This is a genomic window from Bradyrhizobium sp. WYCCWR 12699 (assembly GCF_032144035.1).
Classification (GTDB): Bacteria; Pseudomonadota; Alphaproteobacteria; order Rhizobiales; family Xanthobacteraceae; genus Bradyrhizobium.
This window is the reverse complement of the sequence record NZ_JAVTJN010000039.1, coordinates 210852-319879: the sequence shown is the minus strand read 5'-3', so window position 1 is coordinate 319879 and position 109028 is coordinate 210852. Positions and strand designations below refer to the sequence as shown.

Below are 109028 nucleotides of genomic sequence, written 5' to 3'. Positions count from 1 at the left end.
TGGTGCACGTGGCCGCTGGTGATGAGGCGCAGGTCGACATGCGCGAACATCTCGATCAATCGGGCGCGCGCCGGCTGCGGCACGTAGCGGATCGAGGTCTCCGGCGTCTCCGGATCGTCGGGCCGGTTGAGAAACAGCGGCTTGTGCAGGAACAGTGCGACCGCCTTGCGGTTCGTCTGCGCGATCTCGGATGTCAGCCAGTCAAACTGCTCGGCCTCGAAGGCGAGCCCTGAAGTCATCACCAGCGAATTGAGACCGATGAAGCGCCAGCCTCCAGCCTCGAATGCCCAATGGTCTTCGCCGATGATATCGCAGAACTGCCGGCGGTGTGCTTCGCTGACCGGCGGCTTCGGCGCCGGCCCGATCGCGGTCGGATTATCGCCGATGTCGTGATTGCCGGGGAGATAGCGGCACGGGACGGGCAGGGCGTCGTGGAGGCCTTTTGCGAAGACCACATCGTCGCGGCCGGTCGGTCCGTCGAAGGAGACGTCGCCGGTGTTGACGACGAGATCGGGCCGATCAGCGTCGATGTGCTCGCAAACGCGATGGAAGTTGGCGATGAGGCCGGGGAAGCGCCGGCCGAGATGGGTGTCGGAGATCTGGGTCAGGCGAAATTCGGACATGCGATCAGCTTACCCGCCCTCGCGCGTCGGAACGATGACGGCGCAGGTCCGGATCGCAGCGAACAAAGTTTAAAGCACGCGGTAGCGGATCGTGTAGCCGTCCTGCGGCGCGATGGCTCCTGCCAGCGGCGAGGCGATGCGGTCGGCGAGATGCCAGGGGCCGAACTGGCCGGTGCGATGCGGCTCGGCGGGCAGGCGGAGGCGGAACTCGAACGTGCCCTTGCCCGGCAGGTTGACGACGAGCATGCGGTCCGCGGTGCGGTGGTTGAGCGCAACCGCGCCGCGCAGCAGCGCGCGGCCGTCATCGAGATCGCGCACGCCATCGACCAGCGCCAGCGTCTGGTTGCGGTCGGTGTGCAGCTCGATCTGGCTGTCGGTCGCCGCGGTCAGCATCTCCCGGGGCATGCGGATCTCGAACTCGACGGCGGGCTTGGAGGGATTGAGGCCGAGATAGGCAAGCGCGGCGTGGCGCATGTCGTAGGCGGCAAAGGCGAACAAGGCGATCGCCGCGAGCCCGGCCAGGCCATGCCTGACGACGTCGCGCCAGGTCCGGTAGCTCAGGCGGAAGTACACCGTCATCGCCAGCGCGACCGCGAGCGCCATCGCGATACCCGACAGCGCCGACATCAGGATGCCGAGCTGGCCGTCGGCGCATTCGGTCCATAGGCTGGACAGGGTGGTCATGGCGCCATCTCGCCTCTATCTCGCCTTGGGCCCCGACCAGGGCCGAAATCGCTTTAACGATCGGTGGTTGGTCGCAAGAGCGGGAACGCCGGTTCAACTCGCTGATTGTCAGCGTCAGAAGTCGCCGCTAATGACGGGCAGCGACGTTTCGCCTTGCGGGAAAGTTCCGATGTCCGTTCAAATGGTCTTGCTGCCGGTCTTCGTCCAGATCGGGCTCACCTTCGCCCTGTTGATCGGCATGGTTTTCGCGCGCCGCAAGACGCTGGTCTCGGGCGAGACCAAGATCCGCGACGTTGCGCTCGGCGAGCCGAACTGGCCGAAGGGCGCCACCCAGATCGCCAATTGCTACCGCAACCAGTTCGAGCTGCCGGTACTGTTCTACGTCCTGATCGCGCTGGCCTTGCCCTTGCGCCGCGCCGATCTCTTCATCGTGCTGATGTCCTGGGTGTTCGTGGTGACGCGCTTTGCCCATGCCGGGGTCTTCGTCTCCTCGAACGATCTCGGCCGGCGCTCCACGGTCTGGATCGCCGGCGTGCTGGTGCTGCTCGCCATGTGGATTTACTTCGCGCTGAAGCTCTTGTTGCTGATCTAGGCGCTCGCCCGCCAACGAAAGATAAAGAATGACCCCCGCTGCCCGGCTGTCCGCAGCCATCGAACTGATCGACACCATCGAGAGGGATCGCGTGCCCGCGGCCAAGGCGCTGAAGGAGTGGGGCACCGCGCACCGCTTCGCCGGTTCCGGCGACCGCGCCGCCATCGCCGGCCTCGTCTGGGACGTGCTGCGCCGCTACGCCTCGAGCGCGTTCCTGATGGATTCCGATACCGCCCGCGCGCGGCTGATCGGCATGCTCCGCCTCGAGCGCGACATGGACACGGCGACGATGGGCGCCTTGTTCGACGGTAGCCGCTTCGCGCCGGCGCCGCTGACGGAGGCCGAGCAGGCCGCGCTCGCCTCGCGGTCTCTGAAAGATGCGCCGGCCGCGATCGCCGGCGACTATCCGGAATGGCTGGATCCGCACCTTGCAAAAGTGTTCGGCGAGGACCGTGTGGCGGAGGCGGCCGCGATGGCGAGCCGGGCGCCGCTCGACCTGCGCGTCAACACGCTAAAATCCAACCGCGACAAGGTGCTGAAGGCACTTGCTCATCTTCATGCGAAACCGACGCAATGGTCGGTAACGGGCTTGCGCATCGAGCTTTCGGCCGATGCGCGCAACCCCGGCATCCAGGCGGAAGAGGATTTCATCAAGGGCGCCGTTGAAGTGCAGGACGAGGGATCGCAGCTTGCGGCCCAGTTCACCGCGGCAAAGCCCGGCGAGCAGGTGATCGACCTCTGCGCCGGTGCAGGCGGCAAGACATTGGCGCTCGCCGCCCTGATGCAGGGCAAGGGCCGGCTGATCGCGACCGACCGCGACAAGCGCCAGCTCGCGCCGATCCACGAGCGGCTGTCGCGCGCCGGCGTCCACAATGCCGATGTCCGCACGCCCAAGGGCGAGGCCGACCCGCTGGCCGACATTCGCGCCTCGGCCGATCTGGTCGTGATCGACGCGCCCTGTACGGGAACCGGGACCTGGCGCCGCAACCCCGACGCCAAATGGCGCATGCGGCCGGGCGCGCTGGAGATTCGCCTGCGCGACCAGGCCGAGGTGCTCGCGCGAGCGGCTCCGCTGGTGAAGCCGGGCGGCCGCATCGCCTACATCACCTGTTCGGTGCTTTCAGAGGAGAATGGCGAGCAGGTGAGGGCGTTCGTCGCGCGCCATGGCGAGTTTTCGGTCGTACCGCCCGAGCAGACCGCCAGCGTGCTCTGGGACAAGGCGGAGGGTTTTGGCGAGGCCGCGCTGCGCTCGGACGAAGGCTGGCTGATGACGCCGCGGCGAACCGGAACGGACGGGTTTTTCGTCTCGGTGCTGCGGAAATCGTAAGCCTTTGGAGGGTGAGCAAAGCGAAGCGCGCCTTTGCCCACCCGAGGTGTTCACCTCTCAAGGAGCTCACCTTGGCAGCTTGGCGATGGCCTCGCTGAGCTCGTGGATCTCGTATGGCTTGCGCAGGATCGGGAAATCCCCGCGCACGCCGGCGGCGACCTCGCTGTAGCCGGTGGCGAGCAGGATCGGCAGGTTGGGATGGATCTGGCGCAGATGATGGGCGAGCGAGAGGCCATCCATCTTGCCGGGCATGACGATGTCCGAGAACACGAAATCGACGCCGTTGGTCTCGATCTCGCGCAAGGCGGCTTCGGCATCGGCGACGCGGCGCACGTGGTAGCCGAGCTGCTCCAAGAGGCCAATGCTGACGATGGCGACGTCCGGATTGTCCTCCACCAGCAACACCGTGCCGCTGCCCTGGAACGCCGGCTCCCCAACCGTGTCCTGTGACGGCGCGTCTTCTCCGCGCGGCAGGACGATGGTGAACGTCGTGCCCTTGCCGAGCTCGCTTGCGACCTTCACTGTGCCGCCGGCCTGATGCGCGAAGCCGTGCACCTGAGAAAGGCCGAGGCCCGTGCCTTTTCCGATCGGCTTGGTCGTGAAGAACGGCTCGAAGATCTTGTCGAGCACGTCGGAGGGGATGCCGAGCCCGGTATCCGTGACGTCGATTGCGACGAAATCGCCGGCGAGGGGCGCTTCGTCCAGCACGACATTGCGCGCGCGGATCGTCACCGTGCCTCCGTCGGGCATCGCGTCGCGGGCATTGATGACGAGGTTGAGCAGCGCGGTCTCGAGTTCGGAAGCGTCGGTCTTGACCGGCCAGACGTCGCCGCCGATGTCGAAGGCCAGCCGCACGGAGCTGCCGACGCCGGCATCGAGCACCTCGCGGATCGCCGCGATGCGTTCTGCGAAATCGATCGCCTGCGGGTTGACGCTCTGCCGCCGCGCGAAGGTGAGCAGCTGGTTGGTCAGCGCCGCGCCGCGCCTGGTGGCGGTCTCGATCGCGGAGATCGCGCGCTGAAGCTTGGCCGGGTCGTCGGCCCCTCGCTTCAGCATGTGGAGGCTGCCGCTGATGATCATCAGCAGGTTGTTGAAGTCGTGGGCGACCCCGCCGGTGAGCTGTCCCAGCGCGTCGAACTTCTGGGACTCGGCGAGCTGCTTCTGCATCGCCTCGAGCTTGATCTGGGTATTGCGGCGTTCGGTGATGTCGCGCGTGATCTTGGCGAATCCGACCAGTTTGCCGTCCTCGTAGATCGGATCAATCACGACGCTGGCCCAGAAGAACGTGCCGTCCTTGCGGACGCGCCAGCCTTCCTCCTCGTAGCGGCCCTTGTCCCTGGCGATGCCGAGCGCACGGGCCGGCTTGCCGTTGGCGCGGTCGGTTTCGGTGTAGAAGCGGGAGAAATGCTGGCCGAGGATCTCTTCGGGTGAATAGCCCTTGATGCGTTCGCCGCCGATGTTCCAGCTGGTGATGATCCCCTTGGGATCGAGCATGTAGAGGGCGTAGTCCGCAACTCCCTCAACCAACAGCCGGAAACTGCGTTCGCTCTCGAACAAGTCTCTCTGTTGACTGACTTTTTCAACCATTCCGGGACCCCGCCTCGACTGGAGCAAACGCCACAGGCGCTGGATGGTTCCCTGGGCCTGGAACATTTTTAAGCAGATTCCCCCCCTCGTATGCCGACGGCGCTGCTCTTGACAGCTGATCGGTATTGTCAGATATTTCGGTAATGACAGAAATAACCGGAAAGAAGAAACTCCCCGCCGCCGTCGAGCGCTTCATCCTGCATTGGGGCGACATGGGGGACGAGTGGGGCGTCAATCGCTCGATTAGCCAGATCCACGGGCTGCTCTACCTTTCCGAAGCACCGATGACCGCCGAGGACATCGCCGACACGCTCGGCATGGCGCGCTCCAACGTTTCCAACTCGATCAAGGAATTGCTCGCCTGGAACCTGATCCGCCGGGTGCCGATCCTGGGCGACCGCCGCGACCATTACGAGGCCGAGACCGACATCTGGGAGGTCGCCGCCAGAATTGCGGCGCGGCGCAAGGAGCGGGAGCTCGATCCGGCGATCGCGGCGCTCAGGGCCTGCGTGTCCGACGCCACCGACGATCCCACCATCAATCCGGTCGCCAGCAAGCGGCTGAAGGAGATGCTCGCCTTCACCGAGCTCGCCGACCACTGGTTCATGCAGATGCTGAAGGTGCCGCGGCCGCGGCTGGTCGCCTTGATGCGGCTTGGCGAGAAGATCGTGAGCCTGCTGCCGCTGGGCAAGGTCAAATAGTGTCGGGAGGGTGCGATGACGTCGGCTCGATTATCAGGCTCCAGCGCACCTTTCTCCATTCACACCAAACTGTTCGACGATCGCCGTTTCCGTTCGCTGTTGTCGGACGAGGATTGGGGCCGCCTGCCGCTCGCGACCTGGCGGCGCTTTTCCAAACGTGTCGCCGATGGCGACAGCGTGGTCTATGTCGGCGTGGTCGACGAGATCTCTTTCAGCGACATCGGCTGGTGGTTCGCGCAGGCAGCAAGGCTGATCGGCGGGCCGCTGCCGACCGGCCGTGACACCGGCGTGCCGATGATCGTGACCGTCACCGAGGACAGCGCGACCGGCGGCCAGACCTGGACCCGCATTTGCGCGCGCAAGCGCGGCTTTCCGCAAGTGATCCATTCCGCCAAGCGTTTCGCCGGACCGACCGGGCTCGAGGAATATGTCGGCTTCGGCGTCTCGATGGCGCTCCGGATCGCGGTCGAGGACGAGACGCTGACCTTTCGCAGCGCTGGTTACGGCCTCCAGCTCGGCTCGCTCTGGATCCCGCTGCCGCATTGGCTCACGCCGGGCGATCTCACGGTGACGCATCGCGATCTCGGCGAGGGCGCCTTCCGTTTCACTCTCGATGTCACCCACCCGCGTTACGGCGCGCTGATCCATCAGTCCGCCATCTTCAGGGAGGCCGTATCATGACGCTGCTGTTGTGGACGCTCATCGCCATCCAGATCGTGATGGGCGTGTTCGACACCTTCTATCATCACGAATTCACCGAGCGCCTGGCCTGGCGGCCGTCACAGCGCTTCGAGCTGAAGCTGCACGGCATCCGCAACATGTTTTATGCGCTGCTGTTCCTCGTGCTCGGCTGGTTGGAGGTCTACGGCGTTTTGGCGCTCTTGATCGTCGTGGTGCTGGTCGCCGAGATCGTCATCACGCTGATGGATTTTGTCGAGGAGGATCTCAGCCGGAAACTGCCGCCGAGCGAGCGCATCAATCACACGCTGCTCGCGATCAATTACGGCGCCATTCTCGTGCTGCTGCTGCCGGTCCTGATCGAATGGGCGATGCAGCCGTTCGGCGTGAGGGTCGTGTACCAGGGCCTGCTCAGCATCGCCGCCACCGCCTGCGCGATTGGCGCGGCGCTGTGCGGCGTCAGGGATTTTGCGGCGATGCGCCGGCTCGGCCGGATGCGAAGCGTGCCCGCTGCCGGGCTCGTCGAGAAACTGCCCGGTCGCAAGACCGTGCTCATCACGGGCGCCACCGGCCTCATCGGCGGTAGGCTTGCCGCGAGCCTCGGCGGGGCAGGGCATGATGTCATTGCGCTGATCCGCAACCCTGCCAAGGCCGAGATGTTGCCGCCGCCGGTGACGCTGATCACCAGCCTCGATCAGCTCTCCTCGGAAACAAGGATCGATGCCATCGTCAATCTCGCGGGAGAGCCGATCGGCAATGGTCTTTGGACCGAGGCGAAGCGCGCCAAGATCATCAGCTCGCGTGTCGACATGACCGGCGAGGTGGTCAAGCTGATCGCGCGGCTCGACCACAAGCCCGAGGTTCTCGTCAGCGGCTCCGCGATCGGCTGGTACGGTCTATGGGCCGACCAGGTGCTGACGGAGTCGGCGAAGTCGCACGCCAGCTTCAGCCACGAGCTGTGCGCGGCCTGGGAGCAGGCGGCGCGTCCGGCGGAGGAGCTCGGCGTGCGCGTGGTCTATTTGCGCATCGGCCTCGTGCTCGGCACCGAGGGCGGATTCATCACGCGCATGCTGACGCCGTTCGAGTTCGGTCTCGGCGGCCCGCTCGGCACCGGGCGGCAGTGGATGTCGTGGATCGAGCGCGACGATCTGATTCGCCTGATCGCCTATGTGATGGCAACGCCGGATCTCGCCGGGCCCGTCAACGCCACTGCGCCGATTCCGGTCACCAACGCGAAGTTCACCGAAGAGCTCGGGCGGCGCCTGCATCGGCCCGCGGTGTTCCGCATTCCCGGCAGCCTGCTGCGGCGGATCGGCGGTGGCTTCGCCGACGAGCTTTTGCTGGGCGGTCAGCGCGTGCTGCCGAACAAAGCGCTGAGCCGCGGTTTTGTGTTCAAGCACGAAACGCTGCGCAGCGCGTTCGAGGCGATTTTGTGAAACCTCAGTTGGCGGCGACACTTCTAAAGGTCGCCGCCACCGCACGCAGCGCTGCAAGCTTTGCGGGATCGCTGACTTTCGAATGCAGCATCACCTTCGAGCTGCCGAGCTTCGGCAGCTTGTGCGCGGGCCCGATGTCGACCAGCCCGGCAGGTGCGATCCGGCGCGCCAGCGGTGCGACGGCAAGTCCTGCGAGCGCCGCTGCGACCACCGCGGTTACCCCGCCGCCGACGAAGCGCTCGCGCCAGGCAAGACCCGCCTTGTCGAGCGCGCGTACGGCAATGGCGCGAACACCGCAGGGCGGGGCGAGCGTCGCAAGCGGCAGCGGCTCACCTTTCGGCAGGGTGAGGCGCCGTGCGGCGAACCAGCCGAACTCGTCCTGGGTCAGCGTCTCGCCGCCGCGGCGGCTGCCTTCCTGGCGGACGATCACCGCATCGAGCTCACCTGAATCGTAAGCATCCTGCATCTCGCGCGAGAAGCCGATGGTGACGGCGAGGGTGAGATTTGCTGACATCGCGTGCAGGCGTTCGAGCAGCGGCACCAGTTCGGGGCCGGTCGCATGATCGGAGATGCCGAGCGAGAGCGATTGCGCGGCAGGCGCCTCGCCTGACAGTGCCCGGTCATGCGCCGCCATCAACGCGCGGGCGCGATCGAGGAAGCCGGCGCCGTCAGCAGTGAGCCGGACCGCGCGCGGCGACCGCTCGACGAGGCGCTTTCCCAGCAACGTCTCCAGCCGTTGCAGCTTGAGGCTGACCGCGGCCTGCGTCGTGCCGAGCGCTTCGGCGGTCCGCGTAAAGCTCTGGAGATCGGCGACCAGCAGGAAGGCCTTGATGGTGGCGATGTCGAGTGTGGCTGTCATTATGAAGTCTTATCACTGGTATCAATAGAGATAAGATACCAAAATGAGGACCGCGGGTCTAGCTTCTCACCAACGCCGCGCAAACAGCGCCGCATCTCGAGGAGAGCCACAATGCCCCTGATCACCGTGTCCTACACCACCTCCCGCCAGGCGCCGTCGCTGAAGGCCGACATCGCGAGCGCCGTGTCCGAGCTCACTGCAAAGATCCTGCACAAGGATCCCAAAGTCACCGCCATCATCGTCAAGTCGGTGGATGCCGATGACTGGTTTGCCGGCGGCAAGTCGCTGGCCGAGCAGAAGCTCGCGAGCTACTGGCTCGACATCCACGTCAGCGAAGGCACCAATACCAAGGACGAGAAGGCGGTCTATCTCGCCGCCATGTTCAAGCGCATGGCCGAGATTCTCGGGCCGCTGCATCCCGAGACCTATGCGCATGTCGACGAGGTCAAGAGTGACGCCTACGGCTTTGGCGGCCTGACCCAGGAGCGGCGCTACATCGCCGGCAAGCTCGAGGTGCCGCTGCAGACGGCGTGAGGCTGCAGGCCGCGGGTGAGGCGTCTCACCCGCGGCCTGATCGTCAGCTCGCGGTGCTGAACTGGACTTCGGAATTGTTCAAAAAGCATGCCTTGTCGAACAGCGTCAGGTCCAGCGGGTTGGGCAGCCTGATGTCGCCGAGATCAGGGCAGGGCTTGACCTGGGGATCATAGGATCGGTCGATCTGCGAGATGAAGACGACGATCAGTCCCCGGTCGCGCGCGAAGGACTTCAGTGCGCCCACCTGAACGGCGAGGTCGGGGTTTTCCCGCCTCTGGTCGAGCAGCTGCAGATAGTCGATCACCACGACCGTGCCACGGGGCGCTGCTGCCATCTGCTTGACGACGTAAACGGCGCTGATGGCGTCGGAGCAGTCGACCTCGAAGAGGTCATCGAATTGCGCGGGCTCGACGCCGATCGCACGCAAGCGATCGAAAACATCCTGCTCGGTATATTCGAGCGAGAAGAACGCGGCGCGGTGGCCCGACTTCATGGCCTCCACGGCAAGCTCGAGGCTCATCAAGGTCTTGCCCTGACCGGGCCGCGCGCCGACGAGCACGAGGTCGCCGGGGTGGAATTGCGGGAACAGCCTGTTCGCGGGCGTCATCGCGGCGGCTTTCGCCGCGAGCATGCTCCAGGCGGAAAAGCCTTCCGTCGCGGCGACGCGGTCAAGCGCGTCGTGCAGCGGAATGTTTTTGTCGCGGGACAGGCGCTTTGCTTTTCGCTTCAGTTGATAGATCGGCGCAGAGAGTCTCATCGTCAAAACCTCCCATTGCGAGCAGGTAACGCAATCCCTCCTTTTGCCCAGCGCTCGAACAGTCGGTCCGATGATCTCATCGCCCTGCATGAGGTCTGCTTTCCCGGCGGAGGGGGGAGGCGTGGGCGGCACCGGACTTGAGAATGGCCGATTCTGCGGCGGCGGAGAACGCGAGACAGTGCGTCTTCAACAGGACTAGATCAGGCGGCCGCTTCCGCCACCGGCGCGCGGGTCGGCCCGAACAACTGCTCGAACGCCTGGCGCAGCGCGATATCGACGTCAGCCATGGTCACGAGCTGGCCGAGGTCGACCAGCGAGGTGACGCCGTAACGGGGATCGACGACCCCGCACGGCACGATGCCGGCGAAATGCGACAGCTCTGGCTCGACATTGATGGCGATGCCGTGGAACGAGACCCAGCGCTTCAAGCGCACGCCGATCGCCGCGATCTTGTCCTCGTGCTCAGGCCCCTTGTCGGGCCGCTTCACCCAGACGCCGACCCGGTCCTCGCGCCGTTCGCCGCGGACGTTGAAGGCGGCCAGCGTCTTCAGGATCAATTCCTCCAGGCTCGCGACATAGGCCCGGACGTCTGGCCGGCGGCGCTTCAGGTCGAGCATGACATAGGCCACGCGCTGGCCGGGCCCGTGATAGGTGAGCTGGCCGCCGCGACCGGTGGCGAAGGTCGGGAATCGGGCATCGAGCAGGTCGGTTTCCTTGCCCGAGGTCCCCGAGGTGTAGAGCGGGGGATGCTCCAACAGCCAGACCAGCTCCGGCGCCTCGCCGGCCGCGATCGCGGCGACCCGCGCCTCCATGGCGGCGACCGCCTCCGGATAGGCCACAGGCGCGTCCGAGATTCGCCATTCGACGGGCTCGCCGCCGGCAGCGGAAAACGACGTCAAATCGAGCTGTTCGCGGGGGTTTTGAGGTGAATTAACCATTGGCTAACCATAACGTGGTGATGATCGCAGGTGCAAATGCCAAGTCCCTAGTTGCGGCGGTCCTGACAGTGCCCACTCTCGATAAAGTCACCGTGGATCTCATGGTCGTCCTCGGGACGACCACCATGCCGATCCATCAGGTATTACGTCTTTCCCGCGGCGCCATCATCGAGCTGGACGCAACCGAGGCCGACGAGGTCAAGGTCCTCGCCAACAACCTGCCGGTCGCCTCCGGGGTCGTGCTGGTGGATCGCAACCGAATCGCGGTCGAGGTCAAGCAGATGCTGCCGCGCTCGCCGGGCACGCGGTAGCCGGCCTGGGCACGCGGTAGCGGCCCCTACATCGGGTCAGGGCCGATTTGGGCAAGGGGCCCGAACTTTCCTGCAAAGCTTGTGGAATTCGGGGCCTTTGCAGGCTTGTACCCCTCTGATGGATTTGTTAGATCGGCGCCGTTGATCCGGCCGGCCTTCAAGCCTCAAGCCGGTATCCCCAAAGCGCTCGTGGCGGAACTGGTAGACGCGCTGCCTTGAGGTGGCAGTGAGTAAAATCGTGGGGGTTCGAGTCCCTCCGAGCGCACCAAATCCTCGTTTGTCACTGAAATAGCTAAGCTTTTTTCAAAGCTTCATCGGGCATGGCACGACCTCGTGCCGCGCTGCTTTCGTCCGCCGCCATCCCCGGCGTCAGCTCATCCCGGCCTCGATTCGGCGGGGCCGTGGCATATCCGGGCTCGGTCTGCTCGATCACCGGCTGCATGAATACGGAACGAGGGCCGTCGGGATCGCATTTGCAGGTAAGCCGCCGCGGACGTGCCGCGGCATGCGCTCGCCGGTGGAGGACAATGAGAAACAGCGCGTCGGACGTCGCCGAGATCAGGGACGCCGTTCACCTCTGCATCGACATGCAGAACATTTTCGCTCCCGGCGGTTTGTGGGCGACGCCGTGGATGGAGCGGGTCCTGCCGACGATCGCTTCGATCGTTGCACGTTATCAGGCCAGAACCGTCTTCACGCGCTTCATCACCCCGGAAGATCCCGGGGATCGTCGCGGGCAGTGGCAGCGCTATTTTCATCGATGGCACCAGGCCACGCGCAGGAATCTTCCGCCGTCCGCCCTCGATCTCGTGCCGGCCCTGACCAGGTTCGTTCCGCCGGCGGCGATCATCGACAAGCCGGCTTATTCCGCGTTCAGCAATCCCGCGCTTGCGACCTTGCTGGTCGACAAGAACGTCGGCACGGTCGTGATCTCGGGCGCCGAGACCGACGTCTGCGTGCTGTCGACGGTTCTGAGCGCGGTCGATCTCGGCTTCCGGGTCGTCATCGTCGAGGACGCACTGTGCTCATCGTCGGACGTCGGGCACGACGCGCTCATGACCATGTACCGCACCCGCTTCCACGGCCAGGTCGACCTCGTGACCGCGGAGGAGCTGGCCGAGTTCTGGCGGGAGTAGGGTGCCATCGGCTCAATTGACGTTGTCGCCGAACATGTTGCGGAAGGCGATGGCGACGGCCGCAGCGCCGTCCACGCCATGCATCAACGCGATCTCGCCCTGCTGCGCGTGGCGAATGGCGTGGGCCATGATGCGCAGGCGCGGATCGCCGCGGCTCCGCCACATCCGGTCGGCCATCCTGACCGCACCGGCATGATGCCTGCTCATGGCATCGACGAAGACCGTGTCGAACTGGCCGGGCGGTGCGGCCTTCACCGCGCGCATCTCGACCGGCGTCAAGTAGCCGGGCATCGTGGCGCGTTCTTCCGTGCTGCAATCGGGCATCTCCGTGTCGAACCAGCTCAGCCACCAATTCTCGAAGATCCTGCTCTCGCCGGCCTGGCTCGCGACCATCAGCATCGCGAGCTTGCGCAGATGCGGGTCCTGAGCCTGTTCGGCGGCGATCCGCGCCAGCTCGATGCCTTGGGCGTGATGCGCCGTCATGTGCCTGATGTAGCTCTGGTCCGCGTCCCTGTCGCGGCCCATCCACGGGACTTCGTAGCCGTGGCTGCCGAACAACGCGGTCGCGCCGAGCAGCGCGACCATGGCGAGCGCGCCCATGGTCCAGGCATTGGTGAAGCGAATGTCGCGCGCCGGCACCTGGCCGCGCCGCCAGCGCAGCCGGGCGAACAGGGGGTACATCAAAGCCGAGCAGCCATGGACCAGCAGTCCGATCCAGTAGGGCTGCTGCAGCGTGAACAGCGGCTGCCAGAACGGAAACAGCGGCACCAGCCCGAACCATTCCGTGGCTGAGGTGAACGCCGCCCACGGCAGCGCCAGCAGCAGGATCGTGAGCGGCCGTAGGTCCGCGGTCCACCGCCCGAGCACGCCAAAGAACACCAGCGCCCAGGAAAAATCCGCCCATTGGTGGAAGGCGATGCCGGCAAGGATCGCGCTCCATGACGGCTCCGCGCTGAGCGCCCCGTCGCGCAGCGGGATGGCGGCGACCGTCATCCAGTCGACCGCGGCATCGCGGCCGATGCGGGCGGCGAACAGCTGGCTGACCAGGGTCGAGAACGTGCTGCTGATCAGGCCGAGCTCGGCGGCGGCGAGCCAGCGCGAACGTCGCTGCTGCTCCCTGAACCGCAACGGTCGCGGCTCCGCGTTCACGTCAGCTGCTTGAGCTTCTTCAGGGGATTGAGTTCACTCGGCTTGTCCTGGTCGTCGCGGCCACGCTCGGCTTCCGCCTTGCCGTCATCGTGGAGATCCTGGTCGCCGATGATCTCGCCGACGGCCTGCCTGGTCTTGCCGACGATGCGCTGCCGAAGGCCCTTCGTCCTGGTCATGGCCTGCCTCCAAACTTGCGCCGCCAACCCCGGCGCCTGAAGGGGGCGAGCGCCGGGGCGGTGCGGTTTCGCAGTCCGCCTCCGGCAGGGGGGATGACGGAGGCGTTGATCAGACGCGCTGATGCGCGGATGGTTCCTGCCGTCACCGCGCTTCAATCGCGATGATCACGCCTTCATTGCCGCGGAGCAGGATGGATGCATCCGGCAATGGCTCGGGCGGTCGGTCCAGGTGCGTCGACATCATCAGACGGCCCCTTCCTTGCCAGTGGTATTTCCGCGGTTCGGCAGCGATGTTGAGCGCGATCAGGAATCCGTCGGCACCGTCGGTCCGCCCAAAGGCGAGCACGTCGTTCTGCGAACGCAGCGGCTCGTAACCGCCCCGGCGCAGGCACGCGTGCTCGCGCCGCAGCGCCATGAGCGCGCGAAACAGCGCCAGCATCGAACGCTCGTCGCGCTGCTGCGCGGCGACGTTGGCGGCGCCATCCGGACTCTCCAGCGGCAGCCACGGCTCGCCATTGGTGAAGCCGCCGTCGGCATTTTTGTCCCAGCGCATCGGCGCGCGCTCGGGATCGCGGCACAGGCCGAACCCGGGCACGAGCTTCTCGAAGGGATCGCGCACGCGGTCGGACGGAATCGGAACGCGCTTGCGGCCGATCTCGTCGCCCATGAAAAAGAACGGCGTGCCCCGTAGTGTCATCAGCAGCATCGCCAGTACGCGCATCTGCGCCTCGCCGATCTTGCTCGCGACCCGCTGCTTGTCGTGGCCGCCGATCACCCAGACCGGCCAGCCATGGTCCGGGATCGCGTTGAAGTAAGCATCGATCGCTGCTTGCAGCGATAGCGCGTTCCAGGGCGTATCGAGCAGCGCGAAATTGAGTGGCAGATGCAGGCGCGGCTTGCCGTTGCCGTAGAAATGGCCGATGCGGTCGGTCTTGCCCTGGACCTCGCCGCAGAGCATGCGCCCCCGATAGGTGTCGATCACCTCGCGGATGAACTCGATGCAATCCATCGTCTCCGGCCGGTCGTCGGTGAAGACGGGTGTCTGACGCTGCGGCGGCGGCTTGCCCTCGGCCTGCGGGTTCGGCGGATTGTCGCGCATGAGCGCGTCCTTGATCAGGACCGCGCTGGCATCGACGCGAAAGCCGTCCACGCCGCGGTCGAGCCAGAACCGCATGACGTCGGCGATCGCATCGCGCAGCTGCGGGTTGCGCCAGTTCAGGTCGGGCTGCTCGACCAGGAAGGAGTGATAGTAATATTGCCGCCGCGCCTCGCACCATTCCCAGCCGCTGCCGCCGAAACGACTGAGCCAGTTGTTGGGCGGCCCGCCATTCTCGGCCGCATCGGCCCAGATGTACCAATCGGCCTTGGCGCTATGGCGCGAGCTCGAGCTCTCGACGAACCAGGAATGATCGTTGGCGGTGTGATTGGGGACGAGGTCGAGGATGAGGCGGATGTTTGCGCCGTGCAGCGCCTTGAGCAGCTGGTCGAACTCCTCCAGGCTGCCGAAAGCAGGATCGACCGAGCAATAATCGGAAATGTCGTAGCCGAGGTCGCGAAACGGGCTCTTGTAGATCGGCGTCAGCCAGACCGCGTCGACGCCGAGCCATTTCAGATAGTCGATGCGCGACATCAGTCCGGCGAGATCGCCCTTGCCGTCGCCGTTGGAGTCCTGGAAGGAGATCAGTGCGATCTCGTAGATGACGGCGGATTCCCACCACTTGGCTTTGTCAGGGGACTCGACGCTCATCACCTTGCTTAACCTCGTTCTGCCCGGCGTGAGCCGCGATCTGCCTCGCCGCGGTCCGGACGCTCTCGATGCCCTTGGGGAAACCGCTGCGGTTCGGATAGAGCTTGCGGCGTGCATCGCGCGCCGGGCGCCGCGGCTTGGTCGCCTGCGCGGTCCGGTAGTCGAGCATGGCGATGCCGCCGACCATCAGCAGCGCCAGTGCGATATTGCCCTTCTTGGGATTGTCCGGCGTCAGCCCCGACAGCAGCGCCGCGGCATCGAGGCCGTCGCCGCCGACGCGGGCCCACAGGCCGGCATTCTTCTCGACCGACAGAGTCATGATCCCGGCCATGATCTCGCGGATGCCGAAGGACCGCACCAGCGTCTCATGGCCTTCCATGCCCAGCGTTTCCGTGACGCGCCGCGGCGCGAACAATTCGACGACTCCGAGGCCGATGCTGAACCAGCCGAGCGCCCGGGCGAGCTGGTCCACCGGCTGCTTGAGGCTCGGGCCGCCTTCGACGATCTTCGGATCGCCCTTGGTGCGCACGATGTTGGAGAAATGAAACATGGGCTTGCTCCCTTAGGGTTTCAGCACGACCTTGACGCAGGAATCGCGCTTGTCGCGAAACACCTGGTACATCTCCGGTCCCTGTTCGAGCGGGACGGTGTGGGTGATGACGAAGGACGGATCGATCTCGCCGCCCTCGATGCGGCGAAGCAGATCGTCGGTCCAGCGGTTGACGTGGGTCTGCCCGGTGCGCATCGTCAGGCCCTTGTTCATGAAAGCGCCCATCGGCAGCATGTCGGACATTCCGCTGTAGACGCCCGGCACCGAGATGATGCCGCCGGGACGGCAGACATAGATCATCTCGCGCAGCACGTGGGGCCGGTCGCTCTCCGCCATCACCATCTGCTTGGCCCGGTCGAGCAGGGTGTCGGGCAGCGAGGCCATCACATGCGATTCCATGCCGACGCAATCGATGCATTTCTCCGGGCCCTTGCCGTCGGTCAGCTCCTGCAGCCGCTCCAGCACGCTCTCGGTCTCGAAGTTGATGGTGGTGGCGCCGCCGGCTTCCGCCATGCTGAGGCGTTCGGGCAGGCAGTCGATCGCGATCACCTGATTGGCGCCGAGCAGGATGACGCTGCGGATCGCCATTTGGCCGACCGGACCACAGCCCCAGATCGCGACCGTGTCGGTCGGCTCGATGTCGCATTGCGCGGCAGCCTGCCAGCCGGTCGGGAAGATATCGCTGAGGAACAAGAGTTGCTCGTCGGGGATGCCTGTGGGCACCTTGATATGGGTGGCGTCGGCATAGGGCACGCGCAGATATTCGGCCTGGCCGCCGGGATAGCCGCCGGTCAAATGCGTGTAGCCGAACAGACCGGCGGTGGCGTGCCCGAATACCTTGTCGGCGAGATGGCGCTTGCGGTTGGTGGTCTCACAGACGGAAAAATTGCCGCGTTTGCACTGCTCGCATTCGCCGCAGATGATCGTGAAGGGCACGACGATGCGGTCGCCCTTCTTCAGCTTGCCGTCGACCCCCGAGCCGACCTCGACCACTTCACCCATGGTCTCGTGGCCCATGATGTCGCCGGGCAGCATGCCCGGAATGAAATTGTGGAACAGATGCAGGTCGGAGCCGCAGATCGCGCAGCTCGTGACCTTGATGATGGCGTCGCGCGGGTCCTGGATCTCAGGGTCGGTGACGGTATCGCAGCGGATGTCCTCCTTGCCGTGCCAAACCAGCGCCTTCATCTTTCGTCCTCTCGGCTGAACCCAATTGCCACTCAAGTCCAGAAATGAACGATGGTTGCTAAGCGGCGCCCAATTCTTCGCACCGCGAAGGATAGGAACGAGATGCCGGCGGAGTGATTGGCGTCATCATCTCATCGCAAGGACATGTGCCATGCCCGCCAATCAGCTCGCCGTCGTCACCGGCGCCTCCACCGGCATCGGCCTGGAGCTCGCCAGGTGCTGTGCCCAGGCAGGTTTCAATCTCGTCATCGCGGCGGATGAACCAGAGATCGCGCGGGTCGCAGTCGATCTGCGCCGGCTGGGCGGCAGCGTGGAGCCGGTCGAGGCCGATCTGTCCACCACCGAAGGCGTCGACAAGCTCTGCGCCGCGGTCGGCGACCGGCCGATCGATGCGCTGCTCGCCAATGCCGGCGTTGGCCTTGGCAAGGCGTTCCTCGATCAGGACTTCGCCAAGGTGAAACATCTAATCGACACCAACATCACGGGGACGCTTTATCTGCTCCACCGCGTCGGCAACGAGATGCTTCGCCGCAATGCCGGCCGCATCCTGATCACGGGATCGATCGCCGGCTTCACGCCCGGCAGCTTCCAGGCGGCCTATAACGCCAGCAAGGCGTTCCTCGACTCGTTCTCGTTCGCGCTCCGCGAAGAGTTGCGGGACAGCGACGTCACCGTGACCTGCCTGATGCCGGGCGCCACCGACACAGAATTCTTTCGCCGCGCCGGTATGATGGACACTAAGGTCGGCACCGAGCAGAAGGACGGCGCCTACGACGTCGCCAAGGCTGGTTTCGATGCCATGCTGCGCGGGGAGGCCGACATCGTCACCGGGCTGAAGAACAAGATCCAGAGCACGGTCGCCAATGTCACGCCGAACGAGATGCTGGCCAAGCAGCATCGCAAGATGGCTGAGCCTGGGACGGCGAAATCGTGAGCTGGAGGACGCCTCAGCCCCCACGACAATCGGCCAGCTAATAAACGCTGGACAAGGCGTCGCGGCCGATTCATAGCCTGATGCGCTGAGTTCGCCGATTGGTCAGACTGCTTCCGGCAGGACGGAGCTGCGTTGACGGTGGACCGCATGGAAATGCGGCGACCCATTACGGTTATGCCGTGATGACGGGCGCGATTGAATGAATGATGATGAGCTGATGGGGCACGAGGCGGTGATGCGGGTCGCTCTGCCTTATGCGGCAGTCCTTCTTTGCCTGGCGGTGACAGCCTGGCTCGCATTCGGGCATCTGTTCTGATCGTCGGCCGATCCTCGTCAGCTTCCGTCATCGGCAATCGTCGCACGAATTGGGCCTGGCCGCGCGAGCCCGCGCAGACGGTTCAGCGGCTCCCGGGTGAACAGTGCGGCGGCGGCGACGTGGTTTGATTGAGCTACGCCATTGAGTACATTGAGTGACTGATGCACCCGTGCTGAGAAAGTTTCGGGTGAGGGAGAACCGTTCCGCTTCCGGAACGTTAAGTGGGCGCCAGATGCAATTGCGTCTGGCGTCATCAACATGTGAACGCAACGGCGCGCTCCGCTGACTGACAGGGGATAACGCCCATGACGATGATGCGGCGTCGGACGAAACACGAGGATACGTTGGAGGCGCGGCTGGCGGCCGAGGCCAAGCGGCTCCGTGAGGAGGCCAAATTGCTGCCGCCCGGTGCAGCGCGGGACGAGATGCTGCGCAAGGCCCGCCAGGCTGAGACAGGCTCCCAGATGAGCGAATGGCTGAGGTCACCGGGCCTGCAGCCACCCGTTTAAGTGGCCGCTAGGTAAGTTGCTACCAAGCGCGCAGCCTGCCAAGGCTGCACGCGCCGGGAACGGGTTAGATGTCGGCGCGTACCGATGCGCTGATGTCGTGGGCAGAAACCGGAAAAATGAGCGCCACGTCCATCGTCCCCGTTGTGTCCGGTTGTCACCCGGCGGTGCGCGTCGTCAACGCCGCTTCGCCGCTTTGGTTCGCCGGTTATAGGGCGAGCGGTTGACGGGCCGCAGGGAGATGCCTTCGCGCTGCGCCTTGCTGCGGATGGCCGCGACCGGCCGCTGCAGCTTGATGCTCATCACGCCGGTCGGCGTGTTGCCCTTCGCGAGCTGCTTCAGCTTGCTGACGTCCGCGGGCGTCCAGGGCTGCCGCGCCCGGCGCTTGTACGCTGGATTGGCCTTGCGCGGTCCCTTGCGGCCGATCGGTGAGCCCGGCCGCTTCCATGCTGCTTTTGCCATGATGATCCTCCTTCAAGTCGTTCTTGAACATACGAATCAGCATTTCGGTTCCGCCGCAATCGGCGCCGCGCGCCTGTCGCTGGCGCAAAATCACGCAGCGTTAACTTATGGAAATGCCGGAACCGCGAATTGGGGCGGAAGCTACCAGTTCTTTCCATCCGAAACCCGCCGTGAAAGTCCCATGACCGCCAAACGCAACCGCAAGAAACAGACCCAATCGCTTCAGGAGCGGCTGGCCGCCTTCGCCGAAAGCGCCCGCGAGCGCGCGCGCAACCTGCCGCCCGGCAGGGAGCGGGAGATGCTGCTGCAACGCGCCAGGCAGAACGAATTGACCTCGAACCTCACGGACTGGCTGAGCGCACCCGTCTTGCCCAGACGAGGGACATCATAATGAGCGGCATCAAGCACTACCGCGCGTTCCAGATCGATCCGGACGGGCAGGTGTTCGGATGCATCAACCTCGTCTGCGACGATGACGAGGAGGCCAAGCGCGAAGCCGCCGCGCTCGTGCTGGCCCACCGCATCGAGCTGTGGCGGCTGGACCGGCGCATCGCGAAATTCGATGCGCCGCAGGAAGTGGCCCGCCAGTAACCGGAAGGAACCGCGTCGTGCGCCCCGGGTTGGTCGGAGACCGACTTCGCCGGAGCCAGTATGACGGACGCCAAAATTCGCCAGGGGATGCCGCCCGTCAAGCTGACGCGCCAGGAGTTCGAGCGGCGCTACAGGGCTCGCTTTGTCGATCCCGCCTTTGCCCCGCTGCAGCGCGAGCTCGATGCCATCGTCTCTGCGGCCTGGGACGCCTACAGCCATTCGCGCAAGGCGCCTTTGACGCGCAAAGCAGGCGAAGGCTTTTCCGATCCCGACTACGACATCGCCGTCGACTGGCTCGATGCTCGCGCAAGAATTCTCGAAGCCCAGCGGCGGCACGATGATGCGAACGAGACGCCGCGCATCCTTCTCATCAACGGCTCGGCCCGCAGCGAGCACACCTGTCCCGGCGAGATGTCCAAGACCTGGCGCTTGGTCAAGCTGGCCGAGCCTGTTTTCGTCGAGATGGGGTTTGCCGTCGACATCCTCGATCTGTCGCGCCTCGCCTCGGAATTCGGCAAGACGATCCATCCTTGCAAATCCTGCGTCAGCACCGCCATGCCGCTCTGTCACTGGCCGTGCAGCTGCTATCCGAATTATTCGCTGTCGCAGACGGGCGACTGGATGAACGAGATCTATCCGTTGTGGGTGGCCGCTCACGGCATCCTGATCGTGACGCCGGTGAACTGGTATCACGTGCCCTCGGGCCTCAAGGCGATGATCGACCGCATGGTCTGCGCCGACGGCGGCAATCCCGACCCGACCTCGACGCACGGCAAGAAGGCGGATGAAGCCAAGGCGATGGAGCTGAAGGGCTGGCCCTATCCGCGCCATCTCGCCGGCCGTCATTTCGGCATCGTCGTTCACGGCGATGCCGTCGGTGCCGAGGGCGTGCGCCGTGCCTTGTCGGACTGGCTGACCGACATGCAGCTGATCTCGGCGGGGCGCTTCGCCGAGCTCGACGGTTATGTCGGCTACATGGAGTCGTACGCGACCTCGCATCACGCGCTCGATGAAGACGGCGAATTCCAGCAGGAGGTGCGGAACGCGGCGCGCGCGCTCGGCAACGCCGTCCATTTGGCAAGGAGCGGGCGCCTGCAGGAGCCCGGCGCCGGTCTCCAGGACCCGAACCCGAAATGACCGGTGCGCCCTTTGATTGCCTGATCGTCGGCGGCGGCCCTGCCGGACTGATGGCCGCGATCTATCTGGCGCGCTTCCGCCGCAGCGTCTGTGTCGTGGACGCGGGCGCAAGCCGCGCCGCGCTGATCCCGCGCAGCCACAACGTTCCCGGCTTCGTTCACGGCCTCTCAGGCACCGAGCTGATCGAGCGGATGTCGGCGCAACTGGACGAGCTCGCCGTCGCGCGCGTGCAGGCCGAGGTCACCGCGTTGCGGCGGCACGGGGACGGTTTTGAAGCGAGCTGGAACGGCGACGCGCATGCCGCTTCCACCGTCATCCTGGCCAGCGGCATCGTCGACACCCATCCGCCGTTCGCGGAGTGGCGCGGCGCGGTCGCGGACGGGGTGCTGCGCTATTGTCCCGTCTGCGACGCCTTCGAGGCGAGGGGCCACCGCATTGGCGTCATCGGCCCGTTGCACCGCGCCGCCAGCAAGGCGCTGTTCCTGCGCGGCTATTCGCGCGACGTGACGCTGCTCGCAACCGGGCAGGATGACCAGAAGGGCGCAACCCCGGAGCTGCGCGATACCGGTGTCGAGCTCGTGTTCGCGCCCGATCTGCATTTGCGGCGGAGGGGCGAGGGCATCGAGGCCGTATTCGCCGACGGCCGGACGATGCCATTCGACATGGTCTATCCAGCGATGGGGGCCGAGGTGCGTTCGCAACTCGCGGTGTCGCTGGGGGCCGAGCACGACACCGAGGGCTATCTGAAGGTCGACGCGCACCAGCGCACGTCGGTCCACGGCCTCTACGGCATCGGCGACGTCGTTACCGATCTGCATCAGATCTCCGTCGCCTTCGGCCACGCCGCCGTTGCCGCGTGCAACATCCATCACAGCCTGCCGCGGCGTCTGGCATGACGGAACGAAGGGCGCGGCTTGGCCTTGAGTGAGAGGAACGCGCGCGAAGGACCAATCCCATGCTGGAAGAGAAACTCAAGGACGCCATCATCGGCGAGCTGCAACGTCAGGCCGCCAACCGGCCGCAAGCGTTGCAGATCGATGGCGCCAAGGATGCGCAAGGCTCGGACGAGCTGACCGTCAACGGCAGGATCGATCTCGGCGCACTCGTTATGGTGATCGCGGGATCGGTGGCGGGCGGGCCTTAAGCTGGCTCCTCAGCCGTATTCCTCGCCGATGCCGTATTCCCGGTAGATCTCCAGCGGATCGAGGTCGGGAAACAGGCGGCACTTGGCCTGGGCGAGGTGCAGGCTCACCGCCGCCGGCTCCTTGCCGCTCGAGAGCATCTTGCGGATGTCGTCCATATGCGCGTTCGGCTGGTGCTTGGGCTCAAGCTGCTCCAGCGCGACCAGGGCGGTCGCGAGGGCCTCGGTCAGAACCCACTCATCGTGGCCGGTGATTCCCTTCTTCGGCATCGGCAGACCCCGGATGTGGCGGCAAGGCGATAGTCTATCGCGACTTCCGCCAAACCGCCATTGAGCCGTTGCGGGAGGCCGCGCCCTTGCATTATGGCAGCGCGTGGCTAAAAGGCGGCAAGTTGTGGGGCCGTGGTATCTTTGTTGAAATAATGTTGGCGTAGACGGACGCCTGCAGGGGTCGGCTGGCGGTTCCGGTCTGGGCCCTTGATCCTGCATTGGGCAGCACGATCCCGGTTGCCTCCTTCAAGGCTTGAGCCAGCATGGTTTTTCTCAGCTTCGTCTACCGCTTTCTCACCAATTTCGCGTTCATGGCGATGGTGTATTTCAGCCTGAACTTCATGGAGAAATATCCGAACCGGGCGATCCTGGCGATCCTGGTGCTGGTCTATGCCGCCATGCGCGCCGTCTCGACGCTGCGCGCGTTCTACTTCTACCAGAAGATCGAGAAGCTCGAGGCTGAGACGCGGCGCCTTCAGGGCCCGATCAACGATGGCTCCGGCGGGACGAACGCGCGCAAGCAGGTCGTGGCTGACGTTGCCCGGCTGCGGCGCGACGGCGAGCTCAAGTCCTATATGGACCTGTTCTTCCTGGCGCTGATCGTGCTGCTCTGCGTCGCCGCCATCATGCGGCAGTGAACTAGGCGCGCTTCTTCAGACTGGCGACGCGGGTCGGGCGCGGCGTACCGTTCTTGACCTGCGCGGCGTGCTTCGGTGCGGCCGGCGTCGCATGCGCGGCGTGCCGGGCCTGGGGCTTGGCTGTCTTGCCGGCTGTCCTGCCCCGCGCGACCTTGCCCTTGATTGCGTGCGGCGCCTCGGCGGCCATCGCCAGCCGCGTCGCGGCACGCCGCGACAAGGTCGTCGACAGCAGCACCTCGACCGAGCCTTCCGGAATCGCAAACAGCGCGCGGCCGGGCACGGGCAGGGTGGATGCGAGATCCATCTGCCCTTTGGCCCGGCGCGGCAGCAGCGATTGATGCGCGGCTTCCGCATTGAGGTCGGCGAGCGAGGGCGCCGCGAGCGTCCGCGTCTCGGTGAACACGAAGTGCGGCACGGCCGGCCAGCGCGCGATCGGCACCGTCTCGGTCGGCGGATGCAGCAGCCATTCCACCGGCGTGGTCGGCGTTGCCGGCCGGTCGGCGGTCGCCGGCACCACGTGCACGATGCGATAGCCGCGCGCCTTGAGGTCGCGGATGATTTTCGGCAGCGCCGCCACCGTGCGGGCCTGGATGTCGTGCAGCAGCAGAATGCCCTTGCCCTTGGCCTCCAGCCGCTGGATCGCGAGCTGGTAGACGCGGTCGGACGAAACATGGCGCCAGTCGTCGGCCGGGAAGTCGGCGCTCCAGACCTGGATGCCGCGTGAGATCAAGTAATTCTCGACACCCTCGGCGCGCATCAGGCCGGGAATGCGGAAGAACGGGGCGAGTTTGGACGGGTCCGTCATCGCGGCCGAGGTCCACTCGATGCCGCCGTTGATCTCGGGCTCGAACTTCTCGAGCGGCATCCGGTCGAAGGTCAGCGGATGGTTCATGCTGTGGGTGCCGACGGTGTGCCCCGCCGCCACCAGCTTGCGCACGCCTTCCGGGTTCGCCTTGGCTTGGCTGCCGATGATGAAGAAGGTCGCCTTGATGCACTCGTCGTCGAGCATCTTGAGGACCTGGTTGGAATATTTCGGCAGCGGACCGTCATCGAAGGTCAGAACGACTTCGTGGTCCTTCAGCGGCAGCGTCTCGCGGTACTGCATGGTGCCGATGCGCGGGTGCTCGCGCGGATCGACCACGAGGGTGCGGGAGGTTCCGAGCGCGTCGGGATGGCCTGGACAGTCGGCCGCGATCGCCGCCGGCGATCCGACGGTGAACAACCCGAGGCAAAGGACGATCCACGATCGCGTCCGCAATACAACGCTACTTCCGATCATGAACCCGGTCTGCCCTCATATGCGATTGCCGCCATAGTAGGTCGGAGACATCAGGAAACGGTTCAGGCGCCAGAGGCCCTTTCCGCCACAAGATCCCCGCCCATTTGCAGGGCGTAGCATGAACAGAGTGTTAATAGGCCCCAAATCACCCCATTTTGCGTGGGCGTGACATTCCGGCATCAGCGCGCATCGGCATTCTTCTGCGGCGGGCCTGACGGCACGATGTGGACGATCCGGTAGCCGTTCTCGCGCAGATAGCGCAGGAAGGCCGGCATGATGGCGGCGGTGCGGGCCTTGGGGTCGTGGAAGAGGACGATGCCCTTGCCGCTCGCGGCAAGGCGCTCCGTGACGAGCTTCAATTCCTGCTCCGGCGTCATCTCGTTCCAGTCGCTGGCCCAGAGGTCGGCCCCGAACACGACGATGCCGCGCGATTGCAGCAGGTCGAGCTGGGCCGGCGTGCCCTCGAAATAGGGGAAGCGGAAGAACGGCGTCGAGGGCGTCGTCGTCCCAGCCCCGTGCAGCGCCGTCTCGACGGCGGCGATGCCGCGGTCGATCTCGCTCCTGGCCTTGTCGAACGGGATCCGCGCCATGAACGGATGCGAGTAGGTGTGATGGCCGATGGTGTGGCCCTCGCGCGCGATGCGCTTGACCATGTCAGGCTGCTGGGAGGCGTGCAGGCCGATCAGGAAGAAGGTCGCGCGCACGCATTCCTGCGCCAGCGCCGCCAGCACCTTCGATGTCGTCGGCGGGTTCGGTCCGTCGTCGAAGGTCAGCACGACCTCGCGATCGGCCAGCGGCAGCGTCTGCGGAAAGCTCTTCAGGCCGACGCGCGGATATGTCTTGGCATCGACACTCAGCACGCGCGAGGTGCCGAGCGCATCCTTGCGCGGGCACTCGGCGGCCTCCGTCGCGGCGATGCCGGCGAGCGCGGCGAGGGCCGCTGCCACCGCCATCGAGATCCACCTCAGTCGAAGCATCTTTGTGATTGCGCTCGGAGTTGCCTTGTGGGTATTGCCTGAACCGTCAGCCCGGATCACCCGTTCCAACCTGTCAAACGGCGAGGCGCGCCATGGACGAAAATATGGACGTGGCCGCACCCGTTGCGGATTCGGTACTCGACCACGTGCCGATGCGCAATGAAGACGGCGACATCAGGCACGAATTCGTCGAGGAGATCGCGCGTGCGATCGAGGCCGGCGACAGCGCCTCGCTGCGTGCCTGCGTCGCCGAGCTGCACGAGGCCGATCTCGGCGATCTCATCGGCGCTCTGGAGCCCGACGACCGCGTCCGCCTGGTCGAACTCACCGGGGCCGACTTCGACTTCTCCGCGCTGAACGAGGTCGACGAGGCCGTCCGCGAGGAGATCCTGGAGGAACTGCCGCCGGAGACGGTCGCCGAGGGTGTCCGCGAGCTCGAATCCGACGATGCGGTCGAGCTGCTGGAGACCCTCGACCAGGCCGAGCAGGAGGAGATCCTCGAGAAGCTGCCGCTGAAGGAGCGCGTCGCGCTCGAGCGCAGCCTGCTGTATCCGGAGAATTCCGCGGGCCGCCGCATGCAGACCGAGTTCATCGCGGTGCCCCAGGATTTCACCGTGGGCCAGGCGATCGACTACATGCGCGAGACGCCGGATCTGCCCGATCGCTTCTACGAGATCTATGTCGTCGACAAGGACCAGCACTGGCAGGGCGCGGTCCCCCTCGACGTGCTGCTGCGCGCGCGCCGGCCGATCGCGCTGACCGAGCTGACCGACGAGGACCGCCGCCGCGTCTCCGTCCTGGAGGACCAGGAGGAGGTGGCGCGCATGTTCGGCAAGTACAATCTCGTCGCAGCCCCCGTGCTCGACACCCAGGATCGCCTGGTCGGCGTCATCACCGTCGACGACGTCGTCGACGTCATCGAGGAGGAGGCGGACGAGGACCTCAAGGCGCTCGGCGGCGTCACCAGCGACGAAGAGCTGTCGGACACCTTCCTGACCATCGCGCGCGGCCGCTTCAACTGGCTGCTGGTCAATCTCGCCACCGCCTTCCTCGCATCCTCCGTGCTCGGCCTGTTCGAGGGCCAGCTCGAGAAGATGGTCGCGCTCGCCGTGCTGGCCCCGATCGTGGCGAGCCAGGGCGGCAACGCCGCGACCCAGACCATGACGGTGGCGGTGCGGGCGCTGGCAACGCGCGAGCTCGGCGCCTCCAACGCCTGGCGCGTGGTGATGCGCGAGGGCCTGGTCGGCCTGATCAATGGTCTCGCCTTTGCGGTGATCACGGGCATCGCGGCGGTTGCCTGGTTCAAGATCCCGGGGCTCGGCATCGTCATCGGGCTTGCGATGGTCTGCAACCTCATCGCCGGCGCGCTCGGCGGCATCCTGATCCCGATGGCGCTGGAGCGCGTCAGGGCCGATCCGGCGGTGGCGTCGGGAACGTTCGTCACCACCGTCACCGACGTCGTCGGCTTCTTCTCCTTCCTCGGCATCGCGACGCTCTGGTTCGGGCTGAGGTAGGGCGTGTCCCGGGCGCGCTGCGGCGCGTAGCGCTGCTGCGCAGAACCGGACCCAGAAGGCGGCATACTCCGGCAAGATGGGCCCCGGCTCTGCGGCGCATCGCGAAGGCGCGCTGCGCCGCGTCCGGGGCATGAGACCCCATGCACGACCTTTTAATCCGAACTTAAGCGACCTGCCGCATCATCGCCCGCGCTTGGGGGAATAAGCATGCGTGTGCGATTGAAGGCGGACGGACGGATCGTCGAAGTGCGGGACGGGCAGGAGTTTCCGGTCCAACCGTCTGCGGTCGAGCCTACGGCCAATGCCGCGCCCGCCGAGGCTTCCTCGCTCGCGGTGCGTGATTTGCGCCGCCGCGCCTGCCTGACCCAGATGGAGTTCGCCGCCAAGCTCGGCGTTCCCGTCGAGACGATCCGCAATTGGGAGCAGGGCAAACGTGCTCCACGGGGACCGGCCCGCGCGCTGCTCGCAGTGATCGCGCACGCCCCGGATACGGTGTTCCAGGCGCTCGCCAAGGCCTGACGGACCAACCGGCTTCGACGCGAACCTCTCGTTAGCATTGCGCCAAATAACCCGCCGAACTGTTGCGGCCTCCGTTGGCAGCGTCATGGGCGGGGTCCATAATGCCGCCTGATGACGTTTGGGGCTGACGCAACGGAAGAGGAGTCCTCATGCTGTTCGTCGAGGCCAATGGCGCGAGAATTCCGGCGATCGGGCTCGGGACCTGGGAGCTGAGCGGAAGGCCTGCCGCGCGCGTGGTCGAGCAGGCGCTGCGGCTCGGCTATCGCCACATCGACACCGCCCAAGCCTACGACAATGAACGCGAGGTCGGCGACGGCTTGCGCGCCTCGGGCGTGCGGCGTGACGACGTCTTCCTCACCACCAAGGTCTGGACCAACCATTTCGCGCCCCACGATCTCGAGCGCTCGGTCAAGGAGAGCCTGGCGCGAATGCGGCTTCCGAGCGTCGACCTGCTGCTGTTGCACTGGCCCAATTCGCACGTGCCGCTGGCGGAGACGCTTGGCGCGCTGTCGCATGCCAAGACGATGGGCCTGACCCGCCACATCGGCGTCTCCAATTTCACGGTGGCGCTGATCGAGCAGGCGGTGGCGCTATCGCCGGAGCCGCTCGTCTGCAACCAGGTCGAGTACCATCCCTATCTCGACCAGGCGAAGGTGCGGGCGGCCTGCGACAAGCATGGCCTCGCCCTCGTCGCCTACAGCCCGATCGCCAAGGGGCGCATCAAGACCGACCAGACGCTGGCCGAGATCGGGCGCAGCCACCACAAGTCGCCGGCGCAGGTCTGCCTGCGCTGGCTGGTGCAACAGAATGTCGCTGCGATCCCGCGCACCTCGCGCATCGAGCGCCTCTCTGAAAACATCGAGATCTTCGATTTCGAGCTGTCGGACGACGAGATGAGCCAGATCGCCGCGCTCGCCAATCCGAAGGGCCGCCTGACCGACTTCGGCTTCGCCCCGAAATGGGATTGAGGGGAGACCGCGGTATGCTAACAGCAGGGCGGCAATCCAAGATCGGGCAATGGAACTGCGGACAATCATACGGACGGACGTTGCAGCGTCGGCGATCGCGCATCTGACGCTGGTGGCGCTGATCATCGTGATCAGCGAAGTCCATCCGTTTCGCAGCCAGCCGCCCGAAACCGTCACGGTGGACATCGTCACGCCGGAGCAGGTGAAAGAGGAGGAGGCCAAAGCGGAGGAGAAGGTCAAGGAAGAGGTCAAGGAGAAGCCCCCGGAGCCGCTCCCCGATCTGAAGCTGCCGAAGCTGGATATCACCAACATGGAAAAGGCGCCCGCGGCGTCGAAGCCTGCGGCCCAGCAGCCGGCCGCAGCGCCATCGCCATCACCCGAACCGCAACGGCCCGCGCAGCAACAACCGCAGCAGCAGCAACCGCAGCAGCAACAACCGCAGCAGCAGCCTTCGCCGAAGCCGCGCGAGGCCAACGCGCAGCCGCAACAACAGCCTCCACCGCAACAGCAGCCGCCGCAGCAACCCCAGCCTCAACCGCCGCCGCAGCCCGAGGCGATGCCGCAGCAGCAAGCCGCGCCGCCGCCGGCCTATCAGGCGCCGCAGCCCGACGTCACCGTCAAGTATGGCGTCATGCTGGGACTGCCGCCTGAATTGCCGCTGTCGCTGCCGAAAGACGCCCCCAAGGACGATGGCGGCGACGCCAAGGATTCGATCGCAGCCAAGCTGCCGGCCGAAATCGTCGCCGCGCTTCGCAGCCATTTGCGCAGCTGTGCGAAAATGCCGGCCGGACTTAGCTCGACTGACAACATTCACATCAAGCTGCGCACGGTGTTCGCGACCGACGGCACGCTGGCCCGCGAGCCGATCCTGCTCGAAGCCCCGCCGTCCGCGAAAGGCGTGGCCCTCGTGAAGTCCGCGATGAGCGCTCTGCAGAACTGCCAGCCCTACAAGATGCTGCCTGCCAATCTCTACGAGGAATGGAAGGTGCTGGACCTGCCGTTCAGCCCACGGGATCTCGGAGGGTAGCTCTCGTAGCCCGGATGGAGCCAACGGGTCGGCGCGAAGCGCCGCCCGATGACAGGCTCCGCGTAATCCGGGACGGTGCAAAATGCTGGGAGAGCGGCCCCGGATCGCGCTGCGCTCCAACCGGGCTGCGCGACCGCGCCTGTGTCGGCCTCTGTCAATCCGTCTCGCTAAAAATATTCCACTTTACCGAAATTCGGATTTGTCGTATGTGTCGGCTCATCCCGGCTCACCAAGAGGGGCGATCTCGAGGTCGTCTTGATCGCGAGCCGGGCTTGCGGTGGACGCGGCAGCGTCGGCATGAGAGGTGCGGGCAGGGCGGGTAGTCCCTGTGAGCCCGAAACCGCGTGTGGACGAGCGGCGCTGCTAGGCTTCGTCTCGCCTGTAAGTTTCGCAGCTCCGTCGACGGGGTTGGAAATACTGCGGCGGCATGGCGGGCCGTGCGTACGGCAAAACCGTGTGGTCCTGGCCGTCGTTGCTACGGTCAAGCCGGATCGAAGATGCGCGCGAGCCCAACCGGGTGGACGGCATCATCCAATTCGAACGGCGAGGGAGGCCAAAGGAAAGTTCGGCTCCCGGGAGAGCACGGCATAAGCCGTCCGACCACCGCGCAGGGAAGGCCGAGTGATCGGCACCACCTGTATGCTGCTGTGCGGTTTTCTGCGTGCGCGTGCAATTCGCGCAGCGGACCGCGGGTGCCATGTCAGCACCCGGCCTTCCCTGCGCCCTCCTGGATTTGAGGGCGGCGAGAGACGCAGTAAAGCTCGGGCGAACAAGCCGCGAGGACGAGAAGCCATGTCCGCGATTCAAGCTGCCTGCCACAAGCTCGATCTCGTCGGTGTGCAAAGCGAAGCGTGTCCACGACCTTGCGTATCGTCGTCGGACACGTGGGCAGGGCGCTTTGCGCCTTTGCCCACCTTACGGCACCGCGCCGCGTCGCACAGCCGCTCTCAATGACCGCGCCTGATCCCCTCATCACCGTCCGCCTCCGGCGCCATCGCGGCCCAGGCGCTGGAGGCGAATTGCCGTCGCCAAGTCACGACCACCACGGCGGCGGTGGTGACGAACAGCACCCAGGGGCTGACGAACCAGCCGAGATAGCCGAGCGCGAAGAAGAAGGCGCGCTGGCCGCGGTTGAAATGGCGGCCGGCGGATTCGAACAGGCGCGAGGTGCGGATGACGTGGGCTTCCGCCTCCGGCGTGTCGCGCCGCTCCGCCGGCGGCATGCCGCCGAACAGGATCGCGACATAATTGAACAGGCGATAGGCCCAGGCGAACTTGAAGAAGGCGTAGACGCAGATCAGCACGAGGCCGACGCATTTCAGCTCCCACATGGCCGGCGAGGTGCTGAGGTCGATCGGCAGCTTGCTCAGGATCGTGATGGCGTCGTTGGTGGCATGCAGCAGCGCCAGCGCGCCCCCAAGCGCGAACAGGCTGGTCGAGGCGAAGAAGGCGGTGCCGTTCTGCAACGAGGCCATGATCTGCATGTCGACCATGCGGGTGTCGCGGTCGAGCAGGCGGCGGACCAAGACCTCGCGGTAGCGGTTCATGCGCGCCGACAGGCTGTCCCGGCCGTAAGCCGAATGTTCCAGCGTCAGGGCATAGACCAGCCATTCGACGATGAAGAAGCCGACTGCGGTGACGTCGACCCAATGCCTGCTCATCTGTCTCTCCTCGGAAGCCGCCACGATTGCCACGCATGGCAGGAGGCGGCAACGATTGATTGGCGGCAGGCGATGGCGTTAAAAGCGGCTCGCTTCAAAGCGTCTCGGGAAGGACTGATGGCATGGCTGCGCTGAAACTCGCGATCGGCAACAAGAACTACTCGTCATGGTCGATGCGGCCCTGGCTCGCGCTGCGCGCCAACGACATCCCGTTCGTGGAGACGCTGATTCCGCTCTACACCGACAATCCCGCGGACAAGGAGCAGATCCTGTCCTTCAGCCGCGCCGGCAAGGTGCCGGTGCTGGTCGACGGCGACGTCACGGTGTGGGATTCGCTCGCCATCATCGAATACGTCGCCGAGCGCTATCCGGAAGTGAAGTTGTGGCCCGACGATGTCGCCGCGCGCGCCCATGCCCGGTCGGTGTGCGCCGAGATGCATTCCGGCTTCGTGGCGCTGCGCAGCGAATGCGGCATGAACCTGCATCGGCCGGTGCGTGCCATCCCACTGTCGGCCGACGCAAAAGCCAACGTCGCGCGCATCGAGGAGATCTGGCGCGAGTGCCGTGCGCGTTACGGCGCGAAAGGTCCGTTCCTGTTCGGCCGTTTCGGCGCGGCGGACGCGATGTACGCGCCGGTCGTGCACCGCCTGCGCACCTACGCGATCGACGTCGCGCCGGACACCAAGGCCTATATGGAGACGATGATGGCGCTGCCGGCGTTCCAGGAATGGACCCGCGAGGGGCTCGCCGAAACGCTCGTAATTGCCAAGTTCGAGGACGCCTGATCGCCGGGTCTGTCCGAGGCCGCTGGCCGCTTGCCGGCCGGCGGCGCTCATGGTCCGGAAATTGCCTTGATCGCACGGGCTGCGACACCGGCTGCGACATGCCGCCTAAACGCGCGGCCCGACGGTATCGTCGGCCCATCGGTTCCATCTCTATCACTCTGAAAAGACTACCAAATATGGGCGTTTGCTATGCTGGCATGGCACTGGCCAAAACCACAACTCGCGTGCTATACAGCGCCTGGGTTTCCGGCCGGCCGTCGTAGTGGGACCATGGGCGAGGCAGGCGTTGTTTGAGTGATGGAGAGGGTGTTGAAGCACAAATTCCCGATTGGAACGCGCGTATTGTTCACGGCCAGCAACGTCGCGCGTCCTGCTGCCAGCGGCTCGTACGAGGTCATCCGTCTGCTGCCGACCGAAGGCGACGACTGTCAGTATCGGATCAAGAGCTCGACCGAAGCCTTCGAACGCGTCGCCAAGGAAAGCCAGCTCGCGCTGTCCTGAAGTCCGATCGCGTTCCTGAAGGCCGACGCGTTTCGCGCATTGGTGCCATCAGGGAATAGTGTTCTGCCGCCGTCAAAAGGCCCGCTTCACCTTCACAAGGTGGCCGGGGGCAATTGCCGACTCGCGGTACTCGCTTGACCATTCGCTCTCTGCTCGCGTGAGGGGACGTCGCGCATGAACTGGGCATGGGCCACTTCGCTCGACCAAATCTGGCGCTCGCCGGCCTTTCCGATGTGGATGACGCTGGCCGCGGCAGGATTCTTCGGATTGATCTTGCTGATCACGCTGCTGCGCGCCGACAGGTCGGTCGCCAATGGCGCGCTGACCGTCATTACGCTGCTCTCCATCGCGATCGCAGGTGCTGCCACCGTGCGCGTCTATGGACCGGCGGGGTCGGACGGGCCGATCGAGGCGCGCACACAAGGTGCGGTCGTCGCCAACCTGCCGGCGCTGTCCTGCCTTGACGATCTCGCCGGCGATGCCGTGGCCATCGGCTGCGAGAAGGCGCTGTTCGGCTCGCCGGATGCGGTGGCTGCGTCGGTGTCCTACACAGCAGTCCGGATCGACCGGCTGATGGCGCTCGGCGATGCCGCGACCGCCGAGAAGAGCCTGACGGCCGACATGAAAGCGCTGCGCAAGTCTCTGGAGCGCGATCGCTATGGCCTCGTGGCGCAGGTGCTGGTCGTGCGCGACGGCTGCACCCAGTTCGACTGTGCCGCTTTCCGCGCGCTGACCGACCAGCAGCAGGTCGCGGCCAACATGGATTCCCATCTCTACGATGCACTGGTCGCGCGCCATGCGCCGACCTGGAACGCGCCCGCGACGGCGACGGCGCCAGCGGCGCTGCCACCGACTGCGGCGCTCGCGGGTCTGCCGCCTTCGGCGCCGACGGGCAGGCCGACCAATGCGGAGTTCCCGAGCGCCAACTCGACGCCGCCGGTGAGCATCATGAATCCGGAGCCCACGGCGACGACGCGGCAGGCGGCGCCAGCCGCGAACGCAGCAGCAGCGCCGGCCGCTTCGCGCGCACCGGCCCCGACCTCGGCACAGGCCTCGGCTCCTGCTGCGAAGAAGCCGCCGGCCCCGAAAGCTGCGCGTGCCCCCGCAGCACCGGTTCCGCTCGCGCCCCCGCCGGCGACCGCGGCGGCTCCCGCGGCTGCGGATAACGAGTAGATCGGCATTCCAAATGCGGCGTTGCCCGGCTAATGCTTGGGCATGCCGCTACATCTGATCAAGCTCGCCGTCGGCTGCGACTCCGTCAAGGAATTGAAGGAGTGGATCGCCGAACGGATGCAGACCGCCAAGAAGAAGGGTCTGCCGCAACACCACATCCACATCACCCGCATGGTCCCCAAGCGCGACGCCGAGATCCTCGCGGGCGGGTCGCTCTATTGGGTGATCAAGGGCGAAATCGCCGCGCGGGAAAAGATCATCGGCATCGAGCCGTTCCGCGACAAGGACGGTATCGGGCGCTGCCGCATCGTGATGCAGCCGAAGGTGGTCTCGGTCTCGCCGCGGCCGATGCGCCCGTTCCAGGGCTGGCGCTATCTCACCGAGGAGTCCGTGCCGCCCGACCTCGGCAAGTCTGCCGCCGGCTCGATCGCGGCGATGCCGGAGCCGATGCGGCGCGAATTGCGCGATCTGGGGCTGCTCTAAACCGCGATGTTGTCGATCAGTCGCGTCGTGCCGAGCTTGGCTGCGACCAGGATCCGCAGCGCGCCGTCCTTGCGCGAGGTGACCGGCGCCAGCGTCTCGGCATGGCGGACCTCGTAATAGTCGAGCGCAAAGCCCGCCGCCTTGATCGTCTCCGCGCCGCGCGCCATCGCCGGCGCGATGGCTTCGCCCGCCTTGATCCGTCCGGCGCTGTCTTTCATGGCGCGGTAGAGCACGGTGGCGGTCTGCCGCTCCTCGGGCGAGAGGTAGACGTTGCGTGAGGACATCGCGAGCCCGTCGCGCTCGCGCACGGTGCGCGAGCCGATCACTTTGACGCCGAGGTCGAGGTCGCGCGCCATCTGCGTCACCACCCGCAACTGCTGAAAGTCCTTTTCGCCGAAGATCGCGAAGTCCGGCCGGACTTGCGTGAACAGCTTGCCGACCACGGTGGCAACGCCGCCGAAGAAATGCGGGCGGAAGCGATCCTCGAGGCCCGCGAGCGCCGGCCCTTCCGGTACGATTCGGGTGGCGAAGCCTTCCGGATACATCGCCTTGACGTCAGGATGCCAGACGATGTCGACGTCCTCGGCCGCGAGCTTGGCGATGTCGGCCTTCCAGGTGCGCGGATAGGCGCCGAAATCCTCGGTCGGCGCGAACTGGGTCGGGTTGACGAAGATCGACACCACGACGCGACTGGCACGTCGCTTGGCGAGGCGGACGAGAGACACATGCCCGTCATGGAGGGCTCCCATGGTCGGGACCAGCGCAATCGTGGCCTTTCGCTTGCGAAGATTGTCGACGGCGCGGCGCAAGGTCGGGACCGTGCGGGCGATCAGGGGGCTTGATGACATCAGGACTCGGCAGCGTTGGGAATCGGCGCGACGTGATCTGCGCCCGGGGCGACTAACCTTAACAAGCAGCGATCATGGACGCCATGCATCCGGATACGGCACAGCATCCCGCGCGAGGCCGCGCACGACATCGCGACATTGTGGGCTGGATCACAGACGAAGATTGGCACAGCTATTCATGGTGAAGAACGGCGCAGTACGATTTGTATGACCTGTCACGCATTTCACTTGACCGCAGACGCGGCCAACTCGAAGATATTCATCAGGGGTGTTGAGGATCGCCATGCTTGTGCAGGCTAGCCAAGGCCAATCCGGCTCGGCGCATGTGGTCGTGCTCGGCAACGAGAAGGGCGGCTCCGGCAAGTCGACCACCGCCCTGCACATCGCTGTTGCGCTCCTGAAGGCCGGCCAGCGCGTCGCCACCATCGACCTCGACTGCCGTCAGCAGAGCTTCACCCACTACATCAACAACCGTTCCGCCTGGGCCCGCCGCACCAAGCTCGACCTGGAACTGCCGGTGCATCGCTGCATCAAGCTCGGCGAGACCATGCAGATCGCCGATAACGAGAATTCCGAGTTCCAGCAGTTCATGGAGGCGGTCTCGGCGGTCGAGAGCAGCTTCGACTTCATCGTCATCGATACGCCGGGCACCGACAGCTATTTGATGCGGCTTGCGCATTCGATGGCCGACACGCTGGTCACGCCGATCAACGACAGCTTCCTCGACTTCGACGTGCTCGGCACCGTCGATCCCGCGAGCTACGCGGTGACGGGCGAGAGCCATTACGCCGAGATGGTGCGCGACGTCCGCCGCAAGCGCCGCCAGCTCGATGGTTCGACCACCGACTGGATCGTAGTGCGCAACCGCCTGTCGATGCTCGGCTCCCGCAACAAGCAGCTGGTCGCCGAGGGGCTGAAGGATCTGTCGCTGCGGCTCGGCTTCCGCTACGTCGACGGCTTCGCCGAACGCGTCGTCTACCGCGAATTCTTCCCGCGCGGCCTGACCGCCCTCGACGAGATCGACGAGGCCACGCTCGGCATGCGGCCCAATCTCGGCCATCTCACCGCACGGGAAGAGGTGACGAGCCTGCTGCGCCAGCTCAAGCTGCCGCTCGACGAGCGAGGCCGCCGCCGTGCGGCAAATCGCGCCGAGTGGTTCAACCAGGTCGACAAGCCGCTCGAAGTCCATGACATCCTGGGCGCCTGAGACGGTATGGCGCTACTTCCGGTCGATCTGACCGGGCGGTTCCTCCGGGAACCCCCGCCGCGTTCGGCCGTTTTCATCCTGCGTTTACCGCGAAATTGAACCCGATCGAGACCGGTTGCGTCGGATGCTGACATGCATCCTGGCGTAGCCGTGGAAGAAGGGGATGCCCAGAAAACGTGTGCGGCGCACAACGAAAGGGCTGCCGGTACACAATATTTGGCCTTCCTGTCACGCGCCTGTGACATATATTAGCGAATAGGCGACCAGGGGCCGAAGAGCCCCGGAAGAACACGATTTTCAACAGGGATTCAGGCCGCAAGAGCCTGAGGCTGAGGACGAAAATGAAGCGTGGAATTGCCGTTCTGGTTTCGGTCAGTGCCCTCTGCGGCATCGCCTATTTCACGGCGAGCAAGTGGGCGATCAAGCACGAGACCATCACCTTCTACGACGCCTCGCGCGACAATCGTCCCGTGCCCGTCCAGATCGCGGTGCGCCGCGACAAGGAAATGCAGGCCAATGCCGGCATGATCACGCTGCCGGTCGCAGTGATCAATCACGGCAACACCGTCAAGAACACTGAATACGGATTCCTCGCCAACATTTTCGCTGCGCGCGGCTACATGGTCGTGAGCCCGCAGCACGATCTGCCGACCGATCCTCCGATGGTCACCAAGCCCGGCGAGCTCTATGTCGGCAGGCTGCCGCAGATCCTGCGCGGCGTTGCCAACATCCATCTCGCCATGCAGGAGATGAAGAAGGTTCAGCCCAATGCCGACTACGCCCAGGTGACGATGGTCGGCCACTCCATGGGCGGCGACATCACGATGTATTTCGCCAAGCAATATCCGGACGAGGTCAAGAAGGTCGTCACGCTCGACAATCTGCGCGTGCCCTTCGTCACCGCCGGCAAGTTCAAGATCCTGTCGTTCCGCTCTCAGGATCCGCAGTTCAAGACCGATGCGGGTGTTCTGCCGACCGACGAGGAATGCGAGAAGGCGGGCATCCAGGTCGTGAAGACCGAATTCCAGCATAACGACATGCGCGACACTGGCCCGGATGTCGCCAAGAGCTCGATCCAGAGCATGCTCGACAAATTCCTGAGCGCGACCGACAGCGAGATTCGGCCCGTCGACACGCAATCGTCGCCGCCCAACATCCTCGAGCCCGGCCCGGTCGCGTTGATGGCGCCTGCCAAGAGCTGAAGCGTTAAGAGCTGAAGCGTTAACGGCTAACGCCTCAATCATCCGCCACGTTTTCAAAGCCCCCGCTGGCCTCCGCCTGCGGGGGCTTTGCACATTGACCCGACCGCTCGCGCTGACCACATTAGCTGTCCAAGCAAAGGTCAAGGGATGTCGGGCGAACCCATCAAGCCGCACCGCGGCGATGTCTCGGCGCAAGCGGGCGGTGCGGTACCGCAGGCGGGAACGTCGACCGCGGAGGACATCGCCGCGTTCGTTGCCAAGGCGCGGGCGCTGTCACCCCACGCGCCGGGCGCGAAGGGGCGGCTGATCTTCGCATTGGATGCGACGATGAGCCGGCAGCCTACCTGGGACATGGCCTGCGCGCTTCAGGCCGACATGTTTCGCGAGACCGCGGCACTCGGCAGTCTCGATATCCGGCTCGTCTACTACCGCGGCCTGAACGAGTGCCGCGCCACGGGATGGATCTCAGACAGCACCAGGCTCGCGGCCTTGATGAGCAAGATCGATTGCCGTGGCGGCGATACCCAGATCGGCAAGGTGCTGACGGAGGCGCGACGCGAAGCGGTCGCATCGGGCGTGCGCGCCGTCGTCTTCGTCGGCGATGCCATGGAGGAGAAGGTCGACGAGCTCTGTGTCAAGGCCGGCGAGCTCGGCATGCTCAAGGTGCCGGTGTTCGTGTTTCAGGAGGGTTATGACCCTGTCGCCGAGCAGGCCTTTCGCGAGATCGCGCGCCTGACCGGCGGTGCCTGGTGCCGGTTCGATCCCGGCGCGGCCGCGCAGTTGCGCGAGCTGCTGCAGGCAGCCGCGGCCTATGCCGCCGGCGGTCGCGAGGCCTTGTTGAGATTGGCGAAGACCGCAAGCGGCGCGGCCAGGCTGATCGGCCAGATGAAATAGCGCTCACGCCGTCCTGGCTCGCGGCCGGCGTACGCCATGCATTTTGCCGCGAGGCCGACTATATTCCCGAGATGACTCTGATCGCCGGCGCTGTCGCCGTTATCACGCTCTATCTGCTGCTCCAGACGTTCCGCGCCGCCAACCCGGCGGTGCTGGCGCGTGCCATCAGGTTCGGTGGCGGCGTCCTGGCGCTGGCGATCGCAGCCTTCACGGGCTTGCGCGGCGAGCTGGTGGTGGCGATCCCGCTCGGGTTTTTCGGCGCCGGGCTGCTGGGCTGGACGCCGCTGGCAAACGCCGGATTCGGCAATATCGGTGGGTTGTTCGGCGGCGGTGGCGCTGCGCGCGCGTCAGGGCAGGCCTCACGCGTGCGCTCGCAATTCCTGGATATGCGGCTCGACCACGATACCGGCCAGCTTGGCGGGCAGATCGTCGCCGGGCCTCACGCCGGGCGCGATCTCGGCGAGTTCGACCTCCCGGGCCTGCTGGCCATGGTCCCGACCTTCGACGCCGAGAGCGTCGCCTTACTTGAAAGCTATCTGGACCGCCGGTTTCCCGCTTGGCGTCAGAACGCGCAGGCCGATGCGGCAGGGGGGCAGCGCCGCCCGGCGGCGAGCGGCAAAATGACGGCGGAGGAGGCCTACCAGATCCTTGGCCTGCAGCCGGGAGCGGGGCGTGACGACATCAGCCGGGCGCACAAGTCCCTGATGAAGAAACTCCATCCCGACCAGGGGGGCTCGAACTATCTCGCTGCCCGGGTAAACGAGGCCAAGGATACTCTGCTTCGTACGCATAACGGCTAACTCCGGCACCACGCCACAAACGCCCGTACCGTGTGAGCTCCGTTTGCTCCGTTTGCCGTCGCCCCGATGCCCGCCATTTCGGCGTGGTCGATCCCTTGAGCAAAGTTTTAACCGTAAATTCTTGACGAGAGGTTGTCGCGGAACAGCCTTGTCGAGACTGTGCCCGCATCGACACATCGCCAAAACGAAAATGCCCGCGCAAGCGCGGGCATTTCGTCTGGAACGGGGGGAGGAGATCAGTTGCGGACGGTGATGCAGGAGATCTCGGCGCGCTTCAGGGTGCGGCAGACCGCTTCGGCCTGGTCGCGCTCGAGGCCGGCGAAGCGGGCGCGGTAGAGCTTGCGATTGTCCTTGGCGACGACCTCGGTGAACGGATCGGCCTTGCTGAGCAGGCCGCGGGCCGAGCTGCGCGCGGCGTCGATACGCTGCTGGGCTTCGTTCTCGCTCTCGAGCGCGCCGACCTGGACGATCCAGCCGCTGTGGGTGACGGCGGGCTTGGTGGTGGCGCTCATCTGGACCGGCATCGGATCGGCGGAGGCGAGCTTCGGAGCGGCAGGGGCAGGGGTATGGGCGGGCGCGGCGGCCGTTGCGGCCGGCAGCACGCCGAGGATCCCATTGCCGGTGCCGAAGCCGGCCGGCTGCCGCGGCAGCTCGGTGCGGGCCATGTCTGCCTTCGGCGCTTCCGGATGGCTGACGATCTCGGGCTTGTTGATGAGATCGGCCCGGGCGACGACGGCGCCTGAGGTTTCCGCGACCTCGGAACGGGACGAAATGGCGTTGGTGACCGGCGGGGCGACCTGGACCGAGGCGGGCGCGGCGGAGGCGACCTTCACGGCGCCGGCCTTGACCTGAACCGTCTTGACCCGGACCGGCTTCATCGGCTCGGACGAGCCGGGGATGAGGGAGAGCGGCTGGCTCGAGATCACGCCATTGGTGAGCGGCGCGGGCTCGATCTTGGATTCCGTCGGCCGAACCTCGGGCTTACTGGCTTCCGGCTTGTGCGGTGCGGGCGGCACCGCGGCCGTCGCGGCGGCAAGCGTCGACAGGCGGGCAGCGAGACGGGACGGGGCCGACTCGGGAGCAGGGGCCGCAGCCTGGACCGGTGCAGCGGGCCGGACCGGTGCAGTATCCGAGGCGTCAGCAACATCGGTCGCGGTGTCGGCAGCGTTGCGCTCGGTGACCGCGACGACGGTGTGAGTGGTCGCGCCCTTCTCGAGATTTTCCGCGAGCAGGTTGCGCATGATGGCATCGCGCGAGCCGCCGCTGCGGCCGCCGAGCACGACGCCGATCAGATGGCGGTTGCCGCGGCGCATCGAGGTGACGAGGTTAAAGCCGGAGGCGCGGGTGTAGCCGGTCTTGATGCCGTCCACGCCCTCGACGCTGCCGAGCAGGTGATTGTGATTGCGGATCGACTGTCCACGCCAGTTGAAGGTGGAGGTCGCGAAATACCGATAATAGCGCGGAAAGCGCTCCTGGATGGCGCGGCCGAGCGTGGCCTGGTCACGCGCGGTCGTGACCTGCTCGTCGTTGGGAAGGCCGTTGGCGTTGCGGTACACCGTCCTGGACATGCCGAGCGCGCGCGCCTTGCGCGTCATCATCTGGGCAAAGTCGTCCTCGTCGCCGGCGATCGCTTCCGCGATCACCACTGCGGCGTCGTTCGCGGAGCGGGTGACGAGACCCTTGATCGCGTCCTCGACGCGGATGGTCTGGCCGGCTCGCAGGTTCAGCTTGGTCGGATCCTGGTCGGCGGCGTGCTGGGACACCGGCATCTCGGTGTCGAGCTTCATCTTGCCGGACTCGAGGCGCTCGAACAGCAGATAGAGCGTCATGATCTTGGTCAGCGAAGCGGGGTGACGGATCCCGTCGGGGCTCGTTGCTTGCAGCACCGAGCCGGAATTGCCGTCGACGATGATGGACGCGAATTTCGGGCTCGAGCTCTCGGACACATCGCGCTGCACCCGATGGTGCGCGTAGTGGCGGCGGTGGCGCCGTGCCTCGGCGGCATCGGTGGTGAAGATGACCGCGGTCGTGACCGTAAGAAGCCCGAAAACGCCAACCCGCGCCAAGCGCGAGGAAGACAAGTTTTTACGAAGCATGGAACCCCGTCCCCGTTTCTCAACTGATCACCGGCTCGTGAGGCGAAATTGTGCCCAATGGACCCGGGATCATTACCTGCTCAGGCTGCCCCTCCGCTGGTGTTCGCCGCGGGGGACGTTCGGCCTGAGCCGCTATTCTGGCTAAGGTGATGTTCTCAAACGGTTTTAGACCGCTTGCAGAAGCTGAACACGTCCGGGAATCAAGGTAGGGGGCCGCGGTTTCCAAAAGCTTAAGAAAGCCTTGCGGGAAACCCCGGGAATTTCCGCGATTTGCATTGGTTTTTGTGCGTCGCACAAAGATTCTTGACTTATTTGTGCATTGCACTAATAATGGGCACAGTCAGGGAGCCGGGGCTTCCGACCAAAGCCAGGGAAAAGGATTCCGAAATGTTCAAGGTTGAAGACTTTCAGAACTACGGGAAAGAGCACTTCGAGCAGTACGTCGCCTCCGCGACCTCGGTGCAGCACGGCCTTCAGGCGATCGCCAGTGCCTATGGCGACTATACGAAGAAGTCGTTCGAAGACACCAAGTCCTTCGTCGAGAAGCTTTCCGGCGTGAAGTCGCTGGACAAGGCCGTCGAAGCGCAGACCGATTTCGCCCGTTCCGCCTACGAGACCTTCGTTGCGGAATCGCAGAAGATCGCCGGCCTCTACAGCGACCTCGCCAAGCAGGCGTTCAAGCCGGTCGAGACCATCGTGTCGAAGTTCACCCCGGCCGCCCAGTAAACGTTTTTCAGGACATCCTGGAATCGAAAAGCCCGGCTGATCCAGCCGGGCTTTTTTGCGCGTAGTCGACCGGTCGGATCAGCGTGCCACGCGCAGCTTGGACAGCGAGGTGCCGATGTCCTTGAACACCGATACTGTCTGGCTGGCCGAGGTGACCAGATAGAACTTGTCGGTGCTGCTGGCGCAATATTGCAGCACGCTCGAGGTCGGATCGCTGCCGGTGTTCACCTGCACCGTGTAGATCGTGATGTTGTTGGGCTGGGCCTTGGCATTGTCGCACAGCTTCTTCTGCCGTGCGTCGATCTGCGCGGCGTTGTTGTACCAGCGGTTCTGCGTGTTGAGACCGTCGGACAGCAGCACGATCGCGTCCTTGTAGGTGTAGTTGGTGTCCTTGGCCGGCGCGTTCATGGGGTCGCCGGTCGACAGCGTCATCCATCCCCAGGCCAGGCCAATGCCCTGGTTGGTGTTGCCCGTGGGCTTCATGGCGTCGATGCGGCTCTTGAGCGCGGACCAGTCGTAGCTCAACGGCATGATCGGCTGCAGGTAGGACCAGCTGCTCGTGTTGCAGTAGGAGTACTGCTCGGCCGGGAAGAGCGTCCCCACATTGCCGTTCGTCGGCGTGGTGTTCTTGGTGTCGTAGTCCTGATCGCGATCGGCCACGCAACCGGTCCAGGTGTTGTGGTTGGCCGGCGTCCACTTCCAATTGTTGCAGTTGTTGGAGTTGCCCGACGCGCAGCTCCAGCTGCCGTTGGCGGCATCCCAATCGCTGAAATCGATCCAGCTCTTGTTGTAGTTGCTGGCGCCGACGTTGACGTCCTTGGCGAAGGGAACGATCGAGATGTAGACGTCGCCGGTATTCTTGGCGAGCGCGCTGAGTTGATCGACCAGATTCTTCGCGGCCGTCTGCATCGCCTCCATCTTGCCGTCGTTGGCCATCGAGCCGGTGTTGTCGAGCACCAGGGCTACGCGCATGCGGACGTTGCCCCAGGCGCTGGTGGACGTGGTGCCGACGTCGAGCGTCGGAAAGCCGGCGATCTTCATGAAGGTGGTCGTGTAGGTGCCGGTTCCGCTGAGCTGGATCGTTGAGCCCATGCTGGTGCTCGCCGTATAGGTGGCGGCCACGCTGACCGAGGGTAGGGCGGACGTCGCGGTAAACAGCGCGTTGAAATAGGCTTGCGCCTTCGTGCTGAGCTGCGAGGTGGTGATGGTGCCGGACGACAGATCCTTGGAAAGCATCAAAGCGGCGGAGTCGAGGGCCGCCTGCATGGACGTGCGGGCCTGGACGGCGCGGCTATAGTCGATTGCGGCACCGATGAAGCTGAGCACCGGGACCAGCGCGATCGCGAAGATCATGGCGATATTGCCTTGCTCGGCCGCTGCGAAGCGGGCGAACTGTCGACCAATCAGGCTGACGAGCGGCGAGCGAAACATGGCGAGCCCCGAAATCGGTGGTTTTGCCCGATTTGGCGCCACGCCATTGAAGACTTGGTAAATCGCACCGTAGAAGACCGGGGTATCCCGGGCGAAACGTCGCAATCGTGTTAAATGTCCTGGTTCCTGGTCAACATGTTCTAAGCAGGAGGGGCATAAATTTTTGTCAAATCGGTCCGGATTGATTAACCTTGGCAGGATCGCCCGGACCGGGAATCGGGACTGCCGTGGCCGGACTTCTAGCGCGCTTGCGGCGGGCCGGAGGCAGGCCCATATTGCTGGCGAACGATCCGGCTTGGACCGGATTTGTCGGGAGCGGCGATCCAACACGGCGGCGCGCCTGCGCCAGGCTCCGAAGGGCGGGGTCGCGCGGCGACCGCCATTCGCTTCCGTGGGGATTTTGAACGCCTGAGCCATGCCGCAATTGACTTCCAGACTCGACCCGTCCGCGCCAGCCGCTGCCTACGCTCCTCGCATGAGCAATGACGAGAACCCTTCGGGTAACCCCTCCGGTCCGAACACATCGGTCATCACCAAGGTCAAGCCCAAGACCAAGCGACCGAACCTCTACCGCGTGCTGATCCTCAACGACGACTACACGCCGATGGAGTTCGTCGTCCACGTGCTGGAGAAGTTCTTCAACAAGGACATCGAGGCGGCCACCAAGATCATGCTGCACGTCCATCACCACGGCATCGGGGAGTGCGGCGTGTTCACCTACGAGATCGCCGAGACCAAGGTGACGCAGGTGATGGATTTCGCCCGCAAGCACCAGCATCCGCTGCAATGCGTGATGGAAAAGAAGTAAACGCCGTTCGCGTTCTCGAGCGCGGTTCTGTTCGCGTGGTGTGTGTGCTGGCAGCACGTCTTGCTGCATGATCCGGTGAACATCGGCACCGGCGTCAATCCTGCCCAAATGGGTAGTTCTGCCCAAATCGGAACGGGTTTTGCATCGAAAATACCGTGGGCGTGTCGCCGCCGAGTCGCGGAACCGGTCTTTCGCCGCGGTCTTGTATAACTATATGTGACAAAGGTTGTTGTTGCCTGACCGGGCGATCACGACCATGATGATGGGGGCCATAGAGGACGCGAATGCCGACTTTTTCCCAAAGCCTTGAACAATCCCTGCATCGTGCGCTGGCGATCGCAAACGAGCGTCATCACCAATACGCGACGCTCGAGCATCTCTTGCTCTCCCTGATCGACGACTCCGATGCTGCCGCCGTCATGCGCGCCTGCAGCGTCGATCTCGACAAGCTCCGCACGAGCCTCGTCAATTACCTTGAGACCGAATTCGAGAACCTGGTGACCGATGGCGCCGACGACGCCAAGCCGACCGCCGGTTTCCAGCGCGTGATCCAGCGCGCGGTGATCCACGTGCAATCCTCCGGTCGTGAAGAGGTGACCGGCGCCAACGTGCTGATCGCGATCTTCGCAGAGCGCGAGAGCCACGCCGCGTATTTCCTGCAGGAGCAGGACATGACGCGCTATGACGCCGTCAACTACATCAGCCACGGCATCGCGAAGCGGCCGGGCGTCTCCGAGGCGCGCCCCGTTCGCGGCGTCGACGAGGAGACCGAGGCCAAGGGCAACGAGGACGCCAAGAAGAAGGGCGAGGCGCTCGAGACCTATTGCGTCAACCTCAACAAGAAGGCGCGCGACGGCAAGATCGATCCGGTGATCGGACGCAATTCCGAAATCAACCGTGCGATCCAGGTGCTGTGCCGCCGGCAGAAGAACAACCCGTTGTTTGTCGGTGAAGCCGGCGTCGGCAAGACCGCGATCGCGGAGGGCCTCGCCAAGCGCATCGTCGACAGCGAAGTGCCGGAAGTGCTGGCTGCCGCCACGGTGTTCTCGCTCGACATGGGCACGCTGCTCGCGGGCACGCGCTATCGCGGCGACTTCGAGGAGCGCCTGAAGCAGGTGCTGAAGGAGCTCGAGGCGCATCCCAACGCCATCCTGTTCATCGACGAAATCCACACCGTGATCGGTGCGGGTGCGACGTCGGGCGGGGCGATGGATGCCTCTAACCTGCTGAAGCCCGCGCTCGCCTCCGGCACCATCCGCTGCATGGGCTCGACCACCTACAAGGAATATCGCCAGCACTTCGAGAAGGACCGCGCGCTGGTGCGGCGCTTCCAGAAGATCGACATCAACGAGCCGACGGTCGAGGACGCCATCGCGATCCTCAAGGGCCTCAAGCCCTATTTCGAGGACTATCACCGGCTGAAGTACACCAACGAGGCGATCGAGGCCGCGGTGCAGCTCTCCTCGCGCTACATCCACGACCGCAAGCTGCCGGACAAGGCGATCGACGTGATCGACGAGTCGGGCGCGGCGCAGATGCTGCTGGCCGAGAACAAGCGCAAGAAGACCATCGGCATCAAGGAGATCGAGACCACGATCGCCTCGATGGCGCGGATCCCGCCGAAGAGCGTGTCGAAGGACGATGCCGAGGTTCTCAAGCATCTCGAGACGACGCTGAAGCGCACCGTGTTCGGCCAGGACAAGGCGATCGAGTCGCTCGCCGCCTCGATCAAGCTGGCGCGCGCCGGCCTGCGCGAGCCGGAGAAGCCGATCGGCTGCTATTTGTTCTCAGGTCCGACCGGCGTCGGCAAGACCGAGGTCGCCAAGCAGCTCGCGGCGTCGCTCGGCGTCGAGCTGTTGCGCTTCGACATGTCCGAGTACATGGAGCGGCACACCGTGTCGCGCCTGATCGGCGCGCCTCCCGGCTATGTCGGCTTCGACCAGGGCGGCCTGCTCACCGACGGCGTCGACCAACATCCGCACTGCGTGGTGCTGCTCGACGAAATCGAGAAAGCGCATCCCGACCTGTACAATGTGCTGCTCCAGATCATGGATCACGGCCGGCTCACTGACCACAACGGCAAGCAGGTCAACTTCCGCAACGTGATCCTGATCATGACCACGAACGCGGGTGCGTCCGATCTGGCCAAGCAGGCGTTCGGCTTCACGCGCTCGAAGCGGGAAGGCGACGACCATGAGGCGATCAACCGGCAGTTCGCGCCGGAATTCCGCAACCGCCTCGATGCCATCGTCTCGTTCGGTCATCTCAGCGTCGAGGTGATCGGCACCGTGGTCGAGAAGTTCGTGCTTCAGCTCGAAGCGCAGCTCGGCGACCGCGACGTCACCATCGAGCTGTCGGAACCGGCCAAGGCCTGGCTGGTCCAGCACGGTTACGACGAGCAGATGGGCGCGCGTCCCATGGCCCGCGTGATCCAGGAGCACATCAAGAAGCCGCTGGCCGACGAGGTGCTGTTCGGCAAGCTGAAGGGCGGCGGTCACGTCCGCGTCGTTCTGGTCAAGGACGAGGCCGACGAGACCAAGGAAAAGATCGGCTTCGAATTCGTCGAGGGCCCGGTCACGCCGAAGCAGGAGAAGCTGCCCGGCACCCGCAAGCGCCCGCCCGGCAAGTCCAAGCCGGGTGGCCCCGGCGGCTCGAAGGGGCCGACCTCCAAGGGCCCGCTGGTCAAGGCTTGATCACGAGCAATATGAATCGAGAGGCCGGCTGCGAAGCCGGCCTTTTTGTTTCCAAGGCGGAGCGTAGGCTCAGGTTCCGGCCTCTGGCGCGGCCGCTGGCGGACGCGGCTTCTTCGGCGAGGCTGGTCGCGCGCTACGGGGAGGGGCCGACGGCTGCATCGTCACGATGACCGGATTGGGCTTGTGATCGGTGGCTGCCCCGGTCGCGGCATCGACGCCCATGCCGATGACACCACCGGCGAGGAGATTGCCGGCGAAGCCGGCGGCGCCCGTGCCCGAAACCTCCTTGGTGAGTTGCACCGTCTGGGATTGATAGCCTTCCTTTTCGAAGGTGATCGTAATGTCGGCGCTACGCTTGGCGACGATGGCGCAAGGTGTTGTGCAGGTTGTCGGCACCTCAAGCCCGGTGACCACGGCTTCCACGCCTGACGGTGTCGATGAAATGCTGATGTTCTCGGTCGTGCCGCGCGTGACGGACGCGCAGCCGCCCAGCATGACGCTGAGCGCCATTATTCCCACTACACGCATGAAATGCCCCTAATTTCCCCGGCGCCTATCAAGCGCAACCGGAGCGCGAGGGCAAGAGGTCATTGGTCCGGATAGTTAAGCCACGCAGGGGTTGTGGACGGGAATGGCAGGCACCGGAGGGTGGACGCCGTCAATCGCCCCGCAAGCGCTGATCGTCCTGCACGCGGACGTGTTCGGCGCCGCGCGCGCCGGCCGGCGACAGCCGCAGCATGCTCAGGACCGCGCCGCAGAGTGCAAAGCCGACGCCGGCAAGCAGCGCCAGCCTGGTGCCCTCGACCGGATACCGTCCGAGCAGCAGCGCCACCAGCGCCGCGCCGGTGGTCTGGCCGAGCAGGCGCGCCGTGCCGAGCATGCCGCTGGCCCCGCCGGCGCGCTCGCGCGGGGCGGCGGCGATCATGGTGCGGTTGTTGGGGGTCTGGAACAGGCCGAAGCCGGCGCCCGCCAGCGCCATGCGCCAGATCACGTCGAACGGCGTCGGGGCCGCCGGCAGGAGCGCGAGCGCGCCCAGGCCGCAGGCGAACAGCGTGAGCCCGATGCCGCCGAGCAGGCCGGCCGGATAGCGCTCGACCAGGCGGCCGGCGAGCGGCGCCGCGAACGCCACCGCGATCGGCCATGGCGTGATCAGGAGGCCCATATGCACGGCCGAATAGCCGAAGCGGCTCTGGAGGTAGAAGGGGATCGCGACGAAGGCGAGCATCTGCCCGCAGAACGAGGCGATCGAGGTCGCAATCGACAGCGCGAACACCGGGATGCGCAGCAGATCGATCGGCAGCAGCGGCGAGGTCATGTGGGTTTCCCGCCAGACCAGCAGCGCGCCGGCGAGAAGAGCGATGGCGAACTGGATGAGGCAGGTGATTGCTGCCTCGCCATGACCGACGCTGTCGACCGCGGCGATGCCGACACCAAAGGTGATCGCGGACAGCCCCGCGCTCTGCCAGTCGAAGGAGCGATTGGCCGGCTTGGTGTGCGGCAGGCTGCGCAGGCCCAGCAGCAGCGTCACCGCGCCGAGCGGCACGTTGATGGCGAACAGCCAAGGCCAGCTTCCGACCGCCAGGATGCCCGCGGCGAGCGTCGGGCCGATTGCAGCCGAAAAAGCGACGACAAGCGCGTTGAGCCCGATGCCGCGGCCGAGCTGGCTGCGTGGATAGGTGAAGCGCACCAGCGCCGAATTGACGCTCATGATGCCGGCGGCGCCAAAGCCCTGGATGATGCGCGCGACCGTCAGCAGCGGCAGCGTATGCGCCAGCGCGCACAAGGCGGACGCCAGCGTGAACAGCACCAGCCCGACCAGATAGACGCGGCGATAGCCGACGATCTCGCCGAGCGAGGCCAGCGGCAGCAGCGAGATCGTGATCGCGAGCTGGTAGCCGTTGACGATCCAGATCGAGAAGGCCGGACTGGCGTCGAGGTCGGCCGCGATCGTCGGCAGCGCGACATTGGCGATGGCGCTGTCGACGACGGCCATGATGATGCCGAGCGCGATCGTCAGCACCGCCTGATTGCGCTGCGGCTGCGGCAGGCCGTCGGCGTGCTCGATGGGGGCGGACGACATGATGGAGGCGCGGTTGATTCGAGCCGTGATTCATCTCCGAATAGGAAATTGCCGGATCGACGGCAACCCGTCAGGATACCGCCAGTTCCCGTAACGGCGCGGCAAACATGGCTCTGGACGGCCTCCGCGGCCTTACCAACGAGCGGTCGATTTTCCGAAGATATAGAGCGCGACGAGGCCGAACGTGACGGCCGTCGAGACAACGAGCACGGCGCGATCCCAGTCGATCCGCTGCCGCTCGGCGCGGTTGAAATTGAGGATCATGAACAGGGCCTTCATGGCAAATCGGCGCATCGGCGGCCTCGCGAGGGCCGCAGAATGTCACGGCCGACGCAAGCGGGCTTGATGCAGCTCAAGCGTCCTACACGGCCGGCGGATTGCGGTCGGTGAAGGTCGTGCGCTGGTGCCAGTAGGGATAGGGCAGCGTCACCTTGCTCGCCGCATCGAGCTTTGCGATCTGGTCCTTGGTCAGGGACCAGCCGACCGCGCCGAGATTTTCGCGGAGCTGCGTATCGTTGCGCGCGCCGATGATCAGCGTCGAGACGGTTGGGCGCTGCAGCAGCCAGTTCAGCGCGATCTGCGACACGCTCTTGCCCGTTTCCTTCGCGACCTCGTCGATGGCGTCGACGACACGATAAACGTGCTCGTCAGGCACCGGCGGGCCGAACTCGGCGGTCTTGGGCAGGCGGCTCACTTCAGGCTTAGGCTGGCCCCGGCGGATCTTGCCGGTGAGGCGGCCCCACCCGAGCGGCGACCAGACCACGGCGCCGAGCCCCTGGTCGAGGCCGAGCGGCATCAGCTCCCATTCGTAGTCGCGCCCGATCAGTGAATAATAGGTCTGGTTGGCGACGTAGCGCGGAAAGCCGTGCTTGTCGGCAAGTGCGAGCGACTTCATCAGGTGCCAGCCCGAGAAATTGGAAACGCCGACATAGCGGATCTTGCCGGCGCGCACGAGCACGTCGAGCGTCGAGAGCACCTCCTCGGGCGGCGTGAAGGCGTCGAAGCCGTGAAGCTGAAAGAGATCGATGTAGTCGGTGCCGAGCCGGCGCAGCGAAGCGTCGATGGCGGTGAGCAGATGCTGCCGTGACGAGCCGATGTCGTTGGGACCATCGCCGAAGCGGAAGGTGGCCTTGGTCGAGATCAGCACCTTGTCGCGGCGGCCCTTGATGGCTTCGCCGAGCACGCGCTCGGATTCGCCGAGCGAATAGACATTCGCTGTGTCGAACATCGACACGCCGGCCTCGAGGCAGATGTCGAGCAGGCGCCGCGCTTCGGTCGCGTCCGTCGTTCCCCACGCAGCGAGGCGGCCGACGCCGCCGAAGGTGCCGGTGCCAAGGCTCAAGGCGGGCACCATGAGGCCTGATCGGCCCAAGCGTCGGTATTCCATCGATATGCTCCTCGGCTGGCTGCTGATTGATCGATGCGGCCTTGCACCGAGGTTAGCGCAAGCGGGCGGCTTGTCCTATCACGGACGCACATGGCGGCCTTGCTCGGGAGCGGCCTAGTCGTGCTGAAGCATGTCGGCGAATGCGGCATCGACGATGCGTGGGCCGGTGATCCCGGCCGGTGGCCGCGCCTCGCTTGCCGCTGCGACAGTCGCATTGCAGGCGAGGGCGTCGTTGCGCGCCTGCCGCGGCAGCAGCGTCAAGCCGAAGGCCACCACGACCAGCACCGCGAGCCGGATCGCGATCACGCTCAGCAGCAGCTCCGATCCGCTTATCGTGGCGTGCATCCTCATACGGACAGCCTGAGCCACACAGGCTCACAAGACAATCTGGATTTGGCGAGCGCTGCCTTCGCTCAAGGCGAAGGCTCGCGAAGATGGCAGCTCAATGCCGCAACTGGCTTTGCCGGAAGTCGCGCGGCGACATGCCAAAGTGCTCGCGGAAGACGCGGCCGAAATGCGAGAGGTCGTTGAAGCCCCAGGCGAAGGCGATCTCGCTGATATGGCGATGGACGAGCATGGGCGAGGTGAGGTCGCGCCGGCATTGGGCGAGCCGCTCGGCGAGGACGAAGCGTTGGAACGAGGTCTCTTCGTCGGCGAGAAGGTCGTTCACGTAGCGCGGCGACATGCCGAGCGCGGTCGCGGTCTCCGACAATGAAAGGTCGGGATCGGCGAGATGGGCGCGGACATGCGCCTTGAGCCGGTAGATCAGCGCGGAGCGGTGGGTCGAGGACGGCAGCGACGTCCTGCCAAGCCGCTCGCTCAGCGCCATCGCGAGCAGATCGACGGCCTGCTCCGACAACGCGGCGGCGTTGTCGGATGCGAGGCGGTCGGCGTTCTGGCAAAGCCGGAAGATGAAATCATAGGCGAGCCGCTCGAGCGGTGCCTCGGTGCCGAACGTCATCGCGGTCAGCGTCTCGGTGCCACTGATCCGGCGCTGCAACATCTCGCGCGGCACCTTGAAGATGGTTTGCGTGAAGGGATCGTTGAACTTCAGCTCATAGGGGCGCGTGGTGTCATAGAGTGCAAACTCGCCGGGATGAATCACGGTTTCGCGACCGTCCTGCACCACGCCGCCGTCGCCGCGATGGCCGAGCGCCATCAGGACGAAGTCCTGATCCGAGCGCGCAATGCGGGAGGGCGTGCGGAACACATGCTGGCGATCGGAGCAGACCTCTGAGCACACCGCCTTGCCGAGCGACGCCTGCGTGACCGAGCCGCGAAAGGCGCTGCCGAGATCGGACTTGCAGTCGAGCCCGACGAACACGTCGCAGACGATGTCCTGCCAGAGGGCGAGCCGCCGATAGCCCGGGCTGCCGTCCGTCGTGAACTGGATTGCCATCTGGACAGCCTCCCTTTCGCATCCAGCAAGATCGCGGGGCTCCAGCCTGCCCGGAGGCAAATCCCGTACCGGCCGGCGGTCCCTTCCCAGTCGAGTTTTTGTTCCGCCGTGGTCGAGCGCCCGGTCGCCAAGCTTGGCCCAATAGACTGCATCGGAGACGGTTTCCGATCAACCGGCAAGGGAGGCGGCAATGGGCATCGAACATCCGAAATACAAGGTCGCGGTGGTGCAGGCGGCGCCGGCCTGGCTCGATCTCGACGCCTCCATCGACAAATCGGTCGCCCTGATCAGGGAGGCCGCCGAGAAGGGCGCCAAGCTGATCGCCTTTCCCGAGGCTTTCATCCCCGGTTACCCCTGGCATATCTGGATGGACTCGCCGGCCTGGGCGATCGGCCGCGGCTTCGTGCAGCGCTATTTCGACAATTCGCTGGCCTATGACAGCCCGCAGGCCGAACGCTTGCGCGATGCCGTACGCAAGGCAAAGCTCACCGCCGTGATCGGCCTGTCCGAGCGCGACGGCGGCAGCCTCTATCTGGCGCAATGGCTGATCGGGCCCGATGGCGAGACCATCGCTAAGCGCCGCAAGCTGCGGCCGACCCACGCCGAGCGTACCGTCTATGGCGAGGGCGACGGCAGCGATCTCGCGGTCCATGCGCGGGCCGACATCGGCCGTCTCGGTGCGCTGTGCTGCTGGGAGCATCTGCAGCCGCTGTCGAAATACGCGATGTATGCCCAGAACGAGCAGGTGCATGTTGCAGCCTGGCCCAGCTTCTCGCTCTACGATCCCTTTGCCCCGGCGCTGGGGGCCGAGGTCAACAACGCCGCCTCGCGCGTCTACGCGGTGGAGGGCTCCTGCTTCGTCCTGGCGCCCTGCGCGACGGTCTCGCAGGCGATGATCGACGAGCTCTGCGACCGGCCGGACAAGCATGCGCTGCTCCATGCCGGCGGCGGCTTTGCCGCGATCTACGGCCCTGACGGCAGCCAGATCGGCGACAAGCTGGCGCCGGACCAGGAGGGGCTGCTGATTGCCGAGATCGATCTCGGCGCCATCGGCATCGCCAAGAACGCGGCGGATCCGGCCGGGCATTACTCGCGCCCCGACGTGACGCGGCTGCTGCTCAACAGGAAGCGATATCAGCGCGTCGAGCAGTTCGCGTTGCCGGCCGATACCGTTGAGCCCGCGGACATTGCCGCGGCGGCGAGCTGATCACGGTGATCGAGGGGAGGGCACGATGATGGAATCCGCAATTCCCGCACATCTCGAAACCACGCGCACGCGCCACAAGCGCGTGCCTGACGATTACCAGCCGCCTTATCCGTCCTTCGCGGCACGCTACAAGCCGGCCGTGAGCCGCGTCGTGATGGCTTATTTCGGCGTGCAGTCTCGCGGCACGGCGCCCGTGGCCGCGACGGAGGCGCTTGCAGACATAGCGAGGCGGTTTGCGGCGGAAGACGGGCCCTCGCATTGGGACCGCGCGCACTATGTCGATCAGGCCGGGTATGAGACCATCGTCTCGGTGGGCTATTGGGATGACCTCGCGCGCTTCGACGCCTGGTTCGAACCGGCGCGCGAGGCCTGGACCGGACAGCAGCGCGAGGGCATCGGCACATTCATCGAGGTGTTGCGCCCCTCGGTCGAGCGGCACGAGACGCTGTTCTCCTCGCCCGACCGGCCCGAGGGTGTCGCGGTGGTTGCCGAGGGCATGAGCGGCGAGGTGCAGGAGCACGCCTATTGGGGCGGCATGCGTGATCGCATTCCGCTCTCGCAGGTCGATCCGATGTCGCCGGCCGGCCATCCCGAGCTGATCCGCGACGGCGGGCGGCTACGCGTAAAGGCGCACGACAATCTCTGCCTGATCCGTTCGGGACAGGACTGGAGCGATACCGAAGCGTCGGAACGCAAGCTCTACCTTGACGACGTCGAACCGGTGCTGCGCGAGGGCATGGATTTCCTGCGCGACGATGGAATTGCGATCGGCTGCTATGCCAACCGCTACATGCGCGTGCTCTCGGCCGAAGGAAGCATGAGCGAAAAGTCCTACGGCCAGAGCTGGTGGAAGAGTCTGGCGGCGCTCGAACGCTGGGCGGAGTCGCATCCGACTCACGTGAAGATCTTCGGCGCGGCGATGAAGTATCTGTCGACGCTCGGGCCTTCAGCAAGATTGCGGCTCTATCACGAGGTCACGGTAGCGGCTGCGGACGAGCAGTTCTTCGAATATCTGAACTGCCACGCGAAGACCGGTATGCTGGCGGCGGTCGAGACCGTCGTCGCCTAGGTGACGCAATGGCCGAGCAGTTCGGGATGCGCGGCGCAGATGTGATGCGCGCCGGCGTCCTTAAGCTCGGCCTCGCTGCCATAACCATAGAGCACGCCGATCGCGGTCATGCCGTTGGTGCGGGCGCCAATGACGTCGTGGCTGCGGTCGCCGATCATGATGGCGTTGGCGGGATCGATCCTGGTCTCGTCCAGCGCATAACGGAGCAGGTCGCGCTTGTCGACGCGCGTGCCGTCGAGCTCGGAGCCGAACACGTACTCGAAGTAGGGCTTCAGGCCGAAATGATCGACGATGCGCCTGGCGTAGACTGCGGGCTTGCTGGTGGCGACAAACATGCGCTGGTTGGTCGCGGCGATCGTCGTCAAGGTATCCACGATGCCGGCATAGGCTTCGTTCTCGAACAGGCCGATATCGGAAAAGCGCTCGCGATAGAGCAGCAGGGCGCGGTCAGCGAGCTCGTCGGTTCCGGTCAGCTTCTTCAGGCTGGCATGCAGCGGCGGCCCGATGCACCAGGTCAGCTCGTCCTCGCTCGGCACCGCGACGTCCAGCCGTTCCAGCGCGTACTGGATCGAGCGGGTAATCCCGGGCTTCGGGTTCGTGAGCGTGCCGTCGAGATCGAAGAAGATTGTCGCCATGCCGCCGGGGTCCATGGTTGATGCTGCGCCGTTGCTAGTGGGATCGGCTTTCAAGTCAAGAGCGGATGCGTCATTGCTGCCGGGCCCATTGGGCGATCGCGGCGGCGTCCGCGCCGGTCTTCGCCTCCCAGTCGGCGACCGTGGCCGTTGCCGCCTTCCGGAGCGCGGCGAGGAGGGATTGCGGCGCCGGTTCGGCGATGGTGACGCCGTTGTCGCGCATGCGCGCATAATTCTCGGAAGTGCGGTGGGCCAATAGTGCGAACTGGCTTTGCTCGGTCTCGGCGGCCGCGGCCAGCACCTCGCGCTGCATCGGTTCGGACAGTTCGGCGAAGGCGTCGCTGCGGACGAACGCGATCGAGACCGGCATCGCGTAGTTGATGGCCGTGAAGTGCGGCAGGAAGTCCCAGAGCTTGCGCCCCGCGCCGCCGTCGCCGGAGGTGAGGAACGCGTTCAGGCGATGCTCCTTCAGCCCCGCGAGAGCGGCGTCCATCGGCAGGAACTGTGCATTGGCGCCGGCCGCGCGCATGACCGCGCTGGAATTGGCGTCATAGGCCCGCAAATTGAGCGTCGGCAGGTCGTCGGCGCCCTGGAGCGCGCGCTCCGACCACAGGCCTGTGGCGGGCCAGATCGTCAGATAGAGCAATTTGAGGCCGCGCGCCGCCAGCGCCTTCTCGTAGAGCGGACGTGCCCGCAGATTGGTGGCGCGGGCAAGCTCGACCGACTGCACGAGGAAGGGCAGGGTGGACAATCCGAGCACCGGGTCGATGCCGGAGAGCGCGCCCGCGAACGCATCGCCGCCGGCGATCCGGCCATCGAGCGCGGCGCGCGGCATCTCGCCCGAATTGATCTTGAGCTTGTTGTCGAAGTTGTTGGCCACGGTCACGAAACCGTGGGTGCGTTCGAAAACGCGGCTGGCAAAGGTCGCAAGCCCAATCCCGGAGATGTTATTCTCAGGGTATTCCGTGGTCATTTGCCAGGTGACTTTGGCGGCCACCTCGGCGAGGGCCGGCGCGACATTCAGGACCAGCGCGATCCAGGCGAAGACGACAATGCAGCGGATCCGTTTGGCGGGGGAGTGCATTGGAAGAGGCAGGTCAGGCAGCATCGATTGGCAACTCGTCGAACCATGGCACCATGCCACAGCATGGCAGATCATCTTGTCGCATGCCGCGCCCGCGCGCGCCACCGCCATGCCTGCTCGCAATGGGTGCAGATTGCAGGGGGGATCGTCACCATGCTGCTCGTCGCAGCGTCACAGGTTGCGGCGTCGGACAGCTCACCCGAAAAGTCTGACGCTGCCGTTCCCGGCGTCGAAGAGCCCGCGAAGCCGCCGGAGAAGTCCGACGCGCGCGAGAGCGATACGCGGGAGTCGATCTGCCTGATCGTGGAGGCGGCGGCGCGCGACGCCAATCTGCCGCTGGAATTCTTCGCCCGGGTGATCTGGCAGGAGAGCCGTTTCCAGGCCGACGCGGTCGGTCCCACAACGCGCAGTGGCGAGCACGCCCAGGGCATCGCGCAGTTCATGCCGGGCACCGCGAGCGAGCGCGGGCTGCTCAATCCGTTCAATCCGGTGCAGGCGCTGCCGAAGTCGGCGGAGTTCTTGAGCGAGCTGCGCAATCAGTTCGGCAATCTCGGCCTTGCCGCTGCGGCCTACAATGCCGGCCCGCGCCGGGTGCAGGAATGGCTCGCCGGTACCGGCGCGATGCCGGAGCAGACCCGCAACTACGTCTACGCCATCACGGGCACGAGCGTCGATGCCTGGGCCAAGGCAGGGGCGACCGGCAAGGGGCCGCCGAGCTCACCGCCGACGAGCTGCCGCGATCTGATGGCGCTGCTCAAGCGTGCGCCGAATGCCTTCGTCGCCGAGCTCGAGCAGCATGTCGAGCTTGCGGCCGCGAAGGCCTGGGGCGTCCAGCTCGCCGCCGGCTTCGACCGCAACAGGGCGCTGGCGATGTATTCCCGCGCCGTCACGCGTCTCAGTTCGGTGATCGGCGAGCGCGATCCAAGCCTGTTGTCGTCGGTGATGCGCAGCCGCGGCACGCGCGCGTTCTATCAGGTGCGGATCGGTGCGGATACGCGCAGTGAGGCGGATGATCTGTGTAGCCGGATCCGCAAGGCGGGCGGGGCCTGCTTCGTGCTGAAGAACAAGGGTGTCGCGGGGTAACTCCGCTCGTCATTCCGAGGCGCGCCCCGGAGCGACGGCGGTGGGTGTCGGAACAGCGCATGCCAGCCCCGCCGTGCCCTTCCTTGACGCGAGCCGTCGTCTTGCCCGTTATGCAGGCTCGATTCCGCAACCCGGCCAGACTTCCGTGGCGCTCCCTCCGCTCGATTCACCGCACTGGAATAGCCCTTGGCTCGCCTTCGGCTGGGGCCTGCGCTCGATCACGCAGACGATCCTCACCCTCGTGCTGTTCGCGACCTATCTGGGCATCGGCGCGCTGGCCCATGACACCCATTTCAGCCTGCTCTGGGCGCTGTGCTCGACGCTGTTCGTCTGGGCGGGGCCGGCGCAGATCATCCTAATCACCACGCTCGGCTCGGGCGCCACCATCATTCAGTCGGCGATCGCGGTGACCGTCAGCGCGATCCGCTTGTTCCCAATGGTCGTCTCGGTGCTGCCGCTGATGCGCACGCCGACCACCAAGCGGCGCGAGCTGGTGTTTGCCGCACATCTCACGGCTGTGACGCTGTGGGTCGAATGCCATCGTTTCCTGCCGCTTGTGCCGCGCGAGCGGCGGATCGCCTTCGTCAACGGACTTGGCTTCGGTCTGGTCTCGGTGTGCCTCACCGCCAACACGGTCGGCTATTTCCTCGCTGCAAACCTGACGCAGACGCTTGGCGCGGCGATCCTGTTGCTGACACCTCTGTCGTTCCTGTTCTCGACCGCGCGCAACAGTCGCGAGGCCGCCGATGTCGTCGCGCTGACGCTCGGGGTTCTGCTCTATCCGCTGGCCGCGAAGATGAACTCCGGCCTCGACATTCTCGTCAGCGGGCTCGTCGCCGGCACCATCGCCTACGGCGTGCATTGGTGGCGGGAGGTGCGCGCATGAGCTACGCGCAGCTCATCGGCGACTGGCAGGCGCTCGTCGTGCTGTTCGTCGCCGGCGTCGTTCCCAACCAGATCTGGCGTATGCTGGGCCTGTGGTTCGGCGGCGGCATCGACGAGGGCTCCGAGCTGCTGGTCTGGGTGCGGGCGGTCGCCACCGCGATCCTCGCCGGCGTCATCGCGCAGATCGTGGTCGAACCGCCGGGCGCGCTCGCCGGCGTGCCTGATGTCCTGCGCTATGGTGCGGTGGCCGCCGGCCTCGTCGCCTTCCTGCTGACGCGCCGCTCGATCTTCGCGGGCGTCGTGACCGGTGAAGTCTTCATGCTGGCCGGCACGTGGTGGTTAGGCTAAAACCGCCGGCGAACAGCCAAGGAACAGGAAATATGGTTCGCGAACAGGAGCTCCGCGAGGGCGAGGTCGCCATCGAGCTGCCACCGACGCAGGATGCCGGTCTCGTCTTCATCGGCCGTATCCGCACGCCCTGGACATCGCGGCTGGAGACGCCGCGGCAGGGACGTCAGGACGGGCCGATCTGCCGCCTCGAGATCTTCGAGCCGTTCGTGCCGGCCATCAAGGGCGTCGATTTCTACAGCAATCTCGAAGTGCTCTACTGGCTCGACCAGTCGCGCCGCGACATCATCCTGCAGAGCCCGAAGAACAACGAGAAGACCCGCGGCACCTTTTCTCTGCGCTCACCGGTGCGGCCGAATCCGATCGGCACGTCGATCGTGAAGCTGGTCGGTATCGAGGGCAACACCATCCTGGTGCGCGGTCTCGATTGCATCGACAACACGCCGCTGATCGACATCAAGCCGGATCGGTGCGAATTCACGCCGCTGGCGGCGCCGCAGAAGGGTGATTTCGAGACGGAGTAGGCTGCCATTCCGGGCTCGCGACTTCGTCGCGCCCAGCAATGACGATCAGCCCTTCAACGCCGCGATCAGCTTGGCGGCGTGCTCTTCCAGCACCTTGTTCTCTTCCTTGCGGCTGGCGGGCGGCAGCATCGCGACGCCGTCATGGCGGGGCATCACGTGCATGTGGAGGTGAAACACCACCTGGCCGCCGGCGGGTTCGTTGAATTGCTGCACGGTGATGCCGGCGGCGTTGAAGGCCTTCATCGCCGCCGCTGCGATCCTATGCGCGCCGCGGGCGACATGGGCGTAATCGTCCGGCTTGATGTCGAGGATGTTGCGGGCAGGGGCCTTCGGGATCACCAACGTGTGGCCGGGGACGCGCGGCATGATGTCGAGGAAGGCGAAGACGTGCTCGTCCTCGTACACCTTGTAGCAGGGCAGCTCGCCGCGCAGGATCTTTGCGAAGATATTGTTGGTGTCGTAGGTGGTCATGGCGGCGGCTCCTCGAACAATTTGCGCTTACTGTCACCAGCCAAGGTGAACCGTCAAGGCGCCTCGTCGATGCCCTTGCGGAACGGGCCGAGCTCGGCAAGCTCGCGGCCGGCCTCGGCGACATAGGCGCGCTCGCGCTTGAGATAATCGTCGATCGCGCGGCGCAGGCCGGGATCGGCGATGAAGTGGGCGGAGTGGGTGGTGCGCGGCAGGTAGCCGCGCGCGATCTTGTGCTCGCCTTGCGCGCCGGCCTCGACATGCGTGAGGCCGCGCTGGATGGCGAAGTCGATCGCCTGGTAATAGCAGACCTCGAAATGCAGGAATGGATGATGCTCGACCGCGCCCCAGTTGCGGCCGAACAGCGTGTCCGAGCCGATGAAGTTGATCGCGCCGGCGATCCAGCGATCGTTGCGGCGGGCCATCACCAGCAGCACGTCCTCTGCCATGGTCTCGCCGATCAACGAGAAGAATTCCCGCGTCAGATAAGGCCGGCCCCATTTGCGCGAGCCGGTCTCCATGTAGAACATGAAGAACGCGTCCCAGGCATCCTCGGTGATGTCTTTGCCCGTGAGCCAGTGGATCGTGACGCCCGAGGCGAGCGCATCGCGCCGCTCGCGCTTGATCGACTTGCGGTGCCGCGAGTTCAGCGTGGCCAGGAAAGCGTCGAAGTCCGCAAAGCCCTCATTGTGCCAGTGGAACTGCTGGTCGGTCCGCTGCAGGAAGCCGTGCTCGGCGAGCAGCTTCCACTCGGCCTCGCGCGCGAAGGTGACATGGACCGAGGAGGCCTTGCTGACGCCGCACAGCGCTATGAGGCCACTCGCCAGCGCGTCCATGATGCGCTCGCGGTCGACGCCGTCGCGGACCAGCAGCCGCGGGCCCGTCGCCGGGGTGAAGGGAACCGAGACCTGGAGCTTCGGATAATAGCGTCCGCCGGCGCGCTCATAGGCGTCGGCCCAGCCGCGGTCGAAGACGTACTCGCCTCGGGAATGCGATTTCAGATAGCAGGGCACAACACCGGCGACGCGGCCATCGATCTTGGCCACGAGATGCCGCGGGCCCCAGCCGGTGCGGATCGTCGCCGAACCTGATTTCTCGACGGCGGAGAGAAATGCGTGGGAGACGAAGGGGTTATAGGCGGGTTTTAAGAGATCGAGGGAATCGCCTGGGAGAGCGGATGAGGTGCCTTTGCCAGCCCCACGGCACCGTCCGGCGGGATTGGCGCAGGCGTCCCAATCCTCCGGTGACACGTGGTCAATCGACGGTACTGCCTCGAGCGTGATTTCGGATGATGCCATCGACCCCCAAGATCGTGCATTGCAGCAGCGACTTCAAGGGGGTGGGGAGGCACGCTCTCGCTGCAGAGCCGGTGCCCATTTCTCCCCGCTCGCATGCTGGCCCTGGATCCCGGCTCTGCGCAGCAACGCTACGCGTCGCCGCTTGTCCGGGACACGCGCAAGGCCTACGGCACGAACCCCTCGAAAATCATCTGGTCCGCATACTGCCCGACCCGGGTCCGTTGCTCGCCGGTCCGCACCGTCCATCCCAACAGGGCGCAGCCGAAGACGTTGCGGGCGATCCAAGGGGCGGGGGCCGGAAGGTCATCGACCCGGAAGGCCACGAAATGGGGCTGGGTCCGAAAGCCGTGGCGCAGATAGAGCATGCTGTCGCGCTGCTCTTGGGTCAGCTTGGCCCAGTAGTCGTCCTCATAGGTCCGCTGCGCGACGATGCCGCGCGGGCGGGAGGGCAGCAGCTCGCGCAGCGCCTGCACCTGGTCGGGATCGAAGGACATGCCGACGGCTGGCCCGTCATAGGACACCAGCACCTCGGCCATCCGCTTCACCAGCTTGCGGTCGCCGCCAAAATGGCTCTTCACCTCGATCACCAGCGGCACGCGGCCGGCGACGAGGGCGCAGAGGTCGGACAGCGACATCATGCGCTCGTCCGTATCCCTGAACTTGACGGCCTTCAGCTCGGCGGCGGTCTTCGACACGACCTCGCCGGTGGCCTCGGTGAGGCGGCCGAGCGCATGGTCGTGATGCACCATGGCCTCGCCGTCGGCGGAAAGCTGGATGTCGACCTCGATCGAGAAATTGCCCGCGATCGCAGCTTGCACCGCGCCCGGCATATTCTCGACGATGCCGCGGGAGATGTCGTGCAGGCCGCGATGGGCGACCGGCCGGGCCGTCAGCCAATCAGGAGCGCGCATTTTCCGTCAGGCGACCTCGAACACGCCATCGACCTCGACCGCCGCATCGGCGGGCAGCGAGGCGACGCCGACGGTGGTGCGGGCATGGCGGCCCTTGTCACCGAAGGCCGCGACCATCAGGTCGGAGGCGCCGTTGAGCACCTTCGGCCCGTCCAGGAAGTCCGGCGCCGAGTTGATGAAGCCGCCGAGACGCACCACGCGCACCACCTTGTCGAGATCGCCGAGCGCCGCCTTGACCTGGGCCAGCAGGTTCACCGCACAGCCGCGTGCGGCCGCCGCGCCGTCCTCGATGGAGACGCCGGCACCCAGCTTGCCCTTTGCGATCAGCTTGCCGGCGGGATCGAAACAGACCTGGCCGGAGACGAACAGCAGATTGCCGGTGCGCACGAACGGGACGTAATTGGCGACGGGGGTGGGGGCTTCGTGCAACTTGATGCCCTGTTCCGCCAGCTTCTGCTCGACCGTGCCCGCCATGTCCGACCTCGTTGTCCAAAATCAATCGCCCCGGCGCGTCCGCAAGGCGGCCGGGCGCGCCCTGTTTCGCCCATTGGGCCGCTACATGCAAGCAACCCGCAAGAAGATGCTTTGGCCCGCGGCGAGGCGGCAGGTTCAACGCCAGGGCAGCAACTTTACGTGAAACGGCCTCAGTTGCGACGCAATGGAACGGTCATTAAAATGTCGAATCTGCGCTTCCCAGGACGCGTCCCCAAGGAATAGACATGGTGCACCTTTTCCGGACTTCGCTCGGTGTGATGGCGCTCGCGGCGGCCAGTTTTTGCCTTGGCGACCGCGCGCAGGCCGCCAACGGTCCGTTCCTGGCGCATCAGGCCCTCTATGATCTGAGCCTGGTGAAATCGCGCTCCAATTCGGTCAACAGCGCCCGTGGCCGCATCCTCTACAATTTCACCGGAAGCTCATGCGAGGGCTACACCTCCGAATTCCGCCAGGTCTCCGAGCTCGACAGCGGCGAGGGCAAGGTCACGCTGAGCGACCTCCGCTCCAATTCCTGGGAGGACGCCGCGGGCAAGAGCTATCGCTTCAAGATCGAGACGCGGATGAACGAGGCGGACGCCGGCCGCGTCGACGGCTCGGCCGAGCGCGACGGCGACCATATCAACGTCAAGCTGAAGCTGCCGGCGCCGAAGAGCTTTACCCTCGACGGCAAGATCGTGTTTCCGACCGAGCAGATCCAGCGCATCATCGCCGCCGCCAAGGACGGCAAGTCGCTGCTCGAGCTGTCCGTCTATGACGGCTCCGACGATGGCCAGAAGGTCTACAACACGCTGACCGTGATCGGCCAGCCGATCCCTGCCGACCGCGCCACCTCCGCCGATCCCTCGACGTCGGACGAGCACATGAAGTCGCTGCAGCGCTGGCCCGTCACCGTCAGCTATTTCGACCGCGACGCCCAGCAGAAGGAGGGCGAGCAGACGCCAGTCTATGCGATGGCGTTCGAGCTCTACGAGAACGGCGTCTCGCGCCAACTCGTGCTCGACTACAACGACTTCGTCATCTCCGGCGCGATGGGCAAGTTCGACGTCAAGGACAGCAAGCCCTGCAATTGACGGCTATCCGCGCGAGCGATGCCGAAGGGTAGCAAGCCGTAGGGAGGGGTAAAGGCGCGCACTTCGCGCGCCGTGCCCACCACCCTTCAGCAATGGGCAAAATCGTGGGCACGCTTCGCTTTGCCCGTGCGAGACCAATCTTCGCAGTGGCAGACTAGCTCTCGTCATACTCTCCCGCTACGCTCCTCCCAACCACAAACCTCAGGGAGGTAACCTCATGCCCAGGCTCGACCATCTCCGCCCCAGCGGCCTGCATCACAATCCCGCTTACTCCCACGTCGTCACCACCTCGGGCGCGCGCACCATCTACATCTCGGGGCAGGTCTCGGTGGACGAGGAGGGGCGGATCGTCGGCGAGGGGGATATCGCCGCGCAGACGACGCAGGTGATGCAGAATCTCGGCCATGCGCTGAAGGCAGCCGGCGCGAGCTGTTCCAACATCGTCAAGATCACGACCTTCGTCGTGAACTACAAGCCGGAGCTGCGCCCGATCATCGGCAAGGCCCGCTCGGCCTTCTTCGAAGGCATGGAGCCGCCGGCGTCCACGCTTCTCGGCGTCACCGCGCTCGCCGCGCCGGAATGGCTGATCGAGATCGAGGCGATTGCGGTCGCGGATTGATTTCCATCCGGGCTACGAACGCTGCACTTTGGACAAGTCCCGTAGGACAGCCATCGCTTCGTCTGCTCTGTCAATGGGCACAAAGAGATGGTCATGATGAAACGCCGACACGGCATTGACGCTGATGCCGGCTTCGGCGAGGCGCGCCGTGATGGCCGCGAGGAATCCCACCGCATCGAGCGCGGAGTGAACCGCCAGAGTGATCAGGCGCGAGACGAAGGCATAGCGCAGTCCTGCACGCTCGGCATCCTCGCAAGAGATGACCAGCGTGGTACCTTCCTGCTCGCGAAAGGTGAGTAGCGGGTTGACCTCGGCGGGGATGCGCTCGTCGAGCGGAATCGTGCAGAACACGAAGGTACCCGGCCGCAGCTGCGGCCTCATGTCCCGCAGCAGCACCTGGATATCGCGTTCACCGGCCATCACTCCTGCGCCTTCTCCGGGCCCTCATAGGCGATGCCGCGGATCACCGCGGCGCTGCCGAATTTCTTGCGCAGGCTGTCCACCGCGCGCTCGGCGTGGGCGGCGCGGCGGTCGAGCATGTCGGTGTCGTCGGCGGGCGAGCCGTCGCGCAGCGCGCTGACGCCGGCCCCCATCAGGCGGAAGGCGGTGCCGTCGATCTCTTTCGCCAGCATCTCGCGGCAGATCGCAAAGATCTTCGCGGCGAGCTGGGTCGGGGCGGCGATCGACTGCGAGCGCGTACGCTGGCGGAAATCGGCGGTCTTCAGCTTCAGTGTCACGGTCGAGCCGGCGAGCTCGCTGCTCTTGAGCCGCGACGAGGTCTTCTCGCACAGCCGCCACAGGATCTTCTCCAGCGTCGCGAAATCGCGGATGTCGGTCTCGAAGGTGGTTTCGCTCGAGATGGTCTTGGCGCCGCGGTCAGGCTCGACACGGCGGTCGTCGATGCCGCGCGCGAGCCGCCACAGCCTGCGGCCGTCGCTCGGAAACTGCCGCATCATCTCGATCTCGTCGGCCTTCTGCAAATCGGCGATGACGCGAAATCCGCGCTGGACCAGGCGCTCCTGCGTGGCGGGCCCGACGCCGAAGATGAAGCCGACCGGCTTGTCCGCCAGCATCAGCCGCGCTTCCTCCTGATCGAGCGCGGCAAAGCCGCGCGGTTTGTCGAGGTCGGAGGCGATCTTAGCCAGGAATTTGTTGCAGGACAGGCCGACCGAGACGGAGATGCCGATGTCGCGCTCGACGTCGCGGGCAAAGCGCGCCAGCACCTTTGCCGGGATCATGCCGTGCACGCGCTCGGTACCGGAGAGGTCGAGGAAGGCCTCGTCGATCGAGAGCGGTTCGACCAGCGGCGTCAGGGCCTGCATGGCCTGGCGCACCTCGCGGCCGACGCGGACATATTTCGCCATGTCGGGCGGGATAACGATCGCATGCGGGCAGGCTTCCAAGGCCTTGAACATCGGCATCGCCGAGCGCACGCCATAGGTACGCGCGATGTAGCAGGCGGCCGAGACCACGCCGCGCTTGCCACCGCCGATGATGACGGGCTTGTCGGCAATATCGGGGTTATCCCGTTTCTCGACCGTGGCGTAGAAGGCGTCGCAGTCGATATGCGCGATGGTCAGCGTGGACAGCGTCTGGTGGCGGACGAGGCGAGGGGAACCGCAGGCCGCGCAGCGCCGAACGGCCGTATCCAGGTCGGCCAGACAATCCCGGCAGAAGCAGCGGGGCCCGGCAGGGACGGGGGTGCTCACGGCACGTCGCGCTCCCAGGAGGGGTCGCCGAGCGCATCGCCCAGGACCTGCCGCGCTGCGGCGACGTTGGTCGGGTGCAGTTCCGCGGAGCCGGCAAAAGCCTTCACTGTGGCATCGTCCCGCATCACGAAATCGAGCACGCTGAGCAGGAAATTGGGGTCGGCGGCGGCGTTGCGCAGGGTCTCCGGTCCGACTCCTGTCTCGGCCAGGAACAGGCCCAGCCGCTCGGGCTCGCTGGCGACGAAGGACAGCGCCTGAATCGCAACGATTTCAGCGACTTCGCGGGGGTTGTGAACAGGCTTTTTCAAGGGGACGGTTTGCCTTTCCGTTAACTTTCGGTGTCTACTTTGCATCATGCCCGAGTCTCGCCTCTGAGTCTTCCGACCCCCAGACAAGCAACTGGAAACCACATCGCAGAAAGTCGATCCTCGGGTTTAACGAAACTCAAGCGAATCTGAGGCTAGTTTGAATCCAGTTTTCGAAACGCCGGCGAGCGGCGTCTGAGGCGTCACATGCATCGGTCCTTCGGACCAATCAGGAGGGCGGGATGGCTAAGACCGTCCTGATCGTGGAAGACAACGAGCTCAACATGAAGCTCTTCCGCGACCTGTTGGAGGCGCACGGCTATCAGACCTCCGGCACCAGCAACGGCTACGAGGCGCTCGACCTCGTTCGCAAGATGCGGCCCGACCTCGTGCTGATGGATATCCAGTTGCCGCAGGTCTCCGGCCTCGAGGTGACGCGCTGGATCAAGGACGATCCGGAGCTGCGTTCCATTCCCGTCGTCGCGGTCACGGCGTTCGCGATGAAGGGCGACGAAGAACGCATCCGCGAGGGCGGCTGCGAGGCCTATTTGTCCAAGCCGATCTCGGTCGGCAAATTCATCGAGACGGTCCGGCGTTTTATCGGATAGGAAGTGAGTTCACAGTGTCTGCGCGTATCCTGGTCGTCGATGACGTCCCTGCCAACGTCAAGCTGCTCGAGGCCCGCCTGTCCGCCGAATATTTCGACGTGATGACCGCCGCGAACGGCACCGAGGCGCTCGCGATCTGCGCCCGCGCCGAATGCGACATCATCCTGCTCGACGTGATGATGCCTGACATGGACGGCTTCGAGGTCTGTCGCCGCCTCAAGACCGATCCGGCCACGCATCACATTCCCGTCGTCATGGTGACGGCGCTCGACAGTCCGTCCGACCGCAACCGCGGGCTCGAGGCCGGCGCCGATGATTTCCTCACAAAACCCGTCTCAGACGTCGTGCTGATCGCGCGCGTGCGTTCGCTGACGCGGCTGAAGATGATGACCGATGAGCTGCGCATGCGCGCCATCACCTCGCTCGAGATCGGCATGCAGGCACCCGAGCGCAGTGCCGTGGCCGACACCGGCAAGGGCGGCCGCATCCTGCTGGTCGACGACCGCGAGTCCTCCTACGAGCGGCTGGCGACGATCCTCGCGGCCGAGCACACCATTGATGTCGAACCCAACCCGACGGAGGCGCTGTTCCACGCGGCCGAGGGCAATTACGATCTCCTGATCGTCTCGCTCGACCTCAACAATTTCGACGGCCTCAGGCTGTGCAGCCAGGCGCGCTCGCTGGAGCGCACGCGGCATGTGCCGATCCTGGCCATCGCGGACCCCGAGAACTCGACGCGGCTGCTCCGCGGCCTCGAGATCGGCGTCAACGACTATCTGCTGCGTCCCATCGACAAGACCGAGCTGCTGGCGCGCGCGCGCACCCAGATCCGCCGCCGCCGCTACACCGATCATCTGCGCGACAATGTGCAGAACTCTATCGAGATGGCGATCACCGACGCGCTCACCGGCCTGCATAATCGCCGCTACATGGAGAGCCATCTGGCAACGCTGGCCGAGCAGGCCGCAACGCGCGGCAAGCCGCTGGCGCTGATGATCCTGGACATCGACTTCTTCAAGTCGATCAACGACAATTACGGCCACGACGCTGGTGACGACGTGCTGCGTGAATTCGCGGTGCGGGTGCGCAAGTCGATCAGGGGCATCGATCTCGCCTGCCGCTACGGCGGCGAGGAATTCGTCATCGTGATGCCGGAGACCGATCTCCACGTCGCCGGCATGGTCGCCGAGCGCCTGCGCCGCTCGATCGCGGGCGAGCCGTTCGCGATCCACAAGGGCGCCAAGCGCATCGAGGTCACGATCTCGATCGGCCTCACCACGCTGGAGCAGAAGGGCGAGGCGGTCGCCGACGTTCTCAAGCGCGCCGACACCGCGCTGTATCGGGCCAAGCACGACGGTCGCAACCGGGTGGTGTCGCAGGCGGCGTGAGGACTGTCCGCACAAAAGTTGCGAAAACAACCCCATGCACAGTAGCCGACGCCAGCTAAATCAATGGCTTGCGCGGACAGCTGACGTCGACTACGGCGACCCGCGCAACTGGGTCGGTAAGGCGCCAAAGCGGCGACGGAAGGCCTGGTTGAAATACGAGATGTCGTTGAAGCCGCAGGCGTAGGCGATCTCGCTGACCTTGAGGCGGCCGTGCTGGCGCGAGGCGAGCGCCGCCCTTGCGCTTTGGAGGCGCAATTCCAGCACGCGCTCGGTGAAGCTCGCGCCGGTCTCCTGCAGGAGAACCTGGATGTATCGGGGCGACAATCCGATCTTCTGCGCCAGGCTGCGCGGCGAGAACGCCGGATTGGTGAAGCTCGCCCTGATCTCGGCCAGAATCTCGCGCAGCCGCGCCGCGCGCAAGCCCCGCAGGGTGGCGACCTCGGCAGCATCGCGGCTGGCGCCCAGGGTGAGCGCGAGGATATCGAGCACGGTCGTGCCGATGTGGCGGTCCAGATCCGGATCGCACCCGACCTCGTCGGGATCAAGGACGCTCTCCAGGTAGCGCTTGAGATGACGCAGTGCCGGCTGGCCAGGATCGAGCGGCATTGCCATGAGATCGTCGGCACGAGGAACGAGCTGCAGCAGACGGTCTCGGGCGATCGTCACGGTCGCCCATTCGCCCGGCGCCTCGACCATCATCTCGGCGGCCGCGCCGTTGGTCCCGAGGAACGCGCCGCCGGGGCCGGCCGCAGCATCCCGGCCGAACTGTGACAATTGTACTCGTGCCGTCCCGCGATTGAGCAGCAGGCAAAAATCATCGTCAGGGCCACGCGCGATGGCGCTTGCCGACCGGGCAAACCGTTTCAGCGTTCCATCGAACAGCGCGACCCGCACATCGGAAAATTGCGCAAACTGAAATTGAGCCCGGAAGGCGCAGTCCTCGAAACGCGAATAGTCGACGCAGCAAGTCAGCGCCTCGAATTGCTCATGCCATTGCGCGAACCGCGCTGCGTCGCCGAGGCGCGCAGGAAGCTGGTCCGAGGTGAAACTGATCCGGTTCATCCTGACCTCGCGCGGTTCGCTCGCCCAAATGGCAGGGCCGCATGCACAACCAAAGTGACATCGCCTGTTTAGCGCGGCGATTTCGGTTTGAGGACAAGAAATTCCGGGCGCGCGGCGATGAATACGCCGTAGCTAAAGTTCGATGCGCCAGGGCGAAACTCCCGGCCACAAAGCTGCGCTGGAGCACAATCCGACAGCGGCCGCGAACAAGTCGAAGACGCGAAAGAGTGCCTGCGCTTCAGCGACCCTTCGCCGGCTTTGCATCGCCACCCACATCCACCCCGGCATTCCGTAGCAGCACCTTCGCCGCTTCCTTTGCCGCGCGCGCCATCGCCGGATCGTCGCGCACGAGGTCCTGGGCAATGGAGCCGTCGACCAGCAGCACGAGCTGCGTCGCGAGCGCGTCCGCATCGGCAACGCCGAGTTCAGTCAGCCGGTCGCGAAACCAGAGGCGACGGCTTTCCTTGAAGGCCACCGCGATCTTCTTCACGGCGCGGTCCGCAGGCCCAAGCTCGGCGACAGCGTTCACGAACGGGCAGCCGCGAAAATCCCTGGCCGCAAAACGCCGCTCCAGCGAATCGAAAGTGGCAAGGATCTGCTCGGCCGGCGGCTTGTCCGAAGGGGAGGCGTGCACGAAGCGGCGCTGCAGATAGGCTGCGATCAGCGCGTCCTTGGAGGGGAAGTGGTTGTAGAGCGTGCGCTTGGAGATGCCGATCTCCGCCGCGATGGTGTCGACGCCGATCGCGCGAATACCTTGCAGATAGAACAGCTTGTCGGCGGTCTGAAGGATCCGCTCTTTCATCGTCTGTGGGGCGGGCGGGGGAGCCATGCAGCAGAAAAGGTCCTGTTCGCTTGACAGCACCTGCTATCCATAGCCTAAGTACACAGGTCTGTGTAACCAAAATCAACGGCAAAAGCAGACGGCGGCGATTGCGCCGTGCCCAAAAGGGAGAACAAAATGCCCCTGCTGCAGGTCCTGCGTCCGACATTGCCCATTCTGATCGGGGCCTCGATAATGCTGACGCTGAGCATGGGACTGCGGCAGTCGCTCGGCATCTTCATGCAGCCGCTGACGCATGACATCCACATCTCGATCTCGGACTTCACGCTGGCGCTGGCGGTGCAGAACCTCGCCTGGGGCTTTCTTCAGCCGCTCGCCGGCGCGATGACGGTGCGCTACGGCTTCCGCCCGATCATGATCGTGGGCTCGCTGATGTACATCGTGGGCCTCATACTGATGGCGACCGCGAACGGGCTGGTCAGTATCATGATCGGCGCCGGCGTGCTGATCGGGACGTCGCTGGCCTGCACTGCGGCCGCGATCGCGATGTCGGTGGCGGCACGCGCGGTGCCCGCCACGGTGCGCTCCACCGTGCTCGGCATCGTCTCCGGGGCGGGCTCGCTCGGCGCGCTCCTGTCGGCGCCGATCGGGCAGATGCTCAACGAGGGTTTTGGCTGGCGCGCCGGGCTCGCCGGTTTCGTCGTCATGTCGGTGCTCATGATCCCCGCGGCCTGGTATGCCGGCCGCGTCGACCAGGTCCCGCTGCCCAAGCCCGCCGCCGACGACATCGGCGATGCCAGTGCGGCGGCAGTAACAAAGGCGGCGTTCGGCAACGCCTCCTTCGTGGTGATGACCTGCGCCTATCTCGTCTGCGGCATGCAGCTAGTATTCCTGACCACGCATCTGCCGTCATATCTCGCCATCTGCGGCCTCGATCCGATGCTGAGCGCGCAGACGCTCGGCATGATCGGCGGCTTCAACGTGCTCGGCTCGCTGTTCTTCGGCTGGGCCGGCCAGCGCTGGAACAAGCTGGCGCTTCTGGGCGGCATCTACATCCTGCGCTCGCTGGCGCTCGCCTGGTACTTCATGCTGCCGGCGACCCCGTTCTCGACGCTGCTGTTCGGCGCCATCATGGGCTTCCTCTGGATGGGCGTCGGCCCGCTGGTCGCAGGCGCGGTCGCCGAGATGTTCGGCCTGCGCTGGCAGGCGATGATCCAGGGTCTTGCCTTCATGAGTCACCAGATCGGCAGCTTCCTCGGCGCTTATGGCGGCGGCGTGCTCTACGATGCGCTCGGCTCCTACACCATGGCCTGGCGCATCGGCGTCGCGCTCGGCCTTGCCGGCGGCATCGTGCAGGTGGCGTTCGCGCTGGTCAGGCCGTCGCAACCGCCGGCGCCGGTGTTGCGGACGGCGTAGGTAGCGGCGTGAAAACGCCATTGTCAGCTTGCGAGCTTTGAGCGGACGCCGTGTTGCTTGGCCGTGATGGGCCGCTTGTGACCCGGATCGGACTTAGGTCATGTCCATATCTCGGAAGCGGGACCCCTACTCAATCACTCGGTCCGCCATCAGAAGCACTTGCTCAGGGACAGTCAATCCCAATGCTTTTGCCGTCCGGAGATTGATCACGAACTCAAATTTGGTCGGCTGCTCAACCGGCAAGTCCGCTGGATTCGCGCCCTTTAGAATGCGGTCCACGTAGCCGGCCGCAAGTAGGAAGAGAGCCTTAAGGTCCGGCCCATAAGCCATCAATCCGCCCCGATCCGGGTAAGTGTTGACCTGAAATACCGTGGGCAGCCGATACTTCAGAGCAATTGATGGCAAGGCATCGCGCGGTGGGTCAGCAAGTACATAAACCACATCGCAATCCGCCGCTTTCATGTCTGCGAACGCCTTTTCAAGGTCTTCCGGGTTCGGCGCAACGAAGCGTTGCACCGAAATGCCGATGACCACTGCTGCCTTCGTTGCACTTTGTGCCATCGCCGGGTGCACCGGGTTATTTGAGGTGAGTACGCCGATTTTCTGAACCTTGGGAAAGAGCAGGCGAATAATGTCCAGCGTCTTGGTCGTGAGATCTGCGAACATATTCGCTGTGCCGGTTATGTTGCCTCCGGGCCTAGTGAAACTCTTGACGAAGCCTGAACCGACAGGATCGGTGGCTGGCGACATAACAATCGGAATCGTCGAAGTCGCCCTTTGTGCCGCCGCAATCGCAGGTGTCGCTTCAGCGATGATAACGTCTGGCTTCAGTGCGATGAGCTCCGAGACTAGACCGGGCAGCAGAGAGTAGTGACCTTTCGCCTCGCGCAGATCAATGATTAGGTCGCTTCCTTCCCGGTATCCCATCGACTTGAAGGCTTCTTTGAACCATCCGATAATTCGCTCGCCTGAGCCAGAGGTAACCAACCCGATGCGCCGCGGTCGCAATGAATCGGCATCTGCAACAGCAGCGATAGTGATCGAGCAGGCCGTCGTAAGCACCGCGCGACGCGTTACTATTCGACTCACGAGCTTCTCCTGATGTCGAGAGTGGAGCGCGATTGCAGTTGTTTCCGTCGCTTTTCAGCCAAATTGTTGTTCGTTTCTTTGTGCCCGGGGCAGGATCTCAGTTTGGAGTCCTGCAATGTTAAAGCAAGTATTTTTTGCGTATCTCCTTGTTGTCATCAGCCCAATCTGCTCGGAAGCGGGACCTTACAGCATCAGCCAAGCGCCCGAATGCAATGTCATCATGCCATGTGACTTGTCGTCCACGCAGACGCGCGGTGAACGAATTGCACCCCACCCACTGCAGGCGTATCGCCCAAAACAACTTTAGCCACGGCCGAGAGCATAAGGGCATTGCCTGCTGGTGCTCACAACCGGATTGTCGCCGGTCGGCCGACCGGCAGCCCTTCTTCGTTTTGCGGTTGTGGCGCGGCGCTGCGAGTGTTTGGTCGTGTGGTGCCTGACCTAAACCTCGCAGCCAACTGGCTACGCTTTCCGCGTACCTCGCCCGCGCCCAGAATGGTCGCGGCGCGACGCGGGCACGTGTTCGTTTTAGAACAGCATCTCGGAGGCGACATTTGGATGGCCTTTGACGCCAACTCAGGCGGCCACGTCATGAGGATGCACCCGCGATCATTGCGCGGCTATACGGTTGTCAATCCTGAAGCTGCGGGCTGAAACAGGGTGCACAACAGTTGGCCTAAAGGTCAGCTTCTGGCCCATCGACGACCATTCGGTGCGGTCGGCCGACCGCCGCCTTTTGACCCCATGCGACCCGACACACCGTCGAGTATGCTCTTCAATGGTCTGTCACAGAACGGCGCCAACGTGGTAGTCTATGCCTCCCATGAGCGCGGTCCTTGAGGAGGGACTTATGCGACGGCGGGAGTTCATCGGACGTTTCGGCCTTATTGGCTCAGCCGCATCAATACTGTTTGGTCAAGGCTCAAGCGCGCAGTCTGCGCCGAAACGTCCGATCATCGCGTGGGCGGGAGCTCCGCCCGCAGGTGCGCCCGCAGGCGCAAACGTTCCTCAATTCATACTGGACCTAGTATTTGGCAATTTTGTTAAAGGTCTTTTGGAGTTCGGTTACGAGCAAGGTCGAAACATTGACGTCATAAAGCGATTTGACATGTTTGCTGACCGAGTAGCAACCATGGAAGAGATGGTGGCTCTGGTCAAACCAGATGTCATCGTCGCGCCTGCGACGTTGCAAGCCGTCGAGGCCCGAAAGGCGACATCGACGATACTGATTGTCTGTGGCGCTCTCGCGGACGCGGTTCATCTGGGCTTGATTGCCAGCGAAGCTCGCCCTGGAGGAAACGTAACGGGCATTGAGCCCTACATTGCGGGATTGCCGACGAAGCAAATTGAACTCGTGCGAGAAATCGCGCCGATGGCGCGGCGTGTCGGACTGCTTACCAACATGAACGACCCCAAGGGCCCGCCTCAAGTTGGGGACTTGAGGGCAGCTTGCCAAAGTTTGGGCTTCAGCGTGGTCGAAACCGATGCCAGTACGGCGAACGACATTCCGGGTGCGCTGGCTGCGCTGGCGAACGAGAAGGTCGATGTCGTCGTTGTCATTCAGACTAATCTGTTGCTTGTCCGATGCGAACAGATCGCCGCCATTGCCATTGAAAAGCGGCTGCCGACTGTCTTCGGATATCGCGAGCACGTTATCCACGGCGGCCTCGTCAGCTATGGAGTTGACTTGCGCTGGTGTTATCGTCGCATCGGTTATTTTGTAGACAAAATTCTCAGGGGTGTGCGACCCGGTGACCTTCCCATCGAATTTCCAACCGAATTTTGGTTGGCAGCCAATCTCAAGACAGCAAAGACGCTCGGCGTGACCGTACCGACCGGCCTTCTCGCCCACGCCGACGAGGTGATTGAGTAAATGCTGCCTTTCCAAGTCTGGTGTTGGTCCATCGCTGACATCAAGTGGCACTCCGTTGACGTCGTCTTCCGCGCGTAAAGCGGATGCGACAGTTCCAGGAGATATTCGCTCTCGTGCTCTGGGCGTAGCGAGGTACCCCTTAGGATGTTGCGGCCTTCACCTTCACCGAGACGGGCAGCGGAAAGCGCAGCCCCCGTGCCCAAGCCGGGCGACGCGATGCCGGCTGCTTCTGCGGCAGCTTGCCGAAACGCGCGAGGGCTTGCATCAGCGCAGCCCGGATGGCCGGCTCGATCTTCGCGCAGATGAACCAGCAGACCAGCCCAAGCAGGCCGAGCGCGATCCAGAGTGCCGAGGTGGCATCGAAGCCTGCGTCGATCAGGGCACGAATGATCGCCGCGCCGATGACGTTGTGGGTGAGATAGAGCGGGTAGGTGATCAGTCCCAGCGTTCGCAAATAGGCCGGTGCTTCGGGTGCTGCGGCGCCCGCAGAGCGCCTGTTTCTCCTCGCGGCAAGGGCAATGAGGAGCACGGCAAGCGCCCAGACCATGATCGGCACGAGAGCCGATTGATCGGCGATGGCTGGGATCGAGGTCAGGAAGAAAGAAGCGAAGACGTAGATCTCCGCGGCGCCCGAGAGACAGGTGACGACAACGGCGAGCTGCTCCAGCGCCGTCAATTCCCTGTTCGCGGAGATGAACAGCCAGATTCCCAGCGCAAAGAAACAACCATGGCTCAGCAGGAAGGCCGCGCATGGCACCCGAAACATCAGGATGACCAGATAAGGCAGGTTGGACGGCGTCGTGCAGGACGCGATCAATAGCGCGACCGCATTGAAGATCGCGCTGTAGATGGTGAGGCCGAAGGCCAGATGCCGCAGCGTGATCTTCCTCGTGAGCATCGCGCAGAACACGAGCCCATAGAACGCCGTCTCGGCGGCCAGCGTCCAATAGACCTCGTCCAGCCACTGGCCCGTGACGCCCTTGGGCACCATCAGCATGGCGTGGATATAGGGCAGGATGAGCTCGGATGCCGGACCAGTGCCGAACAGCAGCAGGACGAGGAAGCTCGCGGTGGCGCAAACCCAGACCGCCGGATAGAGCCTGAGCGCGCGGCCGAGCAGAAACGCGCCCGGTGAAGATGTGCTCGCGGAATTCGCAATGACGAAACCGGAGATCACGAAAAAGATCTCGACGCCGACCCAGCCGAACCACGTGAAGGCCGCGGCGGAGGGGTAGATCACGTCAGCGGCGACGGTGCGCTCGAAGCCGGGGACACCGATCGACGTCCAGGCCCAGGACCAGAACATCTGGTGGAAAATGGCAACGCCGAGCGCGGCGGCGAAGCGCAGCGGATCCAGCAGGGGCAAATGGCTCTTCACGGCAATGGACCGGATTCATGCGACGATGACGCAGGAGATAGTGAATCCGGTCAGGGTGCTCTGCGAGGTGGGTCACACATGCTCCAGCGCGCCGACTGTGCAGATCTCAGTGTGGGAGTAGGTGTCCTCAGCTCTCGAGTCCCGGACGCAGCGCAGCGTCACTTCCAACGAAGCGCTGCAGAGCCGGGGCCCATGCCTCCATTGTGCCGTGTTGGCTTCTGGGTCTCGGCTCTGCGCAGCAGCGTTGCAAGCTGCAGCGCGTCCGGGACACGAGATGGCACAAAATAAAACGGGGCCCGAAAGGGCCCCGCAAAACTCCTCGACGCTTAAGCCGATCTTACTTGATCTTGGCTTCGCGGAATTCGACGTGCTTGCGCGCGACCGGGTCGTACTTCTTCTTGACCAGCTTGTCGGTCATGGTGCGCGAATTCTTCTTGGCGACGTAGTAGAAGCCGGTGTCGGCCGAGGACACGAGCTTGACCTTGATGGTGACCGCTTTGGCCATGTTCAGAACCTCAGGAATGAAGGGAATCTGGAGCCGGCCAAACGGCCCGCGTTGGCCGGCAACCTAGCCAGAAACCGCCTGATGTCAAGGTTTTAGGGGTCGAAAACTGCCCGAAACGGGCCCTTTACCCCTCGAAGAACCGGTTTTTCGGCCTGGGCAGGCCGAGATTCTCCCTCAAAGTGGGCCCTTCATACTCTTTCCGGAAAATCCCGCGCCGCTGCAGCTCCGGGACCACCTTGTCGACGAAATCGTCGAGGCCGGCGGGCAGGAACGGGAACATGATGTTGAAGCCGTCGGAGCCGCGCCCGACCAGCCATTCCTCCATCTGGTCGGCGATGGTTTTGGCGGTGCCGACAAAGGACAGCCCGCCATAGCCGCCGACGCGCTGGGCGAGCTGGCGTACGGTGAGCTTGTCGCGCCTGGCGAGGTCGACCATGCGCTGGCGGCCGCTCTTGCTGGCATTGGTTTCCGGAATCTCCGGCAGCTGTCCGTCCGGATCGAAGCCGGAGGCGTCGGTGCCGAGGATGACGGAGAGCGAGGCGATGGCGCTGTCGTAATGCACGCGGCTGTCGAGCAAGGCGCGCTTTTCCTTGGCCTCATCGACGCTGTCGCCGACCACGACGAAGGCGCCGGGCAGGATCTTGAGATGCTCGGGGTCGCGGCCGATCTTCTCCATGCGGCCCTTGATGTCGGCATAAAGCTTTTGCCCGTCGGCGAGACTGCCGCCGCCGGTGAAGACAGCTTCGGCCGTTTCGGCTGCGAGCTGCTTGCCGTCTTCGGAGGCGCCGGCCTGAACGATCACGGGCCAGCCCTGCACGGGGCGGGCGATGTTGAGGGGACCGCGCACCTTCAGATATTTGCCGTGGTGGTCGAGCGTGTGCATCTTGGCGGGATCGAAGAACAGGCCGCTCTCGACGTCGCGCACGAAGGCGTCGTCGGCGAAGGAATCCCACAGGCCCGTGACGACGTCGTAGAACTCGCGGGCGCGCTTGTAGCGCTCGGCGTGCTCCATGTGATCGTCGAGGCCGAAATTCAGCGCGGCGTCCGGGTTCGACGTCGTGACGATATTCCAGCCGGCGCGACCGCCGCTGAGATGGTCGAGCGAGGCAAAGCGGCGCGCGACGTGATAGGGCTCGTCGAAGGTGGTCGAACCCGTCGCGATCAGGCCGATCCGCTCGGTGACCGCGGAGAGCGCCGACAGCAGCGTGAACGGCTCGAACGAGGTCACGGTGTGGCTGCGCTTCAGCGCATTGACCGGCATGTTCAACACGGCGAGGTGATCGGCCATGAAGAAGGCGTCGAACTTGCCGGCCTCGAGCTTCTGGATCAGCGTCTTGATGTGGTCGAAATTGAAATTGGCGTCGGGCCAGGCCCCGGGATAGCGCCAGGCGCCAGTGTGGATGCTGATCGGGCGCATGAACGCGCCAAGCTTGAGTTGCCGTTGTGCCATCGCCCGGTGTCCTTCTTCATTGTCGTTCGGAAAGACATAGGCACGCGCGGGAACTCCGCCATTGGCGGGAGCGGGAAGATTATTTTGTTTTTTGCAGCTGTCTCAGCACGTCATTCCGGGACGCGCCTGCATGGCGCGAACGAGGGTGCGCGTTTCCGCACCCATCGGGCTGCGGAGACGATGGATGAATGGATTCCGGGCTCGCGCTACGCGCGCTCCGGAATGACGAGAGGAGAGAGGCGCGCCCCGCAATACAGCCTCAGCCCAAAATATCCTTTTGCATCTTGCCGCCGTAGAAATGGAAGAACGGCACCGGCGCGTCGTGGCGAAGCGGGCCCGTGGCAAGACGGGTGTCGAGCTCGTTGAGCACGTTGCGCGTCATCGGATGCAGGTCGGCCAGCGGCTTCGAGCCGAGCTCGACCCAGACCAGCTCGACCAGCTCGGCATCGGCGTGGATGACGCCGTCGACGCGATGGGTGATCGCGGAGGCGTCCGCGGTGAAGAAGCGCGTGTCGAAGCGCTTGACGCGGCCGGGCGGGGTGATCGCACGGGCGATCAGGAACAGGCTGGAGGGATCGGGCAGCAGGCCGGCATCGGCGAATGGCTTCCAGGGACCGTCGAGCTTCGTCAGCTTGGCCTCGGTCTTGCGGCCGAGGCAGAGACCGGTCTCCTCGCAGGCTTCGCGGATCGCGGCAATCGCCAGCGACTTCGCGCGCGAGGCCGGCGTCTTCGGGCTGCCCTTGGCGAGATTGGCTTCCAGCTCGGCGGTGATCGGCGCGGCGCAGGGCACGCGATAATCGGCCTTGTCGACGCGTCCACCCGGGAAGACGAATTTCCCGGGCATGAACACCACCTTGTCGTGGCGTTTGCCGACCAGCACCTTCGGAATGGCGCCGCTGCGATCGACCAGGATCAGGGTCGCCGCATCCCGGGGACGAAAATAGGGATGATGGTCCGCTTCCTTTTCCTCGTGGACCTTTGCCTTGTCCGCGACTTGCGCAATATCCGTCATGTCCTCACCCGAACTCTTCTTGCTTATTTGGCCTATACCGGCGGAATACCATCGGGAGGGCTCTCGTCAAACCCGTGCATACGCAGAGCCCATTGCAAGCCGACCACAGCTCCCTTCACCGGCTGCAGCAGCGCGAGCGAGGCGACGAAGGTGAAGGGCAGATAGGCCGCGAAGCTGATCCAGACCGGCGTGGTGTAATTGGTCTCGATCCACAAAACGGCCGGCACCACGATGTGGCCGACGATGACGATGACGAGATAGGCGGGCAGGTCATCGGCGCGGTGCGGCGTGAAATCGAGGCCGCATTTGGCGCAATTGTCTGCCGTCTTCAGGAAGGCGCGGAACAGCTTGCCTTCGCCGCAGCGCGGGCAGCGGCCGCGAAAGCCGCGCTTCATCGCCGCAAGGACATCGCGCTTCTCGACGAGGCCGCTCTCGCGCGTCCAGATTTTTGGGACCGTGCTCATCGTCACCATGCTTTGCCCTTCTTGCCCTTGGGTTTTCCCTTGGGTTTCCCCTTGTTCTTCTTCCCCTTGCCGGATTTTGGCTTCGACGGCTTGCGTTTTTTATCCGGGCTGCGTCCGGGATGGGCCTTGAACGAGGGGCGGCGTTGTGGGCCAGGTCGCCTGCGGTCGCGCGGGTTCGTCTCACTGGAGGATGACAGCAGCTCGAAGCGCAGCGCGCCCGCAATGGGGGCGGCTTCGATCAGGCGGACATCGACGACGTCGCCCAGCTGATACATGGTGCCGCTGCGCGTGCCGATCAGCGCATGGCGGCTCTCATCATAGTTGAAATATTCCGTGCCGAGGGATCGGATCGGGATCAATCCGTCGGCGCCGGTCTCGGCGAGCTTGACGAACAGGCCGGCGCGGGTGACGCCGGAGACGCGGCCCTGGAAGCTGGCGCCGATGCGGTCGGCGAGGTGATGGGCGATCAGGCGGTCGACGGTCTCGCGCTCCGCCTTCATCGCGCGCCGCTCGGTCACCGAGATGTGGGCCGCGACCTCGCTCAGGGTTTCCGGCGTCTCGCTGTCGGGCAGGGCGCCTTCGCCGAGGCCGAGCGCGCGGACCAGCGCGCGGTGCACGACGAGGTCGGCATAGCGGCGGATCGGCGAGGTGAAATGCGCGTAGCGACGCAAATTCAGGCCGAAGTGCCCGTAGTTCTCGGAGGAGTATTCGGCCTGCGCCTGCGCGCGCAGCACCACCTCGCTGACCAGCGGGTAATAGTCGTGGCCTTCGAGCTGGGCCAGCACGCGGTTGAACGTGGTGGGACGCAGCGCGCCCGCTTTGGCGAAGGGAACGTCCAGGGTCTCCAGGAATTCCGCGAGGGCGTGGACCTTCTCCAGCGTCGGCTCGTCATGCACGCGGTAGATCAGCGGCAGCGACTTCTTCTCCAGCATCTCGGCTGCCGCGACGTTGGCGAGGATCATGAACTCCTCGATCAGCTTGTGCGCATCGAGACGCTCCGGCACCACGACGCGGTCGACCGTACCGTCGCTCTTCAGCAGGATCTTGCGCTCGGGCAGATCGAGATTGAGCGGATCGCGCTCGTCGCGCGCGCGCTTGGCGCAGGCATAGGCGGCGTAGAGCGGCCTCAATATCGGATCGAGCAGGGGGCCGGTGGTGTCGTCGGGTCGTCCGTCGATCGCGGCCTGCGCCTGTGCGTAGCTCAGCTTCGCCGCCGAGCGCATCAGGATGCGATGGAAGCTATGCGAGCGCTTGCGGCCGTCGGGCCCGAGCACCATGCGCACCGCGAGCGCGCCGCGTGGCTCGCCCGGCACCAGCGAGCAGAGATTGTTCGAGATCCGCTCGGGCAGCATCGGTACGACGCGGTCGGGGAAATAGACCGAGTTGCCGCGGTCGAGCGCGTCGCGGTCGAGCGCCGAGCCCGGCCGCACGTAGAAGCTGACATCGGCAATGGCGACGTTGACGATGAAGCCGCCTCTGTTGTTGGGATTGTCGTCTGCTTGCGCGTGCACCGCGTCGTCATGATCCTTCGCATCCGGGGGATCGATGGTGACGAGCGGCACGTCGCGCCAGTCCTCGCGTCCCTTCAGGTTCGCGGGCTCCGCGGCTTCCGCTTCGCGCTCCGCGGCGGAGGAGAATTGCAAGGGAATGTCGTGGGCGTAGATCGCGATCAGGCTGATCGCCTTCTCGGATTTGACCGAGCCGAGCTTTTCTTTGACCCGGCCGGAGGCGAGGCCGAAGCTGCGGGTGCGCACGATGTCGACGCTGACGAGGTCGCCATCCTGCGCGCCGTGGGTATCGGCTGCGGCGATGTTCAGCTCGCGGTCGGCGGCCTTCTTGTCGACGGGGACGAGCCGTCCGCCGCCTTCGGGCAGGCTGCGGAAGACGCCGAGGATGCGGGACTTGGTCTTGTCGAAGACCTTGATGATGTGGCCGCGATAGGCCGGGCCTTCGGTCTCGTCCGAGCGCTCGATGCGCAGCAGCACGCGGTCGCGGACGCCGGCTGCGGTGCCGGGCTTGGGCCGGCGTGGCATCTCGATGAGGATCTTTGGCGGCTCGCCGCTCTCGACCTCGTCCCATTCGGTGGGGGAGGCGATCAGCTCGCCGTCACTGTCACGGCCGGTGATGTCGGCGACCAGCGTCGGCGGCAGCGTGTCCGGCTCGGACACCTTGTGGCGCTTCTTCTTGATTGTGCCGTCGTCGGCGAGCTCGCGCAGCATGCGCTTGAGCGCGATGCGATCGGCGTTCTTCAGGCCGAACTCGCGTGCAATGTCGCGGGTGCCGACGTTTCCTTGATTTGCCTTGATGAAGGCGACGATGGCTGCCCTGTCGGGAAAGCCATGGTCATTCTTGCGTTTCACTTAACCTCTAATTGGTGCCGGCACTCTTCTTGGCCGGAGCCTTGGCAGCGGCCTTGGTCGGCGACGTCTTTGCGGTCGACGACACGGCGGCGCGCGCCTTGCTGGTGGATTCGGTTTTCGATTTGGCCGCCTTCTTCGCGGCCGGTTTCTTCGGCTTGGGCGGGGTGTCCTCGCCATCCGCAGCCTTCGCTGCGGTCTTCTTGGTCTTGGCCGGCTTGGCGGCCTTCTTGGCCTTCGCTTTTCCGCCGCCCTTGGCCGCGCGCTCGTCGATCAGTGCGATCGCCTGGGCGAGCGTGACAGTGTCCTTTTCGAACTCGGCCGGGATCGTCGCGTTGACGCCGCCCGCGGTGACATAGGCGCCGTAACGGCCGCTCTTCACGGTGACGGTGCCGAGGCTCGGATGATCGCCGATCGCCTTGCCGGGGTCGGCGCCGAAGCGCCGGCTCGGGCCCTTGGCGACCTTCTCCGCGATGAGTGTGACCGCGCGGTTGAGGCCGATGTCGAACACCTCGTCGCCGCTCTCGAGGCTGGCATAGGTCTTCTCGTGCTTCACGAACGGCCCGAAGCGGCCGAGGCCCGCCGTGATCGGCTGACCTGTCTCCGGATGTTTTCCGATTTCGCGCGGCAGCGACAAGAGCTTCAGCGCAAGCTCGAGGTCGACATCGCCGGGCGAGGTGCCTTTCGGGATGCCGGCGCGCTTCGGCTTCTCGCCCTCCTCGTAATCCTTCTGCTCGCCGAGCTGGATGTAGGGCCCGAACCGACCGGCCTTCACCCAGACATCGCGCCCCGTATCGGGATCCTGGCCGAGCGAACGGTCGGCGGTCGCCTCGCTGTCGGCGGCGAGCTGGCGGGTGTAGCGGCACTCCGGGTAGTTCGAGCAGCCGACGAAGGCGCCGAACTTGCCGGCCTTCAGGTTGAGCCGTCCGCTGCCGCAGCTCGGGCACTGCCTGATGTCGCCGCCATCCGCGCGCGGCGGATAGATGTGCTGGCCCAGCATGTCGTCGAGCACGTCCAGCACCTGCGCGACGCGCAGCCCCTTGATGTCGTCGACGGCACCGATGAAGCCGGTCCAGAAATCCTTCAGAACCTGCTGCCAGGAGATCTCGTTGTTGGAGATGCGATCGAGCTGCTCTTCGAGCGAGGCCGTGAAGTCATATTCGACGTAGCGCGCAAAGAAGCTCTCGAGGAACGCGACCACGACGCGGCCCTTGTCCTCGCCGTGCAGACGCTTCTTCTCCAGCTTGACGTAGCCGCGGTCCTTCAGAACCTGGAGGATCGAGGCGTAGGTCGAGGGCCGGCCGATGCCGAGCTCTTCCATGCGCTTGACCAGCGAGGCCTCGGAGAAGCGCGGCGGCGGCTCGGTGAAGTGCTGGGTGACGGAGAGCGACTGCCGCTTCAAGGCGTCGTTCGGGCTCATCGCGGGCAGGCGGCGGGAGTCCTCGTCCTCCTCGTCGTCGCGGCCTTCCTGGTAGAGCGCGAGGAAGCCGTCGAACTTGACGACCTGGCCGGTGGCGCGCAGCTCCAGCGTGCGGGAGCCGGCCTTCGCGGTGATGTCGACGGTGGTGCGCTCGAGCTCGGCCGATTCCATCTGGCTCGCGATGGTGCGCTTCCAGATCAGCTCATAGAGCCTCGCCTGGTCGGCATCGAGCTTGCGGCTCATGCTGTCGGGGCGGCGCGACATGTCGGTCGGGCGGATCGCTTCGTGCGCTTCCTGGGCGTTCTTGGCCTTGGCCTGGTACTGCCGGGGGGCGTCCGGCACGTAGGCGTTGCCGTAATCCTCGCCGATCACCTTGCGCGCCTGGGTGATCGCCTCGGGGGCGATCTGCACGCCATCGGTACGCATATATGTAATGAGTCCGGTGGTCTCGCCGCCGATGTCGATGCCTTCATAGAGGCGCTGGGCGATGCGCATGGTGTGCGCCGGCGCAAAGCCGTATTTGCGGCTGGCCTCCTGCTGCAGCGTCGAGGTGGTGAAGGGCGCCTGCGGATTGCGCCGGGCGGGCTTCGCATCGACCGCGGTGACTGCGTAGCTGGCAGCTTCCAGCGCCTTCTTGAAGTCTTCGGCTTCCGCGCCGGTGCCGATGTCGAGGCGCTGGATCTTCTTGCCGTCGGCGCCGACGAGGCGGGCCTCGAAGGCATCGCCGCGCGGGGTGAGCAGGGTCGCGATCAGCGACCAATATTCACGTGCGACGAACTTCTCGATCTCGAGCTCGCGGTCGCAGACGAGGCGCAGCGCCACCGACTGCACGCGGCCGGCGGAGCGGGCGCCCGGCAGCTTGCGCCACAGCACGGGGGAGAGGGTGAAGCCGACCAGATAGTCCAGCGCTCGGCGCGCCATGTAGGCGTCGACCAGCGCGCCGTCGATCTCGCGCGGATGCTTCATCGCGTCCGTGACGGCCTGCTTGGTGATGGCGTTGAACACCACGCGCTCGATCTTCTGATCCTTCAGCGCGCGCTTCTCCTTCATCACCTCCAGCACGTGCCAGGAGATGGCCTCGCCCTCGCGATCAGGGTCGGTCGCCAGAATCAGACGGTCGGCGCCCTTCAGGGACTTTGCGATATCGTTGAGCCGGCCGGCCGCCTTCGGGTCGACCTCCCAGATCATCTTGAAATTGGCATCGGGATCGACGGAACCGTTCTTCGCCGGCAGGTCGCGGACATGGCCGAACGAGGCCAGAACCTCATAGGACGAGCCCAAATACTTGTTGATCGTCTTGGCTTTCGCCGGCGACTCCACAATGACGATATTCATGTAGTTCCAGTAACTTACGGGAAAATTTGGGGCCGAAAACGAAAAGACTCGGGTCGGCCGTTTCGCCCCGAACATGGGTGGTGAGGCCTCCGCTGTCAAATCGAGGGCTGTTGAAAGCCCGCGGAATGGGAAAAGTTTCATATCGAGAAAGTTGTAAAATACCACCTTGGAGTTGCGGTCGCTATCGGCGTAATGTTTCTGCGGGGCATGGATTCGGGGTGGGCTGGTGACTAGGCCGGGAAAGAAACGGGCGCGCACCGCTATCGGTGCGCCGGGAGGCTCGCGTCACGAGGAACCGGGGGAAGGCGGCGTGGACGAGGCCGTCGCCTTTATCGCCGAGCAGGTCGGCGCGTTGCGCAAGCTCGCCGAGCGTCACAAGCTGGACGTGCTCCATTATCTGTTGGGCATGACCAAGCTCGAAGCCGACGAGCATTTGAGGCTGCGGAGCAAGCGCAAGCTGTCGTGAGAACTCTCTGATTGCTTCACTGCGCTCGCAATGACGGCCTGGCGGCAGTCGTGTGCTATCACGCTGACCGCCGCCGCGGCGCGGGTCGCGGCTTCAGCATGGTCTCCGCCGGCGAGAGCAGCCGCCCGTCCTCCGACCGCAACTCCAGCTTCTTCACCGGGCGCCCTTTCTCGCGATCCACCAAAATCGTCGCGATCTCCTCGGGGTGGGCGTCGAACTCTTCGCTCCATTGCCGCAGCGCCACCAGGATCGGGAAGGTGCCGCGGCCCTTCGGCGTCAGCACATATTCCTGATACGCGCTGCCGTCGGAGGCGGGGGCGGTGGCCAGAATGCCGTGGTCGACCAGCGAACGCAGCCGCACCGACAAGATGTTCTTGGCCATGCCGAGCTTGTTCTGAAACTCGCCGAAGCGGCGCAGGCCGAACAGCGCCTCGCGGATGATCAGCAGCGACCACCAATCGCCGATCGCCTCCAGCGAGCGCGCGATCGGGCAGGCATCGCCCTCGAAGCTCGTTCGTTTCACCATCGTTCCCGGTCCTGTCGCGTTCGCACGATCCGAACGCCGATCACGCGCTTGTGTGGTTGCATCATAAAACCATAGGGCCTAGATAGCAATCTGGTTTTATGATGCAACCACTGGAGGCGAATGTGAGACTGACGAACAAGACGGCCCTGATCACCGGCGGCAATAGCGGCATCGGCCTTGCGACCGCAAAACTGTTCGTGGCCGAGGGCGCCAAGGTGGTGATCACCGGGCGCAATACGGAGACGCTGGAGGTCGCTGCGAAGGAGCTCGGGCCGAACGCGCTCGCACTCGCCGCCGATGCCACCAACATCGCCGCGACCGAAGCTGCGATCAAGCAGGGCGCCGAAAAGTTCGGCAAGTTCGACATCGCGTTCGCCAATGCCGGCATCGCCGGTGGCACGCCGCTGGGCTCGGCCACGCTCGACGTCTTCGAGAAGGTCATCAGCACCAACTTGACCGGCGTGTTCTTCACGGTGCAGTCGGCGCTGCCCTATCTCAACGACAACGCCTCGATCATCCTCAACGGCTCGGTGATCTCGGTGCTCGGCATTCCCGGCTACTCGGCCTATGGCGCCGCCAAGGCTGGCGTGCGGGCGATGGCGCGGATCATGGCGTCGGAGCTGTCGCCGCGCGGCATTCGCGTCAACGTGGTCGCGCCTGGTGCAATTCGCACCCCGATCTGGGGACCTGCGACCGCGACGCCGGAAGCCGAGAAGGCGTTCGAGAAGCGGATTGCGCTGACGACGCCGCTCGGGCGCATTGGTGAAACGGATCACGTCGCGAAGACGGTGCTGTTCCTCGCCTCGGATGATTCTGCGCATGTGCAGGGCCAGGAGATTTTCGTCGACGGCGGCGCGGTGGCATCGCCGAGCGGCGCGCCGATCTATCGAGGCTGATCAAGTGAAGTGAAAATTGAATCGGTCGGCGCGACCGCCGCGGTTGCGCCGACCGGTGCCTGCATCTCCATAGCTGTATTTTCGTGAACCTTGCGTGAGGCGTTGAACCTTCGCGTGGTCTGCCAAGACATTTTTACGGGCAGGGGTCACAAGACTCATTTTCAGGGAGCCCGTGATGCCAAAGGCAGCTCGCATTTTTCCGTCGATTTCAACACCGCGTATTTACACCGAAGATTCCACCGTTTCCGCCGGTCGTTCCGGCGCTTCCGAGTTGATCGGAGTGGCTCTTTTCGCCGGCATCGGCCTGTTCATATCGCTCGTCGCCGTCATCCTGGGTATTCAGGGCGCCTGGTTTTAGCTTCGCCAACAAGTCAGCCGCCGCCGGAGTCCGGCAGCGGCTGGTGTCGATGTGAATCTTACGCGGCGCGCAGGCTGGTGGCCGCCTGAAGCGCGCTGGCGAGCGACTTCTCGCGATGCTCCGGCCCGACCTGGATGCCGTCCGCGATGATGAATTCGGGAGTCTGGATGCCCATGAAGCCGAAGACGCCGCGCAAGTAGGTTTCAAGGTGCTCCAGCGCCGCAGCGGGCGAGCCCGCGCCGTAATAGCCGCCCCTCGAGATCGCGACGATCACGCGCTTGGCGCCGGCGAGGCCCTGCGGCCCGTTCGCGTCATATTTGAACGTCTTCCCCGCAACGAGAACGCGGTCGATCCAGGCCTTGAGCTGGCTGGGGATCGTAAAATTGTACATGGGCGCGCCGATCACGACGATGTCGGCCGCCAGGAACTCGTCCAGCGCCGCCGCGCTCGCGGCAAGGTCGGGGCCGAGTTCCGCCGGTGCGGGCGCGCCCTGCGCAGCCGCCAAATGCGAGCCGGAGAGGTGAGCGAGCGGGGTCTGGGTCAGGTCGCGATAGACCACTTCCAACGAGGGCGTCGCCTGGCGCAGCCGGTCGACGATGGCGGCGGAGACCTGCCGGGAGACCGAGTGGGGGCCGAGGACGCTGGAGTCGAGATGGAGGAGTTTCATTTGGGATCACCCTGGTATAAGTTTGTAACCAGAGCTACATGAGTGACCGTCAAAATCCCCGCAAGAACGCACTTTTTTGAGCCACGGGCACATCTTTGGAACCGACACACACGGAATTGCCTGCCTCGCCGGCACCTCATCCGGATCATGCCGACTGCCGCGGCGTGGCCTCGGTGCTCGCGCGCGTCGGGGACAAATGGAGTGTGTTCGTCATCATGAACCTGAGCGACGGGCCGAAGCGCTTCAACGAGCTCAAGCGCATGATCAGCGGCATCTCGCAGCGGATGCTTACCCTGACGCTCCGCGGGCTGGAGCGCGACGGCCTCGTCACGCGCACGATCTTCCCGACCATTCCGCCGCGCGTGGACTACGAGCTGACCGATCTCGGTCGCGGCCTGCAGCAGCCGGTGAAGGCGCTCGGACAGTGGGCCATGGACCATCTGATGCAGATCGAGGCTGCACGGACGCGGTTCGATAAGCGCAACGACAGCTAGAGCAGGGACACCAATCCGCCGCCGTGGCGTTCGAGCTTTCCGGCGAGCTCGAGCTCCAGCAGCACCGTGCGCACGATCGCGGGCGAGGCGCCGGACATCCGCACCAGATCGTCGATCGAGATTGGCGCCGGGCCGAGCAGGCCTGTGATCTGGTCGCGGTCGTGGCCTTGCGGATCGCTCTCGAACGGCTCGCTGTCCGGCTCGCCCGCAGGGATCATCAGCGGCCGCTCCATGATCGGCTGCACTGCATTGATGATGTCGGCAGCTTCGGTGACCAGCGTCGCGCCCTGCTTGATCAGATCGTTGGCGCCAGCAGCGCGCGGATCGAGCGGCGAGCCTGGCACCGCGAACACCTCGCGGCCCTGTTCGGCGGCCATGCGCGCGGTGATCAGCGAGCCCGAGCGGTGCGCCGCCTCCACCACGACCACGCCGAGCGAAGCGCCCGAGATCAGCCGGTTGCGGCGAGGGAAATCACGGGCGCGCGGCTCATGGCCGAGCGGCATCTCGGAGATCGCAGCGCCTTCGTGATCGAGGATCGCCGTGAGCAGATCGCCATGCTCGGGCGGATAGATGCAATCATGGCCGCCGGCGAGCACGGCGATGGTGCCGCTTTCGACGCTGGCGCGATGCGCGGCCTGGTCGACGCCCCGCGCGAGTCCCGAGATGACGACGAAGCCGGCCTCGCCAACCTCGCGCGCCAGGAGACCTGCGAATTTCAGCCCGGCGCCGGAGGCGTTGCGCGAACCGACGATCGCGATCATCGGACGCATCAGGCTCTTGCTGTCGCCGCGCACCGCGAGCAGCGGCGGCGCATCGTCGATCATCGCCAGCCGTGAGGGATAACCGTCCTCGCCCGGCGCAAGCCAGGCGATGCCGAACTTGCGGCTTGCGGCAAGCTCGGCCCTGGCTTCATCTGCGCTGCAGATGCGCCCAGACCGCTGCGCGCCGCCGCGGCGCGCCAGATCAGGCAGCCGCTCCAATGCCGCGCGCGCCGTGCCGAAATGATCGACCAGCGAACGGAAGGTACGCGGGCCCACATTGTCGGAGCGGATCAGCCGCAGGCGGTCGATCCGCTCGGCGTCGGTCAGCTCTACGCTCGGATTGATGGCGTCCACGGCGTCTCCTTGTGGGGGCAGCATGGAACAACCTGAGGGCGTTACGCAACAGCGACGTGTGCTTGCGCGGCCTCATCGCGATGCTAAAAGCGATGCCAATAAGAAGGGTTTTGCCATGATCTCACTCGCCGACCTGCAGCGCCGCATTGAAGCCGGCGAGTTGTCGCCCGCTGCCGCCATCGCCCAATCGCATGCGGCGATCGAGGCCAAGGAGAAGGACGTCCGCGCCTTCGTCCGTCACGACAAGGCTGCGAAGGCGCAAGGCTCGGGCCCGCTGCGCGGCATCGCCGTTGGCATCAAGGACATCATCGACACCGCTGACATGCCGACCGAGATGGGCTCGGAGATCTATCGCGGCTGGCAGCCGCGCGCCGATGCGGCCGTCGTGATGATGCTGAAGCGGGCGGGCGCTACCATCATCGGCAAGACCACGACCACGGCATTTGCCTCGCGCGATCCAACCCCGACGCTCAATCCGCACAATCCCGGCCATTCGCCGGGCGGCTCGTCCTCGGGCTCGGCGGCCGCCGTCGGCGCGGGCATGATCCCGCTGGCGCTGGGCACCCAGACCGGCGGCTCGGTGATCCGGCCCGCGGCCTATTGCGGGACCGCCGCGATCAAGCCCTCGTTCCGTATGCTGCCGACGGTGGGCGTGAAGTGTTATTCGTGGGCACTCGACACGGTCGGCCTGTTCGGCGCGCGTGCGGAGGATCTCGCGGGCGGACTCCTGGCGATGACGGGCCGCACCGAATTCTCCGGCATCGTTCCGGCGAAGGCACCGCGCATCGGCGTGGTCAGGCAGGAGTTTGCAGGCAGCGTCGAGCCGGCGGCCGAAGAGGGCTTGCAGGCCGCGATCAAGGCGGCGGAGCGCGCCGGTGCCAGCGTGCAGGCCATCGACCTGCCCCAGGCGGTGCAGGAGGCCTGGCGCGTCCACCCCATCGTGCAGGATTTCGAGGCACATCGCGCGCTGGCCTGGGAGTTTTCCGAGCGTCATGACGAGATCGCGCCGATGCTGCGGGCAAGCCTCGATGCGACGGCCCATCTGACGCCGAAGGAATATGACGAGGCGCGCCGGATCAGCCGTCGCGGCCGCCGCGAGCTCGGCGAATTGTTCGAGGGCGTCGATGTGCTCCTGACCTATTCGGCGCCGGGCACCGCGCCGGCCAAGGCGCTCGCGACCACAGGCGATCCCCGTTACAACCGGCTCTGGACCTTGATGGGCAATCCTTGCGTCAACGTGCCGGTGCTGAAGGCGGGTGGCCTGCCTGTTGGTGTGCAGTTGATCGCACGCTTTGGCAACGACGCGCGCGCGCTCGCGACGGCGTGGTTCCTGGAGGAGGCGCTGGCGAAGTCAGGTTAGCGCGGGCTCGGGAGCGGCGAGGGTCTGTGCGGATGCGGACGGCGGCGCGGCGGTCTTGGCATCTTGCCCGAGCCAGCGCTCGGCGGCTGCGCGGCCGCTCCGGTACAGCAGCCGGATGAAGCCGCGGCCGAGATCGGTCGAAGAGCGCTGCGCCAGGCCGTCAATGGAGTCTTCGGCCGCGATGCGGGTGAGCCGCAGCGACGATGCCGCGTGCGATTGCGCCCATGCGATCGCCGCGATCTCGGCATTGAGCGCGGCGTTCGCCGCAATCTGGTCGAGCCGGCGGTCGATCGCGGCGAGGGTGATCGGCACATAGCTGTCGCGCGCCGGCGTGACCTGGACGAGCAGGACGTCGGACGTCGTCGTCTCCTGCGCGAGGCGCAGCAGGGGCGGATTGCCGCCGAAGCCGCCGTCCCAATAGGCCTCGCCGTCGATCTCGACGGCACAGTGAACCAGCGGCGGACAGGTCGAGGCCAGCGCGACGTCGGCGGTCACAGCGTCGTTGCGGAAGATCTGCTGCTGTCCGTCGCGGATCCGCGTCGCCGCGATCAGGAGTCTTGGTGCGTTCGGATCGCTCAGCGCCGCGAAATTGATGTCGCGCGACAGTGCCTGCCTGAGCGGATCGAGATCGACCGGATCGAACTGGCCGGAGCGCAGCGTCGGACCGAACGCGACCGAGCTTCCCGCCGGCGAAAAACCGCCGACCAGCATCAGCGAGCGGAACGAGGCCTCGTGCATCAAGCGGAGCCAGAACCGGCTCAGCCGGCTGCGCGCGGCTTCACGGCCGCCTTCGGCAAGACCGGAGGCGAGGAGGAGTGCATTGATGGCCCCGGCGCTGGCGCCGCTGATCGTGTCGATCTCGATCGGCTCTTCCAGCAGCCGCTCCAGCACGCCCCAGGTGAAGGCGGCAAAGGTGCCGCCGCCTTGTAGTGCGAGCGAGAGTTTTCGCGGTGGCCATTGATCGGGGCGCGTCTGCTCAACTCGCGCAGCGGTCGTTACGACCTCCATCGGCGCAGGCGCCGGCACAACGTGAGCAAACGCCGAAACGGAAGCGGGCTTTGGCGCTGGAGGCGGCGCGGGCGCATCGGACCAGATGGAGGTCGCCGACAGCAGCCGGCTTGCCGCAGTGCCCTGCGAACCACCGTCATCTCGCGTGCCGTCAATCTTCTCGCTCATTCTGAGCAACCGCGTAACGCCATTTGCCCTGTCAGGATGACAGGCGTGGAACCTGTACGCCACTGCCCGCCGCGAGTCAGCGGCGAGTTGCGAACAGGATTTGACATATAATGCAGAGAGGGGCTTTCGGTATCCGTAGATGCCCTGGCTGTCGTCGGTGCGACTACGCCTTCTCGCCGATCCGGCTTTCCTTGCCCGCTTGCAGCCGCTTGATGTTCTCGCGATGCGCGTAGAACATCAGCAGCGTCAGCACCGCGAACAATGCTGCGAGTGCGAGGTGCCCGAACCACCACAGGAAGACCGGCGTGATGAACGCCGCCACCAGTGCCGACAGCGACGAGTAGCGGGTGGTGAAGGCGGTCGCGAGCCAGAGCAGGCAGAACACCACCATGCCGGGCCAGAACAGGCCGAGCAGGACGCCGATATAGGTCGCGACGCCCTTGCCGCCCTTGAACTTGAGCCAGACCGGGAAGAGATGGCCGAGGAAGGCACCGAGCCCGGCCACCATGGCGGCATTGGGCCCTGCGAGGTAGCCGGCGATCACCACGGCGGCGGTGCCCTTGAGCGCATCGAGCAACAGGGTGCCGGCGGCAAGGCCCTTGCTCCCGGTGCGCAGCACATTGGTGGCGCCGATGCTGCCGGAGCCGATCGAGCGGATATCCTGCGTGCCGGCGAGCCGGGTCAGGACGAGGCCGAACGGAATCGAGCCGAGCAGATAGCCGATGACGAAAGCCACTGGCAGGAAGGCTTCAAGCCCCATGGCGGAAGCTCCAAAGGCTGGATTTCAGGTCAGACATGCTCGTACACCGTGCGGCCGCCGACAATGGTGCGCACCACGCGGCCTGTAAAGCGGGCCTCGTCGAACGGGGTGTTCTTGCAGGGCGATTTGAGGTCGGCGGGATCGACCACCCAGGGCACATCGGGGTCGATCACGATGACGTCGGCCGGGCTGCCGGCGCGCAGGGTTCCGCCAGGCAGGCCCAGCAGCTCGGCCGGGCGGGTCGACATCGCGCGGATCAGCGTCTTCAGGTCCATCTCGCCATTGTGCACGAGGCGCAGGCCCGCCGGCAGCATGGTCTCCAGGCCGACGGCGCCGGGGGCCGCTTCGGCGAACGGCAGGCGCTTGACCTCGACGTCCTGCGGATTGTGGTCGGACATGATGACGTCGAGGAGGCCGGAGGCCACCGCGGCCACCAGCGCGCGGCGGTGGTCCTCGCTGCGCAGCGGGGGCGACAGCTTCAGGAAGGAACGGTAGGGGCCGATGTCGTTCTCGTTCAGCGCCAGATGGTTGATCGAGACCGAGGCGCTGACGGCAAGCCCGGCATCGCGGGCGCGCTGCAGGATGTCGAGGGAGTCGATGCAACTCAGCGAGGCCGCGTGATAGCGGCCGCCGGTCAGGGCGACGAGGCGCATGTCGCGTTCGAAGATGACGGCCTCGGCCGCACTCGGGATGCCCATCAGGCCGAGGCGCGAGGCGAACTCGCCTTCGTTCATCACGCCTTCGCCGACGAGATCGGGGTCCTCGGTGAAGTGCACGATCAGCGCGTCGAAATCGCGCGCGTAGGTCAGCGCGCGGCGCATCACCTGCGCATTGGTCACGCTTCTCGTGCCATCGCTGAAGGCGATCGCGCCTGCGGCCTTGAGCAGGCCGAACTCGGTCATCTCCTGGCCGTGCATGCCCTTGGTGAGGGCGGCCATCGGCTGGATGTTGACGATCGCGGTGTCGCGGGCGCGGCGCATCACGAAGTCGACGGTCGCCGAATTGTCGATCACCGGCGAGGTGTCGGGCTGGCAGATGATGGTGGTGATGCCGCCGGTCGCGGCCGCCTGGCTGGCGGTGGCGAAGGTCTCGCGATGGCTGAAGCCGGGTTCGCCGACGAAGGCGCGCATGTCGACCAGGCCGGGCGCGACGATCTTGCCGGAGCAGTTGACGATGTCGGTGCCCTCGGGGACGCCGGCCGCGCCAATGCCGCGGCGGGTCTCGCGGATGGTGCCGTCGGCGATCAGGACGTCGCCGACACCATCGAAATCCCTGGAGGGATCGACGACGCGGGCGTTGGCGAGCAGGATGGGGCGGCGATCGGTCAACATCGGCATCACGCGTTCGGCAGGTTACGGGCGAGCGCTTCCAGCACCGCCATGCGCACGGCGACGCCCATCTCCACCTGTTCGCGGATCAGGGACTGTGCGCCGTCGGCCACGATCGAGTCGATCTCGACGCCGCGGTTCATGGGGCCGGGATGCATCACGAGGGCGTCCGGCTTGGCGTAGGCGAGCTTCTTCTGGTCGAGTCCGAAATAATGGAAATATTCGGACGACGACGGCACGAAGGAGCCGTTCATGCGCTCGCGCTGCAGCCGCAGCATCATGACGATGTCGGCGCCGTTGAGACCCTCGCGCATGTCGCGCGCGACCTCGACGCCCATCCGCTCGATGCCGGGCGGCAGCAGCGTGGAGGGGCCGACCACGCGGACGCGGGCGCCCATGGTGTTGAGCAGGATGATGTTGGAGCGGGCGACGCGCGAATGCAGCACGTCACCGCAGATCGCGACCACGAGCCCCTCGATGCGGCCCTTGTTGCGGCGGATGGTGAGCGCGTCGAGCAGCGCCTGGGTCGGATGCTCATGCGCGCCGTCGCCGGCATTGATCACGGAACCGTCAACCTTGCGCGCCAGCAGTTCCACCGCGCCGGAGGCGTGATGGCGCATCACCAGGATGTCCGGGTGCATGGCGTTCAGCGTCATCGCGGTGTCGATCAGCGTCTCGCCCTTCTTGATGGACGAGGAGGCGACCGACATGTTCATGACGTCCGCGCCGAGCCGCTTTCCCGCGAGCTCGAACGAGGATTGGGTCCGGGTGGAGGCCTCGAAGAAGAGGTTCACCTGCGTCCGTCCCCGCAGGACGGTGCGCTTCTTGTCAACCTGGCGGTTGAGCTCGACATATTCTTCGGACAGGTCGAGCAGGCCGGTGATGTCGGCCGCGGAAAGGCCCTCGATGCCCAGCAAATGCCGGTGGCCGAGGACGAAGGTCGATTTCGATGTCATTAAAACGAGAGCTATAGGCGTGGACGGCGGGGTGGGCAAGGGCCAATGCCGGGGCGGGGAGTTATCCCCTGATCTGTCGGTTTGTCTTCTCCGTCATGCCCGGGCTTGTCCCGGGCATCCACGTTCTTGCACTGTGGCCGCAGAAAGGTCGTGGATGGCCGGGACAAGCCCGGCCATGACGTGTGGATGGATATTGTGAAATCAGTTCGAATTGCGATCGTCGTTGTCTTTGCTGCCTCATCCGCCCACGCCCAATCGCTCCCCGGCGATTTCGTTTATTTGCGCGACATCGACCCCAGCATCATCCAGGACATCCGCTACGCTACATCCAACAATTTCGTTGGCCGTCCGCTCGCCGGCTACAATGCGGGTGAATGCGTGGTGAAGCGCGAAGTCGGGCTGCGGCTGAAGGCGGTGCAGCAGGAGCTCGCCGCGCAAAATCTCTCGCTCAAGATGTTCGACTGCTACCGGCCGGCGCGGGCCTCGCTCGACATGGTCAAGTGGTCGCAGAACGGTCACGAGACCGCCGCCGAGCGGCGCTACAATCCGAAGATCCCGAAGACCGAGCTGTTCCGCCTCGGCTACATCGCCAGCCGCTCGCAGCATTCCACCGGTGCGGCGCTCGATTTGACCTTGGTCGATCTGAAAGCCGACAACTCCGCCAAATACGACCCATCAAGGACCTATGCCGATTGCACCGCACCGGTCGAAGCGCGCGCCCCCGAAGGCAGTGTCGACATGGGGACCGGCTACGACTGTACCGACACGAAGGGCCATACTGCGGCACTATCGATCACGCCGGAGCAGCGCAGCTGGCGCAAGCGGCTAGTGGCTGCGATGGCCAGGCAAGGCTTTGTGAACTATTCGAAGGAGTGGTGGCATTTTTCCCTGCCGGGGGCCGGTGGAGCGGCCTATGATTTCCCGATCCAGCCGCGGCGGAACTGATTCCGCGCCGAGGAACCTAATGACGCAGCCGAGCTTTGCGACCCACGAGGTCTTCAATCAGTCACCGCCGTTCGAGGAAATCGACCTGTTCACGGTGGACCGGCCGCTGGTCGATGCGGTGAAGGCCAATGGCGGTGCGGCGGCGGAACGCGAGCTCTCTGCATTCGGCAAGCAATGGGGCTCGGCGGCGATGGCCGATCGCGGGCGCCTCGCAAACGAGAACACGCCGAAGCTGCGCACCTTCGACGCAAAAGGCAATCGCCGCGACCAGGTCGAGTTTCACCCGGCCTATCACGAGCTGATGGCGCACAGCGCGCATGCCGGCGTGCACAATTCGACATGGACGGCGGACGGAAAGCCCGCGGGCGAGGCCGCTGAAGTCATTCGTGCGGCCAAATTCTACATGGCCGCGCAGGTCGAGACCGGCCATCTCTGCCCGATCACGATGACGCGCGCTTCGGTCGGTGCGCTGGCGATGCAGCCGGATCTGCTGGCGCGCTTGATGCCGGTGCTGTCGACCAGGAGTTACGACCCGAGCTTTGCACCGTGGTGGCAGAAGCGCGGCATGACGCTCGGTATGGGCATGACCGAGAAGCAGGGCGGCACCGACGTGCGATCCAACATGACGCGCGCGGTGCGCGAGGGCGATGCCTATCGCATCACCGGCCATAAATGGTTCATGTCGGCGCCGATGTGCGATGCCTTCCTGGTGCTGGCGCAGGCCGGGCAGGGGCTGACCTGCTTCTTCATGCCGCGCTTTGCACCCGACGGTTCCGTGAATGCGATCCAGTTCCAGCGGCTGAAGGAGAAGCTCGGCAACCGCTCCAATGCGTCGTCCGAAGTCGAATTCGTCGGCGCCTATGCGCAAGCGGTTGGCGAGGAGGGCAAGGGCATCCGGACCATCATCCAGATGGTGCAGCTGACGCGGCAGGATTGCGCGATCGCCTCCGTCGGCCTGATGCGCTCGGGGCTGGCGCATGCGCTGCATCACGCCCGTCACCGCAGCGTGTTCCAGAACCATCTGGCCGATCAGCCCCTGATGCAGGCCGTGCTGTCGGACATGGCGCTGCATGTCGAGGCGAGCACGGCGCTGATCATGCGACTCTGCCGCGCCTTCGACCGCACGCCGCACGATGCGGCGGAGGCGGCCTATATGCGGCTGCTCACCCCGGCGATCAAATATTGGACCTGCAAGAGCGCGCCGCCGTTCCTCTATGAGGCCATGGAGTGCCTCGGCGGCAATGGCTATGTCGAGGACGGCATTCTGGCGCGGCACTACAGGGAGTCGCCGGTCAATGCGATCTGGGAAGGCTCGGGCAACGTGATGTGCCTCGACGTGCTCCGCGCACTCTCGCGCGAGCCGGAGGCGGCGACGGCCGTGCTGCAATCGTTGGCGGCCGAGACGAAGGGTTTGCCGGGGGCGGGGGATACGGTCGGCTTCATCGGCAAGACCTTCCGCCGCGCCGATGGCGAACGCATGGCGCGGCTTGCCGTCGAGAAGCTGGCGCTGCTAGCCGCGGCTGCGGCGCTGAACGGCGTGTCGCCGCGCCATGCCGAATTGTTCGCGGCGACGCGGCTCGCCACTAACCACGCCAGCATGTACGGCGCGGTCGAACTGGAGAGCGGCGAGGTGCGCGCGCTGCTGGAGCGGGCGCTGCCGTGAGTCTTCCAAACGAAAGCGTCCCGATGGATTCCCTTGATCCCGATCGCCCGCCGCTGACCGTGGCGCCAGCGACGCCACGCGTCTGGAAGTTCTGGGGCACGGCCCTGTGGGGCCTCTTCATCTTCGTCGCGATGTTCGTCGGGCAGATCGGCGCCGTCGTCCTGCTGGTGGCGCAGCGTGGTCTGCCCATGGACTTCGCCTCGCTCCAGCTCGTCGGCCACGAGCCCCAGACGCTTGCGCTCTCGGTCGTCATGGGCCTGCCGGCGACGCTTCTGGCAGTGTGGCTCGCCATCGCCATCAAGAAGGCTTCCTTCATCGATTATCTCGCCCTGCACTGGCCGTCCTGGAAGCAGCTCCTGTTCGGCGCTGTCGGCCTCATCCTGATCGTGGTGGTCTGGGAGACGATGTCGCGCGCGCTCGGCCGCGAGGCGACGCCGGGCTTCATGACCGATCTGCTGAAATCCGGCCGCGACAAGGGCGCGGCGCTGTTGCTTCTGTTCGCCTTTAGCGTGGCCGCCCCGATGTCCGAAGAGATCCTGGCGCGCGGCTTCCTCTATCGCGGCTGGTCGGCGAGCTTCCTGCGGGTGCCGGGCGCGATCCTGCTGTCGTCCCTGGTGTGGACCATCGTTCACCTGCAATACGACATGTACTTCCTCGCCGAAGTCTTCACCATCGGTCTGTGGTTCGGCTACATGCGCTATCGCGCGAATTCGCTCTGGCTCACCATCGTGCTGCACGCGCTGAACAATCTGACCGCGGTGGTGCTGACGATGTGGCTGGGGAGTTAGGCCGCCAGCGCGATCGCGATCGGCATCGTGATCGCGGCCAGGATCGTCTGCAGCGTGATGATCTGCGCCAGCAGCGGCGCGTCGCCGCCCATCTGGCGTGCCAGGACATAGGCGCTCGACGAGGTCGGCACCGCCGAGCAGATCGCGACGATCGCCAGGCTTTCGCCCGACAGTCCGAACCAGACGGCGAGAGCGAGGGCAATTGCCGGCATCAGCACCAGCTTGAAGACGACGCCGAGCGCAGCGCCGACGCTCGGCCGCAGCAGGCCTTCGAGATGCAGCCCGGCGCCGGTGACGAGCAGGCCGATCGCGAGCGAGGAGCGGCTGAGCGCGTCGGCCACCTCATGCCAGAGCTTTGGCAGCGGCAAATGGGTGACATTGATGAAGAGCCCGATCGCGCAGGCCCAGATCAGGGGATTGCGAACCACCGTCATGACGATGGTGCGGCCGGATTGCTTTTCGGGCGCTGCGTAATGGGCGAGCACGGCGACGCTGAACACGTTGACGAGCGGGATGATGGCGACCATGGCGACCGAAGCGAGCGCCAGCCCGACATCGCCGAACATGTTGGCGCAGACGGACAGTCCCACGAAGGTCTGCCAGCGGGTCGCACCCTGGAAGATCGAGGTGAAGGCGGGGCCGTCGATCTCGAGCCGCGCCAGGGCAGGGCGGAGCGCGAGGCAGAGCAGCGACATTGCCAGCGCCGACAGCAGCAGCGCGCCGCCGACGCCGGCGACCGGCACTTTGGAGAGGTCGGCCTTCACCAGCGTCTGGATCAGCAGCATCGGAAACAGCACGAAATAGGTCAGCCGCTCCAGCCCGTGCCATTGCGTGTCGAGCCGCATCAGGCTGCGCTTCAGCACGACGCCGAGTACGATGAGGATGAAGACCGGCAGCAGCGCCGCGATGACGACGACCATCGGTCAGGCGGTCCTTGGACCGACATTGGCGAGACGGTCAAGCGCACCTTGCAGGATGAAGATTGCGGCGTGTTCGTCGATCACCTCGGCACGCTTGGCGCGGCTGACGTCCATGCCGATCAGCTCACGCTCGACCGCAGCGGTCGAGAGGCGCTCGTCCCACAGGCCGATGGGGAGGGCGGTCAGACCGGCAAGATTGCGGGCGAAGGCGCGGGTGGATTGCGCGCGCGGGCCCTCGCTGCCGTCCATGTTGATGGGAAGGCCGAGCACAAAACCAACCACCCTGCGCTCCGCCGCAATCGACAGCAGCCGGGCGGCGTCCTGCTTGAATTGCTTGCGCTTGATCGTCTCGACGCCGGTCGCAAGCCGCCGGTCCGGGTCGGACACGGCAACGCCGATGGTCTTGGTGCCGAGATCGAGCCCGACCAGCGCGCCGCGCGCGGGCCAGTGGGTTGCAGCGTCGACGAGAGGCAGGATAAGAGCCGGCATGTGTAGCGCATATCACGCGTTGCGCCGCGGAGTGAACCCGGAACAATGGATGCGCTGACATTATTCGGCCTGTTCGCCGTCACAGCGATGCTGGTCACTTACGCCATGGAAGACCGCAGCCATTGGTTCGTGCTACTGTTCGCCGCGTCCTGCGCGCTCGGCTCGGCCTACGGCTTTCTCCAGGGCGCCTGGCCGTTCGGTCTCGTCGAAGCGATCTGGTCCATCGTGGCGCTGCGGCGATGGCACCTCAGGCCGCGATGACCTCCTCGTCGGTCTTCAGGCAAGCGGCAAAGCCGCTCAGCGCGCTGGCTTGATGTCCGGCGCTCCGCTGGATGAAGAGCGTCTCGACGCGCGCATGCGCGGCGCTGAGCGTGTGGATCGAGACGTTGCCGTTCATGGCGCTGCGTTCGACCACCGCACGCGGCAGCAATGTCACGCCCATGTCGGCGGCGACGCATCCGATCATGCCGTCGAGCGTGCCGAGCTCGAAGCGCGCGGCCGAAGGCCAACCGTAATCGACGAAGATCTGCTCGAGCCGTTGGCGATAGGTGCAGCCGGTGCGGAACACCAATGCGGTCGGGCCGGATTCCGGCGTGCCGGCGCGCAGCTCGGCGAGCGAAGCCCAGCGCCGCGCGCTGACCAGCACCAGCTCCTCGCGAAAAGCGCTCGTTGCGGTGAGGTCGGCATGCGCGATGGGGCCCGCGACAAAAGCGCCGTCGAGCGCGCCTTCGAGCACGGCTGCGACCAAATCGGCCGTGGGGGCGGTGCGCAAGGAGAGCCGCACGGCGGGAAAGCGGCGATGGAAATCGGCGAGCAGGGGCGGCAGTCGCACCGCTGCAGTCGTTTCCATCGAGCCGATTGCAAGTGGTCCCTTGGGTTCGCCATCGTCGCGCGCGGCAAGCACGGCCTCGTGCGACAGCGCAGCCATCCGCTCTGCATAGGGCAGGAGGCGCTTGCCGGCGCCGGTCAGCGTCATGCCCCGGCTATGGCGTTCGAACAGCGCCGTGCCGATCTCCGCCTCCAGTGCCTTGACGCGCTGGGTGACGTTGGATTGCACGGTATTCAGCTCCTGCGCGGCGCGGGTGATACCGCCGGTGCGGGCCACAATCGCGAAGGTCTGGAGATCGCTGAGTTCCATGGTCCGTTTCTCTTTTGAGATGGCAGCGTTCTGTAGAATTCAATTTTGAAGAATGTTATTTGCGCCTAGTCTTCCTGTCCAGAGTGGGAGGACCCATGCCTATTGCCACGCCGCTGACGGAGCTTCTCGGGATCAGGCATCCGATCCTGTTGGCTCCCATGGATACGATCGCGGGCAGTCGGCTGACCCGTGCCGTCAGCGAGGCTGGCGGCTTCGGCATCCTGGGTGGTGGATACGGCGACCCCGTCCGGCTTCGGACGGAAGCGGCAGAGCTGAAGGGCTCTGCGCCGTTCGCGATCGGCTTCATCACCTGGAGCCTGGCCAAGCGGCCCGAGCTGCTCGACATCGCGCTCGACGCTGGTCCTCAGGCCATCATGCTGTCATTCGGCGATCCCGCGCCGTTCGCGCCGCGCGTTGCGGCGAGCGGTGCCCGGCTGATCTGCCAGGTGCAGAGCGAGGACATGGCCAGGCAGGCGCTCGATGCCGGCGCGGAGATCCTGATCGCACAGGGGACGGAGGCGGGCGGCCATGGCGCATCGCGTACCACGGTCGACATAGTGCCTGCGATCGTCGATCTCGCGGCCGGACGGGTGCCCGTCGTCGCGGCCGGCGGGATCGCCGACGGAAGGGGCCTCGCCGCCATGATGATGCTGGGCGCATCCGGCGTGCTGATCGGCACGCGTTTCTATGCGAGCGTGGAGGCCAATGGCGCGCAGGAGGCCAAGGAACGCATTTGCATGGCGACCGGCAACGACACGGTGCGCGGCGTCGTCGTTGACTGGTCGCGAAGCCTGTTCTGGCCAGCCCCGTTCACGGCACGAACGCTGGTCAACGATCACATCAGGCGCTGGACCGGCCGCGAGGTCGAGCTGATGCAGCGCGCAGGGGAGGTCGCTGCGGAATATGCTGCGGCAAAAGCCGCGGGTAATTTCGAGGTTGCCGCAGTCTTTGCCGGCGAGGCAGTCGGGCTGATCCATGATATCCCGCCCGCCGCCGAGATCGTCGAACGCATTGCGACCGAAGCGGAGCAACTGCTGGAAGGAAGACGCAATTCGAGTGCCTTTCCTTCTCCCCTTGTGGGAGAAGGTGGCGCGCAGCGCCGGATGAGGGGTTCTATCCGCGGAGAATAAAGTCAAATCCGAGAAGTTTGCTTCCGCGGATGCAAACCCCTCACCCGTCTCGCCGCTATGCGGCGAGCCACCCTCTCCCACAAGGGGAGAGGGTCAGAACGAGAGAGCAAACCCATGTGGCCTGACCGTCGACTGATCGACCTCTTCAAGACCGAATTTCCGATCGTGCTGGCGCCGATGGCCGGCGTGATGGATGCGGAGCTCGTGATTGCGGCGGCGCGGGGCGGCGCGCTGGGCTCTTTGCCGTGCGCGATGCTGTCGCCGGAGAAAATCCGCGAGCAGGTCGCCACCATCCGCAAGGGCTTGACGGCGCCTGTCAATCTGAACTTCTTCTGCCACACGCCGGTCGAACTCACGCAAGAGGCGGAGGCGCGCTGGAAGCAGCGCCTTGCAGACTACTACCGGCAACATGGCCTCGACCCGGCAGCGCCGGTCAACGCGGCCAACCGGGCACCGTTCGATGAGGCGATGTGCGCGGTCGTGGAAGAGCTGAAGCCGGAGGTCGTCAGCTTCCATTTTGGTCTGCCGGAGAAGGCGCTGCTCGACCGGGTCAGAGCGGCCGGATGTCTCGTGATTGCGTCGGCCACCACGGTGAAGGAGGCCGTCTGGCTCGATCAACGCGGTGTCGATGCCGTGATCGCGCAAGGCGCGGAGGCCGGCGGCCATCGCGGCATGTTCCTGACCGACAAGATCGCGGAGCAACCCGGCAATCTTGCGTTGGTGCCGCAGATCGTCGACGCCGTGAAGGTGCCCGTCATTGCCGCCGGCGGCATCGCGGACGGACGCGGCATCGCCGCGGCCTTCGCGCTCGGCGCCTCCGGCGTGCAGATCGGCAGCGCTTATTTGCGCTGTCCGGAATCCAAGGTGACCGCGGCGGGGCGCGCCGCACTGGCCGAAGGACGCGACGATTCCACCGTCATCACCAATGTCATGACGGGGCGGCCGGCGCGCGGCGTCCAGAATCGGCTGATGCGCGAAGCGGGCCCGATCTCGGCGGATGCGCCGCCGTTCCCCCACGCCGCGACGGCCTTGGCGCCGCTCAAGGCGGCAGCCGAGAAGCAGGGCCGCCCGGATTTCACCAATCTCTGGGCTGGACAGGCGATCGCCATGGGCCGGGAGCTTCCCGCGGCCGAATTGACCCGGGATCTCGCCAAATCGGCGCTGGCCCGCATGAAAGCGCTGGCCGGCTAAGCCCGCCGGCCGGTTGCGGCGCAAAAGCGGCCTCTGCTATACGGCACATAGGTTTTGCCGTGAGAGGCCTTATATAATGTCCGTCGACGCCGCTACCGTCCGCCGCATCGCGCATCTGGCGCGCATTGCGGTTTCCGAGGACGAGGTTCCGCATCTGCAGGGCGAGCTCAACGCCATGCTCGCCTTCGTCGAGCAGCTCTCGGAGGTCAATGTCGAGGGTGTGGAGCCCATGACCTCGGTCACCCCGATGCAGATGAAGAAGCGGCAGGACGTGGTCGATGACGGCGGGATCGCCGACGATATCGTTGCCAACGCGCCCGCGACCGAGGGGCACTTCTTCTTGGTGCCGAAGGTGGTTGAATAGTTCTCAGGACCAAGTCCGATGTGTCTGCTTTGCGACGATGAGAAGGCCTATCAGGCCTATATGAATTACCTCGACAAGATGGAGCGGCAGGGCAAGGCTGCCGACCCCAATGTCGCCGTCAATGCCGTGCTCGACGAGATCGAGGCGGCCGCGAACGCCGCCGCCAAGAAAGACGACCCGGCCAACGACAAGACCCTGTCTCCGTTCTTCTGCAGCCCGATCAATAAATGACCGATTTGACATCACTGACGCTCGCCGAGGCCCGCAAGGGTCTCGCCGACAAGACTTTCACGTCCCTCGAGCTGACCGACGCGCATCTGAACGCGATCGAAGCCGCGCGCGTGCTCAACGCCTTCGTGATGGAGACGCCGGACCAGGCGCGCAGCATGGCGAAGGCCGCAGACCAGAAGATCGCCAAGGGCGACGTCGGCCCGCTCGCCGGCATCCCGCTCGGCATCAAGGATCTGTTCGCGACCAAGGGCGTGCGCACCACGGCGTGCTCGAAGATTCTCGGCAATTTCGTGCCGACCTATGAGTCCACGGTGACCTCGCAGCTCTGGCGCGACGGCGCCGTGATGCTCGGCAAGCTCAACAATGACGAGTTCGCGATGGGCTCGGCCAACGAGACCTCGTGCTTCGGTCCCGTCGGCAATCCCTGGCGGCGCGAGGGCAGCAACACCACGCTGGTGCCGGGCGGCTCGTCCGGCGGCTCGGCCTCGGCCGTGGCGGCGCTCTTGTGCATGGGCGCGACCGCGACCGACACCGGCGGCTCGATCCGTCAGCCGGCGGCATTCACCGCGACCGTCGGCATCAAGCCGACCTATGGCCGCTGCTCGCGCTGGGGCATCGTCGCCTTTGCCTCCTCGCTGGACCAGGCAGGTCCCATCGCGCGCAGCGTGCGCGATGCTGCGATGCTGCTCCGCTCGATGGCCGGCCACGATCCGAAGGACACGACCTCGGTCGACATTGCCGTGCCGGATTACGAGGCCGCGATCGGCAAGTCGGTGAAGGGCATGAAGATCGGCATTCCCAAGGAGTATCGCCTCGACGGCATGCCGGCCGAGATCGAGAAGCTCTGGACCGAGGGCGCGGCGTGGCTGAAGGCCGCCGGCGCGGAACTCGTCGAGGTGTCGCTGCCTCACACCAAATACGCACTGCCGGCCTATTACATCGTGGCGCCGGCGGAGGCGTCCTCCAACCTCGCGCGCTACGACGGCGTCCGCTACGGCCTGCGCGAGCAGGGCAAGACCATCAACGAGCTCTACGAGAACACCCGCGCGGAAGGGTTTGGCGCGGAAGTGCGCCGTCGCGTCATGATCGGCACCTATGTGCTCTCGGCCGGCTATTACGACGCCTATTATTTGCGCGCCCAGAAGGTACGCACGCTGATCAAGAAGGACTTTGAGGATTGCTTCGCCAAGGGCGTCGACGCGATCCTCACTCCGGCGACCCCGTCGGCCGCCTTCGGCATCGGCGAGAAGGGCGGTGCCGATCCGGTCGAGATGTATCTCAACGACATCTTCACGGTGACCGTGAACATGGCGGGCCTGCCCGGCATCGCCGTTCCCGCAGGCAAGGACGCGCAAGGCCTGCCGCTCGGCCTGCAACTGATCGGCCGTCCCTTCGATGAGGAGACGCTGTTCTCGCTCGGCGAGGTGATCGAGCAGGCCGCCGGCCGCTTCACGCCGACGAGGTGGTGGTGAATGTCGCTGGATTCATCGCGAGCCTCGACGGCGCGGCGCCTGCGCCGGATCTGAACGCGCCGCTCAGAGGTCTGTGGTGGGCCGCCAAGGGCGACTGGGACGAGGCCCACAAGATCGTTCAGGATGACCAGGGCCGCGACGCCGCCTGGGTGCACGCTTACTTGCACCGCATCGAAGGCGATCTCGGCAATGCCGGCTATTGGTACCGCCAGGCCGGCCGGCCGACGGCAAAGGATTCATTGGAAGCGGAGTGGGAGCGGATCGCCACCACGCTGCTCGGGAGCACAACATGAGTACGGCCACGCACAAACTTCTCAAAGGCGCAACCGGCGACTGGGAGATGGTCATCGGCATCGAGATCCACGCCCAGGTGACCTCGAACGCAAAATTGTTCTCGGGCGCGTCGACGGCGTTCGGCGGCGAGCCGAATAGCCAGGTGTCGCTGGTGGATGTCGCGATGCCGGGCATGCTGCCCGTCATCAACGAGGAATGTGTCAGACAGGCTGTCCGGAGCGGGCTCGGCCTCAACGCGAAGATCAATCTGCGTTCGGTGTTCGACCGAAAGAACTATTTCTATCCCGACCTGCCGCAGGGCTACCAGATCAGCCAGTACGCCTCGCCGATCGTGGGTGAGGGCGAGGTGATCGTCGATCTCGACGGCGGCAAGACCACCACCATCGGTATCGAGCGGCTGCATCTGGAGCAGGATCCCGGCAAGATGCTGCACGACCGGTCGCCGTCGCTCTCCTACATCGATTTCAACCGCTGCGGCGTGGCCCTGATGGAGATTGTCTCGAAACCGGACATCCGCGACGCCGAGCAGGCCAAGGCCTATGTAACCAAGCTGCGCTCGATCATGCGCTACCTCGGCACCTGCGACGGCGACATGGAGAAGGGATCCTTGCGCGCCGACGTCAATGTGTCCGTGCGCAAGCCCGGCGCGCCGCTCGGCACCCGCTGCGAGATCAAGAACATGAACTCGATCACCTTCATCGGCCAGGCGATCGAGTATGAAGCGCGTCGCCAGATCGAGATCCTGGAGGATGGTGGGCAGATCGAGCAGGAGACGCGCCGGTTCGACCCCAACAAGGGCGAGACGCGCTCGATGCGGTCGAAGGAAGAGGCGCATGACTACCGCTACTTCCCCGATCCCGATCTGTTGCCGCTGGAGTTCTCGCAAAGCTACGTCGATGAGCTGAAGGCCGAGCTGCCCGAGCTGCCGGACCAGAAGAAGACGCGCTTCGTCGCCGATTTCGGCCTGTCGGCCTATGATGCGAGCGTGCTGGTCGCCGAGCGTGAGAGCGCGGTGTTCTACGAGACCGTGCTGGACAGGCTCGGCAACCGCGCGCGCGACGGCAAGATGGCGGCGAACTGGGTGATCAACGAGCTGTTCGGCCGTCTCAACAAGGAAGGGCGGGATATTACGGGCTCTCCGGTGAGCGCCGAGCAACTGGCTGCGATCATCGACCTGATCGGCGAGGGCACGATCTCCGGAAAGATCGCCAAGGATCTTTTCGAGATCGTCTGGCAGGAAGGCGGCGATCCCCGCGCGCTGGTCGAAAGTCGCGGCATGAAGCAGGTCACGGACCTTTCGGCGATCGAAAAGGTTGTCGACGACATCATCGCGGCCAATCCCGACAAGGCCGCGCAGGTCAAGGACAAGCCGCAGTCGCTCGGCTGGTTCGTCGGCCAGGTGATGAAAGCTTCGGGCGGCAAAGCCAACCCGCAAAGCGTCAACGACCTGCTCAAGTCCAAGCTCGGCGTCTGATCTCACGCGCTCGAGCGAGGTGGCGGACGCGCTTCGTCACCTCGCTTCCGCTCTCGATGCGATGCTCGCGCGCATCCTCGGCGGCAAACTTCATCCCGATCAGCTGCGATGTGACGACCGAATCGCCGTCACGCGATTCGCGCAAAACGGCGCCTCGCACGCGCTTCGACGGGCGCTCGCGCCGTTAATCATGAAAATATTTTCGTTGCCAAAAGTCGCGACTCAGAGTCCGCGAAGCGCCTTCGCGAGGTGATCGCGCGATTGGCGGTGCATGTCATCGCGATGATCGTGCGCGATGCGCGCCTACAGAAAAATACTTGCTGCATAGTGTTTTTCTGCAATCGCATATGCCGCGAACATCGATGTTGCGAGCACTCTCTGCAGTCGATCGCACGCGTCGTGCAGTGCGCTTGCATCGCGCTCGCCAAGCGCACGCGCGTTGCGTCGTCAACACTTCTTTAAGCGAGACGCTGTTTTTTTCGTCGTGTTGGTGTATTCGGGATGAGTGCATTCGATCCCCGACTGCACGCAGCGATTAAAGCCATCTCACACATCGGAGGGCAACATGGCCAAGAAAGCGAAGAAGGCGAAGAAGGCGAAGAGCGCAGTGAAGAAGACTGCGAAGAAGACCCGCAAGGTCGCCAAGAAGAAGAAGTAACTTCGACTTCTGAATTTGCCGGCTCTAGCAGCCGGCACGTCATCAGCGCCTCCTGGAGGATCTGATCGACGATAGAGGGTGTCGGCGAGACATCAGGTCAACGGTCGGACCGTTCTCTTTGCGGTCCGGCAGAAGAAACGAGTTTTCTTCGTTCGGTGCGGCTCTCCGCAAGGAGCTCCGCAATTTCACAAGCGGCCTTCGGGCCATCGTGGAATCTGGTCCTGACGTGTTCGCCGACGCCCTCGTTCTCTTGAGGCCGGGGTATTGCCGGCAATCCTTTCCCAGACATTGCTGACCTGACCACGGCGCGATCGCGCTGTGCATGGCTGCGCCGCCTTGAGGCAGGCGCGGGCCGCCGATCGATCGCGCGCTGCCTGCGTGCCGCTTCTCCTGCAATGCCAGTATCGTCACCCGGCTCCGACCGGATCCGGTGCGCCGCACTCTCTCCTGGGACATTGCTGTCTCTGGAGTACCCGGTCGCCCCGGCCGCCGCCTTCGCTGAAGCGTCGGCGTCCCAAGACCGCGGCGAAGCCTTGGCGGGCCTGCGTCGCCGGTGACGCCAGCGAGGATGGACGCCACATCACGCGCACGACAGCGCGCGATGGTTATCGATGTCCCAAAATCCTGCGGTAAACAAAATCTGACGAATCGCAGAAGTGCCTGCAAATCAGGGATTTCTTGAAACCCCCGCGTCGGCGCGGCGCGGGCGCGTTTACGTCTGCTTCATCGCGATACTTAAACTGCCATTCAAATTTGCCCGCCATCATCGCCTCCAACAAGCCGGCAAACGGCAACAAGATTTGGACAACCAGACTTGGGCAACCAGACTTGGGCAACCAGACTTGGGGATGAGTTGAACAGTGCAAGATCCCGGGAAGGGTCATGCACATCAGAGTTGGACGGGAGCCGCGCTCGGGGGAACGAGGCGGCATAAGAACAAAGGGGATGCGTTATGTTTCAGGGTACTTTCGATCTGGAGACGGCAACGCCGATCGACACGAGCACGCTGTCGGACGTGCTGTTCGAGCGCGGCGTCTATTGGGCGAGCGGCCGCTCCGGCCTCGTCGATCTCGTCGCCGCGCATAAATGGTTCAACCTCGCCGCGCTGAAGGGCCGCAAGGACGCCGTGGCGCTGCGCCAGGAGGTTGCCGGGCAGATGTCGGAAGCCGAGATCTCGGTCGCACAGCGCGAGGCGAGGGCGTGGGTTTCGACCCACTGAATATAGAATCCCATCCACACCCGTGTTCGCACGGGTGGGCCTGGTTGCGCTGAATCAAGTTTTTCCGTCGTGCCGCCACATAAGACCCGGGCGGCATGAACGACCCCGACACCAATGGACGATGGCTGCCGATTCAGATCGCTCCCGATGAGTGCGAGCTGGAACTCGGCCGCCTGCACAAGACGGGGATTCTGCCCTGGTCGTTTCCGTGCCGGCGCAGGTCCGGCGTCTGGTTCAACGTCTGGGCCGACGAGGCCGTGCTGATCTCGCCCTCGCATTGGCGGATCTGGCGGTTCCACCGCTAGACGCGGACGCACACATATAAGGTCAGTGCGAATCGGCTCTGAGCGCAGCCGCGCCGATTCTTGCGGGTGATTCTTGCATGTGATTCTTGCGGGGTGATTCCTGCGCCAGGCTTTCGCTGCGGCCTCGCAATCGCTTTCAGGTGAAAGAACGCCCAGATCCTGACCGATTCTGCCGCTGGGTGGCGGAGAGGGAGGGATTCGAACCCTCGATACAGCTTGAGACCGTATGACGCTTTAGCAAAGCGTTGCCTTCAGCCACTCGGCCACCTCTCCGGTGCGAGCCTTATGCATCTAATTACTTGGGCCGGTCAATTTGGAAGCGTGTGTTTTCGCTCGAATATTCCCAGCGAATTTCGAAACAAGACGGGTTTGCGCCCGGGGCGGCAGCGTCACGTTGCGAGAATAGGTGCAGAGCTGGCGCCTCCGCCGCATTCCGAAAGACGATTCCGCGCATCAGAATGTCGGTGCGCGCGTAAGATATTGAATTGATTAAAGCAATTGGAGAGGCGGGGCAGGGAAGGCCTGTCGAGTGCCGAATCCCTCGGTCTTGGCTGACCGAGCTGGCCCTGATCCCGATATCGCTGCGCCATCCCCGGCGAGCCACACATATATAGAGCCGCCGCATATAGAGGCGCCGCAGCTCGGGTGCCCTCGGATTGTTGTGAGCGTCGCGAGCGGACGGCCAGTCGCCCCGGTTCGTGTTTCGCCTTTGAGTCTCAGCCGTGAGTCTCGGTCCGATTCTACGATTCGAGTTCAGCCGGAGCCGCAACAGCGCGGTGCCCGGCCGCCGCTGCCTCAGGTGAGGAGTTTTGGCGGCGAATGGAACCACTTCAAAAAGATAAGCAAAAACAATATGTTGCGAGAGCGATGCGATCACATCTGCGTGTTATTTGTGCAACACCCGTCGGAAAACAAGCTTCGTGGGCCCGTTTCGAAGCGTTCTCTTGTTGTGTGTGCAAGGACGTTCGGTAATTGTGACTGAGCGACGGAGGGGGGCATCCCGAGGTCGTCCCGTTTAGGTCATTCGCTTAAGTCCCTCGCGTTCATGCGGGTGTGTCCGAAGGCGCGAAGGGGGCCAAGGCGGTGATTTAGAGGGGGTTGGGGAATTGGCCGTCCGGTCAGTGACCTTCCCTGAAGAGCAACTTGGAGGTTTAACATGAAGTTGGTTAAGAGCCTTTTGCTCGGCTCAGCGGCGGGTCTGATCGCCGTGGGCGGAGCGCAGGCAGCCGATCTCCCCGTGAAGGCCAAGGCGGTCGAATACGTGAAGATCTGCTCGCTGTACGGCGCGGGTTTCTACTACATCCCGGGCACCGACACCTGCATCAAGCTGGGTGGTTATCTGCGCGCTGAAGTCGCGCTGAACACCAACTCGAG

General features: G+C 65.1%; 116 protein-coding genes and 2 tRNA genes (1 of these 118 only partly in view). 63 read left to right on the top strand and 55 right to left on the bottom strand.

Annotated features, from left to right (window positions below):
* Both RPS27_RS32410 and RPS27_RS32405 read right to left on the bottom strand, forming a co-directional pair.
* A protein-coding gene (locus RPS27_RS32410) for a metallophosphoesterase (protein ID WP_212068377.1) crosses the window boundary here: on the bottom strand, positions 1-623 show its 5' portion. The gene continues 220 nt to the left of window position 1, outside the view; 623 of the gene's 843 nt are visible here — the first part of the coding sequence; it begins with the start codon at positions 621-623; its stop codon lies off the left edge, out of view.
* 69 nt (positions 624-692) lie between these two features.
* Positions 693-1307 (bottom strand): acriflavin resistance protein, encoded by a 615-nt coding sequence (locus tag RPS27_RS32405; protein WP_212068376.1) that lies wholly within the window; start codon positions 1305-1307, stop codon positions 693-695.
* A 169-nt stretch (positions 1308-1476) separates the two neighbouring features.
* On the opposite strand from RPS27_RS32405, the gene RPS27_RS32400 reads away from it, so the two are divergent.
* Both RPS27_RS32400 and RPS27_RS32395 read left to right on the top strand, forming a co-directional pair.
* Positions 1477-1899, top strand: a complete 423-nt coding sequence (locus tag RPS27_RS32400) for an MAPEG family protein (protein ID WP_194407615.1) — start codon at positions 1477-1479, stop codon at positions 1897-1899.
* A gap of 28 nt (positions 1900-1927) precedes the next feature.
* Positions 1928-3226, top strand: a complete 1299-nt coding sequence (locus tag RPS27_RS32395; RefSeq protein ID WP_212068375.1) for an RsmB/NOP family class I SAM-dependent RNA methyltransferase — start codon at positions 1928-1930, stop codon at positions 3224-3226.
* A 66-nt stretch (positions 3227-3292) separates the two neighbouring features.
* Here the strand turns inward: RPS27_RS32395 and RPS27_RS32390 are convergent, their stop codons facing one another.
* The gene (locus RPS27_RS32390) at positions 3293-4813 is read right to left on the bottom strand and encodes a PAS domain-containing sensor histidine kinase (protein WP_212068374.1); all 1521 of its coding nucleotides are present in this window, start codon (positions 4811-4813) and stop codon (positions 3293-3295) included.
* 143 nt (positions 4814-4956) lie between these two features.
* Between RPS27_RS32390 and RPS27_RS32385 the strand changes: the two genes are divergently transcribed.
* Genes RPS27_RS32385 through RPS27_RS32375 form a run of 3 tightly spaced genes read left to right on the top strand, consistent with a single transcriptional unit; the run spans position 4957 to position 7628 of the window.
* Positions 4957-5514, top strand: a complete 558-nt coding sequence (locus RPS27_RS32385) for a GbsR/MarR family transcriptional regulator (protein WP_212068373.1) — start codon at positions 4957-4959, stop codon at positions 5512-5514.
* Between the two features lie 15 nt (positions 5515-5529).
* Positions 5530-6195 carry a DUF4166 domain-containing protein gene (locus tag RPS27_RS32380; protein WP_212068372.1) on the top strand — a complete coding sequence of 222 codons (666 nt, stop codon included), beginning with the start codon at positions 5530-5532 and terminating at the stop codon, positions 6193-6195.
* Positions 6192-7628, top strand: coding sequence for a TIGR01777 family oxidoreductase (locus RPS27_RS32375; RefSeq protein ID WP_212068371.1), 1437 nt, complete (start codon positions 6192-6194; stop codon positions 7626-7628). The genes RPS27_RS32380 and RPS27_RS32375 overlap by 4 nt, the downstream gene beginning before the upstream one ends.
* 4 nt (positions 7629-7632) lie before the next feature.
* On the opposite strand, the gene RPS27_RS32370 is transcribed toward RPS27_RS32375, so the two are convergent.
* Positions 7633-8487: a LysR family transcriptional regulator gene (locus RPS27_RS32370; RefSeq protein ID WP_212068370.1), complete on the bottom strand. Its 855-nt coding sequence runs from the start codon at positions 8485-8487 to the stop codon at positions 7633-7635.
* Between the two features lie 111 nt (positions 8488-8598).
* On the opposite strand from RPS27_RS32370, the gene RPS27_RS32365 reads away from it, so the two are divergent.
* Positions 8599-9021, top strand: coding sequence for a 4-oxalocrotonate tautomerase family protein (locus RPS27_RS32365; RefSeq protein ID WP_212068369.1), 423 nt, complete (start codon positions 8599-8601; stop codon positions 9019-9021).
* A 43-nt stretch (positions 9022-9064) separates the two neighbouring features.
* Here the strand turns inward: RPS27_RS32365 and RPS27_RS32360 are convergent, their stop codons facing one another.
* Together RPS27_RS32360 and lipB are read right to left on the bottom strand one after the other, a co-directional pair.
* Positions 9065-9778, bottom strand: coding sequence for a DNA helicase (locus RPS27_RS32360; RefSeq protein ID WP_313754936.1), 714 nt, complete (start codon positions 9776-9778; stop codon positions 9065-9067).
* Between the two features lie 200 nt (positions 9779-9978).
* A complete protein-coding gene (gene lipB / locus RPS27_RS32355) occupies positions 9979-10716 on the bottom strand; it encodes a lipoyl(octanoyl) transferase LipB (protein ID WP_211418042.1) in 738 nt (245 codons plus the stop codon).
* Positions 10717-10784: 68 nt separating this feature from the next.
* Here lipB and RPS27_RS32350 point away from each other — a divergent pair, with 68 nt between their 5' ends.
* The 3 genes from RPS27_RS32350 to RPS27_RS32340 all read left to right on the top strand — a co-directional run bounded on the left by RPS27_RS32350 (position 10785) and on the right by RPS27_RS32340 (position 12163).
* Entirely contained in the window at positions 10785-11027 is a 243-nt protein-coding gene (locus RPS27_RS32350) for a FliM/FliN family flagellar motor switch protein (protein ID WP_018647371.1), read from the top strand.
* A 183-nt stretch (positions 11028-11210) separates the two neighbouring features.
* Positions 11211-11295: transfer RNA gene (locus RPS27_RS32345), tRNA-Leu, on the top strand.
* Positions 11296-11554: 259 nt separating this feature from the next.
* Positions 11555-12163, top strand: a complete 609-nt coding sequence (locus RPS27_RS32340; RefSeq protein WP_212068367.1) for a cysteine hydrolase family protein — start codon at positions 11555-11557, stop codon at positions 12161-12163.
* A 12-nt stretch (positions 12164-12175) separates the two neighbouring features.
* Here the strand turns inward: RPS27_RS32340 and RPS27_RS32335 are convergent, their stop codons facing one another.
* The 5 genes from RPS27_RS32335 to RPS27_RS32315 form a co-directional block, all read right to left on the bottom strand.
* Positions 12176-13291, bottom strand: coding sequence for a DUF305 domain-containing protein (locus RPS27_RS32335; protein ID WP_249132194.1), 1116 nt, complete (start codon positions 13289-13291; stop codon positions 12176-12178).
* 17 nt (positions 13292-13308) lie between these two features.
* Positions 13309-13488 (bottom strand): CsbD family protein, encoded by a 180-nt coding sequence (locus RPS27_RS32330; protein ID WP_212068365.1) that lies wholly within the window; start codon positions 13486-13488, stop codon positions 13309-13311.
* A gap of 142 nt (positions 13489-13630) precedes the next feature.
* Positions 13631-15235 (bottom strand): alpha-amylase family glycosyl hydrolase, encoded by a 1605-nt coding sequence (locus RPS27_RS32325; RefSeq protein WP_212068364.1) that lies wholly within the window; start codon positions 15233-15235, stop codon positions 13631-13633.
* Entirely contained in the window at positions 15216-15785 is a 570-nt protein-coding gene (locus tag RPS27_RS32320) for a hypothetical protein (RefSeq protein ID WP_212068363.1), read from the bottom strand. The genes RPS27_RS32325 and RPS27_RS32320 overlap by 20 nt, the downstream gene beginning before the upstream one ends.
* 12 nt (positions 15786-15797) lie before the next feature.
* Positions 15798-16973 (bottom strand): zinc-dependent alcohol dehydrogenase, encoded by a 1176-nt coding sequence (locus RPS27_RS32315; protein ID WP_212068362.1) that lies wholly within the window; start codon positions 16971-16973, stop codon positions 15798-15800.
* 151 nt (positions 16974-17124) lie between these two features.
* Here RPS27_RS32315 and RPS27_RS32310 point away from each other — a divergent pair, with 151 nt between their 5' ends.
* Both RPS27_RS32310 and RPS27_RS32305 read left to right on the top strand, forming a co-directional pair.
* A complete protein-coding gene (locus tag RPS27_RS32310) occupies positions 17125-17907 on the top strand; it encodes an SDR family NAD(P)-dependent oxidoreductase (RefSeq protein ID WP_212068361.1) in 783 nt (260 codons plus the stop codon).
* 627 nt (positions 17908-18534) lie between these two features.
* Positions 18535-18732 carry a hypothetical protein gene (locus tag RPS27_RS32305; protein WP_212068438.1) on the top strand — a complete coding sequence of 66 codons (198 nt, stop codon included), beginning with the start codon at positions 18535-18537 and terminating at the stop codon, positions 18730-18732.
* Between the two features lie 174 nt (positions 18733-18906).
* On the opposite strand, the gene RPS27_RS32300 is transcribed toward RPS27_RS32305, so the two are convergent.
* Positions 18907-19191 carry a hypothetical protein gene (locus tag RPS27_RS32300; RefSeq protein ID WP_057197072.1) on the bottom strand — a complete coding sequence of 95 codons (285 nt, stop codon included), beginning with the start codon at positions 19189-19191 and terminating at the stop codon, positions 18907-18909.
* Between the two features lie 181 nt (positions 19192-19372).
* Between RPS27_RS32300 and RPS27_RS32295 the strand changes: the two genes are divergently transcribed.
* The 5 genes from RPS27_RS32295 to RPS27_RS32275 are packed head-to-tail and all read left to right on the top strand — an operon-like array spanning position 19373 to position 22063.
* Positions 19373-19582 (top strand): hypothetical protein, encoded by a 210-nt coding sequence (locus RPS27_RS32295; RefSeq protein ID WP_211418038.1) that lies wholly within the window; start codon positions 19373-19375, stop codon positions 19580-19582.
* Positions 19582-19782: a hypothetical protein gene (locus tag RPS27_RS32290; protein ID WP_212068360.1), complete on the top strand. Its 201-nt coding sequence runs from the start codon at positions 19582-19584 to the stop codon at positions 19780-19782. The genes RPS27_RS32295 and RPS27_RS32290 overlap by 1 nt, the downstream gene beginning before the upstream one ends.
* Positions 19783-19842: 60 nt before the next feature.
* Entirely contained in the window at positions 19843-20919 is a 1077-nt protein-coding gene (locus tag RPS27_RS32285; protein WP_212068359.1) for a flavodoxin family protein, read from the top strand.
* Positions 20916-21815, top strand: a complete 900-nt coding sequence (locus RPS27_RS32280; RefSeq protein WP_212068358.1) for an NAD(P)/FAD-dependent oxidoreductase — start codon at positions 20916-20918, stop codon at positions 21813-21815. The genes RPS27_RS32285 and RPS27_RS32280 overlap by 4 nt, the downstream gene beginning before the upstream one ends.
* A gap of 59 nt (positions 21816-21874) precedes the next feature.
* On the top strand, positions 21875-22063 hold the full coding sequence (locus RPS27_RS32275; protein ID WP_211418034.1) for a hypothetical protein: 189 nt from the start codon (positions 21875-21877) through the stop codon (positions 22061-22063).
* A gap of 9 nt (positions 22064-22072) precedes the next feature.
* Here the strand turns inward: RPS27_RS32275 and RPS27_RS32270 are convergent, their stop codons facing one another.
* Entirely contained in the window at positions 22073-22330 is a 258-nt protein-coding gene (locus tag RPS27_RS32270; protein WP_174719081.1) for a hypothetical protein, read from the bottom strand.
* A gap of 263 nt (positions 22331-22593) precedes the next feature.
* Here RPS27_RS32270 and RPS27_RS32265 point away from each other — a divergent pair, with 263 nt between their 5' ends.
* The gene (locus tag RPS27_RS32265) at positions 22594-22968 is read left to right on the top strand and encodes a hypothetical protein (protein ID WP_211418033.1); all 375 of its coding nucleotides are present in this window, start codon (positions 22594-22596) and stop codon (positions 22966-22968) included.
* Position 22969: 1 nt separating this feature from the next.
* Here RPS27_RS32265 and RPS27_RS32260 read toward each other — a convergent pair whose 3' ends face one another.
* Positions 22970-24247, bottom strand: a complete 1278-nt coding sequence (locus RPS27_RS32260) for a polysaccharide deacetylase family protein (protein WP_212068357.1) — start codon at positions 24245-24247, stop codon at positions 22970-22972.
* Between the two features lie 179 nt (positions 24248-24426).
* Positions 24427-25200 (bottom strand): polysaccharide deacetylase family protein, encoded by a 774-nt coding sequence (locus RPS27_RS32255; protein ID WP_212068356.1) that lies wholly within the window; start codon positions 25198-25200, stop codon positions 24427-24429.
* Positions 25201-25316: 116 nt separating this feature from the next.
* On the opposite strand from RPS27_RS32255, the gene mgtE reads away from it, so the two are divergent.
* The 4 genes from mgtE to RPS27_RS32235 all read left to right on the top strand — a co-directional run bounded on the left by mgtE (position 25317) and on the right by RPS27_RS32235 (position 29252).
* Positions 25317-26738: a magnesium transporter gene (gene mgtE / locus RPS27_RS32250; protein ID WP_212068355.1), complete on the top strand. Its 1422-nt coding sequence runs from the start codon at positions 25317-25319 to the stop codon at positions 26736-26738.
* 201 nt (positions 26739-26939) lie between these two features.
* On the top strand, positions 26940-27257 hold the full coding sequence (locus tag RPS27_RS32245; protein ID WP_194408266.1) for a helix-turn-helix domain-containing protein: 318 nt from the start codon (positions 26940-26942) through the stop codon (positions 27255-27257).
* A gap of 149 nt (positions 27258-27406) precedes the next feature.
* Positions 27407-28225: an aldo/keto reductase gene (locus RPS27_RS32240; protein ID WP_212068354.1), complete on the top strand. Its 819-nt coding sequence runs from the start codon at positions 27407-27409 to the stop codon at positions 28223-28225.
* A gap of 49 nt (positions 28226-28274) precedes the next feature.
* Positions 28275-29252: a hypothetical protein gene (locus RPS27_RS32235; protein ID WP_212068353.1), complete on the top strand. Its 978-nt coding sequence runs from the start codon at positions 28275-28277 to the stop codon at positions 29250-29252.
* A gap of 947 nt (positions 29253-30199) precedes the next feature.
* Here RPS27_RS32235 and RPS27_RS32230 read toward each other — a convergent pair.
* The gene (locus tag RPS27_RS32230; RefSeq protein ID WP_212068352.1) at positions 30200-30913 is read right to left on the bottom strand and encodes a DUF599 domain-containing protein; all 714 of its coding nucleotides are present in this window, start codon (positions 30911-30913) and stop codon (positions 30200-30202) included.
* A gap of 122 nt (positions 30914-31035) precedes the next feature.
* On the opposite strand from RPS27_RS32230, the gene RPS27_RS32225 reads away from it, so the two are divergent.
* The 4 genes from RPS27_RS32225 to RPS27_RS32210 all read left to right on the top strand — a co-directional run bounded on the left by RPS27_RS32225 (position 31036) and on the right by RPS27_RS32210 (position 33855).
* Entirely contained in the window at positions 31036-31698 is a 663-nt protein-coding gene (locus RPS27_RS32225; protein ID WP_212068351.1) for a glutathione S-transferase family protein, read from the top strand.
* A 297-nt stretch (positions 31699-31995) separates the two neighbouring features.
* Positions 31996-32199 (top strand): hypothetical protein, encoded by a 204-nt coding sequence (locus tag RPS27_RS32220; RefSeq protein WP_148773938.1) that lies wholly within the window; start codon positions 31996-31998, stop codon positions 32197-32199.
* 174 nt (positions 32200-32373) lie between these two features.
* The gene (locus tag RPS27_RS32215) at positions 32374-33372 is read left to right on the top strand and encodes a hypothetical protein (protein WP_212068350.1); all 999 of its coding nucleotides are present in this window, start codon (positions 32374-32376) and stop codon (positions 33370-33372) included.
* 42 nt (positions 33373-33414) lie between these two features.
* A complete protein-coding gene (locus tag RPS27_RS32210) occupies positions 33415-33855 on the top strand; it encodes a DUF1489 family protein (protein WP_211416628.1) in 441 nt (146 codons plus the stop codon).
* On the opposite strand, the gene panC is transcribed toward RPS27_RS32210, so the two are convergent.
* A complete protein-coding gene (gene panC / locus RPS27_RS32205; protein WP_194407642.1) occupies positions 33852-34703 on the bottom strand; it encodes a pantoate--beta-alanine ligase in 852 nt (283 codons plus the stop codon). The two genes, RPS27_RS32210 and panC, sit on opposite strands and share 4 nt — an antisense overlap.
* A gap of 283 nt (positions 34704-34986) precedes the next feature.
* Here panC and RPS27_RS32200 point away from each other — a divergent pair, with 283 nt between their 5' ends.
* The 4 genes from RPS27_RS32200 (at position 34987) to RPS27_RS32185 (ending at position 38806) form a co-directional block, all read left to right on the top strand.
* Positions 34987-35910, top strand: coding sequence for a division plane positioning ATPase MipZ (locus RPS27_RS32200; RefSeq protein ID WP_212068349.1), 924 nt, complete (start codon positions 34987-34989; stop codon positions 35908-35910).
* Between the two features lie 341 nt (positions 35911-36251).
* The gene (locus RPS27_RS32195) at positions 36252-37112 is read left to right on the top strand and encodes an alpha/beta fold hydrolase (protein ID WP_211416632.1); all 861 of its coding nucleotides are present in this window, start codon (positions 36252-36254) and stop codon (positions 37110-37112) included.
* A gap of 147 nt (positions 37113-37259) precedes the next feature.
* Entirely contained in the window at positions 37260-38006 is a 747-nt protein-coding gene (locus tag RPS27_RS32190; protein WP_212068348.1) for a VWA domain-containing protein, read from the top strand.
* A 71-nt stretch (positions 38007-38077) separates the two neighbouring features.
* The gene (locus RPS27_RS32185; protein WP_212068347.1) at positions 38078-38806 is read left to right on the top strand and encodes a DnaJ domain-containing protein; all 729 of its coding nucleotides are present in this window, start codon (positions 38078-38080) and stop codon (positions 38804-38806) included.
* 236 nt (positions 38807-39042) lie between these two features.
* On the opposite strand, the gene RPS27_RS32180 is transcribed toward RPS27_RS32185, so the two are convergent.
* A complete protein-coding gene (locus tag RPS27_RS32180; RefSeq protein ID WP_212068346.1) occupies positions 39043-40902 on the bottom strand; it encodes a D-alanyl-D-alanine carboxypeptidase in 1860 nt (619 codons plus the stop codon).
* Positions 40903-41289: 387 nt separating this feature from the next.
* On the opposite strand from RPS27_RS32180, the gene RPS27_RS32175 reads away from it, so the two are divergent.
* Positions 41290-41628, top strand: coding sequence for a phasin family protein (locus RPS27_RS32175; protein WP_194407648.1), 339 nt, complete (start codon positions 41290-41292; stop codon positions 41626-41628).
* Between the two features lie 78 nt (positions 41629-41706).
* Here the strand turns inward: RPS27_RS32175 and RPS27_RS32170 are convergent, their stop codons facing one another.
* On the bottom strand, positions 41707-43059 hold the full coding sequence (locus RPS27_RS32170; RefSeq protein ID WP_211416636.1) for a pilus assembly protein: 1353 nt from the start codon (positions 43057-43059) through the stop codon (positions 41707-41709).
* Between the two features lie 475 nt (positions 43060-43534).
* On the opposite strand from RPS27_RS32170, the gene clpS reads away from it, so the two are divergent.
* On the top strand, positions 43535-43867 hold the full coding sequence (clpS, locus tag RPS27_RS32165; RefSeq protein ID WP_212068345.1) for an ATP-dependent Clp protease adapter ClpS: 333 nt from the start codon (positions 43535-43537) through the stop codon (positions 43865-43867).
* Positions 43868-44151: 284 nt separating this feature from the next.
* On the top strand, positions 44152-46560 hold the full coding sequence (gene clpA, locus RPS27_RS32160) for an ATP-dependent Clp protease ATP-binding subunit ClpA (RefSeq protein WP_194407650.1): 2409 nt from the start codon (positions 44152-44154) through the stop codon (positions 46558-46560).
* Between the two features lie 69 nt (positions 46561-46629).
* Here the strand turns inward: clpA and RPS27_RS32155 are convergent, their stop codons facing one another.
* The 6 genes from RPS27_RS32155 to RPS27_RS32130 form a co-directional block, all read right to left on the bottom strand.
* Complete coding sequence (locus RPS27_RS32155) at positions 46630-47088, bottom strand: translation initiation factor 2 (RefSeq protein ID WP_212068344.1); 459 nt, start codon at positions 47086-47088, stop codon at positions 46630-46632.
* A gap of 130 nt (positions 47089-47218) precedes the next feature.
* Entirely contained in the window at positions 47219-48640 is a 1422-nt protein-coding gene (locus tag RPS27_RS32150; RefSeq protein WP_212068343.1) for an MFS transporter, read from the bottom strand.
* A 132-nt stretch (positions 48641-48772) separates the two neighbouring features.
* Positions 48773-48934, bottom strand: a complete 162-nt coding sequence (locus RPS27_RS32145; protein ID WP_212068342.1) for a hypothetical protein — start codon at positions 48932-48934, stop codon at positions 48773-48775.
* Positions 48935-49001: 67 nt separating this feature from the next.
* A complete protein-coding gene (locus tag RPS27_RS32140; RefSeq protein WP_212068341.1) occupies positions 49002-50027 on the bottom strand; it encodes an aldo/keto reductase in 1026 nt (341 codons plus the stop codon).
* Between the two features lie 114 nt (positions 50028-50141).
* Positions 50142-50378 carry a hypothetical protein gene (locus RPS27_RS32135; protein ID WP_194407655.1) on the bottom strand — a complete coding sequence of 79 codons (237 nt, stop codon included), beginning with the start codon at positions 50376-50378 and terminating at the stop codon, positions 50142-50144.
* Between the two features lie 91 nt (positions 50379-50469).
* A complete protein-coding gene (locus RPS27_RS32130; protein WP_212068340.1) occupies positions 50470-51426 on the bottom strand; it encodes a helix-turn-helix domain-containing protein in 957 nt (318 codons plus the stop codon).
* A gap of 190 nt (positions 51427-51616) precedes the next feature.
* Here RPS27_RS32130 and RPS27_RS32125 point away from each other — a divergent pair, with 190 nt between their 5' ends.
* Positions 51617-52633 (top strand): carbon-nitrogen hydrolase family protein, encoded by a 1017-nt coding sequence (locus tag RPS27_RS32125; RefSeq protein WP_212068339.1) that lies wholly within the window; start codon positions 51617-51619, stop codon positions 52631-52633.
* Positions 52634-52661: 28 nt separating this feature from the next.
* Positions 52662-53702 (top strand): phenylacetaldoxime dehydratase family protein, encoded by a 1041-nt coding sequence (locus RPS27_RS32120; RefSeq protein WP_212068437.1) that lies wholly within the window; start codon positions 52662-52664, stop codon positions 53700-53702.
* Here RPS27_RS32120 and RPS27_RS32115 read toward each other — a convergent pair.
* Together RPS27_RS32115 and RPS27_RS32110 are read right to left on the bottom strand one after the other, a co-directional pair.
* Positions 53699-54337 (bottom strand): HAD family hydrolase, encoded by a 639-nt coding sequence (locus RPS27_RS32115; RefSeq protein ID WP_212068338.1) that lies wholly within the window; start codon positions 54335-54337, stop codon positions 53699-53701. The genes RPS27_RS32120 and RPS27_RS32115 overlap by 4 nt on opposite strands.
* Before the next feature lie 70 nt (positions 54338-54407).
* The gene (locus RPS27_RS32110; protein ID WP_212068337.1) at positions 54408-55442 is read right to left on the bottom strand and encodes a TRAP transporter substrate-binding protein; all 1035 of its coding nucleotides are present in this window, start codon (positions 55440-55442) and stop codon (positions 54408-54410) included.
* 129 nt (positions 55443-55571) lie between these two features.
* Between RPS27_RS32110 and RPS27_RS32105 the strand changes: the two genes are divergently transcribed.
* From RPS27_RS32105 to tsaA, 4 genes are all read left to right on the top strand, one after another.
* Positions 55572-56501, top strand: coding sequence for a lytic transglycosylase domain-containing protein (locus tag RPS27_RS32105; RefSeq protein WP_212068436.1), 930 nt, complete (start codon positions 55572-55574; stop codon positions 56499-56501).
* Positions 56502-56646: 145 nt separating this feature from the next.
* Positions 56647-57387: an AzlC family ABC transporter permease gene (locus tag RPS27_RS32100; protein ID WP_212068336.1), complete on the top strand. Its 741-nt coding sequence runs from the start codon at positions 56647-56649 to the stop codon at positions 57385-57387.
* On the top strand, positions 57384-57734 hold the full coding sequence (locus RPS27_RS32095; RefSeq protein WP_194407662.1) for an AzlD domain-containing protein: 351 nt from the start codon (positions 57384-57386) through the stop codon (positions 57732-57734). The genes RPS27_RS32100 and RPS27_RS32095 overlap by 4 nt, the downstream gene beginning before the upstream one ends.
* A 32-nt stretch (positions 57735-57766) precedes the next feature.
* A complete protein-coding gene (gene tsaA / locus RPS27_RS32090; protein ID WP_194407663.1) occupies positions 57767-58258 on the top strand; it encodes a tRNA (N6-threonylcarbamoyladenosine(37)-N6)-methyltransferase TrmO in 492 nt (163 codons plus the stop codon).
* Between the two features lie 45 nt (positions 58259-58303).
* Here the strand turns inward: tsaA and RPS27_RS32085 are convergent, their stop codons facing one another.
* The 4 genes from RPS27_RS32085 to RPS27_RS32070 form a co-directional block, all read right to left on the bottom strand.
* Positions 58304-58729, bottom strand: a complete 426-nt coding sequence (locus tag RPS27_RS32085; RefSeq protein ID WP_212068335.1) for an HIT family protein — start codon at positions 58727-58729, stop codon at positions 58304-58306.
* Positions 58730-58782: 53 nt separating this feature from the next.
* Positions 58783-60024 (bottom strand): GNAT family N-acetyltransferase, encoded by a 1242-nt coding sequence (locus tag RPS27_RS32080; protein WP_212068334.1) that lies wholly within the window; start codon positions 60022-60024, stop codon positions 58783-58785.
* 164 nt (positions 60025-60188) lie between these two features.
* Positions 60189-60935, bottom strand: a complete 747-nt coding sequence (locus RPS27_RS32075) for a glycerophosphodiester phosphodiesterase (RefSeq protein WP_211416663.1) — start codon at positions 60933-60935, stop codon at positions 60189-60191.
* Between the two features lie 6 nt (positions 60936-60941).
* Positions 60942-61409 carry a RidA family protein gene (locus RPS27_RS32070; protein WP_018321130.1) on the bottom strand — a complete coding sequence of 156 codons (468 nt, stop codon included), beginning with the start codon at positions 61407-61409 and terminating at the stop codon, positions 60942-60944.
* A gap of 245 nt (positions 61410-61654) precedes the next feature.
* Here RPS27_RS32070 and RPS27_RS32065 point away from each other — a divergent pair, with 245 nt between their 5' ends.
* Together RPS27_RS32065 and RPS27_RS32060 are read left to right on the top strand one after the other, a co-directional pair.
* Entirely contained in the window at positions 61655-62500 is an 846-nt protein-coding gene (locus RPS27_RS32065; protein ID WP_212068333.1) for a cell envelope integrity EipB family protein, read from the top strand.
* A gap of 217 nt (positions 62501-62717) precedes the next feature.
* Entirely contained in the window at positions 62718-63119 is a 402-nt protein-coding gene (locus tag RPS27_RS32060; RefSeq protein WP_313754935.1) for a RidA family protein, read from the top strand.
* A 12-nt stretch (positions 63120-63131) separates the two neighbouring features.
* Here the strand turns inward: RPS27_RS32060 and RPS27_RS32055 are convergent, their stop codons facing one another.
* Genes RPS27_RS32055 through RPS27_RS32045 form a run of 3 tightly spaced genes read right to left on the bottom strand, consistent with a single transcriptional unit; the run spans position 63132 to position 65136 of the window.
* Positions 63132-63539, bottom strand: coding sequence for an ACT domain-containing protein (locus RPS27_RS32055; RefSeq protein WP_212068331.1), 408 nt, complete (start codon positions 63537-63539; stop codon positions 63132-63134).
* Complete coding sequence (locus RPS27_RS32050) at positions 63539-64828, bottom strand: DNA polymerase IV (protein ID WP_212068330.1); 1290 nt, start codon at positions 64826-64828, stop codon at positions 63539-63541. The genes RPS27_RS32055 and RPS27_RS32050 overlap by 1 nt, the downstream gene beginning before the upstream one ends.
* Positions 64825-65136 carry a DUF3572 domain-containing protein gene (locus tag RPS27_RS32045; protein ID WP_212068329.1) on the bottom strand — a complete coding sequence of 104 codons (312 nt, stop codon included), beginning with the start codon at positions 65134-65136 and terminating at the stop codon, positions 64825-64827. The genes RPS27_RS32050 and RPS27_RS32045 overlap by 4 nt, the downstream gene beginning before the upstream one ends.
* A 239-nt stretch (positions 65137-65375) precedes the next feature.
* Here RPS27_RS32045 and RPS27_RS32040 point away from each other — a divergent pair, with 239 nt between their 5' ends.
* Positions 65376-65741, top strand: coding sequence for a response regulator (locus tag RPS27_RS32040; protein ID WP_008130064.1), 366 nt, complete (start codon positions 65376-65378; stop codon positions 65739-65741).
* Between the two features lie 14 nt (positions 65742-65755).
* Positions 65756-67129, top strand: a complete 1374-nt coding sequence (locus tag RPS27_RS32035) for a PleD family two-component system response regulator (RefSeq protein ID WP_194407672.1) — start codon at positions 65756-65758, stop codon at positions 67127-67129.
* 90 nt (positions 67130-67219) lie between these two features.
* Here the strand turns inward: RPS27_RS32035 and RPS27_RS32030 are convergent, their stop codons facing one another.
* Positions 67220-68191, bottom strand: a complete 972-nt coding sequence (locus tag RPS27_RS32030) for an AraC family transcriptional regulator (protein WP_212068328.1) — start codon at positions 68189-68191, stop codon at positions 67220-67222.
* 238 nt (positions 68192-68429) lie between these two features.
* Complete coding sequence (locus RPS27_RS32025) at positions 68430-69020, bottom strand: TetR/AcrR family transcriptional regulator (protein WP_211416672.1); 591 nt, start codon at positions 69018-69020, stop codon at positions 68430-68432.
* Between the two features lie 129 nt (positions 69021-69149).
* Here RPS27_RS32025 and RPS27_RS32020 point away from each other — a divergent pair, with 129 nt between their 5' ends.
* Complete coding sequence (locus tag RPS27_RS32020; protein WP_212068327.1) at positions 69150-70388, top strand: MFS transporter; 1239 nt, start codon at positions 69150-69152, stop codon at positions 70386-70388.
* 126 nt (positions 70389-70514) lie between these two features.
* Here the strand turns inward: RPS27_RS32020 and RPS27_RS32015 are convergent, their stop codons facing one another.
* The gene (locus tag RPS27_RS32015) at positions 70515-71477 is read right to left on the bottom strand and encodes an ABC transporter substrate-binding protein (RefSeq protein WP_212068326.1); all 963 of its coding nucleotides are present in this window, start codon (positions 71475-71477) and stop codon (positions 70515-70517) included.
* Positions 71478-72327: 850 nt separating this feature from the next.
* Between RPS27_RS32015 and RPS27_RS32010 the strand changes: the two genes are divergently transcribed.
* Positions 72328-73350 carry an ABC transporter substrate-binding protein gene (locus RPS27_RS32010; RefSeq protein WP_313754934.1) on the top strand — a complete coding sequence of 341 codons (1023 nt, stop codon included), beginning with the start codon at positions 72328-72330 and terminating at the stop codon, positions 73348-73350.
* Between the two features lie 139 nt (positions 73351-73489).
* Here RPS27_RS32010 and RPS27_RS32005 read toward each other — a convergent pair whose 3' ends face one another.
* The 7 genes from RPS27_RS32005 to topA form a co-directional block, all read right to left on the bottom strand.
* Positions 73490-74728, bottom strand: a complete 1239-nt coding sequence (locus tag RPS27_RS32005; RefSeq protein ID WP_313754933.1) for an acyltransferase — start codon at positions 74726-74728, stop codon at positions 73490-73492.
* 337 nt (positions 74729-75065) lie between these two features.
* Positions 75066-75233: a 50S ribosomal protein L33 gene (gene rpmG, locus RPS27_RS32000; protein ID WP_007603295.1), complete on the bottom strand. Its 168-nt coding sequence runs from the start codon at positions 75231-75233 to the stop codon at positions 75066-75068.
* Between the two features lie 124 nt (positions 75234-75357).
* The gene (locus RPS27_RS31995) at positions 75358-76683 is read right to left on the bottom strand and encodes an LLM class flavin-dependent oxidoreductase (protein ID WP_212068324.1); all 1326 of its coding nucleotides are present in this window, start codon (positions 76681-76683) and stop codon (positions 75358-75360) included.
* A gap of 259 nt (positions 76684-76942) precedes the next feature.
* Complete coding sequence (locus RPS27_RS31990; RefSeq protein WP_194407681.1) at positions 76943-77695, bottom strand: NUDIX hydrolase; 753 nt, start codon at positions 77693-77695, stop codon at positions 76943-76945.
* A 32-nt stretch (positions 77696-77727) separates the two neighbouring features.
* Positions 77728-78168, bottom strand: coding sequence for a DUF983 domain-containing protein (locus RPS27_RS31985; RefSeq protein ID WP_212068323.1), 441 nt, complete (start codon positions 78166-78168; stop codon positions 77728-77730).
* Positions 78162-80519 (bottom strand): ribonuclease R, encoded by a 2358-nt coding sequence (gene rnr, locus RPS27_RS31980; protein WP_212068322.1) that lies wholly within the window; start codon positions 80517-80519, stop codon positions 78162-78164. Before rnr ends, RPS27_RS31985 begins: the two co-directional genes overlap by 7 nt.
* A 7-nt stretch (positions 80520-80526) precedes the next feature.
* The gene (gene topA / locus RPS27_RS31975) at positions 80527-83271 is read right to left on the bottom strand and encodes a type I DNA topoisomerase (RefSeq protein ID WP_313754932.1); all 2745 of its coding nucleotides are present in this window, start codon (positions 83269-83271) and stop codon (positions 80527-80529) included.
* Between the two features lie 310 nt (positions 83272-83581).
* Here topA and RPS27_RS31970 point away from each other — a divergent pair, with 310 nt between their 5' ends.
* Positions 83582-83737 (top strand): hypothetical protein, encoded by a 156-nt coding sequence (locus RPS27_RS31970; protein ID WP_246776467.1) that lies wholly within the window; start codon positions 83582-83584, stop codon positions 83735-83737.
* Positions 83738-83795: 58 nt separating this feature from the next.
* Here RPS27_RS31970 and RPS27_RS31965 read toward each other — a convergent pair whose 3' ends face one another.
* Positions 83796-84263 (bottom strand): winged helix-turn-helix transcriptional regulator, encoded by a 468-nt coding sequence (locus tag RPS27_RS31965; protein ID WP_212068320.1) that lies wholly within the window; start codon positions 84261-84263, stop codon positions 83796-83798.
* 122 nt (positions 84264-84385) lie between these two features.
* On the opposite strand from RPS27_RS31965, the gene RPS27_RS31960 reads away from it, so the two are divergent.
* Both RPS27_RS31960 and RPS27_RS31955 read left to right on the top strand, forming a co-directional pair.
* Entirely contained in the window at positions 84386-85159 is a 774-nt protein-coding gene (locus tag RPS27_RS31960; protein WP_211416689.1) for an SDR family oxidoreductase, read from the top strand.
* A 175-nt stretch (positions 85160-85334) separates the two neighbouring features.
* Positions 85335-85517 (top strand): hypothetical protein, encoded by a 183-nt coding sequence (locus tag RPS27_RS31955; protein ID WP_194407689.1) that lies wholly within the window; start codon positions 85335-85337, stop codon positions 85515-85517.
* A 58-nt stretch (positions 85518-85575) separates the two neighbouring features.
* Here the strand turns inward: RPS27_RS31955 and RPS27_RS31950 are convergent, their stop codons facing one another.
* A complete protein-coding gene (locus RPS27_RS31950; protein WP_211416690.1) occupies positions 85576-86184 on the bottom strand; it encodes an FMN-dependent NADH-azoreductase in 609 nt (202 codons plus the stop codon).
* 95 nt (positions 86185-86279) lie between these two features.
* Here RPS27_RS31950 and RPS27_RS31945 point away from each other — a divergent pair, with 95 nt between their 5' ends.
* A complete protein-coding gene (locus RPS27_RS31945; protein WP_313754931.1) occupies positions 86280-86678 on the top strand; it encodes a helix-turn-helix domain-containing protein in 399 nt (132 codons plus the stop codon).
* Here the strand turns inward: RPS27_RS31945 and dprA are convergent.
* A complete protein-coding gene (gene dprA, locus RPS27_RS31940) occupies positions 86675-87817 on the bottom strand; it encodes a DNA-processing protein DprA (RefSeq protein ID WP_212068318.1) in 1143 nt (380 codons plus the stop codon). The two genes, RPS27_RS31945 and dprA, sit on opposite strands and share 4 nt — an antisense overlap.
* Before the next feature lie 91 nt (positions 87818-87908).
* Between dprA and RPS27_RS31935 the strand changes: the two genes are divergently transcribed.
* Complete coding sequence (locus RPS27_RS31935; RefSeq protein WP_212068317.1) at positions 87909-89153, top strand: amidase; 1245 nt, start codon at positions 87909-87911, stop codon at positions 89151-89153.
* On the opposite strand, the gene RPS27_RS31930 is transcribed toward RPS27_RS31935, so the two are convergent.
* From RPS27_RS31930 to RPS27_RS31915, 4 genes are all read right to left on the bottom strand, one after another.
* Entirely contained in the window at positions 89145-90329 is a 1185-nt protein-coding gene (locus RPS27_RS31930; RefSeq protein ID WP_212068316.1) for a patatin-like phospholipase family protein, read from the bottom strand. The two genes, RPS27_RS31935 and RPS27_RS31930, sit on opposite strands and share 9 nt — an antisense overlap.
* Positions 90330-90492: 163 nt before the next feature.
* Positions 90493-91089 (bottom strand): glycerol-3-phosphate 1-O-acyltransferase PlsY, encoded by a 597-nt coding sequence (plsY, locus tag RPS27_RS31925; protein ID WP_194407695.1) that lies wholly within the window; start codon positions 91087-91089, stop codon positions 90493-90495.
* Between the two features lie 29 nt (positions 91090-91118).
* Positions 91119-92420 (bottom strand): dihydroorotase, encoded by a 1302-nt coding sequence (locus tag RPS27_RS31920; protein ID WP_212068435.1) that lies wholly within the window; start codon positions 92418-92420, stop codon positions 91119-91121.
* Positions 92421-92425: 5 nt separating this feature from the next.
* Positions 92426-93373 carry an aspartate carbamoyltransferase catalytic subunit gene (locus tag RPS27_RS31915; RefSeq protein WP_194407696.1) on the bottom strand — a complete coding sequence of 316 codons (948 nt, stop codon included), beginning with the start codon at positions 93371-93373 and terminating at the stop codon, positions 92426-92428.
* Between the two features lie 186 nt (positions 93374-93559).
* Here RPS27_RS31915 and RPS27_RS31910 point away from each other — a divergent pair, with 186 nt between their 5' ends.
* Genes RPS27_RS31910 through RPS27_RS31900 form a run of 3 tightly spaced genes read left to right on the top strand, consistent with a single transcriptional unit; the run spans position 93560 to position 96769 of the window.
* Positions 93560-94318, top strand: coding sequence for a M15 family metallopeptidase (locus RPS27_RS31910; RefSeq protein ID WP_212068315.1), 759 nt, complete (start codon positions 93560-93562; stop codon positions 94316-94318).
* 19 nt (positions 94319-94337) lie between these two features.
* Positions 94338-95981 carry an isovaleryl-CoA dehydrogenase gene (locus tag RPS27_RS31905; protein WP_313754930.1) on the top strand — a complete coding sequence of 548 codons (1644 nt, stop codon included), beginning with the start codon at positions 94338-94340 and terminating at the stop codon, positions 95979-95981.
* A gap of 23 nt (positions 95982-96004) precedes the next feature.
* Positions 96005-96769 (top strand): CPBP family intramembrane glutamic endopeptidase, encoded by a 765-nt coding sequence (locus RPS27_RS31900; protein ID WP_211416697.1) that lies wholly within the window; start codon positions 96005-96007, stop codon positions 96767-96769.
* Here RPS27_RS31900 and RPS27_RS31895 read toward each other — a convergent pair.
* Both RPS27_RS31895 and ruvX read right to left on the bottom strand, forming a co-directional pair.
* Entirely contained in the window at positions 96766-97689 is a 924-nt protein-coding gene (locus RPS27_RS31895) for an AEC family transporter (protein ID WP_212068313.1), read from the bottom strand. The genes RPS27_RS31900 and RPS27_RS31895 overlap by 4 nt on opposite strands.
* Positions 97690-97692: 3 nt before the next feature.
* The gene (gene ruvX / locus RPS27_RS31890) at positions 97693-98178 is read right to left on the bottom strand and encodes a Holliday junction resolvase RuvX (protein ID WP_212068312.1); all 486 of its coding nucleotides are present in this window, start codon (positions 98176-98178) and stop codon (positions 97693-97695) included.
* A 45-nt stretch (positions 98179-98223) separates the two neighbouring features.
* On the opposite strand from ruvX, the gene RPS27_RS31885 reads away from it, so the two are divergent.
* Complete coding sequence (locus RPS27_RS31885) at positions 98224-98439, top strand: hypothetical protein (protein ID WP_212068311.1); 216 nt, start codon at positions 98224-98226, stop codon at positions 98437-98439.
* Here RPS27_RS31885 and RPS27_RS31880 read toward each other — a convergent pair.
* Positions 98426-99316, bottom strand: coding sequence for a LysR family transcriptional regulator (locus tag RPS27_RS31880; protein WP_285812316.1), 891 nt, complete (start codon positions 99314-99316; stop codon positions 98426-98428). The genes RPS27_RS31885 and RPS27_RS31880 overlap by 14 nt on opposite strands.
* A 95-nt stretch (positions 99317-99411) precedes the next feature.
* Between RPS27_RS31880 and RPS27_RS31875 the strand changes: the two genes are divergently transcribed.
* The 9 genes from RPS27_RS31875 to RPS27_RS31835 all read left to right on the top strand — a co-directional run bounded on the left by RPS27_RS31875 (position 99412) and on the right by RPS27_RS31835 (position 107654).
* Complete coding sequence (locus tag RPS27_RS31875) at positions 99412-100446, top strand: NAD(P)H-dependent flavin oxidoreductase (RefSeq protein WP_212068309.1); 1035 nt, start codon at positions 99412-99414, stop codon at positions 100444-100446.
* 114 nt (positions 100447-100560) lie between these two features.
* Positions 100561-101637 (top strand): nitronate monooxygenase family protein, encoded by a 1077-nt coding sequence (locus RPS27_RS31870; RefSeq protein ID WP_212068308.1) that lies wholly within the window; start codon positions 100561-100563, stop codon positions 101635-101637.
* A 76-nt stretch (positions 101638-101713) separates the two neighbouring features.
* On the top strand, positions 101714-102001 hold the full coding sequence (gene gatC / locus RPS27_RS31865) for an Asp-tRNA(Asn)/Glu-tRNA(Gln) amidotransferase subunit GatC (RefSeq protein ID WP_025036738.1): 288 nt from the start codon (positions 101714-101716) through the stop codon (positions 101999-102001).
* A gap of 18 nt (positions 102002-102019) precedes the next feature.
* Positions 102020-102232 carry a hypothetical protein gene (locus RPS27_RS31860; protein WP_018321091.1) on the top strand — a complete coding sequence of 71 codons (213 nt, stop codon included), beginning with the start codon at positions 102020-102022 and terminating at the stop codon, positions 102230-102232.
* The gene (gene gatA, locus RPS27_RS31855) at positions 102229-103704 is read left to right on the top strand and encodes an Asp-tRNA(Asn)/Glu-tRNA(Gln) amidotransferase subunit GatA (protein WP_212068307.1); all 1476 of its coding nucleotides are present in this window, start codon (positions 102229-102231) and stop codon (positions 103702-103704) included. Before RPS27_RS31860 ends, gatA begins: the two co-directional genes overlap by 4 nt.
* Complete coding sequence (locus tag RPS27_RS31850) at positions 103695-103997, top strand: hypothetical protein (protein WP_211416703.1); 303 nt, start codon at positions 103695-103697, stop codon at positions 103995-103997. Before gatA ends, RPS27_RS31850 begins: the two co-directional genes overlap by 10 nt.
* Positions 103994-105472 carry an Asp-tRNA(Asn)/Glu-tRNA(Gln) amidotransferase subunit GatB gene (gene gatB / locus RPS27_RS31845; RefSeq protein WP_212068306.1) on the top strand — a complete coding sequence of 493 codons (1479 nt, stop codon included), beginning with the start codon at positions 103994-103996 and terminating at the stop codon, positions 105470-105472. Before RPS27_RS31850 ends, gatB begins: the two co-directional genes overlap by 4 nt.
* A gap of 1610 nt (positions 105473-107082) precedes the next feature.
* Positions 107083-107349, top strand: a complete 267-nt coding sequence (locus RPS27_RS31840) for a hypothetical protein (RefSeq protein ID WP_212068305.1) — start codon at positions 107083-107085, stop codon at positions 107347-107349.
* 95 nt (positions 107350-107444) lie between these two features.
* A complete protein-coding gene (locus RPS27_RS31835) occupies positions 107445-107654 on the top strand; it encodes a hypothetical protein (protein WP_194407711.1) in 210 nt (69 codons plus the stop codon).
* Between the two features lie 180 nt (positions 107655-107834).
* On the opposite strand, the gene RPS27_RS31830 is transcribed toward RPS27_RS31835, so the two are convergent.
* Positions 107835-107927: transfer RNA gene (locus tag RPS27_RS31830), tRNA-Ser, on the bottom strand.
* 883 nt (positions 107928-108810) lie between these two features.
* Between RPS27_RS31830 and RPS27_RS31825 the strand changes: the two genes are divergently transcribed.
* Positions 108811-109028 (top strand): porin (locus RPS27_RS31825; RefSeq protein ID WP_198293747.1); only part of this gene is annotated, 218 nt, incomplete at its 3' end.

Excerpts from the sequence above, each read along its gene's own strand:
- clpA (WP_194407650.1), top strand. The coding sequence starts at position 44,152 with ATGCCGACTTTTTCCCAAAGCCTTGAACAATCCCTGCATCGTGCGCTG.
- rpmG (WP_007603295.1), bottom strand. The coding sequence starts at position 75,233 with ATGGCCAAAGCGGTCACCATCAAGGTCAAGCTCGTGTCCTCGGCCGAC.
- RPS27_RS32280 (WP_212068358.1), top strand. The coding sequence starts at position 20,916 with ATGACCGGTGCGCCCTTTGATTGCCTGATCGTCGGCGGCGGCCCTGCC.
- ruvX (WP_212068312.1), bottom strand. The coding sequence starts at position 98,178 with ATGCCGGCTCTTATCCTGCCTCTCGTCGACGCTGCAACCCACTGGCCC.
- RPS27_RS31995 (WP_212068324.1), bottom strand. The coding sequence starts at position 76,683 with ATGGCACAACGGCAACTCAAGCTTGGCGCGTTCATGCGCCCGATCAGC.
- RPS27_RS32375 (WP_212068371.1), top strand. The coding sequence starts at position 6,192 with ATGACGCTGCTGTTGTGGACGCTCATCGCCATCCAGATCGTGATGGGC.
- mgtE (WP_212068355.1), top strand. The coding sequence starts at position 25,317 with ATGGACGAAAATATGGACGTGGCCGCACCCGTTGCGGATTCGGTACTC.
- RPS27_RS31875 (WP_212068309.1), top strand. The coding sequence starts at position 99,412 with ATGCCTATTGCCACGCCGCTGACGGAGCTTCTCGGGATCAGGCATCCG.
- panC (WP_194407642.1), bottom strand. The coding sequence starts at position 34,703 with ATGTCATCAAGCCCCCTGATCGCCCGCACGGTCCCGACCTTGCGCCGC.
- RPS27_RS32290 (WP_212068360.1), top strand. The coding sequence starts at position 19,582 with ATGAGCGGCATCAAGCACTACCGCGCGTTCCAGATCGATCCGGACGGG.
- gatC (WP_025036738.1), top strand. The coding sequence starts at position 101,714 with ATGTCCGTCGACGCCGCTACCGTCCGCCGCATCGCGCATCTGGCGCGC.
- RPS27_RS32275 (WP_211418034.1), top strand. The coding sequence starts at position 21,875 with ATGCTGGAAGAGAAACTCAAGGACGCCATCATCGGCGAGCTGCAACGT.
- RPS27_RS31900 (WP_211416697.1), top strand. The coding sequence starts at position 96,005 with ATGGATTCCCTTGATCCCGATCGCCCGCCGCTGACCGTGGCGCCAGCG.
- RPS27_RS32360 (WP_313754936.1), bottom strand. The coding sequence starts at position 9,778 with ATGAGACTCTCTGCGCCGATCTATCAACTGAAGCGAAAAGCAAAGCGC.
- RPS27_RS31910 (WP_212068315.1), top strand. The coding sequence starts at position 93,560 with ATGGATATTGTGAAATCAGTTCGAATTGCGATCGTCGTTGTCTTTGCT.
- RPS27_RS31905 (WP_313754930.1), top strand. The coding sequence starts at position 94,338 with ATGACGCAGCCGAGCTTTGCGACCCACGAGGTCTTCAATCAGTCACCG.
- RPS27_RS32330 (WP_212068365.1), bottom strand. The coding sequence starts at position 13,488 with ATGACCAGGACGAAGGGCCTTCGGCAGCGCATCGTCGGCAAGACCAGG.
- RPS27_RS32110 (WP_212068337.1), bottom strand. The coding sequence starts at position 55,442 with ATGCTGCCTGACCTGCCTCTTCCAATGCACTCCCCCGCCAAACGGATC.
- RPS27_RS32265 (WP_211418033.1), top strand. The coding sequence starts at position 22,594 with ATGGTTTTTCTCAGCTTCGTCTACCGCTTTCTCACCAATTTCGCGTTC.
- RPS27_RS32155 (WP_212068344.1), bottom strand. The coding sequence starts at position 47,088 with ATGCGTGTAGTGGGAATAATGGCGCTCAGCGTCATGCTGGGCGGCTGC.
- RPS27_RS32025 (WP_211416672.1), bottom strand. The coding sequence starts at position 69,020 with ATGGCTCCCCCGCCCGCCCCACAGACGATGAAAGAGCGGATCCTTCAG.
- RPS27_RS32135 (WP_194407655.1), bottom strand. The coding sequence starts at position 50,378 with ATGAGGATGCACGCCACGATAAGCGGATCGGAGCTGCTGCTGAGCGTG.
- RPS27_RS32305 (WP_212068438.1), top strand. The coding sequence starts at position 18,535 with ATGATGCGGCGTCGGACGAAACACGAGGATACGTTGGAGGCGCGGCTG.
- RPS27_RS32075 (WP_211416663.1), bottom strand. The coding sequence starts at position 60,935 with ATGCGCGCTCCTGATTGGCTGACGGCCCGGCCGGTCGCCCATCGCGGC.
- RPS27_RS31870 (WP_212068308.1), top strand. The coding sequence starts at position 100,561 with ATGTGGCCTGACCGTCGACTGATCGACCTCTTCAAGACCGAATTTCCG.
- RPS27_RS32105 (WP_212068436.1), top strand. The coding sequence starts at position 55,572 with ATGCTGCTCGTCGCAGCGTCACAGGTTGCGGCGTCGGACAGCTCACCC.
- RPS27_RS32210 (WP_211416628.1), top strand. The coding sequence starts at position 33,415 with ATGCCGCTACATCTGATCAAGCTCGCCGTCGGCTGCGACTCCGTCAAG.
- RPS27_RS31885 (WP_212068311.1), top strand. The coding sequence starts at position 98,224 with ATGGATGCGCTGACATTATTCGGCCTGTTCGCCGTCACAGCGATGCTG.
- RPS27_RS32235 (WP_212068353.1), top strand. The coding sequence starts at position 28,275 with ATGGAACTGCGGACAATCATACGGACGGACGTTGCAGCGTCGGCGATC.
- RPS27_RS32020 (WP_212068327.1), top strand. The coding sequence starts at position 69,150 with ATGCCCCTGCTGCAGGTCCTGCGTCCGACATTGCCCATTCTGATCGGG.
- RPS27_RS32220 (WP_148773938.1), top strand. The coding sequence starts at position 31,996 with ATGGAGAGGGTGTTGAAGCACAAATTCCCGATTGGAACGCGCGTATTG.
- clpS (WP_212068345.1), top strand. The coding sequence starts at position 43,535 with ATGAGCAATGACGAGAACCCTTCGGGTAACCCCTCCGGTCCGAACACA.
- RPS27_RS32070 (WP_018321130.1), bottom strand. The coding sequence starts at position 61,409 with ATGGCGGGCACGGTCGAGCAGAAGCTGGCGGAACAGGGCATCAAGTTG.
- RPS27_RS32370 (WP_212068370.1), bottom strand. The coding sequence starts at position 8,487 with ATGACAGCCACACTCGACATCGCCACCATCAAGGCCTTCCTGCTGGTC.
- RPS27_RS32085 (WP_212068335.1), bottom strand. The coding sequence starts at position 58,729 with ATGACCACCTACGACACCAACAATATCTTCGCAAAGATCCTGCGCGGC.
- RPS27_RS31935 (WP_212068317.1), top strand. The coding sequence starts at position 87,909 with ATGATCTCACTCGCCGACCTGCAGCGCCGCATTGAAGCCGGCGAGTTG.
- RPS27_RS32405 (WP_212068376.1), bottom strand. The coding sequence starts at position 1,307 with ATGACCACCCTGTCCAGCCTATGGACCGAATGCGCCGACGGCCAGCTC.
- RPS27_RS32225 (WP_212068351.1), top strand. The coding sequence starts at position 31,036 with ATGGCTGCGCTGAAACTCGCGATCGGCAACAAGAACTACTCGTCATGG.
- RPS27_RS32325 (WP_212068364.1), bottom strand. The coding sequence starts at position 15,235 with ATGAGCGTCGAGTCCCCTGACAAAGCCAAGTGGTGGGAATCCGCCGTC.
- RPS27_RS32270 (WP_174719081.1), bottom strand. The coding sequence starts at position 22,330 with ATGCCGAAGAAGGGAATCACCGGCCACGATGAGTGGGTTCTGACCGAG.
- dprA (WP_212068318.1), bottom strand. The coding sequence starts at position 87,817 with ATGCTGCCCCCACAAGGAGACGCCGTGGACGCCATCAATCCGAGCGTA.
- RPS27_RS31950 (WP_211416690.1), bottom strand. The coding sequence starts at position 86,184 with ATGAAACTCCTCCATCTCGACTCCAGCGTCCTCGGCCCCCACTCGGTC.
- RPS27_RS32340 (WP_212068367.1), top strand. The coding sequence starts at position 11,555 with ATGAGAAACAGCGCGTCGGACGTCGCCGAGATCAGGGACGCCGTTCAC.
- gatA (WP_212068307.1), top strand. The coding sequence starts at position 102,229 with ATGACCGATTTGACATCACTGACGCTCGCCGAGGCCCGCAAGGGTCTC.
- RPS27_RS31920 (WP_212068435.1), bottom strand. The coding sequence starts at position 92,420 with ATGTTGACCGATCGCCGCCCCATCCTGCTCGCCAACGCCCGCGTCGTC.
- RPS27_RS32120 (WP_212068437.1), top strand. The coding sequence starts at position 52,662 with ATGGAATCCGCAATTCCCGCACATCTCGAAACCACGCGCACGCGCCAC.
- RPS27_RS32065 (WP_212068333.1), top strand. The coding sequence starts at position 61,655 with ATGGTGCACCTTTTCCGGACTTCGCTCGGTGTGATGGCGCTCGCGGCG.
- plsY (WP_194407695.1), bottom strand. The coding sequence starts at position 91,089 with ATGGGGCTTGAAGCCTTCCTGCCAGTGGCTTTCGTCATCGGCTATCTG.
- RPS27_RS32140 (WP_212068341.1), bottom strand. The coding sequence starts at position 50,027 with ATGGAATACCGACGCTTGGGCCGATCAGGCCTCATGGTGCCCGCCTTG.
- RPS27_RS32200 (WP_212068349.1), top strand. The coding sequence starts at position 34,987 with ATGCTTGTGCAGGCTAGCCAAGGCCAATCCGGCTCGGCGCATGTGGTC.
- RPS27_RS32320 (WP_212068363.1), bottom strand. The coding sequence starts at position 15,785 with ATGTTTCATTTCTCCAACATCGTGCGCACCAAGGGCGATCCGAAGATC.
- RPS27_RS32380 (WP_212068372.1), top strand. The coding sequence starts at position 5,530 with ATGACGTCGGCTCGATTATCAGGCTCCAGCGCACCTTTCTCCATTCAC.
- RPS27_RS32080 (WP_212068334.1), bottom strand. The coding sequence starts at position 60,024 with ATGGCATCATCCGAAATCACGCTCGAGGCAGTACCGTCGATTGACCAC.
- topA (WP_313754932.1), bottom strand. The coding sequence starts at position 83,271 with ATGAATATCGTCATTGTGGAGTCGCCGGCGAAAGCCAAGACGATCAAC.
- RPS27_RS32150 (WP_212068343.1), bottom strand. The coding sequence starts at position 48,640 with ATGTCGTCCGCCCCCATCGAGCACGCCGACGGCCTGCCGCAGCCGCAG.
- RPS27_RS32385 (WP_212068373.1), top strand. The coding sequence starts at position 4,957 with ATGACAGAAATAACCGGAAAGAAGAAACTCCCCGCCGCCGTCGAGCGC.
- RPS27_RS32285 (WP_212068359.1), top strand. The coding sequence starts at position 19,843 with ATGACGGACGCCAAAATTCGCCAGGGGATGCCGCCCGTCAAGCTGACG.
- RPS27_RS32230 (WP_212068352.1), bottom strand. The coding sequence starts at position 30,913 with ATGAGCAGGCATTGGGTCGACGTCACCGCAGTCGGCTTCTTCATCGTC.
- gatB (WP_212068306.1), top strand. The coding sequence starts at position 103,994 with ATGAGTACGGCCACGCACAAACTTCTCAAAGGCGCAACCGGCGACTGG.
- RPS27_RS32240 (WP_212068354.1), top strand. The coding sequence starts at position 27,407 with ATGCTGTTCGTCGAGGCCAATGGCGCGAGAATTCCGGCGATCGGGCTC.
- RPS27_RS32115 (WP_212068338.1), bottom strand. The coding sequence starts at position 54,337 with ATGGCGACAATCTTCTTCGATCTCGACGGCACGCTCACGAACCCGAAG.
- RPS27_RS32255 (WP_212068356.1), bottom strand. The coding sequence starts at position 25,200 with ATGGCGGTGGCAGCGGCCCTCGCCGCGCTCGCCGGCATCGCCGCGACG.
- RPS27_RS32125 (WP_212068339.1), top strand. The coding sequence starts at position 51,617 with ATGGGCATCGAACATCCGAAATACAAGGTCGCGGTGGTGCAGGCGGCG.
- RPS27_RS32145 (WP_212068342.1), bottom strand. The coding sequence starts at position 48,934 with ATGCGCCGATTTGCCATGAAGGCCCTGTTCATGATCCTCAATTTCAAC.
- tsaA (WP_194407663.1), top strand. The coding sequence starts at position 57,767 with ATGGTTCGCGAACAGGAGCTCCGCGAGGGCGAGGTCGCCATCGAGCTG.
- RPS27_RS32055 (WP_212068331.1), bottom strand. The coding sequence starts at position 63,539 with ATGGCCGGTGAACGCGATATCCAGGTGCTGCTGCGGGACATGAGGCCG.
- RPS27_RS31930 (WP_212068316.1), bottom strand. The coding sequence starts at position 90,329 with ATGAGCGAGAAGATTGACGGCACGCGAGATGACGGTGGTTCGCAGGGC.
- RPS27_RS31860 (WP_018321091.1), top strand. The coding sequence starts at position 102,020 with ATGTGTCTGCTTTGCGACGATGAGAAGGCCTATCAGGCCTATATGAAT.
- lipB (WP_211418042.1), bottom strand. The coding sequence starts at position 10,716 with ATGGTTAATTCACCTCAAAACCCCCGCGAACAGCTCGATTTGACGTCG.
- RPS27_RS32215 (WP_212068350.1), top strand. The coding sequence starts at position 32,374 with ATGAACTGGGCATGGGCCACTTCGCTCGACCAAATCTGGCGCTCGCCG.
- RPS27_RS31840 (WP_212068305.1), top strand. The coding sequence starts at position 107,083 with ATGTTTCAGGGTACTTTCGATCTGGAGACGGCAACGCCGATCGACACG.
- RPS27_RS32400 (WP_194407615.1), top strand. The coding sequence starts at position 1,477 with ATGTCCGTTCAAATGGTCTTGCTGCCGGTCTTCGTCCAGATCGGGCTC.
- RPS27_RS31990 (WP_194407681.1), bottom strand. The coding sequence starts at position 77,695 with ATGACGGATATTGCGCAAGTCGCGGACAAGGCAAAGGTCCACGAGGAA.
- RPS27_RS32040 (WP_008130064.1), top strand. The coding sequence starts at position 65,376 with ATGGCTAAGACCGTCCTGATCGTGGAAGACAACGAGCTCAACATGAAG.
- RPS27_RS31915 (WP_194407696.1), bottom strand. The coding sequence starts at position 93,373 with ATGACATCGAAATCGACCTTCGTCCTCGGCCACCGGCATTTGCTGGGC.
- RPS27_RS32395 (WP_212068375.1), top strand. The coding sequence starts at position 1,928 with ATGACCCCCGCTGCCCGGCTGTCCGCAGCCATCGAACTGATCGACACC.
- RPS27_RS32190 (WP_212068348.1), top strand. The coding sequence starts at position 37,260 with ATGTCGGGCGAACCCATCAAGCCGCACCGCGGCGATGTCTCGGCGCAA.
- RPS27_RS31965 (WP_212068320.1), bottom strand. The coding sequence starts at position 84,263 with ATGGTGAAACGAACGAGCTTCGAGGGCGATGCCTGCCCGATCGCGCGC.
- RPS27_RS32130 (WP_212068340.1), bottom strand. The coding sequence starts at position 51,426 with ATGGCAATCCAGTTCACGACGGACGGCAGCCCGGGCTATCGGCGGCTC.
- RPS27_RS32175 (WP_194407648.1), top strand. The coding sequence starts at position 41,290 with ATGTTCAAGGTTGAAGACTTTCAGAACTACGGGAAAGAGCACTTCGAG.
- RPS27_RS32060 (WP_313754935.1), top strand. The coding sequence starts at position 62,718 with ATGCCCAGGCTCGACCATCTCCGCCCCAGCGGCCTGCATCACAATCCC.
- RPS27_RS32260 (WP_212068357.1), bottom strand. The coding sequence starts at position 24,247 with ATGATCGGAAGTAGCGTTGTATTGCGGACGCGATCGTGGATCGTCCTT.
- RPS27_RS31835 (WP_194407711.1), top strand. The coding sequence starts at position 107,445 with ATGAACGACCCCGACACCAATGGACGATGGCTGCCGATTCAGATCGCT.
- RPS27_RS31985 (WP_212068323.1), bottom strand. The coding sequence starts at position 78,168 with ATGGTGACGATGAGCACGGTCCCAAAAATCTGGACGCGCGAGAGCGGC.
- RPS27_RS32180 (WP_212068346.1), bottom strand. The coding sequence starts at position 40,902 with ATGCTTCGTAAAAACTTGTCTTCCTCGCGCTTGGCGCGGGTTGGCGTT.
- RPS27_RS32295 (WP_211418038.1), top strand. The coding sequence starts at position 19,373 with ATGACCGCCAAACGCAACCGCAAGAAACAGACCCAATCGCTTCAGGAG.
- RPS27_RS32010 (WP_313754934.1), top strand. The coding sequence starts at position 72,328 with ATGCGACGGCGGGAGTTCATCGGACGTTTCGGCCTTATTGGCTCAGCC.
- RPS27_RS32030 (WP_212068328.1), bottom strand. The coding sequence starts at position 68,191 with ATGAACCGGATCAGTTTCACCTCGGACCAGCTTCCTGCGCGCCTCGGC.
- RPS27_RS31895 (WP_212068313.1), bottom strand. The coding sequence starts at position 97,689 with ATGGTCGTCGTCATCGCGGCGCTGCTGCCGGTCTTCATCCTCATCGTA.
- RPS27_RS32170 (WP_211416636.1), bottom strand. The coding sequence starts at position 43,059 with ATGTTTCGCTCGCCGCTCGTCAGCCTGATTGGTCGACAGTTCGCCCGC.
- RPS27_RS32310 (WP_212068361.1), top strand. The coding sequence starts at position 17,125 with ATGCCCGCCAATCAGCTCGCCGTCGTCACCGGCGCCTCCACCGGCATC.
- RPS27_RS32095 (WP_194407662.1), top strand. The coding sequence starts at position 57,384 with ATGAGCTACGCGCAGCTCATCGGCGACTGGCAGGCGCTCGTCGTGCTG.
- RPS27_RS32365 (WP_212068369.1), top strand. The coding sequence starts at position 8,599 with ATGCCCCTGATCACCGTGTCCTACACCACCTCCCGCCAGGCGCCGTCG.
- RPS27_RS32315 (WP_212068362.1), bottom strand. The coding sequence starts at position 16,973 with ATGAAGGCGCTGGTTTGGCACGGCAAGGAGGACATCCGCTGCGATACC.
- RPS27_RS32390 (WP_212068374.1), bottom strand. The coding sequence starts at position 4,813 with ATGGTTGAAAAAGTCAGTCAACAGAGAGACTTGTTCGAGAGCGAACGC.
- RPS27_RS31880 (WP_285812316.1), bottom strand. The coding sequence starts at position 99,316 with ATGGAACTCAGCGATCTCCAGACCTTCGCGATTGTGGCCCGCACCGGC.
- RPS27_RS32195 (WP_211416632.1), top strand. The coding sequence starts at position 36,252 with ATGAAGCGTGGAATTGCCGTTCTGGTTTCGGTCAGTGCCCTCTGCGGC.
- RPS27_RS31955 (WP_194407689.1), top strand. The coding sequence starts at position 85,335 with ATGCCAAAGGCAGCTCGCATTTTTCCGTCGATTTCAACACCGCGTATT.
- RPS27_RS32300 (WP_057197072.1), bottom strand. The coding sequence starts at position 19,191 with ATGGCAAAAGCAGCATGGAAGCGGCCGGGCTCACCGATCGGCCGCAAG.
- RPS27_RS32185 (WP_212068347.1), top strand. The coding sequence starts at position 38,078 with ATGACTCTGATCGCCGGCGCTGTCGCCGTTATCACGCTCTATCTGCTG.